Annotated in this window: 103 protein-coding genes, 2 tRNA genes and 2 pseudogenes (1 of these 107 running past the window's edge); 32 read left to right on the top strand and 75 right to left on the bottom strand. The window is 60.2% G+C overall.

Annotated features, from left to right (window positions below; translation table 11 throughout):
• The 12 genes from AB0O97_RS03275 to AB0O97_RS03220 all read right to left on the bottom strand — a co-directional run.
• Positions 1-361 carry the 5' portion of a tetratricopeptide repeat protein gene (locus AB0O97_RS03275; protein WP_363839848.1) on the bottom strand. It extends 95 nt beyond the left edge of the window, so the window shows 361 of its 456 coding nt (coding positions 1-361); its start codon is at positions 359-361; its stop codon lies beyond the left edge, outside the window.
• Between the two features lie 46 nt (positions 362-407).
• Entirely contained in the window at positions 408-1523 is a 1116-nt protein-coding gene (gene aroB / locus AB0O97_RS03270) for a 3-dehydroquinate synthase (protein WP_363840423.1), read from the bottom strand.
• A gap of 12 nt (positions 1524-1535) precedes the next feature.
• Positions 1536-2108, bottom strand: a complete 573-nt coding sequence (locus tag AB0O97_RS03265) for a shikimate kinase (RefSeq protein WP_363839851.1) — start codon at positions 2106-2108, stop codon at positions 1536-1538.
• Complete coding sequence (gene aroC / locus AB0O97_RS03260; RefSeq protein ID WP_363839854.1) at positions 2108-3307, bottom strand: chorismate synthase; 1200 nt, start codon at positions 3305-3307, stop codon at positions 2108-2110. The genes AB0O97_RS03265 and aroC overlap by 1 nt, the downstream gene beginning before the upstream one ends.
• 5 nt (positions 3308-3312) lie before the next feature.
• Positions 3313-4221 carry a shikimate dehydrogenase gene (locus AB0O97_RS03255; protein WP_363879841.1) on the bottom strand — a complete coding sequence of 303 codons (909 nt, stop codon included), beginning with the start codon at positions 4219-4221 and terminating at the stop codon, positions 3313-3315.
• Positions 4222-5622 carry an endolytic transglycosylase MltG gene (gene mltG / locus AB0O97_RS03250; protein ID WP_363879838.1) on the bottom strand — a complete coding sequence of 467 codons (1401 nt, stop codon included), beginning with the start codon at positions 5620-5622 and terminating at the stop codon, positions 4222-4224.
• A complete protein-coding gene (ruvX, locus tag AB0O97_RS03245; RefSeq protein WP_363839863.1) occupies positions 5619-6209 on the bottom strand; it encodes a Holliday junction resolvase RuvX in 591 nt (196 codons plus the stop codon). Before ruvX ends, mltG begins: the two co-directional genes overlap by 4 nt.
• Positions 6210-6216: 7 nt before the next feature.
• Positions 6217-8898 (bottom strand): alanine--tRNA ligase, encoded by a 2682-nt coding sequence (gene alaS / locus AB0O97_RS03240; protein WP_363879835.1) that lies wholly within the window; start codon positions 8896-8898, stop codon positions 6217-6219.
• A gap of 126 nt (positions 8899-9024) precedes the next feature.
• Positions 9025-9258: a hypothetical protein gene (locus AB0O97_RS03235; RefSeq protein ID WP_363839869.1), complete on the bottom strand. Its 234-nt coding sequence runs from the start codon at positions 9256-9258 to the stop codon at positions 9025-9027.
• Positions 9259-9282: 24 nt separating this feature from the next.
• Positions 9283-9657 (bottom strand): DUF948 domain-containing protein, encoded by a 375-nt coding sequence (locus AB0O97_RS03230; RefSeq protein WP_363839872.1) that lies wholly within the window; start codon positions 9655-9657, stop codon positions 9283-9285.
• 270 nt (positions 9658-9927) lie between these two features.
• A complete protein-coding gene (gene rpsD, locus AB0O97_RS03225; protein ID WP_363839875.1) occupies positions 9928-10554 on the bottom strand; it encodes a 30S ribosomal protein S4 in 627 nt (208 codons plus the stop codon).
• Positions 10555-10860: 306 nt separating this feature from the next.
• Positions 10861-12318: a replication-associated recombination protein A gene (locus AB0O97_RS03220; RefSeq protein WP_363879832.1), complete on the bottom strand. Its 1458-nt coding sequence runs from the start codon at positions 12316-12318 to the stop codon at positions 10861-10863.
• Between the two features lie 32 nt (positions 12319-12350).
• Between AB0O97_RS03220 and AB0O97_RS03215 the strand changes: the two genes are divergently transcribed.
• The gene (locus AB0O97_RS03215) at positions 12351-12959 is read left to right on the top strand and encodes an acVLRF1 family peptidyl-tRNA hydrolase (protein ID WP_363879829.1); all 609 of its coding nucleotides are present in this window, start codon (positions 12351-12353) and stop codon (positions 12957-12959) included.
• A gap of 112 nt (positions 12960-13071) precedes the next feature.
• On the opposite strand, the gene AB0O97_RS03210 is transcribed toward AB0O97_RS03215, so the two are convergent.
• A complete protein-coding gene (locus AB0O97_RS03210; protein ID WP_363839880.1) occupies positions 13072-13893 on the bottom strand; it encodes a GNAT family N-acetyltransferase in 822 nt (273 codons plus the stop codon).
• A gap of 79 nt (positions 13894-13972) precedes the next feature.
• On the opposite strand from AB0O97_RS03210, the gene AB0O97_RS03205 reads away from it, so the two are divergent.
• On the top strand, positions 13973-14587 hold the full coding sequence (locus AB0O97_RS03205; protein ID WP_363839883.1) for an RraA family protein: 615 nt from the start codon (positions 13973-13975) through the stop codon (positions 14585-14587).
• A gap of 33 nt (positions 14588-14620) precedes the next feature.
• Here AB0O97_RS03205 and AB0O97_RS03200 read toward each other — a convergent pair whose 3' ends face one another.
• From AB0O97_RS03200 to hisS, 3 genes are all read right to left on the bottom strand, one after another.
• Entirely contained in the window at positions 14621-15163 is a 543-nt protein-coding gene (locus tag AB0O97_RS03200) for a GNAT family N-acetyltransferase (protein WP_363879826.1), read from the bottom strand.
• A gap of 194 nt (positions 15164-15357) precedes the next feature.
• Positions 15358-17160: an aspartate--tRNA ligase gene (gene aspS / locus AB0O97_RS03195; protein WP_363879823.1), complete on the bottom strand. Its 1803-nt coding sequence runs from the start codon at positions 17158-17160 to the stop codon at positions 15358-15360.
• A gap of 214 nt (positions 17161-17374) precedes the next feature.
• Positions 17375-18721: a histidine--tRNA ligase gene (gene hisS / locus AB0O97_RS03190; protein ID WP_363879820.1), complete on the bottom strand. Its 1347-nt coding sequence runs from the start codon at positions 18719-18721 to the stop codon at positions 17375-17377.
• A 244-nt stretch (positions 18722-18965) separates the two neighbouring features.
• Here hisS and AB0O97_RS03185 point away from each other — a divergent pair, with 244 nt between their 5' ends.
• From AB0O97_RS03185 to AB0O97_RS03175, 3 genes are all read left to right on the top strand, one after another.
• Positions 18966-19781 carry a peptidylprolyl isomerase gene (locus AB0O97_RS03185; protein WP_363880139.1) on the top strand — a complete coding sequence of 272 codons (816 nt, stop codon included), beginning with the start codon at positions 18966-18968 and terminating at the stop codon, positions 19779-19781.
• A 121-nt stretch (positions 19782-19902) separates the two neighbouring features.
• Positions 19903-21384, top strand: coding sequence for a DUF349 domain-containing protein (locus AB0O97_RS03180; protein ID WP_363879817.1), 1482 nt, complete (start codon positions 19903-19905; stop codon positions 21382-21384).
• Positions 21385-21516: 132 nt separating this feature from the next.
• Positions 21517-22134 carry a hypothetical protein gene (locus AB0O97_RS03175; protein WP_363879814.1) on the top strand — a complete coding sequence of 206 codons (618 nt, stop codon included), beginning with the start codon at positions 21517-21519 and terminating at the stop codon, positions 22132-22134.
• Here the strand turns inward: AB0O97_RS03175 and AB0O97_RS03170 are convergent.
• From AB0O97_RS03170 to pdxT, 9 genes are all read right to left on the bottom strand, one after another.
• Entirely contained in the window at positions 22131-24386 is a 2256-nt protein-coding gene (locus tag AB0O97_RS03170) for a bifunctional (p)ppGpp synthetase/guanosine-3',5'-bis(diphosphate) 3'-pyrophosphohydrolase (RefSeq protein ID WP_363880135.1), read from the bottom strand. The two genes, AB0O97_RS03175 and AB0O97_RS03170, sit on opposite strands and share 4 nt — an antisense overlap.
• 319 nt (positions 24387-24705) lie before the next feature.
• A complete protein-coding gene (gene secF / locus AB0O97_RS03165) occupies positions 24706-25722 on the bottom strand; it encodes a protein translocase subunit SecF (RefSeq protein ID WP_363879811.1) in 1017 nt (338 codons plus the stop codon).
• Positions 25722-27488: a protein translocase subunit SecD gene (gene secD, locus AB0O97_RS03160; RefSeq protein WP_363839904.1), complete on the bottom strand. Its 1767-nt coding sequence runs from the start codon at positions 27486-27488 to the stop codon at positions 25722-25724. Before secD ends, secF begins: the two co-directional genes overlap by 1 nt.
• Before the next feature lie 95 nt (positions 27489-27583).
• Complete coding sequence (gene yajC, locus AB0O97_RS03155) at positions 27584-27973, bottom strand: preprotein translocase subunit YajC (protein WP_363839907.1); 390 nt, start codon at positions 27971-27973, stop codon at positions 27584-27586.
• 326 nt (positions 27974-28299) lie between these two features.
• On the bottom strand, positions 28300-29448 hold the full coding sequence (ruvB, locus tag AB0O97_RS03150) for a Holliday junction branch migration DNA helicase RuvB (RefSeq protein WP_363839910.1): 1149 nt from the start codon (positions 29446-29448) through the stop codon (positions 28300-28302).
• A gap of 3 nt (positions 29449-29451) precedes the next feature.
• Positions 29452-30087, bottom strand: coding sequence for a Holliday junction branch migration protein RuvA (gene ruvA / locus AB0O97_RS03145; RefSeq protein ID WP_363839913.1), 636 nt, complete (start codon positions 30085-30087; stop codon positions 29452-29454).
• A gap of 78 nt (positions 30088-30165) precedes the next feature.
• Complete coding sequence (gene ruvC, locus AB0O97_RS03140) at positions 30166-30753, bottom strand: crossover junction endodeoxyribonuclease RuvC (protein WP_363840435.1); 588 nt, start codon at positions 30751-30753, stop codon at positions 30166-30168.
• A 3-nt stretch (positions 30754-30756) separates the two neighbouring features.
• A complete protein-coding gene (locus AB0O97_RS03135) occupies positions 30757-31512 on the bottom strand; it encodes a YebC/PmpR family DNA-binding transcriptional regulator (RefSeq protein ID WP_363839916.1) in 756 nt (251 codons plus the stop codon).
• 2 nt (positions 31513-31514) lie between these two features.
• Entirely contained in the window at positions 31515-32201 is a 687-nt protein-coding gene (pdxT, locus tag AB0O97_RS03130) for a pyridoxal 5'-phosphate synthase glutaminase subunit PdxT (protein WP_363879808.1), read from the bottom strand.
• Between the two features lie 142 nt (positions 32202-32343).
• On the opposite strand from pdxT, the gene asnB reads away from it, so the two are divergent.
• The 3 genes from asnB (at position 32344) to AB0O97_RS03115 (ending at position 37850) form a co-directional block, all read left to right on the top strand.
• Positions 32344-35028: an asparagine synthase (glutamine-hydrolyzing) gene (gene asnB, locus AB0O97_RS03125; RefSeq protein WP_363839922.1), complete on the top strand. Its 2685-nt coding sequence runs from the start codon at positions 32344-32346 to the stop codon at positions 35026-35028.
• A 94-nt stretch (positions 35029-35122) separates the two neighbouring features.
• The gene (locus AB0O97_RS03120) at positions 35123-37165 is read left to right on the top strand and encodes a M3 family metallopeptidase (RefSeq protein WP_363879806.1); all 2043 of its coding nucleotides are present in this window, start codon (positions 35123-35125) and stop codon (positions 37163-37165) included.
• A gap of 4 nt (positions 37166-37169) precedes the next feature.
• The gene (locus tag AB0O97_RS03115) at positions 37170-37850 is read left to right on the top strand and encodes a GNAT family N-acetyltransferase (RefSeq protein ID WP_363839928.1); all 681 of its coding nucleotides are present in this window, start codon (positions 37170-37172) and stop codon (positions 37848-37850) included.
• Positions 37851-37936: 86 nt separating this feature from the next.
• Here the strand turns inward: AB0O97_RS03115 and AB0O97_RS03110 are convergent, their stop codons facing one another.
• The 8 genes from AB0O97_RS03110 to AB0O97_RS03075 all read right to left on the bottom strand — a co-directional run bounded on the left by AB0O97_RS03110 (position 37937) and on the right by AB0O97_RS03075 (position 47987).
• A complete protein-coding gene (locus AB0O97_RS03110; protein ID WP_363839931.1) occupies positions 37937-38842 on the bottom strand; it encodes a dihydrodipicolinate synthase family protein in 906 nt (301 codons plus the stop codon).
• A gap of 149 nt (positions 38843-38991) precedes the next feature.
• Positions 38992-39894: a pyridoxal 5'-phosphate synthase lyase subunit PdxS gene (pdxS, locus tag AB0O97_RS03105; protein ID WP_363879803.1), complete on the bottom strand. Its 903-nt coding sequence runs from the start codon at positions 39892-39894 to the stop codon at positions 38992-38994.
• 109 nt (positions 39895-40003) lie between these two features.
• A complete protein-coding gene (gene pgsA / locus AB0O97_RS03100) occupies positions 40004-40630 on the bottom strand; it encodes a phosphatidylinositol phosphate synthase (protein ID WP_363879800.1) in 627 nt (208 codons plus the stop codon).
• Positions 40631-40638: 8 nt separating this feature from the next.
• Positions 40639-41208 (bottom strand): HIT domain-containing protein, encoded by a 570-nt coding sequence (locus tag AB0O97_RS03095; protein WP_363879797.1) that lies wholly within the window; start codon positions 41206-41208, stop codon positions 40639-40641.
• Positions 41205-43238 carry a threonine--tRNA ligase gene (thrS, locus tag AB0O97_RS03090; protein WP_363879795.1) on the bottom strand — a complete coding sequence of 678 codons (2034 nt, stop codon included), beginning with the start codon at positions 43236-43238 and terminating at the stop codon, positions 41205-41207. The genes AB0O97_RS03095 and thrS overlap by 4 nt, the downstream gene beginning before the upstream one ends.
• Before the next feature lie 132 nt (positions 43239-43370).
• Positions 43371-43775, bottom strand: coding sequence for a LysE family transporter (locus AB0O97_RS03085; protein WP_363879792.1), 405 nt, complete (start codon positions 43773-43775; stop codon positions 43371-43373).
• Between the two features lie 380 nt (positions 43776-44155).
• Positions 44156-47575 carry a DNA polymerase III subunit alpha gene (gene dnaE / locus AB0O97_RS03080; protein ID WP_363879789.1) on the bottom strand — a complete coding sequence of 1140 codons (3420 nt, stop codon included), beginning with the start codon at positions 47573-47575 and terminating at the stop codon, positions 44156-44158.
• Positions 47568-47987: a hypothetical protein gene (locus AB0O97_RS03075; protein WP_363879786.1), complete on the bottom strand. Its 420-nt coding sequence runs from the start codon at positions 47985-47987 to the stop codon at positions 47568-47570. Before AB0O97_RS03075 ends, dnaE begins: the two co-directional genes overlap by 8 nt.
• A gap of 278 nt (positions 47988-48265) precedes the next feature.
• Here AB0O97_RS03075 and AB0O97_RS03070 point away from each other — a divergent pair, with 278 nt between their 5' ends.
• Positions 48266-48772: a GNAT family N-acetyltransferase gene (locus AB0O97_RS03070; protein WP_363879783.1), complete on the top strand. Its 507-nt coding sequence runs from the start codon at positions 48266-48268 to the stop codon at positions 48770-48772.
• A gap of 19 nt (positions 48773-48791) precedes the next feature.
• Positions 48792-49214, top strand: coding sequence for a VOC family protein (locus AB0O97_RS03065; RefSeq protein ID WP_363839954.1), 423 nt, complete (start codon positions 48792-48794; stop codon positions 49212-49214).
• Positions 49215-49283: 69 nt separating this feature from the next.
• On the opposite strand, the gene AB0O97_RS03060 is transcribed toward AB0O97_RS03065, so the two are convergent.
• A complete protein-coding gene (locus tag AB0O97_RS03060; protein WP_363880132.1) occupies positions 49284-50009 on the bottom strand; it encodes an SOS response-associated peptidase in 726 nt (241 codons plus the stop codon).
• A 116-nt stretch (positions 50010-50125) separates the two neighbouring features.
• Here AB0O97_RS03060 and AB0O97_RS03055 point away from each other — a divergent pair, with 116 nt between their 5' ends.
• From AB0O97_RS03055 to AB0O97_RS03045, 3 genes are all read left to right on the top strand, one after another.
• Complete coding sequence (locus tag AB0O97_RS03055; protein ID WP_363839957.1) at positions 50126-50383, top strand: mycoredoxin; 258 nt, start codon at positions 50126-50128, stop codon at positions 50381-50383.
• Positions 50384-50554: 171 nt separating this feature from the next.
• On the top strand, positions 50555-51655 hold the full coding sequence (locus AB0O97_RS03050) for an S-(hydroxymethyl)mycothiol dehydrogenase (RefSeq protein ID WP_363839960.1): 1101 nt from the start codon (positions 50555-50557) through the stop codon (positions 51653-51655).
• The gene (locus AB0O97_RS03045) at positions 51652-52275 is read left to right on the top strand and encodes an MBL fold metallo-hydrolase (RefSeq protein WP_363839963.1); all 624 of its coding nucleotides are present in this window, start codon (positions 51652-51654) and stop codon (positions 52273-52275) included. The genes AB0O97_RS03050 and AB0O97_RS03045 overlap by 4 nt, the downstream gene beginning before the upstream one ends.
• Positions 52276-52420: 145 nt before the next feature.
• Here the strand turns inward: AB0O97_RS03045 and AB0O97_RS03040 are convergent, their stop codons facing one another.
• The 3 genes from AB0O97_RS03040 to AB0O97_RS03030 all read right to left on the bottom strand — a co-directional run bounded on the left by AB0O97_RS03040 (position 52421) and on the right by AB0O97_RS03030 (position 54610).
• The gene (locus tag AB0O97_RS03040; protein WP_363839966.1) at positions 52421-53134 is read right to left on the bottom strand and encodes a lipoate--protein ligase family protein; all 714 of its coding nucleotides are present in this window, start codon (positions 53132-53134) and stop codon (positions 52421-52423) included.
• A complete protein-coding gene (locus AB0O97_RS03035; protein WP_363880129.1) occupies positions 53131-53949 on the bottom strand; it encodes a thioesterase family protein in 819 nt (272 codons plus the stop codon). Before AB0O97_RS03035 ends, AB0O97_RS03040 begins: the two co-directional genes overlap by 4 nt.
• Before the next feature lie 118 nt (positions 53950-54067).
• On the bottom strand, positions 54068-54610 hold the full coding sequence (locus AB0O97_RS03030; protein ID WP_363879780.1) for a VTT domain-containing protein: 543 nt from the start codon (positions 54608-54610) through the stop codon (positions 54068-54070).
• 106 nt (positions 54611-54716) lie between these two features.
• Between AB0O97_RS03030 and AB0O97_RS03025 the strand changes: the two genes are divergently transcribed.
• Together AB0O97_RS03025 and AB0O97_RS03020 are read left to right on the top strand one after the other, a co-directional pair.
• Positions 54717-54935, top strand: coding sequence for a hypothetical protein (locus AB0O97_RS03025; RefSeq protein WP_363879777.1), 219 nt, complete (start codon positions 54717-54719; stop codon positions 54933-54935).
• A gap of 40 nt (positions 54936-54975) precedes the next feature.
• Complete coding sequence (locus AB0O97_RS03020; protein ID WP_363879774.1) at positions 54976-56607, top strand: AMP-binding protein; 1632 nt, start codon at positions 54976-54978, stop codon at positions 56605-56607.
• A gap of 80 nt (positions 56608-56687) precedes the next feature.
• Here AB0O97_RS03020 and AB0O97_RS03015 read toward each other — a convergent pair whose 3' ends face one another.
• From AB0O97_RS03015 to AB0O97_RS02995, 5 genes are all read right to left on the bottom strand, one after another.
• Positions 56688-57782, bottom strand: coding sequence for a cytochrome P450 (locus tag AB0O97_RS03015; protein WP_363839975.1), 1095 nt, complete (start codon positions 57780-57782; stop codon positions 56688-56690).
• A gap of 18 nt (positions 57783-57800) precedes the next feature.
• Entirely contained in the window at positions 57801-58346 is a 546-nt protein-coding gene (locus tag AB0O97_RS03010; protein WP_363839977.1) for an NUDIX hydrolase, read from the bottom strand.
• Positions 58347-58420: 74 nt separating this feature from the next.
• Positions 58421-58885, bottom strand: a complete 465-nt coding sequence (yiaA, locus tag AB0O97_RS03005; RefSeq protein WP_363839979.1) for an inner membrane protein YiaA — start codon at positions 58883-58885, stop codon at positions 58421-58423.
• An 800-nt stretch (positions 58886-59685) separates the two neighbouring features.
• Positions 59686-61149: a multicopper oxidase family protein gene (locus AB0O97_RS03000; RefSeq protein ID WP_363879771.1), complete on the bottom strand. Its 1464-nt coding sequence runs from the start codon at positions 61147-61149 to the stop codon at positions 59686-59688.
• Positions 61146-61406, bottom strand: coding sequence for an SHOCT domain-containing protein (locus tag AB0O97_RS02995; protein ID WP_270107486.1), 261 nt, complete (start codon positions 61404-61406; stop codon positions 61146-61148). The genes AB0O97_RS03000 and AB0O97_RS02995 overlap by 4 nt, the downstream gene beginning before the upstream one ends.
• Positions 61407-62295: 889 nt before the next feature.
• On the opposite strand from AB0O97_RS02995, the gene AB0O97_RS02990 reads away from it, so the two are divergent.
• The 3 genes from AB0O97_RS02990 to AB0O97_RS02980 all read left to right on the top strand — a co-directional run bounded on the left by AB0O97_RS02990 (position 62296) and on the right by AB0O97_RS02980 (position 65960).
• On the top strand, positions 62296-62892 hold the full coding sequence (locus tag AB0O97_RS02990; protein ID WP_363879767.1) for a DUF305 domain-containing protein: 597 nt from the start codon (positions 62296-62298) through the stop codon (positions 62890-62892).
• A 133-nt stretch (positions 62893-63025) separates the two neighbouring features.
• Complete coding sequence (locus tag AB0O97_RS02985) at positions 63026-63601, top strand: CueP family metal-binding protein (protein WP_363879764.1); 576 nt, start codon at positions 63026-63028, stop codon at positions 63599-63601.
• A gap of 97 nt (positions 63602-63698) precedes the next feature.
• Positions 63699-65960 carry a heavy metal translocating P-type ATPase gene (locus tag AB0O97_RS02980; protein WP_363879761.1) on the top strand — a complete coding sequence of 754 codons (2262 nt, stop codon included), beginning with the start codon at positions 63699-63701 and terminating at the stop codon, positions 65958-65960.
• Here the strand turns inward: AB0O97_RS02980 and mobF are convergent.
• The 5 genes and pseudogenes from mobF to AB0O97_RS02955 form a co-directional block, all read right to left on the bottom strand.
• Positions 65957-69529: a MobF family relaxase gene (mobF, locus tag AB0O97_RS02975; protein WP_363879758.1), complete on the bottom strand. Its 3573-nt coding sequence runs from the start codon at positions 69527-69529 to the stop codon at positions 65957-65959. The genes AB0O97_RS02980 and mobF overlap by 4 nt on opposite strands.
• A gap of 452 nt (positions 69530-69981) precedes the next feature.
• Positions 69982-71274 carry an APC family permease gene (locus AB0O97_RS02970; RefSeq protein WP_363517881.1) on the bottom strand — a complete coding sequence of 431 codons (1293 nt, stop codon included), beginning with the start codon at positions 71272-71274 and terminating at the stop codon, positions 69982-69984.
• Positions 71275-71450: 176 nt separating this feature from the next.
• Positions 71451-71603 (bottom strand): annotated as a pseudogene (locus tag AB0O97_RS02965) (IS30 family transposase); the annotation flags it as partial.
• Positions 71604-71749: 146 nt separating this feature from the next.
• A complete protein-coding gene (locus AB0O97_RS02960) occupies positions 71750-72517 on the bottom strand; it encodes a M23 family metallopeptidase (RefSeq protein ID WP_363879755.1) in 768 nt (255 codons plus the stop codon).
• Between the two features lie 157 nt (positions 72518-72674).
• Positions 72675-72797 carry a hypothetical protein gene (locus tag AB0O97_RS02955; RefSeq protein ID WP_363879752.1) on the bottom strand — a complete coding sequence of 41 codons (123 nt, stop codon included), beginning with the start codon at positions 72795-72797 and terminating at the stop codon, positions 72675-72677.
• Between the two features lie 214 nt (positions 72798-73011).
• Between AB0O97_RS02955 and AB0O97_RS02950 the strand changes: the two are divergent.
• The 3 genes and pseudogenes from AB0O97_RS02950 to AB0O97_RS02940 all read left to right on the top strand — a co-directional run.
• Positions 73012-73356: pseudogene (locus tag AB0O97_RS02950) on the top strand (SCO6880 family protein); the annotation flags it as partial.
• A gap of 225 nt (positions 73357-73581) precedes the next feature.
• Positions 73582-75033: a reverse transcriptase domain-containing protein gene (locus tag AB0O97_RS02945; protein ID WP_363879750.1), complete on the top strand. Its 1452-nt coding sequence runs from the start codon at positions 73582-73584 to the stop codon at positions 75031-75033.
• Positions 75034-75047: 14 nt separating this feature from the next.
• Entirely contained in the window at positions 75048-76676 is a 1629-nt protein-coding gene (locus AB0O97_RS02940; protein ID WP_363879747.1) for an RNA-directed DNA polymerase, read from the top strand.
• Here the strand turns inward: AB0O97_RS02940 and AB0O97_RS02935 are convergent.
• Positions 76660-77894, bottom strand: a protein-coding gene (locus AB0O97_RS02935) for an IS3 family transposase (protein WP_363879744.1) whose coding sequence is annotated in 2 segments (ribosomal slippage) — positions 76660-77615 and positions 77615-77894 — 1236 coding nt in all. Because the reading frame shifts where the segments join, the coding sequence is not laid out codon by codon here. The two genes, AB0O97_RS02940 and AB0O97_RS02935, sit on opposite strands and share 17 nt — an antisense overlap.
• Before the next feature lie 330 nt (positions 77895-78224).
• Here AB0O97_RS02935 and AB0O97_RS02930 point away from each other — a divergent pair.
• The 7 genes from AB0O97_RS02930 to AB0O97_RS02900 all read left to right on the top strand — a co-directional run bounded on the left by AB0O97_RS02930 (position 78225) and on the right by AB0O97_RS02900 (position 85256).
• On the top strand, positions 78225-78479 hold the full coding sequence (locus AB0O97_RS02930; protein ID WP_363879741.1) for a hypothetical protein: 255 nt from the start codon (positions 78225-78227) through the stop codon (positions 78477-78479).
• Between the two features lie 345 nt (positions 78480-78824).
• A complete protein-coding gene (locus tag AB0O97_RS02925) occupies positions 78825-79607 on the top strand; it encodes a hypothetical protein (protein WP_363879738.1) in 783 nt (260 codons plus the stop codon).
• The gene (locus AB0O97_RS02920; RefSeq protein ID WP_363879735.1) at positions 79604-81091 is read left to right on the top strand and encodes an ATP-binding protein; all 1488 of its coding nucleotides are present in this window, start codon (positions 79604-79606) and stop codon (positions 81089-81091) included. Before AB0O97_RS02925 ends, AB0O97_RS02920 begins: the two co-directional genes overlap by 4 nt.
• A gap of 725 nt (positions 81092-81816) precedes the next feature.
• A complete protein-coding gene (locus AB0O97_RS02915; RefSeq protein WP_363879732.1) occupies positions 81817-82353 on the top strand; it encodes a hypothetical protein in 537 nt (178 codons plus the stop codon).
• The gene (locus AB0O97_RS02910) at positions 82350-84128 is read left to right on the top strand and encodes a TraM recognition domain-containing protein (protein WP_363879729.1); all 1779 of its coding nucleotides are present in this window, start codon (positions 82350-82352) and stop codon (positions 84126-84128) included. Before AB0O97_RS02915 ends, AB0O97_RS02910 begins: the two co-directional genes overlap by 4 nt.
• Before the next feature lie 81 nt (positions 84129-84209).
• Complete coding sequence (locus AB0O97_RS02905; RefSeq protein WP_017792518.1) at positions 84210-84668, top strand: single-stranded DNA-binding protein; 459 nt, start codon at positions 84210-84212, stop codon at positions 84666-84668.
• 21 nt (positions 84669-84689) lie between these two features.
• Positions 84690-85256, top strand: a complete 567-nt coding sequence (locus AB0O97_RS02900) for a hypothetical protein (RefSeq protein ID WP_363879726.1) — start codon at positions 84690-84692, stop codon at positions 85254-85256.
• 6 nt (positions 85257-85262) lie between these two features.
• On the opposite strand, the gene AB0O97_RS02895 is transcribed toward AB0O97_RS02900, so the two are convergent.
• The gene (locus AB0O97_RS02895) at positions 85263-85628 is read right to left on the bottom strand and encodes a sulfate permease (protein WP_363879723.1); all 366 of its coding nucleotides are present in this window, start codon (positions 85626-85628) and stop codon (positions 85263-85265) included.
• 238 nt (positions 85629-85866) lie between these two features.
• On the opposite strand from AB0O97_RS02895, the gene dprA reads away from it, so the two are divergent.
• The gene (gene dprA, locus AB0O97_RS02890; protein ID WP_363879720.1) at positions 85867-86802 is read left to right on the top strand and encodes a DNA-processing protein DprA; all 936 of its coding nucleotides are present in this window, start codon (positions 85867-85869) and stop codon (positions 86800-86802) included.
• 3 nt (positions 86803-86805) lie between these two features.
• On the opposite strand, the gene AB0O97_RS02885 is transcribed toward dprA, so the two are convergent.
• From AB0O97_RS02885 to nrdH, 6 genes are all read right to left on the bottom strand, one after another.
• On the bottom strand, positions 86806-87012 hold the full coding sequence (locus AB0O97_RS02885; RefSeq protein ID WP_363879717.1) for an excisionase family DNA-binding protein: 207 nt from the start codon (positions 87010-87012) through the stop codon (positions 86806-86808).
• Positions 87013-87070: 58 nt separating this feature from the next.
• Positions 87071-88351, bottom strand: coding sequence for a site-specific integrase (locus tag AB0O97_RS02880; RefSeq protein ID WP_363879714.1), 1281 nt, complete (start codon positions 88349-88351; stop codon positions 87071-87073).
• 363 nt (positions 88352-88714) lie between these two features.
• On the bottom strand, positions 88715-89692 hold the full coding sequence (nrdF, locus tag AB0O97_RS02875) for a class 1b ribonucleoside-diphosphate reductase subunit beta (protein WP_363839981.1): 978 nt from the start codon (positions 89690-89692) through the stop codon (positions 88715-88717).
• A gap of 155 nt (positions 89693-89847) precedes the next feature.
• On the bottom strand, positions 89848-91968 hold the full coding sequence (gene nrdE / locus AB0O97_RS02870) for a class 1b ribonucleoside-diphosphate reductase subunit alpha (protein WP_363880126.1): 2121 nt from the start codon (positions 91966-91968) through the stop codon (positions 89848-89850).
• Between the two features lie 14 nt (positions 91969-91982).
• Positions 91983-92459: a class Ib ribonucleoside-diphosphate reductase assembly flavoprotein NrdI gene (nrdI, locus tag AB0O97_RS02865; RefSeq protein ID WP_363839983.1), complete on the bottom strand. Its 477-nt coding sequence runs from the start codon at positions 92457-92459 to the stop codon at positions 91983-91985.
• A gap of 126 nt (positions 92460-92585) precedes the next feature.
• Positions 92586-92834: a glutaredoxin-like protein NrdH gene (gene nrdH, locus AB0O97_RS02860; protein WP_363840449.1), complete on the bottom strand. Its 249-nt coding sequence runs from the start codon at positions 92832-92834 to the stop codon at positions 92586-92588.
• 583 nt (positions 92835-93417) lie between these two features.
• Here nrdH and AB0O97_RS02855 point away from each other — a divergent pair.
• Positions 93418-94350: a LysR family transcriptional regulator gene (locus AB0O97_RS02855; protein ID WP_363839985.1), complete on the top strand. Its 933-nt coding sequence runs from the start codon at positions 93418-93420 to the stop codon at positions 94348-94350.
• Positions 94351-94402: 52 nt separating this feature from the next.
• On the opposite strand, the gene AB0O97_RS02850 is transcribed toward AB0O97_RS02855, so the two are convergent.
• The 9 genes from AB0O97_RS02850 to AB0O97_RS02810 all read right to left on the bottom strand — a co-directional run bounded on the left by AB0O97_RS02850 (position 94403) and on the right by AB0O97_RS02810 (position 104951).
• Entirely contained in the window at positions 94403-95824 is a 1422-nt protein-coding gene (locus tag AB0O97_RS02850; RefSeq protein ID WP_363839987.1) for an aldehyde dehydrogenase family protein, read from the bottom strand.
• A 153-nt stretch (positions 95825-95977) separates the two neighbouring features.
• Entirely contained in the window at positions 95978-98308 is a 2331-nt protein-coding gene (metE, locus tag AB0O97_RS02845) for a 5-methyltetrahydropteroyltriglutamate--homocysteine S-methyltransferase (RefSeq protein ID WP_363879711.1), read from the bottom strand.
• Between the two features lie 90 nt (positions 98309-98398).
• Positions 98399-99373 carry a methylenetetrahydrofolate reductase gene (locus tag AB0O97_RS02840; RefSeq protein ID WP_363839993.1) on the bottom strand — a complete coding sequence of 325 codons (975 nt, stop codon included), beginning with the start codon at positions 99371-99373 and terminating at the stop codon, positions 98399-98401.
• A 437-nt stretch (positions 99374-99810) separates the two neighbouring features.
• Entirely contained in the window at positions 99811-100617 is an 807-nt protein-coding gene (locus tag AB0O97_RS02835) for a hypothetical protein (RefSeq protein ID WP_363879708.1), read from the bottom strand.
• Positions 100614-101615, bottom strand: coding sequence for a VWA domain-containing protein (locus tag AB0O97_RS02830; RefSeq protein WP_363879705.1), 1002 nt, complete (start codon positions 101613-101615; stop codon positions 100614-100616). Before AB0O97_RS02830 ends, AB0O97_RS02835 begins: the two co-directional genes overlap by 4 nt.
• Positions 101612-102595, bottom strand: a complete 984-nt coding sequence (locus tag AB0O97_RS02825) for a VWA domain-containing protein (protein ID WP_363879702.1) — start codon at positions 102593-102595, stop codon at positions 101612-101614. Before AB0O97_RS02825 ends, AB0O97_RS02830 begins: the two co-directional genes overlap by 4 nt.
• Complete coding sequence (locus AB0O97_RS02820; protein WP_363840004.1) at positions 102586-103056, bottom strand: hypothetical protein; 471 nt, start codon at positions 103054-103056, stop codon at positions 102586-102588. The genes AB0O97_RS02825 and AB0O97_RS02820 overlap by 10 nt, the downstream gene beginning before the upstream one ends.
• Complete coding sequence (locus tag AB0O97_RS02815) at positions 103046-103936, bottom strand: DUF58 domain-containing protein (RefSeq protein WP_363840006.1); 891 nt, start codon at positions 103934-103936, stop codon at positions 103046-103048. The genes AB0O97_RS02820 and AB0O97_RS02815 overlap by 11 nt, the downstream gene beginning before the upstream one ends.
• Before the next feature lie 7 nt (positions 103937-103943).
• Positions 103944-104951 (bottom strand): MoxR family ATPase, encoded by a 1008-nt coding sequence (locus AB0O97_RS02810; RefSeq protein ID WP_363840009.1) that lies wholly within the window; start codon positions 104949-104951, stop codon positions 103944-103946.
• Between the two features lie 139 nt (positions 104952-105090).
• On the opposite strand from AB0O97_RS02810, the gene AB0O97_RS02805 reads away from it, so the two are divergent.
• The gene (locus tag AB0O97_RS02805) at positions 105091-105288 is read left to right on the top strand and encodes a hypothetical protein (protein ID WP_363879699.1); all 198 of its coding nucleotides are present in this window, start codon (positions 105091-105093) and stop codon (positions 105286-105288) included.
• A gap of 130 nt (positions 105289-105418) precedes the next feature.
• Here AB0O97_RS02805 and AB0O97_RS02800 read toward each other — a convergent pair whose 3' ends face one another.
• Both AB0O97_RS02800 and AB0O97_RS02795 read right to left on the bottom strand, forming a co-directional pair.
• Positions 105419-106684 carry an ROK family transcriptional regulator gene (locus AB0O97_RS02800; RefSeq protein ID WP_363879696.1) on the bottom strand — a complete coding sequence of 422 codons (1266 nt, stop codon included), beginning with the start codon at positions 106682-106684 and terminating at the stop codon, positions 105419-105421.
• A 181-nt stretch (positions 106685-106865) separates the two neighbouring features.
• Positions 106866-108032, bottom strand: coding sequence for a methyltransferase (locus AB0O97_RS02795; RefSeq protein ID WP_363840018.1), 1167 nt, complete (start codon positions 108030-108032; stop codon positions 106866-106868).
• 142 nt (positions 108033-108174) lie between these two features.
• Between AB0O97_RS02795 and AB0O97_RS02790 the strand changes: the two genes are divergently transcribed.
• Positions 108175-109176 (top strand): MIP/aquaporin family protein, encoded by a 1002-nt coding sequence (locus AB0O97_RS02790; protein WP_363840021.1) that lies wholly within the window; start codon positions 108175-108177, stop codon positions 109174-109176.
• Positions 109177-109194: 18 nt separating this feature from the next.
• Here the strand turns inward: AB0O97_RS02790 and AB0O97_RS02785 are convergent, their stop codons facing one another.
• The 9 genes from AB0O97_RS02785 to AB0O97_RS02745 form a co-directional block, all read right to left on the bottom strand.
• Positions 109195-109650 (bottom strand): YchJ family metal-binding protein, encoded by a 456-nt coding sequence (locus AB0O97_RS02785; protein WP_363879693.1) that lies wholly within the window; start codon positions 109648-109650, stop codon positions 109195-109197.
• A gap of 64 nt (positions 109651-109714) precedes the next feature.
• Entirely contained in the window at positions 109715-110440 is a 726-nt protein-coding gene (locus AB0O97_RS02780; protein WP_363879690.1) for an FCD domain-containing protein, read from the bottom strand.
• 309 nt (positions 110441-110749) lie between these two features.
• Positions 110750-110825: transfer RNA gene (locus tag AB0O97_RS02775), tRNA-Ala, on the bottom strand.
• A gap of 60 nt (positions 110826-110885) precedes the next feature.
• Positions 110886-110961, bottom strand: a tRNA-Ala gene (locus tag AB0O97_RS02770).
• A gap of 112 nt (positions 110962-111073) precedes the next feature.
• Positions 111074-111841, bottom strand: coding sequence for a histidine phosphatase family protein (locus tag AB0O97_RS02765; RefSeq protein WP_363840030.1), 768 nt, complete (start codon positions 111839-111841; stop codon positions 111074-111076).
• A 46-nt stretch (positions 111842-111887) separates the two neighbouring features.
• A complete protein-coding gene (gene rsfS / locus AB0O97_RS02760; protein ID WP_363840033.1) occupies positions 111888-112352 on the bottom strand; it encodes a ribosome silencing factor in 465 nt (154 codons plus the stop codon).
• A gap of 27 nt (positions 112353-112379) precedes the next feature.
• A complete protein-coding gene (locus tag AB0O97_RS02755; RefSeq protein ID WP_363879687.1) occupies positions 112380-114038 on the bottom strand; it encodes a hypothetical protein in 1659 nt (552 codons plus the stop codon).
• Positions 114038-114721, bottom strand: a complete 684-nt coding sequence (gene nadD, locus AB0O97_RS02750) for a nicotinate-nucleotide adenylyltransferase (RefSeq protein WP_363840452.1) — start codon at positions 114719-114721, stop codon at positions 114038-114040. Before nadD ends, AB0O97_RS02755 begins: the two co-directional genes overlap by 1 nt.
• Positions 114714-114959, bottom strand: a complete 246-nt coding sequence (locus tag AB0O97_RS02745) for a hypothetical protein (protein WP_363840039.1) — start codon at positions 114957-114959, stop codon at positions 114714-114716. The genes nadD and AB0O97_RS02745 overlap by 8 nt, the downstream gene beginning before the upstream one ends.
• Between the last annotated feature and the right edge of the window lie 384 nt (positions 114960-115343).

The following is a 115343-nucleotide window of genomic DNA, read 5'->3' as shown; positions in this document are numbered from 1 at the left end:
GTGCGGTAGCGAAGATTTTCGCAGCCGCTTCAAAGGCTCCGCTGCTGAAATGGACCTTGCCGAGTTGTTGGAAAACCCACGGCTCCATGGGTGTGCCACTCACCTCCGGCAGTAGCCCGCGAAGGATTCGCTCAGCCCTGTCATAGTGCTTGCTAGCGCGTAAAATCTCGGCATCGAGCACCTGCAGGCGCAAGGAGCCAGGATCGATCAGGCGGGCATCGGCGGCCGCCTCGGCAGCCTCGGCAGTCAGTCCACGGGCCAGGAGCACAAACACCCGATCCGCCGCGTCACCGGATTCTTTCAGTGCCAGCGTGCAGGCATCTTCGTCCACGACCTCGGGCATGAGTGTTTCGGGGTTCACGGCTATCCCGGGAAAACCGGCAGAGGGCCAATCTTTCAATCCCATATTACGAAGCAATCTCTTGGTAGGCGGCAAAGAGCAGTGACTGGTCAGGGACATCGAGGATCCCGGGCCGACCTACTCCGTCAAGGACCACAAAGCGCAACAGGTCCCCGCGGGACTTCTTATCGCGCTTCATGCCATCCAGCAGCGCCTGCCAGCGGTCCCGGCGGTACGTCAGCGGCAGACCCAGCAGATCCAAGATGGTGCGGTGACGGTCAGCGTCCTCATCACTGAGACGGCCCACACTGCGAGCCAATTCGGCGGCGAACATCATGCCCACAGAAACGGCCGCGCCGTGGCGCCAGGAGTAGCGTTCGGCCAGTTCAATAGCGTGGCCCAAGGTGTGTCCGTAGTTCAGGATTTCACGGAGGCCCGATTCCTTCAGGTCCTCGGAGACCACCTTCGCCTTGACGGCAATGGCACGTTCAATCAATTCACGCAGGACCGGCGATGCGGGGTCCTTGACAGCGTCCGGGTTGGCCTCGATCAAATCCAAGATGATGGGGTCGGCAATGAAGCCACACTTGATGACCTCGGCCATGCCGGAGATGAGTTCGTTCGGGGGCAGCGTGGCCAGGGTATCCAGATCCACCAGGACCCCTGCAGGCGGGTGGAAGGAACCCACCAGGTTCTTGCCCTCGGCGGTGTTGATTCCGGTCTTCCCACCTACGGAGGCGTCCACCATGCCGAGCAGCGAGGTGGGGATGTTCACGAGTTTGACCCCGCGCAGCCAGGTTGCTGCAACAAAACCGCCAAGGTCGGTCACGGCGCCGCCACCCACAGCCACAATGGCGTCGGAGCGGGTGAAATCGTTCTTGCCCAAGACTTCCCAGCAGAATGAGGCCACCTGAATGTGCTTGCCCTCTTCTGCGTCGGGGATCTCGGCGGTGAGGGCGGTGAAGCCTGCGGCTTCCAGATCGTCGCGGACAGCGTCTCCGGTCATGCGCAGCGCACGGGGGTGGATGACCAAAACCTTTTTGACCCGCTCACCCAAGAGCTCAGGAAGGTGGGATAGCAGTCCACGGCCCACTACGACGTCGTAGTTTTCCTGTGGAAGGACACCGGTGACCTTGATGACGGTGTTGGGTGTCTCTGCTGCCGGAGCAGTCTGGGGGTTCACGGTGTTCACGGTTTAGAGCTTCTCTTTTCTGGATTCTGCTGCCAGCAGGTGGATCAGCCGCTCAACGAGCTGCGGCACATTTGAATGGCCCACATCAAGGGTGATGTCGGCCAGCCGGGCGTACACAGGGCCACGGATGGCGGCCAAGCGTTCCCAGGTGGCTACCGGATCGGCCGCCAACAGGGGCCGGCCGGTGTTGCGAGTAATGCGCTCCCGGACGGTGTCCAGTTCTGCACGCAGGAAAACTACGGTGGCCCGGGCCAGCAATTGCTGGGTTCCGGAGTCCAGGACAGCGCCGCCACCCAAGGACAGCACCACCGGCGCTGGATCTGGGGAGTCCAGGACATCGGCGATGGCCTTGGCTTCGAGCTGCCGAAAGTGGTGTTCACCCCGGGCCGCGAAAATCCGTGGAACGGGCCCGTGCTTGGCCACGATCTTGTGGTCAGAATCCACGAACGGCAGGCCCAGCACGCGGGCCAGTTCGGCCCCAATGACCGACTTTCCCACAGCCATGGGGCCGATCATGACGATAGGCCGTTGGGGGGTGAAGTCCGGGGCCCCCACCGAATCCCTGCCCACAACCATCAGTGGTCCTGAGTATCCAGATTGGCAGGGATTGCTGCCAGGTAGCTGTCCATGTTGCGCTTGGTCTCCTGGATGGAGTCGCCACCAAACTTCTCCACGAGAGCCTCGGCCAGCACCAGAGCGGTCATGGCTTCCGCGACGACGCCGGCGGCGGGAACCGCACACACGTCCGAGCGCTGGTGGTGGGCCTTGGCGGGCTCACCCGTGGCGACGTCAATGGTCTTCAACGCCCGGGGCACGGTGGCAATGGGCTTCATGGCAGCGCGTACACGCAGTACGTCGCCAATGCTCATGCCACCCTCGATGCCGCCTGCGCGGTTGGAGGTGCGGATGATTCGCCCGGAGTCATCCCGCACAATTTCGTCGTGTGCTGCGGAACCGCGGCGGGCTGCCGTGGCAAAACCGTCGCCAACTTCAACGCCCTTGATGGCCTGGATGCCCATGAGGGCTCCGGCCAGGCGGGAGTCCAGGCGGCGGTCCCAGTGCACGTAGCTGCCTAGGCCGGGAGGCAGGTTGTAGGCGAGCACCTCAACCACACCACCGAGGGTTTCGCCCTGCTTCTGGGCGGTATCGACTTCCTCCACCATGGCCGCTGAGGTAGCTGCGTCAAAGCAGCGCAGCGGATCGGCGTCTAGGGCTGCAACGTCGGCGAGTACCGGCAGTGCGGCTGTCTCCGGTGAGGCGACACCGGCAATCTGCACGGTGTGGCTGACCAGTTCGACGCCGACGGCGGCGAGCATCTGTGCAGCCACTACGCCGAGGGCCACGCGGGTGGCTGTTTCGCGGGCGCTGGCGCGCTCCAAGACGGGACGCGCTTCGCTGAAGCCGTACTTCTGCATGCCGGTGAAATCTGCATGGCCGGGGCGAGGGCGCGTCAAGGGAGCGTTCCGGGCCTGGCCCTCCAACTCGGCGGCATCCACGGGGTCAGCGGACATGATCGCCTCCCACTTGGGCCATTCGGAGTTGGCGATCTGAATGGCCACCGGACCGCCTTGGGTGAGCCCGTGGCGGACGCCACCCAAAATGGTGACCACGTCCTGCTCAAACTTCATGCGGGCGCCGCGGCCATAGCCTAGACGGCGGCGCGCAAGGGCGTCCCGGATGTGGGCGCTCGTGAGCTCTACACCGGCGGGGACGCCTTCAATAATTCCAACTAGGGCCGGGCCATGTGATTCTCCGGCGGTCAACCAACGCAACATACTCTCTATCCTGCCATGTTCTCATCGTGGGGATTCCGCCTGTGCACGCCAATTGCGTCGCACATCACATTGATGACGTCCCCTTGTGTATCTGTTGCGATGGTGCCGTATCCTCCGGCCTCCGCGAACAGCTTGACTTGTTCCACACCTTGGTACAAAAGCATTTCAATGCCAGCCACCACGGTTCCCCCGCGTGACTCCCATGCCTGCGCCAGTGCGCTGGGCCAAGGATCGTAGGCCACGTCCAAGAGGACACCGGCCGGCGAATCACCGGTGGCCAAAAATTCTGCTGCCAGGCCATCGGCAGCCCGCGGCGGTAGGGTGGAAATGACCACGTCAAAGCCACCAAGATCCCGTGCTGTACCAGCAAAGGATTCCAGTCTTGCAGGGGCGGCCAAGGCAGCAGCCACCTCGAGGGTCCCAGCAGCCTTGACCGGATTACGCACGAACACAACAATGTCCGTGGCTTCCAAATCAACCAACGCCGCAAGGGCAGAGACAGCTGTGCCGCCGCCGCCGAGAATAGCGGCCCGGGGCCGCTCCCCCACACCGGCGTGCCGCAAGGCGTTCACAATCCCAGCCACATCGGTGTTATCGCCGCGCAGGAAGGTGGCTCCGGCGTCGTCCGTGGTAGCGATGATGGTGTTGACTGCGCCCAGGGTACGGGCCACGTCACTGAGTTCATCGACCAGCTCCACAGCCACGTTCTTCAAGGGCATGGTGACCGAGAGGCCGTACCAATTCCCCTCAGCACGCACCTGCGCCAGCAAGTCAGCCATCCCCGATTCCTCGACGTCGATGGCGCGGTAGCTGAAATCAGCCCCCAGCAGCTGATAGGCGGCGTTGTGCAGGGCCGGTGATTTGGAATGCCCAATCGGGTGTCCCAACACCGCTCCTTGTCGCTGGCTCGTCACTTAGCTGCACGCCCCCGGATTGGCGTCGCACCAAGCCACGTATTTGGCAACATTTACCTGGTGCTCAGCAAAAGTCGCTGCATACAGGGTCTCACCAGTCTTCAGATTAATCGTGACCCAGAAGTAGTACGGATTGGTTTCAGGGTGCGCGGCAGCCTGAATCGCCTTGATACCCGGGGAACCAATGGGACCCACGGGAAGCCCTGGATTAGCGAAGGTATTGTACAGATTCGACGCGTCGGCCTTCTGCGCAGCCGTGATGTTATAGGTTTTCAGCCCCAGACCATAGGCCACGGTGGCATCGGATTCCAGGCGTCCGCCCGTTTCACCGTTGGGGTTATTGATGCGGTTCTCAATGGCACCGGAAATCTTGGCGTAGTTAGCCTCGTTGCCTTCGAATTCAATGATGCTGGCGATGGTCAGCACACGGAATTGCTCCGCCGGATCGGTGACGCCGGTGTCCGTGAGGGACTTCATGGTGCCGGTGACCATCTCGGTCAGGATCTCCTTGGCGTCGAGCTCAATCGGGAAACGGTACTCCCCCGGGGCCAGATACCCTTCAAGGTTTTTAGCCTGAGCTGGCAGCCCAAAGAGCTTCGGCTGATTGGCGAGTGCGGTGAACTCAGCTTCGGGAAGCCCGGTGCTCTTGGCCAGTACTGCCAGCACCTCGTTGATGCGCAGGTTCTGGGCAACGGCCGCGTAATCGACCTTGGAATCGCTGACGTTCAACAAAATGGTGACCGCGTCGGCGGCCTTCATCTGGGTCTTCATGGAGAATTCGCCCGGCTGCAGCGATGCCGATCCTTCGGCGGCCTTGAGTGCGTCAAGGAAGGCCTGCTCGCTGGCCACCACATCCTTGGACTTGAGCTCAGTGGCTACCGTGCGTCCGGTGGCACCTTCGGGCACCACAATCTGCACGTTTCCGGATCCGGGACCTGGATAGTCCGGCACAGTGAATCCGCCCAGCATAGGTTTAACGGTCTGGACCGCGAAGTAGACCACGGCGCCGAACAAGACCAAGATCACCAAGAACACTAGGGTGCGGCGGCGCTTGCGCACACGCTTGGAGACACGGCTGGTGCGGCGGGACGGCAAAGCTGCCGCTGCTGCCGGGTCATAAGCAACAGAATCGTAAGCCTCGGGGTGCCCGTGCTCTTGCTCTTGCCCGTGCTCGTTCTCTTCGTAATGCTCGTAGTCAGAGTGGCCGGTGTACAGCGTGTCCTCGCTGCCGTCCTGCCAGTACGTTTCGCCGTCGGGCTGCTCGTCGTCATAGGGATGAGTGGCACCCTGCTGCTGTGCAGCGTCAAAAGGCCGGGCAGCGTCAAATGGGGCAGCACCATGGCGATCGGCGCCCTGACTCCCGTGAGGGGTCCGATCACGCTTTCGGAACTGATCACTCATGGCGCCTCCTGCGTGGCGACGGGCGCATTGTAAGAGCTGGAAATGGTGAGACCCTTTTCGTGTTCAGGTGAATCGGCTGTCCCCAAAACGTCCGACTTGACTGCGCGCACGAGCTCCCCGACATCGGAATTGCGCGCTTTTTGCATATCTAAGGCATGTTGCAGTATTTCAACCGCCGCCACTTGATCTACTACTTTACGGTGTTCGCGGGTGTCCAGACCAGCTTGGCGTAGTGCTTGGTGCGCGCTGACAGTGGTCAACCGCTCATCCACCAGCAACACCGGGACATCCTGCCCCGCGGCCGCCAGCATATTCGCAAGCTGCTGGGCGTAGCTGCGGGCCATTTCGGCCGACGCCTTTTCCTCACCCTTCATGGTGCGGGGCAGGCCCACAAAGATTTGCTGCGCACCACGGTTGGCCGTCTCTTTGACGACCACCTTGATGTCACTATTCTTCTTTGTGTCCCGGCTCAGGGTCTTCACGGGTGTGGCCAGAATTCCGTCGGGGTCACATGTTGCCAACCCCACCCGAACCATGCCTACATCCACACCAAGTTTGACCCCTTGCGGGTAATTCTTCGCAGCCACAAAAGCCCTAGGATCGCATCTTTACGGCATCGCTGACGGCAGCCAGTGCGGCGCCGATAGCGTTGACGTCCTGGCCGCCACCCTGAGCCATATCCGGCTTTCCACCGCCGCCACCGCCCAAGATGCCGGAGGCCAACTTGACTAAGTTGCCGGCCTTGACGCCTGCCTCGCGGGCGGCCTCGTTGGTGACCACCAAGATGATGGGGCGGCCGTTGCTGGCGCCTGCCACGGCAATGGTCGACGGCGCGGAGCCGAGACGATCGCGCAGGTCCAGTGCCAGCCCACGCAGGTCATCAGCACTGCTGACTTCACCGGCGTCGTGCGCAATAACACGCACACCGTTGGCGTCCACAGCGGAGCCCACCAGTGTGGCCGCGGCGGCGCTGAGCTGTTCCTTGCGCAGGCGCTCCAGGTCCTTCTCGGCGTGCTTGAGCTTGGCCAAGGTTGCGGCCACACGCTCAGGCACCAGGTTCGAGGGAACCTTCAACATCTCAGAGAGAGAGCTGACCAGGGCGCGCTCGGCAGCCAGGTGACGGAAGGCGTCCATGCCGACAAAAGCTTCGACACGGCGGTTTCCGGAGCCAACTGACTGCTCGCCCAACAGGGTCAGCGAACCGATACGGGAGGTGCTATCCACATGGGTACCGCCGCACAGCTCACGGGACCAGGCGCCGTCGATCTCCACAACCCGCACCTCTGAACCGTAGTTCTCCCCGAAGAGTGCCATGGCGCCCAGGGACTTGGCAGCATCGAGGTCCATGACCTTGGTGTCAACGCGGAAGTTGTTGCGGATGGCAAGGTTAGCCACTTCCTCGATTTCTGAGCGGGTAGCCGTGCTCAGGCCCTCGCCCCAGGAGAAGTCGAAGCGCAGGTAGCCAGCCTTGTTATAGGAACCGCGCTGGAGGGCTTCCGGGCCGAGGATCTGGTGCAGTGCAGCGTGCACAATGTGCGTTCCCGTGTGCGCCTGTTCCGCGGCATGACGGCGTTCACGGTCGACTGCGGCACGCACCAAAGCGTCGGCCGGCAGTTCACCTTCGCGCACGATGGCCTGATGCACACTCAGTCCCTTGATGGGCTTTTGTACGTCCAGTACCTCGACAACGAAGCCGTCACCGGTGATCAGACCGGCATCGGCAGCCTGGCCACCAGCCTCGGCGTAGAACGGGGTGGCGTCCAAAACGAGGGAGATCTCATCGCCGGTGGAGGCGTGCTGCACCGAGACCCCGTTGGCGAGGATGGAGCGAACCCGGCCCTCACCTTCCAGCTCGGTGTATCCGGTGAAGACCGTCTCGCCCTGGGCCAGCAGCTCGTGGAAGACGGAAAGATCGGCGTGGCCACTTTTCTTGGACTTGGCGTCCTTCTGGGCGCGTTGGCGCTGCTCGAGCATGAGGGCACGGAATCCGGCCTCGTCCACAGCCAGACCAGCTTCGCCGGCCATTTCCAGCGTCAGATCGATCGGGAAACCGTAGGTGTCATGCAACGCGAACGCTTCGGTGGCCGAGAGGTTGGTGTTGGCAGCCTTGGATTCCTTGACCGCTTCCTCCAAACGGGCGGTGCCGCTGGCGATGGTGCGCAGGAAGGACTTTTCTTCGGCGTAAGCGATGCGTGAGATCCGGGCGAAGTCAGTCTCAACCTCGGGGTAGGCGCCCTTCATGGCGTCGCGGGAAACCGGCAGCAACTCAGGCAACACGGCGGTTTCCACACCGAGGAGCCGCATGGAGCGCACGGCACGGCGGATCAGGCGACGCAGCACATAGCCGCGGCCTTCGTTGGAGGGGGTGACGCCGTCGGAAATCAACATCAAAGCCGAACGGATGTGATCGGCAACAACGCGCATGCGCACATCGTCGATGTGGTGCGGATCGGCGGGGTCCTCAGTGGAGGTGTAGCTCCTGCCGGAAAGCTCTGCGGCTTTATCCAGGACGGGGCGGACCTGATCGGTCTCGTACATGTTCTCCACGCCTTGGAGAATCATGGCCAAACGTTCCAGACCCAGACCGGTGTCAATGTTCTTGTTGGGCAGTTCGCCCACCACGTCAAAGTCAACCTTGGAAGTGACATTGTCAATCTGGTACTGCATGAACACGAGGTTCCAGATTTCAATGTAGCGGGTTTCGTCGGCAATCGGGCCACCGTCAATGCCGTATTCGGGGCCACGGTCGTAGAAGATTTCCGAGCAGGGGCCAGCCGGGCCGGGCTGGCCGGTGGACCAGTAGTTATCTTCCTTGCCGATGCGCTGGATCCGGTCGGTGGGCACGCCCACCACATCGCGCCAGATGCCGTACGCTTCGTCGTCTTCGGTGTACACCGTGACCCACAGTCGATCGGCTGGGAGTCCGTAACCGCCGTCGTCAATGGAGGAGGTGAGCAGTTCCCAGGCGTAGGGAATGGCTGTTTCCTTGAAGTAGTCCCCGAAGGAGAAGTTACCGCACATCTGGAAGAAGGTGCCGTGACGGACCGTCTTGCCGACTTCTTCAATGTCACCGGTGCGGATGCACTTTTGGACACTGGTTGCGCGCTTGAACGGCGGCACCTCGCGGGCTGTCAGGTACGGAATGAACGGGACCATGCCGGCCACGGTAAAGAGCAATGACGGGTCGGAGGACACCAGTGAGGCCGAGGGCACGGGGGTATGTTGCTTGCTGGTGAAAAAATCTACCCAGCGGCGTGCAATATCGTGCGATTTCATTAGCCTGGTGGCTCCTTCAATAGTTCTATCGGGCAAAAGCTTGGCTGCACTGGCGACTGCCGCGCAGCGTGGTGAGGCAGCATGGTGGACGGGCAGATGCCGGCCGGTTTGTGCATCAGTAGTAGATCAGCGACGAGTGGCGGAGGGGTCCTGATCCACACCCAAAGCAATCCGGAGGTCACTTTCGCGTTGATTCATGTTCTCACGGAGAGCGTCGGCGAAGTCGTGAACGGCGTCGCTCATTTGTCCCACGGCACGGTTGAGTCCGGCAGGACCGAGCGCGCCTTTGGCGGCAGTAATTTTACGGGCTGCGATGACACCAACAGTGATGCCGACGCCGAGCCAAAAGATTTTCTTCATGGTTTTTCCTTGAGGAGGTTCCGTTTAGCGGCTGCGCCGGGCGCGGGTGGGTTTTCCGCGGCCAGCAAAGGCTTGGCGGACGCCGTAGGAGAATGCGGCAACCTTGATCAGCGGGGAGCCGATGGTTGCGGCCACCAGCGCGGAGAGAGCTGAGATGTTGGCGGTGGCGTCCGAGACGTTATTGGAGATTCCATCCACCTTGCCCAGCTGCGTGTTGGTCGTGGCAACGGTGGCCGTGACCTCGTCGATCAGGGGCGTGGTGCCATCACCAATCTGCTTGATGGTCACGCGGACTTCGTCGAAGACCTTGCCTAGTTTGAGGATCGGCACTGCCAGCAACGCCACTAAAACGGCAAAAACTCCTGCTGCGATCAGTCCTGCAATGTCGCCACCACTCATCTGTGTGCCGCCTCAATTCGTTAACTCGTCTTTAAACACGTGTGGCCAATGTTGCCCAACCATTGCTGAGCTACTGCTGAGCTATTACTGAGCTATTACTGAGCTATTACTGAGCTTTGCTCGGCTTTGACCTTATGCAACATCTTTCCCCAAAGTACCTTAGTCCAAAAGTATCGGTGGGTGGGTACAAAACAGCCCGCGGCGGATGCCACGGGCTGTTTTGTGTTTCAAGCATCGAATGAATCGAGCTCTACTCAATGCTAAGAAGATTTAGCGTGAGTAGAATTCAACAACCAGCTGCTCTTCACAGGTTACGGGAACCTCGGCACGCTTGGGCTTGCGAACCAGGCGAGCCTGCAGGCTCTCCAGCTTCACGTCCAAGTATGCCGGGACGGCGGGGAGCACGTCGCGGTGGGCGCCGGCTGCAGCAAGCTGCAGGGGAACCATGGTCTGGCTGCGCGGGTGCACGTGGATCAGCTGACCCTCGGCAACGCGGAACGACGGGCGGTCCACGCGGGCGCCGTCGACCATGATGTGGCGGTGCACAACCAGCTGGCGAGCCTGGGCGGTGGTGCGGGCGAAGCCTGCACGCAGAACCAGGGCGTCCAAACGGCTTTCAAGGATCTCAACCAGGTTTTCACCGGTCATGCCCTTGGTGTGCTTGGCTTCTTCGAAGGCACGGGTCATCTGTGCTTCGCGGATGCCGTACTGGGCGCGCAGACGCTGCTTTTCGCGCAGACGTACGGCGTAGTCGCTGTCCTGCTTCTTGCGGGCGCGGCCATGCTCACCGGGGCCGTACGGGCGGCGCTCCAGGTACTTGGCGGCCTTGGGAGTCAGGGCAATGCCGAGGGACCGCGAAAGGCGGGCCTGACGGCGGGCACGTGTGTTGTTAGCCACTTGTGTCCTTCCAATATGTGCAATACGTAATTGTCTGGCCTCCATTGTGGAGAGTTTGGGCTATTGCAACCCATTGCTACAGCACCTGGGCATAGACAACAGATCCTTGAAAGCACGGTAAATAAGCGGCCGAAAGCCGGTATCACCGTACGAGGATGTTGTGCATGGAGCCAGAGCTTGCCAGTGCGGAGTCAACTCTACCACTTGATAGCGGCCTGGTAGCTGCTACCCGGGTGCCCTTGCCCGCGCCCGCCGCCCCGGATCACCGCCCATGCCCGACGGCGCAGAGTACCCCGGTGGGACGTGCTATTTCACAGGACCGGTGCCACGAACAATTTCTCGCAACCGGGTGAGCCGCGGGCCCAGATCGCGTTCATGGCCGTTGGCTGTGGGCGTGTAGTAGTTCTTGCCCACCAAGTCATCCGGCGGATATTGCTGCACGGCGATGGAGTGCGGGGCATCGTGGGCGTAAATGTAGCCCTTGCCATGACCCAATCCGGCAGAGCCCGCATAGTGAGCATCGCGCAGCGGCGCCGGAACGGTGGTGCCCTTACCTGCCCGAACATCGGCCACCGCCGCATTGATGCCGTTATAGGAAGCGTTCGACTTGGGTGCCGTCGCCACATGAACCACGGCCTGGGCCAGAATTATCCGGGCCTCCGGCATGCCAATCAAGGCCACCGCTTGGGCTGCGGCCACGGCAGTCTGCAACGCCGTTGGATCCGCCATGCCCACATCCTCTGAGGCAGAGATCATGATGCGGCGGCTGATGAAGCGAGGGTCCTCCCCCGCCTCCAACATCCGGGCCAAGTAGTGCAATGCGGCATCAACGTCGGACCCGCGTACAGACTTAATGAAGGCACTGATGATGTCATAGTGCTGATCCCCAGCCCGGTCGTAGCGGACAGCGGCAGCGTCAATGGCGCGCTCGGCAACAGCCAGATCAACTACCACGGGTTCGTCTGCAGCATCGGCAGCCACTTCGGAGACAGACAGTTCGGACAGCGCCACGCCGGCGGCGGCCTCCAATGTTGTCAGGGCTCGCCGGGCATCGCCACTGGCCAAGCGGACCAGGTGGTCCATGGCATCATCGGTGACAGTGACCAGCCCATCCAAACCACGCGAATCAGTGATCGCCCGCTCGAGCAGACCTTGAATGTCGGCATTGGTCAACGGTTGCAGGGTCAGCAAAATAGACCGTGAGAGCAACGGCGCCACCACGGAGAACGACGGGTTCTCCGTGGTGGCAGCAATCAGCACCACCCACCGGTTTTCCACTCCCGGCAACAACGCATCCTGCTGGGCCTTGTTGAAGCGGTGGATCTCATCCAGGAACAGCACTGTGGTGCGCCCGTGCAAGTCTCTGTCGGTCAGTGCCTGATCCATGACCCGGCGCACGTCCTTGACCCCGGCAGTGATAGCGGAGAGTTCAACAAACTTTCGCCCCGGGCCGCGGGCAATGACATGGGCCAGCGTGGTCTTACCCGTTCCCGGAGGGCCCCAGAGCATGACCGATGCAGGCCCAGCCGCTCCCCCGCCACTGCCGCCGGCGGCCAGCATTTGCAAGGGCGATCCCTGTCCCAGCAGATGTTGTTGGCCCACCACTTCATCCAAGCTGCGGGGGCGCATGCGCACGGCTAGCGGGCTGCGCGGGCGCGATCCCGGCTCGGCACTGGCACCGCCGAAGGTCCCGCCGCCCAAGGCGAGGGTGCCGTCGTCGTCCGAGTCATCGTCCCCGTGCAGGGCGCTAAAGAGGTCACTCACCCCTCTAGGCTATCGCCCGGTAGTCTGGCAGCGTGAACCCAGCCCAGCGCACCGCCCTTGTTCCGCCCGCCCGCCTTCTCGGTTGGGTGGATCGTTTCGCCGCCTCCCACCGCGGCTTGGCCGCCACAACAGACACGGACGACGGCGTCATGCTAGCCATGCGCGACGGCGCCACCGCGCTACTCACCCCGCCGTGGCCCGACGACGGACGTCCCGGCCGGGGCGCCGGGCTGATGGACCGGGTGGTTTCCTTAGCGGCCCAGGAACGCCGTCTTGGTTTGGTGTTGGTACGCCGGGGCGGCTTTGCCGTGGGCGTCGCTGTGGGTGGGAAGTTGCTGGCACACAAGGTGGGAACGGCAGGGGCACGGTCCCGCGGCGCGGACGCTGGCGCCGCCGTAGTGCAGCGCGCTGCTGGCGAGGCCGCCAAAGTTTTTTCGGGTCAGGGCTTCGAATATGTGGCTACGGGAGGCGATAAGGCACTGGTGGAATCGGTCTTGGCGACGCCCGCGCTCGGTGCTGTTGCCCAGCAGTCCCGTTTAGCCCCGTTGGCCGTCACCGATCCGAACATGGCAGTGCTGCAGAAGGCCGCCGGTGATTTCTGCTCCGTCCGGATCACCATCACCGATCCCGTGGGGAGCTAGCTAGCCTACGCCGGCGATGCGCGAATCGTTTGGGCAGCTAACACGGGTGTGCCAGGATCATGTGCCAGCGGATCACCCGCGTTTTGTGCCGAATAGGGTCCTAGTCAGCGTCTCAGCAGGCGCCGAGGGCACGCCGCAGAGGTGCCTGCCGGTAGTGGTAACGGCCTTGTTCGGCGAATCCGGCGCGACCGTACAGCTCCTGGGCTCCATCGTTGGCAGCTGTCACCATGAGCCAGTAGTTGCGCAGACCCCGCTCTGTCCCGGCCGCCGTCAGGGCGTTGAGGATTTGGGTGGCGATGCCGCGGCGCCGCGCTTGAGGGTGGACGGCCATGGAGTAGATCCCTCCCCATGCTTCGGAGCCTGCTGGCTTGCCTAGCTGCGGCATGGCCAGGCGCCCGGTACCCACGGCCCTGCCCTCATCATCATGGGCCGTGGCATACAGGGCCGTGGCGGCTACAAGAATGCTGTGGGCCATAGCCATTTCCTGCGGCCCGCCACGGCCATCAACGCTCCACCACAGTTCCAACCAGTCCTGCGTGGGGATAGTAGTCATGGTGATAGTGCTTTTTGACGGTGGCGGATGGGTGGCCTCATCAGCTGAGCGCAGTGCTGCCGTGGCGGTCATGATGAGTGTCTGCGACTGCTTGCTATAGGACTGTTGATCGAGCAGCGCTTCCAGAGCCACATTTTCAGCACGGTGGCTCAGCTGAAAAATCACCGGTTGGTGGCGGTCAGCGTACCAACGCGTCGTGGACGCCAGCGCAGCTGCCGTATCGCTGGGCGCTGACACGGGCCACACGGAGTTGGCGCGTTGAGTGACGCCGCCGGCGGAGCGCAAGAGCCACCCGTCCACGTCTACGGCATCCGGGGCCGGCCACGCAGCGTTCATGAGCTGCTCAATTTTATCGAGATGTCCGGCTGCCGCAATTGTCATTGCAACAGCTTAATGGCAGCTGAGCCCCAACCCGTAGGATCACATAGACGAGACTCCGCAATTCCGACAAGGAAGCACAATGAACGATTCATCACACTTCATTTCCCCCACAGCCTTCGCCGAACAGCTCAGTCGGGAGCAAGTCCTGTCCCCTGGCATTCGCCCTCTGTGGGATGGTGCTCGGCTGAGCGGGCCGGCCTACACAGTCCGCTGCGCTCCGGGCGATAATCTGATGCTCCATGCGGCGATCCACCGGGCACCGGCCGGATCCGTGCTCGTGGTCGATGGCGGCGACTCTTCCCACGCGATCGCAGGAGGCAACGTCTGTGCTGTGGCGCAGCGGCGCGGGATCGCCGGTCTCATAATTGACGGTGCCATCCGTGACGTGCAGGAAATCCGTGATCTGGGTTTTCCCGTATTTGCCCGTGCCGTAGTACCCAAACCTGGCCTGAAGGCTGTAGTCCTGCCGTTGCAGCAACCCGTAAAATGCGGCGGAGTCCTGGTGCATCCTGGCGACTTCCTCGTAGCGGATGAGGAAGGGATCGTTGCCGTGCCGGCGAAGATCCTCGAATCAGTGCTTAAGTCCGTCTCTGACAAGGCTCAGGCAGAGCAAGCCCAAACACTTGATGAATGGGACGCCGAACACGAGGAGAAGATCAATTCCATCCTCAGAGCTGCGGGAGTGGATTGGTAGCACGCAACAACCCGGGAGCAGGCTGCCGGAGGCTCAGAGCATGATGTGGGCCAGCTGCTCCTCCGTCAGAGCCCGGTCCGCATAAACGAGCCGAATCGCTTTCGAATCCGGGTTGCCTGCATCGATGCCCCTATGGAGCAGGGTCAGGCCAACCTTCTCGGCAACGCGTGCCGAAGCCACGTTATGTTCAAGCAAATAGGCCACAAGAGGAAGCTCGGGGCGGCTCAGCTTCGCTTGCCTCACAGCCTCTCGCGAGAGCTCCGTTGCGAAGCCTTGGCCTTGAGCATCGAAGGCGAAACGGTAGCCCAGGTTCCAAAAGATGTCATCTTTGATGGAACAGCCGCCGTAGCCGATGATGCTCTGGTCACTGGGGTACTTGACAACCCACGGGCCTAACTCAGCACGGTCCCACGCCGAAATGAATCTGCTCACCATCACCTGTGTCTGTTCAATGTCGCCATGCCTCAGGCTGGGGAAATGACTCCAGACGCGTGGATCGCTACAGATCTGGTGCAAGCCATCGGCATCTTCACAACGGGGGCGGTCAAGGAACAAGCGTTGGGTCTTGGTGGGCATCCAGCGATTCTAGAGAATTCGCATTCGTGCAGACCGGGTGCTGCCCACTGCCGAGTCGTCAGCCACCGCTTAGGTGAGGGACACCCACCACTTAGGTGAGGGATCCGCCGTCGTGCGTTGACAAGCAAAATGCCTGCCTCCCCACAATGGGAAGGCAGGCATTTCAGAACCGCATAAAACTACGTGGCGCAGAACTACTTGGCGTCGGTGTCGCCCTTGTCTTCGGGGTCAGCTTTCTTGGCCTCCGGCTTGAAGTCAACGCCGGCTTCCTTGCGCTGCTGCGCCGTAATCGGGGCCGGAGCTTCGGTCATGGGGTCGTAGCCGCCGCCGGACTTCGGGAAGGCAATGACGTCGCGGATGGAGTCCACACCGGCCAAAAGTGACACGGCACGGTCCCAGCCAATGGCGATGCCACCATGAGGCGGGGCGCCGAACTTGAAGCCGTCCAGCAAGAAGCCGAACTTCTCATTAGCCTCGGCCTCGGAGATGCCCATGACACCGAAGACGCGCTCCTGGACGTCGCGGCGGTGGATACGGATGGATCCTCCTCCGATTTCGTTACCGTTGCAGACGATGTCGTAGGCGTAAGCCAGCGCCTCGCCCGGATCGGTGTCGAAGTTATCCATGAATTCGGGCTTGGGTGAGGTGAACGCGTGGTGCACGGCCGTCCAGGCGCTGTGCCCCAGGGCCACGTCGCCGGAACCAACGGCAACGCTGGTGGGCTCGAACATGGGCGCGTCAACAACCCATACGAACGCCCAGTCCTTCGGGTTGATCAGGCCGGTGCGGTGACCGATCTCAACACGAGCGGCGCCGAGCAGCGCGCGGGAGGGGGACACCTCGCCGGCGGCGAAGAAGATGCAGTCGCCGGTCTTGGCACCAACAGCGTCGGCCAGGCCGGCACGTTCGGTCTCGGTGAGGTTCTTGGCTACCGGTCCGGTGAGCTCGCCCTCTTCCTTGATCAACACATATGCCAGACCCTTGGCACCGCGCTGCTTGGCCCATTCCTGCCAAGCGTCGAGCTGGCGGCGAGGCTGCGAAGCACCGCCGGGCATGACCACGGCACCCACGTAGGGAGCCTTGAAGACGCCGAATTCGGTGTCCTTGAAGAATTCGGTGAGATCGCTCAGTTCCTGGCCGAAGCGCAGATCCGGCTTGTCCGAACCAAAGCGAGCCATGGCATCGCGGTACGTCATGCGCTGGATCGGCATCGGGATCTCAACGTCGATCAGCTTCCACAGCTCGGCGACGATCTTTTCACCCAAGGCGATGATGTCGTCCTGGTCAACGAAGCTGGCCTCGATGTCGAGCTGGGTGAATTCCGGCTGGCGATCCGCACGGAAGTCTTCGTCACGGTAGCAACGGGCAATCTGGTAGTACTTTTCGAAGCCGCCCACCTGCAGGAGCTGCTTGAACAGCTGAGGCGACTGCGGCAGCGCGTACCAAGAACCGGGAGCCAGACGTGCCGGCACCACGAAGTCGCGGGCACCCTCAGGGGTGGAGCGCGTCAGTGTGGGGGTTTCAATCTCGATGTAACCCTGATCGTGCAGCAGGTTGCGGGCAACCCGGTTGGCCTCGGAGCGCAGGCGCATGTTGCGCTGCATGACCGGACGGCGCAGGTCCAGGTAGCGGTGCTTCAGACGCGCTTCCTCACCAACCTCAGTGTGGTCATCAACTTGGAAGGGCAGCGGTGCTGCTTCATTAAGCACGACGACGTCATCGGCCATGACTTCGATCTCACCCGTGGCGAGGGCCGGGTTTTCGTTGCCCTCGGGACGGCGTGAAACCGTTCCGGTGATCTGCAAAACAAATTCGTTACGCAGTGCGTGGAAGACTTCTTCCTCACGCACCACAATCTGTGCCACGCCAGATGCGTCACGCAGGTCCAAGAAAGCCACTCCACCGTGATCACGGCGGCGGGCAACCCAGCCCGAAAGCGTGACGGTTTGGCCAATATGTTCAGCCCGCAAGGAGCCTAGGTCATGTGTGCGCAGCACAGCATTCCTTTCAATGGTGGTGTTCGGCCCGCGATTCCGGGCCTAAAAGAGACGTTGTTAGAAGTTTACCGGTGATTGACAATCGCCGTGGTCCCGCTCGGTGGCAGAGCTTGTCGAGACCCCGCTAGTGCATCGATCCGCGAGAAAAGGTCGTTCTCGTGGGTCAGACCGACCATTTCTCACGGATCGATGCAGCCCAGCCGGGAATCGAGTGCTATGCGACGACGATTTGTGGGGCCAGGTCCTCAACGGGCGGCATCCAGGTGGCGGGGTCCGCTGCTACCTGATCGCCGGAGCGGATGTCCTTGACCTGGTGCGCACCGCTCTCGTCGGTGAACCAGACGTACGGGATGCCGCGCTTGTCGGCGTACTTGATCTGTTTGCCGAACTTATCCGCCTTGGCAGCTACTTCGGTGGAGATTCCGCGGGCGCGCAGCGCAGTCGCCACGTCTTGGGCTTCACTCCAGCTATCCTCATCGACCAAAGTGACAAGCACGGCCGTGGGGACAGAGCGGGAGGCCTTGGCGAATTCTTGGCTCAGGATGCGTGCCACGAGGCGGGTGACACCAATAGACAGCCCAACGCCGGGGAACTTGCGGTTGCCCTTGGACGCGAGGGCGTCGTAGCGCCCGCCCGAGCAGATGGACCCCAACTGCTCGTGGCCAACCAGCACAGTCTCGTACACAGTTCCCGTGTAGTAATCCAAGCCACGGGCAATGGAGAGATCGGCCACAACCGAGCCTGGAGCGCTCTTGACGGCCGCTGAAATGACCTGTTCGAGCTCGTTCAGGCCCTCTTCCATGAGCTCATCGGTGACGCCCAGGGCACGCACGGCTGCCACGAAGGAGGTGTCCTCAGTGCGGATGGATGCCAGTGCCAGAGCCTTGGCAGCCTGCTCGTCGGTAGCGCCGAGCTCATTCTTGAGCAGTTCGGCTACCTTCTCGGCGCCGATCTTCTCCAGCTTGTCGATGCTGCGCAAAACACCAGCGGTGTCGGTGAGACCAATGCCGCGGTAGAAGCCTTCGGCCAGCTTACGGTTGTTGATCCGCAGCTTGAACGCAGGGATCGGCAGGGCAGAGAGAGCCTCAGCGATGACCAGCGCAAGCTCCACGTCATAGCGGAACGGCAGTACGCCGTCGGCCACGACATCAATATCCGCCTGGGTGAACTCGCGGGCGCGGCCCTCCTGGGGACGCTCGCCGCGCCAGACCTTCTGGATCTGGTAGCGGCGGAAGGGGAAGGACAAGTAGCCAGCGTTTTCCACTACATAGCGGGCAAAGGGCACCGTCAGATCGAAGTGCAGGGCCAGCGCATTGGGATCATCCTTGGAGGCAACGGCGACGTTGCCGTCGTCGTCTTGGAGGCGTGAAAGCCCATACACTTCCTTATCGATCTCACCCTTGCGCAGGAGATGGCCAACAGTTTCCACAGCCCGTGTCTCGATGGAGCTGAATCCGTGCAGTTCAAAGGTGCGGCGCAAGGTGTCCAGCACATGTTGCTCCACCAGCCGCTCCTCGGGAAGCCACTCGGGAAAACCGGACAAGGAGGCGTTGCGTGCCATGGGTGTTGCTCTCCTAACATGCACCGGATCCAGAAAGTCGGTCACTGGATCCGGCGGGGCGGGTAAACGTAACGGCGCGTCGAAGCCCAAGTCATGCTCACCGCACAGCGGGCATTACATGGGTAAACTGGCACCGGCTGCCATTTTATAAGGTTTGACAGCCCACCCCTAACCTACCCGGCCGCGACAGCGCTAGGTGAACATACCGCTCGATTTGACGCTTGAATTGAAGGAAGAGGCACAGTTGGCCAACAGCAACAAGTCCGCCCGTGAAGCCAAAGCACGCGTGGCCCGCATGGAGGCCAACCAGGCCTTGCACCAGGAACAGCTCCAGCGGCGCAAGCGCGATAATCTCATTGCTTTCATTGCGATTGCTGCTGCACTGGCCCTCGCAGCCGTGCTGGCGTTGACGGTTTTCAGCCCTAAATCGGACGCCGACGCAACGGGCACTGATGCCAGCACCTCCTCGGCCGACGCATCGGCCGAGCCGAGCACTCCAGCTCCCTCCGCATCAGCCCCGGTAGAAACCAACAGCCCCACGGTTCCGAAGGGAGAGACTGCCCAAGGCAAGACGTTTACCGGAACCCTGACGCTCAACGGCAAACCACTGGGGGTGGAACTTGACGGCACCAAGGCGCCGCAGGCTGCTGCGGTGTTCAAGTCCCTCGCCGACGAGGGCTTCATGACGGGCAAGACCTGCCACCGGTTGACCAACTCCCCCAACTTCGGCGTCCTGCAGTGCGGCTCGCTCAAGGGCGACGGCGCTGGCGACCCCAGCTACCAGTGGGGCCCGGTGGAAAACACCCCAGCAGATGGAAAATACCCTGCAGGAACCATTGCTGTAGCGCGCGCCAACACGGTCTATTCCAATGGCACCCAGTTCTTTATCACCTATGAAGACACCAATCTCCCCCAAGGCGATGGCGGTTACACCATTGTTGGAAAGGTCACCAGCGGCCTCGACGTCGTGACAGGAATTGCGAAGGACGGGATCGCCAATGGCGCAACCGACGGTGCGCCCAACACCAAGGTGACGATAGACTCGTTCAAGCTCAACTAGTTTTCATCAGGCCTTCCCTGGTGCGGCACAGCCGTGCTCCCCGGGAAAAGCTCCACCACGATCCTGGCCAGGTAGTTTTTGCACCACCTGCCCGTATCCATCAAGCGAAAGACTTTTAGCGGTGACACACAGTCAAGAATCCGACGAAACACTTGCCTCAACAACAGAGCCTCCCGTAACGGAAAATGCCCCTGTCGAAAGCACGACGGCGGCCACTCCCGCCCCGGCACCGGCATCTGCTCCTGCTCCTGCTCCCTCACCTTCCCCGGCCGCGTTTGCCGCCCGCCCCAAGGTGCCGGCGCCCGCAGCGGTTCCGGCTCCGGTCGCAGCACCGGCAGTTCCTGCCGTCAACTTGGCTGAAGCTGCCAAGTTTGGCCGCGCCGAAGAAGATGGTCACGTCTTCTTGATCCTCGATGGTGAAGAGTTCCCTGTTGGCCAGTACCCTGGCGCCACCAAGGACGAGGCGCTGAGCTACTTTGTGCGCAAGTTTGATGACATCCTGGCCCAGATCATCCTCTTGGAGCAGCGTGTTGAGGCCAAGGCACCGACCACGGACATGAATAAGACGGTCACCCATCTGCGCGAGCAGCTGGGCGAGCGCACCTCCGTTGGTGACGTCAACGCAGCACTGGCCCGTTTGCTCGCCCTTGAAGCGAACATCAAGGCACTGGCTGCTGCGGAGAGGGCCGCGCACGACTCGGCCCGCGCCGTCGAACTTGCCGCTCGGGAAGCAATTGTGGCCGAGGCAGAAACCATTTCTGCCGAGGACCCCGCCACGATTCAGTGGAAGGTCAGCAGCGCCCGCATGAACGAGCTCTTCGAGTCATGGAAGACGGCGCAGAAGTCCGGTATGCGTCTGGGCAGGGCCACGGAAGAAGGACTGTGGAAGCGGTTCCGCAGCGCCCGCACGGTTTTTGACCGCCACCGCCGCGCCTACTTCTCGCAGCTGGATAACAACAACGCCTCCGCCAAGAGCACCAAGGAAGCGCTGATTGCAGCCGCCGAGGAACTAGCTACCTCCACCGAGTGGGGCTATGCCGCGGGAGAGTACCGCCGGCTCATGGACCAGTGGAAGAGCTCACCTCGCGCCAGCCGCAAGGATGATGACGCACTCTGGGCACGCTTCCGTGGGGCACAGGACAAGTTCTTCGCTGCCCGTCAGGCCGCCAACAGCGCTCTGGATGAAGAGTTCGGCGCCAACTTGGTGGTCAAGGAGGCCTTGATCACCGAGGCGCAGGCATTGCTGCCCATCAAGGACCTCAGCGCCGCCAAGAAGGCCCTGCAGTCCATCCGTGACCGCTGGGAAGCAGCCGGCAAGGTTCCGCGCAATGACATGCAGCGGGTTGAAGCTGGCCTGCGCAAGGTCGAGGATGCCGTCCGTACCGCCGAAGACGACAACTGGCGCCGCAGCGATCCCGAAGCCAAGGCACGCACCAGCAGCGCGCTGAGCCAGCTGGAAGCAACCATTGCAGGACTCAAGGACGATCTGGCTGCCGCCGAGAAGGCCGGGGACGCCCGCAAGGTAGCCAAGGCTACCGAAGCACTGGCCGCCCGTGAGCTGTGGCTGGAGCAAATCCAGAAAGCAGCTCAGGACTTCTCCTGATTCTGCGTAACTGAGTAGCTGCGGGATGATTTCGCAGTCTCTTTGAGTGTTTTACAGGGCCTCCGGGCCGGGTTGTCCACAGCCCGGCCCGGAGACCTTTTTCTTCTCGGGTTGGCGATGCACCCTTGAGAGATGACAAGTCAAGAAAACCCGCCCGCAGCCGCATCGCAAGAGTCGCTGCTGGCACCGGGAACCCTGTTCATCTTTTCCGAGCTCTCTGCCATGGTCATGGACGGCGTATTGTGCCATGTTTTCGGCCAAGTATTTCGACCCTCTGCACTGGCAGAGACTCCGGCCGTGCGGGCTGCGGCACTGGCACACCACATCCCGGCATTTCTGAGCCACCGGGCGGTGTTAGCCCAGCTCTCGGCAGCTTGGGTCTACGGTTGTGCTCCTGCGCCAGCTGAGGTTGCCCTGCTGGTGGACAACGATGGCAACAGTGCGGCCGTGCCGCGCCACAGCGGCTGCACTGTGCGCCAGGTCCGTCTCGAAGCGCAGGATGTTCAACTCGTGGGGACCACGCGAGTCACCACCGCATTACGCACCGCGCTGGACGTGGCCCGCAGCGCTCCGCCGGCCTTGGCCAGACCCGTGCTTGTGGCTATGTCTCGCGACGCTACCTTGGCATGTCCACTCAGGCGGATCCAGCAGGCACTGCTGGCAGCCCCGCACGTTCCCGGGAAGTTGCGGGCCCAAGAGCTTGTGCAAACACTGTTAGACACCGCTCAGCTGCCTGGTTCGCAGGCTTAGGCGCGGCGGTGCGAACCGGTGGAACGGTAGACGTCATACACGCCGTCAATCCGGCGCACCGCGTTCAAGACGTGGTCAAGGTACTTGGGATCACCCATTTCGAAAGCGAACTTGGATATCGCCACCCGATTGGTGCTGGTGTTGACGCTGGCGGCCAGAATGTTGACATGGTTTTCGGCCAGAATCCGGGTGACATCTGATAGCAGGCTCTTGCGGTCCAGTGCCTCCACCTGAATCTCGACCAAGAAAACACCTGACTGGGTGGGCGCCCAATCAACCTCAACCAGTCTGTCCGGCTCATGCTGGAGATTCAACAGGTTGGGGCAATCGCTACGGTGTACCGAAATGCCCGAACCCTTCGTGACAAATCCCGAGATGGGGTCAGGCGGCACGGGGGTGCAACACCTGGCCAGCTTCACCAGAACATCGTCCACGCCGTGGACAATGACACCAGAATTGGAAACTCGTGACCGGGCGTTGGAAACGTGAGTTTCCAACGGCGGAGCAACCTCTTCAATATCTGCCATCCCCATCACCTCGCGGAGGCGTTCAACCACCGATTGAGCTGATGTGTGCCCATCGCCGACTGCTGCGTAGAGACCAGTGATGTCTTGATAGTGGAAGTGCTCGGTGACAGCCATGAGGGAATCATGGGTCATCATTTTCTGCAGAGGCAGGTTCTGCTTGCGCAGGGCCTTCGTCAGCAGCTCCTTGCCCTTTTCAATGGACTCCTCGCGGCGTTCCTTGCTGAACCATTGGCGGATCTTGTTACGTGCGCGGGGGCTCTTGACGAAGTTCAGCCAGTCTTGACTGGGACCGGCACCTTCGGCCTTGTTGGTGAAGATCTCCACGGTGTCACTGTTGGCAAGTTCGCTGTTGAGCGGCACGAGTTTGCCGTTGACGCGGGCGCCAATGGTCCGGTGCCCCACCTCGGTATGCACGGAATAGGCAAAGTCCACTGGCGTGGCCCCGGCCGGCAGCGCCACAACCTGGCCCTTGGGCGTGAAGACGTAGACTTCCTTGGCGTTCATTTCAAAGCGCATGGAATCCAGGAACTCACCCGGATCAGCGGTCTCGCGTTGCCAATCCATGAGGGACCGCAGCCAGGACATATCATCCTGGTTTGTCGCTAAGGGCGCCTTGTTGCCGCTCTTGTACATCCAGTGCGCTGCGACACCGTATTCGGCCCGCTGATGCATCTCTCTGGTGCGGATCTGGATCTCCACCAGTTTGCCACCGGGTCCCAACACCGTGGTGTGCAGTGACTGGTACATGTTGAACTTGGGCAGCGCAATGTAGTCTTTGAAACGCCCCACCAGCGGTGTCCAAAGGGAGTGCACTTCGCCCAGCATGGCGTAGCAGTCCCCTACGGTATCCACCATGACCCGGACTCCGATGAGATCGTTGATGTCATCGAATTCTTTGCTCCGGACCACCATCTTTTGGTAGATGGAGTAGTAGTGCTTTGGCCGACCGCTGACTTCACCCTTGATCTTGGAAACACGCAACACTTCAAGGAGTTCACGGCGAATCAGGCTCAACTGCTTCTCGCGCTCGGGTGAGCGGTCCTGCACGAGCCGGACAATTTCCTCGTATACCTTGGGATAGAGCGCTGCGAATGAGAGCTCCTCCAATTCCCACTTCATGGCGTTCATACCAAGGCGGTGGGCCAATGGAGCAAAAATATCTAGAGTTTCGCGGGCTTTTTTACTCGATGACTGGGCTGAAACGAAACGCCAAGTACGAGCGTTATGGAGCCTGTCGGCCAGCTTAATGACCAGCACCCGGATGTCCTTGGACATGGCCACGACCATTTTGCGCAAAGTTTCAGCTTGGGCTGCTTCGCCGTAATCTACCTTGTCGAGCTTGGTGACACCATCCACCAGCAGTGTGATTTCCTTGCCGAAGTCATGCTCCAACTGGGCCAGGGTGTACGGCGTATCTTCCACCGTGTCGTGCAGCAGGGCAGCCGCTAGGGTACTTCCTCCCAAGCCCATTTCCGCCAGAATGGTCGCGACCGCAACTGGGTGGGTGATGTAAGGATCGCCGCTCTTGCGTTTTTGGCCTTCGTGGTACTTTTCTGCCACGGCGAAGGCTCGCTGGAGCAAGTCCAGGTCTTCTTTGGGGTTCTTGGCCCGCACAATGCGCAGCAAAGGTTCCAGAATGGGCGAGTAGCTCTCCGTGGACCAGCCAGCCAGTCGGGCCAGGCGGGATCGGGTTCGTTCGCGCCGCCCAGGAAAGGTGAGGCGAATATCTGCTGGTCGCTGGCCGGAAACGTCATTAGTTGAACCGGCACGAGTCGAAGCACCACTAGTAACTCCAGCAGCAGTGGATTTATCCTTGCCGGGCACAGCTTTCGACCCGGAATTGGTAACTAGCTCATGCGAGGGCGATTCATCGGTCAACGCATTTCCTCCCTCACACACGTACGTTCTGTGCGCCCCTACTGCGGGGCATTACCCCATTCTAGGGTGCAGGGAAGATCATTGTTGACCAAAACAGGGATGGGGCCGAATGCATAGCATTCGGCCCCATCCCTGTTGGGTGCCTGAGGAGTTAAATAGACGGAGCCTAGGCCGTAGTAGCTACCTCAGTAGCATCCTGTTCTGCCTCATGCGCGCGGCGCTGCTGTACCTTTTTGGCCTGTTTGAGGTGATCGGGTTCGCGCTCACGCAGCCAGGCGTACATAGGTGCAGCCACGAACACCGTGGAGAAGGTGCTCACAATAATGCCGATGAAAAGCGCCAGTGAAAGGTCACGCAGAGTTCCTGCGCCCAGGAGCAAGGCACCGATAAACAGAATCGAGCCCACCGGCAGCACAGCCACCATCATGGTATTGATGGAGCGCACTAGGGTCTGGTTCACGGCGAGGTTGACTTCTTCAGCAAACGTCCGCCGCTCAGATTTAGTAATGTCTGCCGTGTTTTCTCGGATCTTGTCAAAGACCACAACTGTGTCGTACAGCGAGTAACTCAGGATGGTCAAGAAGCCGATGATGGCTGATGGCGTGACTTCGAAGCCTGACGCTCCGTAGATTCCTGCGGTGACTACCATGACCACCAACAAGCCCACCATGGCTGCAATGGACATCCGCCAGGTCCTAAAGTATAGGGCCATCAGGACCGTAGCGAGCAGCACGAACACGATGAAGCCAATGATGGCCTGCCGGGAAACGTCCTGTCCCCAGCTGGGGCCAACGAAGGTGGAGGTGATGTGGTCTTCAGTGACGCCGTATGCCGTCTTCAGCGCATCCTTGACGGCCAGAGTCTGGTCGTCACTGAGCCGGTCGGTTTGCACCTGCATGGTGTCACCGGCAATGTTGGTGACAACAGCAGCGGTGCCAGGCACAGCGGCTGCAACAGCGGATTCACCGGTGGAAACATCTGTATGGGTTACCGAGGAAATAGTGAACTGGGAACCGCCACGGAAATCAATCCCGAAGTTGAACCCGCCCCCAAACAGTGGGATCAGGATGGACAACACCAGCAGAACGCCCGTAATGCTGAACCAAATTTTGCGTTTTCCAACAAACTCGTAGGACCGTTCACCGGTGTACAGTTCGTTTCCGAAAGTGGCGAAACTCTTCATTATTTGCTCTCCTTCGAGTCACTGGACTCGGGCTGTGCAGCCCCGGCGCCCCTGCTGCCAACCATTTGCGCTTCCTTGGCAGCCAACCGCCGTTCGGCAATAGTCTGGCGGCGTTCGGCTTCGCCCGCGGCACGGACGTTCTTGCCCGTGGCCACAGCAGCGGTCTCTTCCGGAGTGCGGAAACGGCCCGCGCCACGGTACAAGGGAATTGCGCCCAACTGCTTCGGATCCAGGCCCGAGAAGCTGTGGCCCTCACCGAAGAACTTGGTGCGTGCCAGCAACTGCAAGGTGGGGTGGGTGAACATAAAGACCACAATGAGGTCGGCTACCGCCGTCAGGCCAAGTGTAAAAGCAAAGCCCTTGACGCTACCCACGGAGACAAAGTACAGCACCAAGGAGGCCAAGACGTTGACAGCTTTAGAAGCAAGGATGGTGCGCTTGGCGCGCTCCCAACCATTCTCCACAGCGGCAACCAGACCGCGTCCGTCACGTAGTTCATCCCTGACTCGCTCAAAGTAAACAATAAATGAGTCGGCAGTCTGACCAATGGCCACGATGATTCCAGCCACACCAGCCAGGGAGAGTCGGTAGTTTTCCGCCCAACCCAGCAAGATGATGGCTAGGTAAGTGATGACACCGGCAATGATCAGCGAGGAGATCGTCACCAAGCCCAAGGCGCGGTACTGGAACAGTGAGTAAATAACCACGAGGCCCAGACCGATCAATCCTGCCAACAGACCCATTTCAAGCTGCTGCAGGCCAAGGGTTGCCGAAATCTGGACTTCGCTCTGAATTTCAAAGCTGATGGGCAGTGAACCGAACTTCAACTGATCAGCCAGAGCCTTGGCCGTGGCCTCGGTGTACTGCCCCGTAATAGAGGACTGCCCATCCGTGATGACAGCCAAGGAAGCAGGCGCTGCGATGACGCTGTCATCGAGGATGATGGCGAAACGAGCCTGAGGATCGTTGGGATTGACCAAGTACTTCGCGTGCAAGCGCTGAGTCACGGCCTTGAATGCCGCAGCACCCTCAGGCTTCTCCAACGTCAACTGAACTGACCACTCGTTAGTGGTGGCACCCTGAGCGCCGGACTGCAGACCATAGGACGCAGTTTTAATCCACTTGCCGGGGATCTCAACCGGACCAAGGATGTACTTGATGCCCGTCTCGGGTTCACAACTAACAAGTGGCTTGTCAGGATCCGAGGTGGTGGGACGCTCAGTCAGCGGCGGAAGGCAGCTAGTGGCCTCAAACTGCTTCATGACCGCTGCGTCAACCCAGTTGGGGTCGCTGGAGTCCACCGGCGCCGCGGTAGGCACTGGAAGCTGGTCCTCGGGAGTCCTCTCGGCCTCCGGGACAGCACCAGTAGGCACCTGAGTGGCCGCAATGACGGGGCGGAAGTTCATGTTGGCCGAAGCCTTGATGAGGTTGCGCTCTTCGTCGGTTGGCTTGCCCGGCATGCTCACAACAACGTTGCGACCGCCTTCTGTGGAGATCTGAGCTTCGGAAACACCCGAACCATCCACACGCTGGCGAATAATGGACACAGCCTGGTCCAATTGTTCGGGGGCGATGTTACCGCTACCTTCAACCTTGGGCGCCAGAATCATCTGGGTGCCACCCTCTAGGTCGAGGCCAAGCTTGGGCGCCCAAGTGGCAGCCCCGCTAAGGACACCAGCACCTACCGCCAGTGTGCATGCAATGATGAGCGCCGCAAGCCACAGAAGAGTTCTGCGGGCCGTGGACGCCGGACCTGTTCGTGCCATCAAGGGATCCTTCTATTGGTCACGGGATTGTGAACATGGCAATGCTGCTGCACCGGGGTGAGACCTTGGTGCAGCAGCAGCCAACCCGGATAAGGCTAGTTGTCTTTGTTGTTTTCGTTCTTCAAGCGCTCAAGGGATTCCTCGACGGACTCCGTTGCATCAGCTTGCTTGTCAAGATTCAGCGTCAGCGACGAAGCATCGTTAGGCACAATGGCCTCGACATCTTGCGCGTCAGCAGGATCGATGATCTTAGCAACGGTCTGGCTGTGAACAGTGGCAGTGGTCCCCGGGGAGATCTCCATGAGGATCTTGTTCTCATCCGTGTCAATCGACAGAACGGTACCAAAGAGACCAAAGTTGGTCATGATCTCGACACCGGGAGCCAGCTTGGAACGCTTTTCTTCAGCAGCGGCCTTCGCCTTCTTTTGCTTGCGCATCATCATGAAGATGAGCAGACCAAACATGGCAAAAAGAAGAATACTCATCGGGTCCATGAAAACCCCCGGAGGGCGAAGTCGGTGGCCAAAACACTACTGAGGGTCACAGCTGGGGTTCCATTCGTTAAGCAAACATTTCAGTTCCACGCACGCTGTGGACGTGCCGGAGGTCATATCAGTCTAGAGGTTAAAGCTGGACGTGGGATGAGTATTCACCCAGAACCGCCCATATTTACACATATTGCAGATAAAAATACGTGGTTTGCACTCTTTTCTACTCTTGGGGCGAAGAATTTTCCCGCTCAGAGCGGAATCGCTGTTTGTCGCAAAATGGATACGGATACGGATACGGATACGGATACGCGATGTTTCAGCTAGTTATCGTTGTCATCCTCATCGAAGGGCAGCATGGCGGCCGCAACAGCATTGCCAGGCATCTTGAGTCCTAGGTGATCCCACGCGGCAGGCATGGCAATTCTGCCCCGCGGCGTGCGGCCCAGCAGTCCTTCGCGGACTAGGAAAGGTTCAGCCACGGTCTCCACAGTTTCAGGTTCCTCCCCCACAGCGATAGCCAGGGTGGACAAGCCCACGGGGCCACCGTTGAACTTGTTGACCAGCGCCTGCAGTACCGAGCGGTCCAGCCTGTCCAAGCCACGGGCATCGACCTCATACATATCCAACGCTGCTGAAGCGGTGCGGGCGTCGATAGACTCGATGCCATGAACCAGCGCCCAGTCACGGACCCTGCGTAGCAGCCTATTGGCGATCCGCGGGGTGCCCCGGGATCGGCCTGCAATCTCAGCGAATCCCGCACTCGTTAGGCGCAGGTCCAGCATCCCAGCGGAACGACGCAGCACCAGTTCAAGCTCAGCTACTGAGTAAAACTCCAGGTGACCGGTGAAGCCAAAGCGATCTCGCAGGGGGCCTGGCAACAGACCGGCGCGGGTGGTGGCTCCCACCAGAGTGAAGGACGGCAGCTCCAACGGAATGGCCGTGGCTCCTGCTCCCTTGCCGACGATGATGTCCACCCGGAAGTCTTCCATGGCCATGTACAGCATTTCTTCAGCAGGGCGCGACATGCGGTGAATTTCATCCAAGAACAGCACCTCGCCCTCGGTGAGCGAAGACAAGATTGCTGCAAGGTCCCCGGCGTGCTGAATGGCCGGGCCCGAGCTAATGCGCAAGGGCGCGTTCATTTCGGCGGCCACGATCATGGCGAGGGTGGTTTTACCCAGGCCAGGAGGGCCTGACATCAACACGTGATCGGCGCTGCGCCCACGAATTTTCGAGGCTGCCAGTACCAGCGCCAACTGTTTGCGAACACGTTCCTGACCCACAAAATCGTCAAGGTTTTTGGGCCGCAGGGCAGCTTCGAGTTCGCGTTCTTCAGGTTCCGCCACGGGCGCGGCTAGTTCGCTGGCGGCACCCTTAGCCGGAGCCCGGCCAGCGCCGGCGTTGCCACCAGCTTCGCTAATACTGATCTGCCCTGGCAACAGCGGGATTGAATCATCCTTAGCAGCCATGTTCTAGCGCACACCGCTCTTGGCTCTGGTGTGATCTTGGCCGAGCCAGCGCAGCGTTGCCCGCAGTACGGCCGGTACATTGGCGCCTTCGGCCAGTTCGGGTTCGGCAGCTACGGCGGCGTCAATGGCCTTGAGCGCATCGCGTTCATTCCAGCCCAAGCTGGTCATGGCAGCCACAACCTGCTCTTTCCATTCCATAGCGGGCGTAGCGGACAGGGCAGCTGTCACTGCCTCCCCCGTTGGCTTGAGCTTGCCCTTGAGCTCTAGGACTATGCGCCCGGCAACCTTGGGACCCACGCCGGGGACCTTGGTGAAGGCCTTGCCGTCGCCGGTATCCACACCAATCCTGATGCTTTCCGGCTCCAGCACAGACAAGATCGCCAAGGCCAGCCGCGGTCCAATGCCGCTAACAGTGAGGAGCGTGTCAAAAACTTCTCGCTCACCGGCATCGGCGAAGCCGTACAGCGTCATGGAGTCTTCGCGCACAATCATGGCGGTGGTGAGGGTGGCTTCCTCACCTAGCCGCAATCCACCCAGGGTCTTTGGTGTGGCATGCACCAGCATGCCAACACCATTGACGTCGATGACGGCCTGAGCCAAGGAAAGCGAAGCCACCGGCCCACGGACAAAACTGATCATTGCTTGCGTCTCCTGATAAGAACCGGACCAACTGGTAACTACTTACTAGCCATCATATAGAACATACGTACTAAACAGCTAGCGCCACTTGGCGTCGGGTTTTTCTTTGTTCTTCTTGACCGCAGACTTACGTTCGGCGTCGCGCCAGAGCTGCTGGGCCGACGTCGTACTTCCCGAATTCCCGGCAAAGGAATTGCCGCTGCGCCATGCGTGGGCGATGGCCAGCGCCAGGGCGTCGGCGGCATCGGCTGGACGGGGCGGTTCGGCGAGGCGAAGGAGCCGAGTGACCATGGCGGTGACGTGCTCCTTATCAGCGCGGCCATTGCCGGTTACGGCGGCCTTAACTTCCGAGGGAGTGTGCATGGCGACGGGTATGCCGCGCCGGGCCGCAGCTACCATGACCACCCCGGAAACTTGGGCCACGCCCATCACGGTGCTGAGGTTGGTTTGGGCAAAGACGCGTTCAATGGCTAAAACATCGGGCTTAAACGCGTCCAGCCACTGGTCAAGCGCTTCCGCGATGACCAGCAGCCGGGCGTCAAGGCTCAATTCATGCGAGCTTCCCACCACACCAACACCCACGAGGGTGGCCTGGCGGTTGGCGGCGACGTCAACAACGCCGAGCCCGCACCGGGTCAAACCCGGATCCACTCCTAGAACACGCAGTTCCTAGTCCTCTTCAAGCGCAGCAAGAACCTCTGCGCTCATGTCGGCGTTGGAGTAAATGTTCTGGACGTCATCCAGATCTTCCAGAGCATCGTAGAGCTTCATGAACTTGCGGGCGTTCTCGACATCGAGTTCCACCTGCATGGAGGGGACAAAGCCGGCCTCATCGGATTCGTACTCAATGCCGGCCTCGGTCAGTGCGGCACGGATGGCCGGCAGGTCCTGAGGATCGGAGATGACTTCAAAGCTTTCGCCCTGGTCCTTGACCTCTTCGGCGCCGGCGTCCAGAACAGCCATCAGCAGGTCATCCTCGGTCAGCTCATTCTTGGGCAACCCCACAATGCCCTTACGGGTAAACATGTAGGCAACGGAGCCGGGATCGCCCATGTTGCCGCCATTGCGACCCACGGCCAAACGCACCTCAGAGGCTGCACGGTTCTTGTTGTCGGTCAGGCACTCGATCAAGATCGCCGAGCCCTGCGGACCATAACCTTCGTACATGATGGTCTGGTAATCGACGGCGTCACCGAGCAAGCCCGCGCCACGCTTGATGGCACGGTCAATGTTGTCAGCTGGCACCGAGGTCTTCTTGGCCTTGGTGACGGCAAGTTCCAGTGCAGGGTTACCGGCCAGATCGGCTCCACCACCACGGGCAGCAACTTCGATGGTCTTGATCAGCTTGGCAAAGGACTTGGCCCGGCGGCTGTCAAGAATTGCCTTCTTGTGCTTGGTAGTTGCCCATTTGGAGTGGCCTGACATAGTTACGCTTCTCCTCTAATCATTCGAATAAACAGTTCATGGATGCGGCGCTCCCCCGTCACTTCCGGATGGAAGGAGGTGGCCAGCAAATGCCGTGAACGAACGGCGACAGCACGAACTTCTGAATCAATCCTATCGTTTTGCCCGGCTTCTGGCAGTTTCACGCTGGCGAGCACCTGAACGCCGGCACCCACACGCTCCACCCACGGCGCCCGAATGAAGACGGCATGCAGCGGCGATTCGGGCTGGCCAGCTGGTGCCAGACCAGTGAAATCAAGCTCGGTTTCAAAAGAATCAACCTGACGGCCAAAGGCGTTGCGACGCACCGTAATGTCCAATCCGCCAAGCGTCTGTTGGGGGTTGCCCTCCATATCCGTGGCGGGGTCGGCAATGTCATGGGCCAGCATGATCATCCCGGCGCAACTGCCGTACACGGGCAATCCGGCGACAATGCTTTCACGCAGCGGCTCACGCATGCCGAAGATTCGGGTGAGTTTGTCAATGGTGGTGGATTCCCCGCCAGGAATGATCAAACCGTCGACGGCGGCCAACTCGCCCGGGCGGCGAACCGCCACGGCACGCCCACCGCATTCTTCAATGGCACGGGCGTGTTCGCGGACATCACCTTGCAACGCCAAAATTCCTACGGTGGGGCCAACGGCCGGGTTTAAGGTGGAGTCAAAAGTCACGCTTTAATCATATATGCGCCTTTGTGGGCTCTATCTCACACCTTTAACTTCCCTCCCGCGCCGAGCATGGTGGGCGGGGATGGTCCGCTAAGCAAGTAGCATTGTCGGCAGGACTGACGTGCTAAAGATGAGGTAAGTAAGTATGTGCGGAATCGCCGGATACTACGGTTATGGGGAAGATCAAACCCTATTGCAGCAGATGAATGCGTGCATGGTGCACCGCGGGCCAGACGGGGAGGGTGTCTACACCCACGGCAGTGTTGGGTTGGCGCATCGTCGTCTTTCCATCATTGATGTGGCCCATGGCCAGGAGCCCATGTACAGCGCCGACGGCGAAACTGTGCTGGTCTACAACGGTGAGGTTTATAACTACCTCGAGCTGCGTGCCGAGCTGGAGGCACTGGGACGTACCTTCTCCACCCAATCGGATACCGAAGTTGTGCTGCAGTCCTACGAGGAATGGGGAGACGCTGCCTTTGACAAGTTCAACGGCATGTTCGGCTTCGCCATCCACGACCGCAAAAACAGCCGTCTGGTTCTGGCTCGCGACCACTTCGGTATCAAGCCGCTGTACTACGCCACAGCCGGCACCACCGAGGCTCCCACCCTGCTGTTCGGGTCCGAGATCAAGCCGCTGCTGGCCACCGGCAAGATCACCGCAGAGGTCGATGAGCGGATCTTGTACCGCTACCTGCAGTTCAGAATCCACGACGACGAATCCAGCACTTTCTTCGCCGGCGTCAACAAGCTCATGCCCGGCGAGAAGCTGGTGCTGAACACAGTGGATTCGGCAGCCGGACCGGCAGGAACTGCCACCATCAGCTCGTACACGCGTTTCAAGGAAGAACTGGCCGAGCTGGCCAAGATTGAAACGCCGTACTCGAAGGCTGTCATTGATGAATACCGGGAACGCTTCACGGAAGGTGTTCGTCTGCGTCTGCAGTCTGAAGTACCCGTGGGTACCGCCTTGTCAGGCGGACTGGACTCGTCCGCCGTCGTGGTTACCATCAACAAACTGATGCAAGAGAACGCCGCTGCCACAGACTCCCTCGGTGCCAAGCAGCAGACCTTCTCAGCTATTTTCCCCAACTCCATCAACGACGAGGAAAAGTACGCCGACGCCGTGCTGGCTCGTTGTGAGGGCAATGTCATCAGTCACAAGATTCTGCCCAAGCCGGGCGAATTTGTGGAGGATTTGGAAGATTTTGTCCGCACCATGGAAGAACCCATCATCTCCTCGGGGCCCTACGCCCAGTACCAGGTGATGCGCGAGGCCTCCAAGCACGTGACCGTGCTGCTCGATGGCCAGGGTGCCGACGAAATGATGGCCGGCTACATCCCGTACTACTTCGCTTACCTGCGTCAGCTGAAGAAGAACGGCCAGAACGCCAAACTGGCCAAGGAATTGGTGTCCAGCTCGGATATCCTGTTCCGTCTGGCTCGTTTCAGGATTCAGGGCATGCTCAGCTTCAAGAAGGAAGTTGGCGTTTCGGCGCTGTTGAACAAGAAGTTCACGGCAAAGTACAAGTCAGAGACATTTGCCAATATCCCGGATAACTTGAAGCTGCGTCTCATCGATGACCTTTTCCATAAGTCCCTGCCGGCTGTGCTGCGCTACGAGGACAAGAACACCATGCGCTTCTCCTTGGAGGGTCGCGTGCCGTTCCTGGACAAGGAAGTGGTGAAGTTCCTCTTCAGCCTCGATGACGAATCCATCATCAAGGGCGGCTGGAACAAGCGCATTCTGCGTGACGCCACCCGTGAGCTGCTGCCGGAAATGATCAGCAACCGCCGCAACAAGATCGGTTTCACCACCCCGGAAGCGGAGTGGTTTGGGCACATGAAGGAAAAGATCTACGAGATCTTCCTCTCCACCTCTTTCGGCAACCGCCCGTACTGGAACCAGGATGCCGTCATTTACGCCTTCGAGGAACTCCTCAGCGGCAAGAGCGGCGGTTCCACCATGGTCTTCTGGCGCCTGATCAACACCGAGCTGTGGCTGCGCGAGTTCTTTGATGAGCCCGAAGTCAAGGCCGGCATTGAGGGCAAAAGCGACTACATCCCCAACGCCGACAAGCAGCTGGACATCACGGTTCCCGATGGCGCCGGGACGTTCCGCCGCTACCCGTTGCGCACCGAAGTTTTCTACAAGGAAACCGACTTCGACCCCACAGTCATGACCTACGTCAAGCGTTTCTTTGACGGTCTGCCTGCCGCTGGCGGGGACCATGGCACCGCCACCGCGGACGCTCCGTGGTACTTGTTCCTCTCGGAAAAGATTGTGGCCATGACCCAGGGCCGGTCCATCCCGGTCTGGGACATCAAGGTCTCCAACGCGGCTCGCATCTTCTCCAAGTTCGTCACCCGCAACCCCGGTGGCATTGGCTTGGCCAGCCCCTGGTCTATGCAACTGGCCATTGACGAGGTGGGCTTGCCGAGGATCATGTACGCCTCCGCCCGTTCCGTCATTGGCAAACTGCAGGGCAAGTCGGGCGTGTTCTATGAAGTGGTGGGCCACAACATCAACGCGATCGACGGCGCTGCCGGGTACCAGGTGGGCACCTCCACCCACTCAGTGAAGTACGCACCGATTGACCCCGACGGCGTAGCGGCTCGCCTAAGCGCACTTGTCCGGGCTTCAGTTCCGGCTGAGTACGCGGCATCGTTTGCCGGCACTGCCATCATGGACGCCAACGATCTGGGCGTAGTCGCCTTGGGTCACGATACTGCGTTGACCAAGACGGTTCTGGAAAACATCTTCCGTGACAACCCGCAGGGCCAGACCACGGAGACCACTCCCATGTCCCTCGTCTTTACACAGAAGTAAGCCACCGCAACCTTTAGCGGCACCTTCCCCAAGGACGACGGCGAAACTCTCGTTTCGCCGTCGTCCTTGGGTTAATCCATGAAAGAGTTAAAGCATGACCGAGGAAAACTCGCCCAACCCGTTTTTGATGGCCAGCACGCTGGATTGTCAGCTGCCGGACTTCACCGCCATCGACGTGGAGCATTACCTGCCAGCTTTTGAGGCCGGATTCGCCCAACAGATGGCGGAGATTGTTGCCATTACCGAAGATCCAGCGGCGGCAACGTTTGAGAACACCGTGCTGGCCATGGAGCGTAGCGGGGCCGTGCTGATGCGGGTGGCAAAAGTGTTTTTCAACATTGCCGGTTCCCATGGAACCACAGAGATTCAGGCGTTGGAGGCAATTGTTGCCCCGCTGGTGGCGGAGCATGCGGATACGGTGCGGCTGAACGCTGCGTTGTACGAGCGGATGCTCGCCGTGCCGGCGCAGGGACTGGATGCTGAAGCTGCGCGCTTGCTCGAGGAATACCGCAAGTCCTTCACGCGGGCCGGGGTGGCTCTTCCGGGGCCGTCGCAAGAACGTCTGCGCGAACTCAATGGCCAGTTGTCCTCCCTCAGCACCGAGTTTTCACAACTCGTCATGCAGGCAGGGAACGAGGCCGCCTTACATGTGCTGGATGTGGCCTTGCTCGATGGGTTGAGCACCGATGATGTAGCGACGGCGGCGGCCGCAGCCCGCGCGGCCGGTCATGCGGATGGCTACCTGCTGACACTGATTTTACCCACGGCACAGCCTGCCCTAGAGGCGCTGACTAATCGAGAAACCCGGCGGAAGCTGCATCTGGCCTCGGTGGGTCGTGGCAGTGGTTCAGGCGATTCTGATGGTTCTGGTGGTTCCAACGTGCTGGGCTTGGCAGCCACCATGGCATCGCTGCGGGCAGAGAAGGCAGCGTTGCTTGGTTTCTCTTCCGAAGCTGAACGCTCCATTGAACCGCAGACGGCACCGTCTTTGGCAGCCGTGCACGCCATGCTCACCCCCATCACGGCCGCGGCTGTACGCAATGCACGCTTGGAAGCGGAGAAACTAGCTGCCACAGCCGGGCACCCCATCGAGGCGTGGGATTGGGCGTTTTACTCCGAGCAGGTCCGCCGTGATGAGTACGGTGTGGATCTTGCAGCGCTACGCCCCTGGTTTGAGCTTGACTCGGTGCTGGAGAACGGCGTCTTTTATGCGGCTACACAGCTCTATGGAATTACTTTTAAGCGTCGAAGTGATCTCATCGGCTACCATCCTGAAGTCCGTATCTGGGAGGTTTCCAATGCCGATGGCTCCACGCTGGGTCTGTTCCTAGGTGACTTCTTTACGCGCGAAACCAAGCGTGGCGGAGCCTGGATGAACTCCTTCGTGGAGCAGTCCTTCCTCGAGGAAACCCATGCCGTGGTGGTCAATAACCTCAACATCCCCAAGCCTCCGGCGGGCGAACCAACACTGTTGACCTTCGATGAAGTGGTGACCTGCTTCCACGAGTTCGGTCATGCCCTGCATGGCTTGTTCTCGGCCGTCAGGTACCCGAAGTTTTCCGGGACCAATGTTCCGCGTGACTTTGTGGAATACCCGTCACAGGTGAATGAGATGTGGATCCTGTGGCCGGAGGTGCTGGCCAACTATGCCAAGCACCACCACACGGGTGAACCACTGCCTGTTGGGACGGCGGAGAAACTCGAGGCAGCAGCACTCTGGGGTCAGGGTTTTGCCACCACCGAATACTTGGGTGCAACGTTGCTGGACTTGGCATGGCATGAGCTCCCACCAGGCGCTCCCGTAACGGATCCGCTGGCCTTCGAAGCCGCAGCGCTGGCCTCTGCAGGTGTGGATCTTGCCGCGGTACCGCCACGCTACCGGACAGGCTACTTCAACCACATCTTCGCTGGAGGATATGCGGCGGGGTACTACTCCTACATTTGGTCGGAGGTACTCGACGCCGACACCGTGGCCTGGTTCAAAGCCAATGGCGGGCTTTCCCGCGCCAACGGCGAGCACTTCCGCACCACACTGTTGAGTCGTGGATTCTCCGTTGACCCCCTTCAAGCCTTCGCCGACTTTGCCGGCCGCGACGCCGATACCGCTCCCCTACTTGCCCGACGGGGGTTGGTCTAAGCGCATGGTGACACTTGCAGATTGCCAACGTACACAGCATGCATGGTTCCGTGCACTGGCTGAGGCCACGGGCGGGCGGGCGTTTTCCACGCACCGCATGGACTGGGTGTGGCTCCCGGAAACCCGGGAAATGTTGTGCCTGTTCCCCCAGGAAATTACCGACGCCGGCCTACAGCCTGCCTTGGCCGAAGCCGAACGCCGCGGTGCCACCGCTGTCGGTGTGTGGATGAATGCTGCCGTGCGGGAGGGAATCTTGCCGGCGTACCGTTTTGAGCGCGGCTGGCAGCCGTGGTGGATGACCCGCGCCCTGGACGTTGAGAGTGTGGCGGCCGCTAGCGAAACTTCCGATGACCGTGTGGAGTTGACCTGTCTCGCTGACGATCAAGTGTGGCTGGCGACTGCCCGCAATGGGCAGGACTGGGCGGGACGCTCCTATGCGTTTTTGCCGCCGAACCAGCAGGGCGGAAAAAACCTGGCGGGCATCTTTGACATGGTGGTGGATCCCGAGCATCGCCGCACCGGGCTCGGTACCGCCCTGTTGAATTCTCTGGCCGAAGCGGCGTTCAACGCCGGAGCAGAGCACTTGCTACTCAACGCCACCCCGGATGGGCAACGGCTCTACCGCAACCGCGGCTTCGAACTCATTGGCAAAGGCCAGACGTGGTGGTTCCACCCGCCGCAGTAACCCCTTCCGACGCCGCACCACTTTACGGCCCTTTTTGAGCGACGCCGCACCACTTTACGGCCCTTTCCCAACGATCGCGCAGCTGGCTACCCGTTAAGGGCGGCGCTGAGCTGCCAGGTTTCCTCTTGAGTGGCCGCGGCAAAAGGACCCCGGGGCGCAGCCGTCGGAACGCCGATGACGTTGGACAGCGCGTGGAGTGCGCCGATGGCGTGAGGCATGCCAGCCAGGGCGTGCGCGATGGCCTGCAACCGCGCCAAGCTGGCACCCTGTGGCGCTCCTGCCTGGGCGAGCCGCCACACCTCGATGTAGTCACCCGGCAGCAGTCCCGCCAGTCCAGTGTGCCAGGCATCAACTTCTGGGCGTTCGGCCAGCAACTGAACATCGGCGCTGAGTCCGATGGAAAAGTTAGGACCGACTGCTGCCCTGAGCTCGCTAACGCGGCCCGCGACATCCTCGCGACGCATGGTGTCCTTAACTGCGCGTAGGCGGGTATTGCTTGCTAAATAGGCCAGGGTTGCGGGGCTGACATCAAAATGCGTCTGCAGCGGCTTGTTGTAAAAGCAGATCGGCAGGGTCGTTGCTTCAGAGACCGCCAAGAATAGCGCACGAACTTCCGCATCCGAAAGCGGCAAATAAGAAAACGGAGCTAGAAGTAACCCGGAGGCTCCCGCACTCTCGGCATCCTGCGCCAAGCGCACCACTTCGCGTGTGGACGGGGCACTCACTGCCGCATACACGGGCATGGCGGATTCCCGCAAACCTTCCGAGGTACCTACCATGACTGCTGACTCGACAGCCATTTGCACAACTGCTTGCCGTTCACCCCGGTCGAAAGTTACCCCCGTACCAGAGGTGGCGAGCACGGTCATCCCTGATATGCCCGCAAAAGACGCGTTGCGCACGAGGTGAGCTAGCCACGCTAAGTCGAGTTCGTCGTCGTCCCTCAGGGGCGTGATGGGGTAGGCCAGAAGGCCAGCGAAGGGCTGCGTCATGGTGTCAATCTTGGCTGGGAGGAGCCAAGAACACAAACGGTTGAGGGAGAACTGAATCTCCCTCAACCGTTTGCACGCCAGCGGCGCCGTAAAGTGGTGCCGCGTCGAGAAAAACACGCCGTAAAGTGATGCGGCGTTGGTAGGGAGGGCTACCAGCCGCGCTCGGCCAGGCGGTGCGGCTCGGGGATGTCGGCCACGTTGATGCCCACCATGGCTTCGCCGAGGCCGCGGGAAACATCCGCAATCACGGAAGGGTCATCGAAGAACGTGGTGGCCTTGACCACGGCTGCTGCGCGCTGTGCCGGGTTGCCGGACTTGAAGATGCCGGAGCCAACGAACACGCCGTCGGCGCCGAGCTGCATCATCATGGCCGCATCAGCCGGTGTCGCAATGCCGCCGGCGGTGAACAGCACCACGGGGAGCTTGCCTGCCTGCGCAACTTCCTTCACGAGCTCGTACGGGGCCTGTAGTTCCTTGGCGGCAACGTACAGCTCATCCGCCGGCAGTGCCGCCAGCTGGGCGATCTGCGTGCGGATCTTGCGCATGTGGCCCGTGGCGTTGGAGACGTCTCCGGTGCCGGCTTCACCCTTGGAGCGGATCATGGCAGCGCCCTCGTTGATGCGGCGCAGGGCCTCACCGAGGTTGGTGGCGCCGCAGACGAAGGGAACCTTGAAGTTCCACTTGTCGATGTGGTGCTCGTAGTCGGCCGGGGTGAGGACCTCGGACTCGTCCACGAAGTCCACGCCGAGGGACTCCAGCACCTGCGCTTCAACGAAGTGGCCAATACGGGCCTTGGCCATGACCGGGATGGACACGGCGGCGATGATGGCGTCAATCATGTCCGGATCGCTGGCGCGGGACACGCCACCCTGTGCCCGGATGTCGGCGGGGACCCGCTCGAGTGCCATGACGGCTACGGCGCCGGCGTCTTCGGCGATCTTGGCCTGCTCAACGTTGACCACGTCCATGATGACGCCGCCCTTGAGCATGTCGGCCATGCCGCGCTTGACCCGGCTGCTGCCGGTCACAGGTGTTACCTCAGATGTAGACACAAAAAACCCCTCTGGGAAGGAACGGAAATAGTTCACGAACCCGCAAACGTGACATGCTTCACGGGTGCGGCCAGTCTATTCCGGCCCCCAGAGGGGATAAAAACAAGTGTTACTGTCCTTGCGACGTAACCGCCGCCATAGCCTGACGCCGGACGGTTCCCATCCGCTGGAACACCGTCACCAGGCTGGCGATGGCTAGCAGAACAAGAACGACGGCGAGCACGGCTTCGGGGATTCCCAGGCCTACCAGCCCGGTCGCCACGAGGACCACCACGAGCCGGTCTGACCGCTCGGCAATGCCCACATTGGCAGTCATACCCAGACCCTCGGCGCGTGCCTTGGCGTAGGAGACAATGGAGCCAAGCACGAGGCAGGTCAGGGCCATGGCTGCGATGAAGTGGTTGTTGCCACCGGTGTAGAACCAAATGACGATACCGGCGAAGACCGCCCCGTCCCCCACCCGATCAAGGGTGGAGTCCAAGAACGCTCCCCAAGGGCCTGAGCGGCCCAACATGCGTGCCATGAGCCCATCCACAATGTCCGAGAACACGAAGATGGTGATGACCACGGTGCCCCAGAACAGTTCACCGAGCGGATAACCAATCAGCGCACCGGCAGCAACACCCAAGGTGCCGATGATGGTCACGGCATCGGGTGAGACTTTCAGGCGCACCAACAGAGCGGCAACGGGGGTGAAGATGGCGGCAAAAAGTGCCCTGGCGTATTTGTTGAGCATCACTGCCCCTATTCGGCGTTGTTCCAGGCGGCAGCCACCTGCTGGCGGGCGTCACTGAGGGTCTGGGTGATGGCCTTGGTGCCAGCGATGATCGGCATGAAGTTACCGTCACCGCCCCACCGCGGCACCACATGTTGATGCAGGTGTGCTGCAATGCCAGCCCCACCGGTGACGCCCTGGTTCATGCCCAGGTTGAAACCGGAGGGGTTGGAAACTGCGCGCAACACCCGCATGGCCTGCTGTGTGAGGGCAGCAAACTCTGCCGTCTCTGCAAGAGTCAGATCCGTGTAGTCGGGAACGTGCCGGTATGGGCACACCAAGAGGTGCCCCGGGTTGTACGGGAACAAGTTCAAGACCACATAGGCCAGTTCACCGCGGTACACAATCAGGGAATCCTCATCGCTACGATCAGGGGCCTCGCAGAACGGGCAATCGTGTTTGCCGGTAACCTGCTCCTGCCCACCCTTGACATAGGCGAGCCGGTGGGGCGTCCAGAGTCGTTGGAAGGCGTCCGGAACCCCAGGGAGTTCAAAGTCATCAACTACAACGGGCTCCGACGCCCCACCGAGTTCACTCACGCCGTGCGGTTCCGTACTGCTTCAACAATCCGACGGACTGCTTCTTCAACGGGCACGCCGTTGTCCTGGCTGCCGTCACGGAAGCGGAAGGACACTGCGTTGGCATCGGCGTCATCCCCGCCGGCGATCAGCACGAACGGGATCTTGTCCTTGGACGCCGTGCGGATCTTCTTCGGGAAGCGGTCGCTGGAGATATCCACCTCGGCACGGATGCCTGCCTTCTTAAGCTGGGCGACGACGTCGAACATGTAATCGTTGAACGCCTCAGCCACGGGGATGGCCACGACCTGGACCGGGGACAGCCAGGCCGGGAACGCGCCTGCGTAGTGCTCGGTCAGCACGCCCATGAAACGCTCCACGGAACCGAATAGGGCACGGTGGATCATGACGGGACGCTGGCGCGTGCCATCGGCAGCCTGGAATTCAAGCTCAAAACGCTCAGGCAGGTTGAAGTCCAGCTGGATGGTGGACATCTGCCAGGTGCGGCCGAGGGCATCCTTGGCCTGCACGGAGATCTTGGGACCGTAGAACGCTGCTCCACCGGGATCAGCGACCAGCTCCAGACCGGATTCGGTGGCCACTTCTGCCAGGGTGCGGGTGGCTTCCTCCCAGATGTCGTCGTCGCCCACGAACTTTTCCGGATCCTTGGTGGAGAGTTCCAGGTAGAAGTCCTCCAAGCCGTAGTCCTTGAGGAGGGACAGCACAAAGTTCAGTGTCTCGGTGAGCTCGTCCTTCATCTGATCTTTGGTGCAGTAGATGTGGGCGTCGTCCTGAGTCATACCGCGCACGCGCGTCAGACCGTGGATCACACCGGACTTCTCGTAGCGGTAGACCGAACCGAATTCGAACAGGCGCAACGGCAGTTCACGGTAGGAGCGTCCACGCGAGCGGAAGACCAGGTTGTGCATGGGGCAGTTCATGGGCTTGAGGTAGTAATCCTGGCCGGGCTTGCGCACCGTGCCGTCCTCATTCAGCTCAGCATCAACATGCATGGGCGGGAACATGCCATCGCGGTACCAGTCCAGGTGTCCGGAGACCTCGTAGAGGTGGCCCTTGGTGATGTGCGGGGTGTAGACAAACTCGTAGCCGGCCTCAACGTGGCGCTTGCGTGAGTAGTCTTCCATCTCCTTGCGGATGATGCCGCCCTTGGGGTGGAAGATCGGCAGACCCGAGCCCAACTCATCAGGGAAGGAGAACAGATCCAATTCCACACCGAGCTTGCGGTGATCGCGGCGCTCAGCCTCGGCAATGCGCTCCTGGTAAGCCTTCAGGGCATCCTTGGTGGGCCATGCCGTGCCGTAGATGCGCTGCAGCTGCTGGTTTTTCTGGTTACCCAGCCAGTAGGCGGCGGAGGTGCGGGTCAGTGCGAAGGCGTTGGAGATCAGCTTCGTGTTGGGCAGGTGCGGGCCGCGGCACAGATCGCACCAAACTTCTTCCCCGCTCTTACGGTCAATGTTGGAGTAGATGGTGATGTCACCTGCGCCAACCTCGACGTTGACGCCTTCGGCGGCGCCAGCAGCGTCGTCGTTCTTCTTACCCAGCAGCTCCAGCTTGTACGGCTCGTTGGCCATGGCTTCGCGGGCCTCCTCCTCGGAGACAACGCGGCGAGCGAACTTCTGGTTCTGGTTGACGATCTTGAGCATCATCTTCTCAAGGGTCTTCAGATCTTCGGGGGTGAAGGGCTCGGCCACATCAAAGTCGAAGTAGAAGCCGTCGGTGATGTACGGGCCAATGCCGAGCTTGGCATCGGGGCGCAACTGCTGTACGGCCTGGGCCATGACGTGGGCGGTGGAGTGACGGAGCACATCGAGCCCATCGGGGGAATCAATCGTGACCGATTCCACAGCGGCACCGTCTTCCAAGACGGCGGCAAGGTCCTTCAAAACCTCATCGACGCGCATGACAACAACGTCGCGGCGTTCAAAGAACAGCTCCGCTCCGGTGGTGCCTGTGGCCACCGTAGTCGTCTCGCCGTCGACATTAATGGTGATCTGTGAATCCACTGACACTGGTAACTCCTTGTTTGTCATGTATGGCCCCATATCCAAGCAACATACGGGGGTTGCTGTGGGCCTCTTCGATGGTATCGGTTTGCCGGGGCCCCAACCAAGCCGGGCTTCTCCTCGGCAGGGGGAACCCAACCGTCCTGCCTGGGTTTCTGATCAGCCCCGGGCCAGCATGGTCACACCCAGTACCACCATGACCGCAGCTTTCCCAGCATCCAGCAGTTGCCATGCCTGCGGCTTGGCAAACATGGGGCGCAACACTGCTGCGCCGTACCCCAGCACCGTAAACCAGAGCAGACTGGCACCAAAGGCCCCTAGCCCAAAACCCCAGCGCATCTGTCCGTGGACGCTGGCCAGAGAACCCAAGAGCAGCACGGTGTCCAGATACACGTGGGGATTCAGCCACGTCACAGCCAACACCGCGAGCAGGACCGGCTTTGTGGTGAGGGCGGTTCCGCGGCTGGGATGCAGTCCGCCCCTGGCCCGCAGACAACGCCTTCCCGCCAGGGCGGCGTAGACAAAGAGGTATCCGGCCCCGCCAAACCGGGCTGCGGCTTCCATTGCTGGCTCAGCCCGCAACACTTGGCCACCCCTGCAACGCCCACTGCAATGAGGACCACATCGCTGAGCAGGCACACCAAGACCACCAAGCCAACGTGGTCGCCGCGGAGCCCCTGCCGTAGCACAAACGCACTCTGCGCACCGATCGCTATGATCAGTGCCAGCCCTGTGCCCAACCCTGCAAGTGCTGCTGTCAGGAACTGCGTGGTCTGCATCTGACGGCTTCCGTGTAACGGCTGCGGTCCGTCAGCTGAGGCCAATTGGAGACTGCGCCAGCACCGGAGATGGTTGAGACCTTAACTCATACCTCAGTATGCATGTCCCGGCCGTGCTTGGCATCAGTGCTGGCACCGATTTATGCCAAAATTTTCGGCGGGTCACTAGCCGGTCACCAAGGGCACGCGCGGCAGTGGCAGCTCTAGGCCTGGCGGCAGATTTTGCAGGTCCCACGCCTCCAGCGCCTGGACCGTGATGCCGCGGGGGCCGGTGCGCCGGGTCAGCCCGCGGATCAACAGCATCCGGGTGCCAAAGAGTAAGGGCCCGGATTTCTCCTGCGCCTCCGTAAAGAAGGTGCTGTCCACACATCCGGTGCCGTCGTCAATGCTGATGAACACCACCCGCTTTCCACCCCTCATGGGCGGGGTTTGGGTGGCCACCCGCACCCCGGCCACCAACACTTCACTGTTGTTGCGCAGGCTCAGGAGCTCCTGCGCCCGGCTTACACCCAGACGGTCCAGCAGCGGCGCATAGCTTTCCATGAGGTGGCCGCTGACATCCAGAGACAACAGGTCCAGCTCCGTGCTCACGGTTTCGGCCAGTTCGGCATCGGGGTGCTCGGCTGCGAGCGCACCCAGCTCTACATCATCCATGGGCAGTGACAGCTGCCCGGCGATGGGTTCATTGCGTTTGCTGCCATGATGCCCCGGCAGGCTGTTGACGTGGGCTACCAGGTCTGCCCGGTTGGCGGTGCTTCCCGTAACGGTTTTGGCTTGGCGGTGCAGTGAGTCCAGGGCGCCCAGTTGGGCCAGCCGTTTCAGGGTTGGCCGGCTGAGTCTGGCCCGGTCCCGCAGTTCCGCAAGGGAGTTGTAGGGCTGACCGGCCAGAATTCGCTTGAGCTCCGTGGCGGAAAGTCCATACACCCCGGCCAGGCTCAGCCGTACTCCCGTCTCCCCTGTGTCGGTGCGCTCGGCGTGGTATTCGCCGGCGCTGGCGTTGATGTCCAGGGGCAGGATCGGGATGCCCATGCGGCGGGCTTCGGCGACGAGTAGGCGGCGCGGGTACATGCCCGGATCGTGTTCCCAGAGTCCGGCCATGAATTCTGCCGGGTGGTGGGCCTTGAGCCAGGCCGATTGGTAGGTGGGTACGGCAAAGGCGGCCCCATGGGCTTTGCAGAAGCCGAAGCTCCCGAAGGCGACCAGGGTCCCCCACACCTCCTCAATGACGTCGGCGCTGTACCCCTTAGCCGCAGCCTTGTCCCTGAAGTACTGCTCCACGACGGGTTCGACGGCGGGGTTCCCCAGCCCGCGCCGGAATTCGTCGGCACGGGAGAGGGTGCAACCGGTCAAGGTGGCGAAGGTCCGCAGCACCTGTTCATGAAACACCGTCACCCCATGGGTCTCGGCCAACGCAGGGATGAGGTCGGGGTGGGCGTAGTGCGGTTTGGCGAACCCGGCCCGGCTTTCCAGGAAGGGCTTGACCATATTGGATTTCATGGGGCCGGGACGGAATAGGGAAATGTCGATGACGAGGTCGCTGAACTCGGTGGGGGCCATCTTGCCTACTAGCTCCCGCTGGCCTGGGGACTCGATCTGGAAGCAGCCCAGCGTGTGGGTGCTGCGGATCAGCTCAAAGGTGGGTTCGTCGTCGAGCGGTACGGCGTCAAGGTCAATGGCCCCGCCCTCCCCTATGAACGGCGCATCCGCAGCGTGACCGCCGTCGGCCGCTACAGACTCACGTGAGGGGTGCAGCTTGATGATCTCCCGCACCGCATGGGCCATGGCGCTCTGCATGCGCACGCCCAGGACATCGAGCTTGAGCATGCCCATGGCGTCCATATCGTGCTTGTCGAACTGGCTCATGGGCAGGCCCATGCCACTGGGCTGCACGGGGGTGCGGTTCAGCAGGGTGGAATCCCCCAGGATCACCCCGCACGGATGCATGGAGATGTGCCTGGGCAAACTATCCAGGCGTTGGGTGATGTCCACCAGCAGATCCAGCTGGGGTGCGGGCCCATCCCCGTCCTCCGTGGCAAAACGGGACTGGTGTATATGGGCTGCCAGCTCACGCAGTTCCGGCTTTTCCTCCAGCGCCTCCCGGAAGGAACCGGCCGAGAACCGCCACAGCTGCTTGGCGATCTGATCAATCTCACCTTTCTCAACCCCTAACGCCAGGCCCGCATCCCGTACGGCGCCCCGAGCCCGGTAACTGTTTTGCATACTCATCAGGGTCACCCGCTTGGGCCCGAAGCGCTCAAAGATGGCCCGGTACACGTTGTGCCGCTGCGCGCTTTCCACATCGAGGTCAATATCAGGCAGGGTAGCCCTGTCATTGGAGAGGAACCGTTCAAAGAGGAGATCGTTGGCCAGGGGGTCCACCGCACTGATCCCGAGCAAGTAATTAACTAACGACGACGCACCGGAACCTCGTGCGGCTCGACGCACCCCCATGGTGCGGATCATCTCCGAAACCTCGGCCACGGTGAGAAAGTACGATTCAAAACCCAACCTGGAGATGGTGTCCAGCTCTACCGACAACCTGTCCTTGGCTTTTTCTAGCTGGCTGGGTGCAAGCCCACCAAAGCGTTGGAGCAGGGCCGACTCCGTGCGCTGTTGCAATTCCTTGCCGGCAGGTTGATTCAGGCCCAGCACATCGCTTTCCGGGGTGCGTGGCTTTTTCCAGCCCAGATCCGTGTGCGGGTCGAGCCGGCACTTATCCGCCAGTTGAGCCGTGTTGGTCCACAACTGATTCAGCCCGGTGGTGCCGTAGCCGCCGTAGTCCGCAATATCCCGGACCACCTTCTCCATCTCAGCGGAGCTTTTCAACCACGCTTGCCCCGTAGGTTGCAGATCTGACAGCTGTGCCAAGGGGGCAATGTTTCTGGCAGCATCGAGCACATCAGCTACCGGTGCGTCCTCTGGTCCTGCATAGCGGACGGCGTTACTCAAGACCGCTGGAACATCAAATTCGTGCGCTAATTTCACCATGCGGACAGCATGGGTGGTGCTCAGGGGAGCACCCGGGGTGTTGAGGTGGCTGGTAATTTCCGCCACGAGGGAGCCTACCGGCATGGCTTCGCGCCACTGTTTGAACTTGCTGCGGGGCAGCAAATATTTACGGCTCTCCATCGCCCGGCCCACAGGAGAATGCGGGCCAAGTAACACTGTCAGCACAGGATGCCCGGACGCCGGATCAACCACACCCTGAGCCAACTGCTCTAAGGTCAGGCCCACAGGCCCCTTGGACTGATGGTGGGCCAGTGAGATCAGACGGCATAGTGCCCCATAGCCCGCACCCGGATTCCCCGCTGCTCCGCCATGAGCCAACACCACAACCCGCCCGGCAATGACCGGTGCGTGTTCCCCTTCTTCGAGAACGGCTAAGTCAACCCCGATGATCGGATCAATACCGGCAGCCATACACGCCTTGACATGTTTGACCGCCCCATATAGCCCGTCCCTATCGGTGATGGCTAGGGCATCGGCACCGTCAGCTGCCGCCGCCTGGGCCAGATCTTCCGGCCAGGACACCCCATAATGGGCGCTGAAGGCAGTGGCTGCATGCAGGTGAATAAAGTTACGCACTGTCTTCACCCTCCCCAGGGCTTATCTCTAATGCGTCTACTTCAAACGTGTCTGCCAACAAGGTGCCAGTCTCCAAGGTGTCACTCTCCAACGGCTCGGGTTCAGGCTCCGGCTCCACCCGTGTGTGAACTTTGATGACACGCCAGCGCAGGCTAGGCCGGTACAACACCACATCCAGAGTCAAGATCCCGGGTTCACCCTCCCGAACCACCTGCAACCGCCAGATTTGAGTGTCCACATACCCCACGCCTTCACCTGGGCGCAGACTCGTATGGTCCTGCCACCAAGGACGGCGCTGATACCAGCTCTGGGGTTTGGCAACAATCTCGTGGCACAGCCCGCGCCACCACATCCGCACAGGCTCCCCGTCAGGGGAACATTCCATGGTGACGGACTCAGTAAAGGTGCCCATGTGCGTACTCCAATCTCCACCCGACAAGGACAACCACGAGATACGTTCAGGGTAGACACGATTCATTAGTACATATCTTCGAATGAATTTAAGTGTACGCTCAATTTCACGCAGCACCCATCCGCCGCCTTGGGAAAAAACACCAGAGCGGGCACAAAACGAGTGCACAAAACGTTATCTAGCTAGATGGCTGAGAACGCCTCTTGCGTCTAGCATGGCCTTATGGCTAACGGCTGAGCCCTACCCGCAGGCGCCACAACAACTTAAAGGAGCGTTCCATGACTGACATGGTCACCCTCATCGCCAAAACCACACCACTTGAACGGGAGCTCAAAACAGCTTCCCGCACAGTGCAGGAATCCGACGTCGCCCGTCTCGGCGAACTCTATTTCACCGCTTATGACGCAGGCGTTGCTGCAGAGTCATTGGAAGCCGCCATGGCTGACATGCGGGCATCGTACGCCGGCAAATACGGCGAGTTGCTTCCCGATGCTTCCCACGTTGCCTTGGATGAGGACGGCAAGATTGTCGCCGCCGTGCTCGTCGTGGAGCATGCTCTGGGCAATGACACCCCGGATACCCCCTTCATCATTGAGCTGATCACCGACCGGGAACACCGCCGTCGCGGCCTGGCAGAGGACTTGGTCCTGGCCACGCTGGACACCCTGTTCAACAATGGCCACAAGGACGTTGCCCTGCGGGTTGAAGCCACCAACTCTGCAGCTTTGGCCCTGTACCTCTCGCTAGATTTCCACCGCTGGTCCCCCGAAGAAGACGACGACTAAGACGCCACCCAGGGCTTCCGTGGAGCAGCGGCTGAACTTCATTACCTTGGGTGTCAGGGATGTTTTGCGCTCACGGGAGTTTTATCTCACACGGCTTGGCTGGACGGCGCATCACGAAGTCCCCGGCCAAGTCATCTTCTTGCAGCTCAACCACGGGCTGATCCTTTCCCTGTGGGACCGAGCCGCCATGGCCGCCGAGCTCGGCGTTGAGCCCTCCGACGGCGTCCCTGCCCTCACACTGAGTCACAACGTTGCCAGCCCAGCCGAGGTTGATGCAGTCTTGGCGCAGGCACGCGAGGCCGGTGCCGCCGTTGACCATCCCGCAATTCAGCAGGAGTGGGGCGGCTACAGCGGCTATTTTGCCGATCCGGATGGCTTCCGCTGGGAAGTTGCCTACAATCCCACCTGGACCGTGGACGACGCCGGACACGTCACCGTTTAGCCGCACCTCACTCCTTGCACCTACACCAGCCGCACGGGCAACAGTCAGGGAACCGGCAACCAGGAAGCACTACACCGTAATGGCCTCGATGAGTTCGGGGCCATTGTTGCGTACATTGCCCACTGCCGTGCTGACACGATCGAGCACCCAGTCCGCGGCCAGGGCCCACGCTTCTGCGAGCGCAGCCTCCAGCAGAGCGCCGGGGACCTTATTTTCAGGATCCAGCCACTCGGCCAGCGCCTCCTTGGCCAGAGGAACGGGCAGGCGGTCGTGCAGGGTGGCCAGCTCCCCCTCCACCGGGGAGGCCATGGTGAGGATGGTGGTGCTCAACAGCCACTGATCGGGTGCCCCTTCCGGTTTGGCCGGGTCCTTCCACCACTCATACATTCCTGCAAAAACAATCAGGGCACCATCGGCACTGTGCACAAAGTAGGGCTGTTTGCTCTTGCCATCCGGTGACTTTTTCCATTCGTAATAACCCTGCACAGGAACCCCGCAGCGCCGAGCCTTGATGGCCGCACGGAACGTGGGCTTTTCCAGGACAGTCTCACTACGGGCATTGAAGGCACGCACCCCCACGGCGGAATCCTTGGCCCAGCCGGGGACCAGCCCCCACTTAGCCACATGAACCTGCCTGCGAAGGGCGCCGTCAATGAGACGCTCCAGCACAATGGGCACATCCGTGGTGGGTGCAACATTCCAAGAGGCTCGCAATTCCAGCGAGGCCTCCGCTTCCGCTTCAAGTTCCGCTACTAGGTCTCCCACGGCCCTGGCCATGACATAACGTCCACACATGTCATCCATGGTGGCACAGCTTTTCTCTGGTGGCGCAGGAAGCCCGGAATATCCCCTGAGCCCGGTAGCGTTGTCACAGATACCAACCGCACACTTTCCTCCAAGGAGCATCCACCGTGGATTTCACCCCCGACGCCGGCACCATCACCATGTTCTCCACCACCTGGTGTGGCTACTGCAAACGCCTGAAGAAGCAGCTGGACGCCGAGGGCATTGGCTACACGGAGATTAACATTGAAGATGTCCCCGGCACGGCCGCGCTCGTCGAAAACCTGAACAACGGCAACCAAACGGTACCCACGGTGCTGTTCCCGGACGGTTCCGCAGCCACCAACCCCTCACTGAAGGATGTCAAGGTCAAACTGGGCGTCTAGCCAGGAGCAACGAGGGCAGCAACATTAGGCTGCGTTTTAGGCAGCAACATCTGATGCCTGAACCAACCCGTCACCTCCTTAGCAGAGACTCCTTAAGCACCAATTCCGTGTAGCCTGTCAGTAACCCCCATGGATGTTCCCGAGGCGGAACACGGTGCTTAAGGAGCTCTTATGGTTAACAAGACTGTTCACAAGGTCAAGGGCGCAGTGGTGCTGAGCAAGAACGCACCCGTCACCATCGAAACCATTCTGGTCCCGGATCCGGGCCCGGGCGAGGCCCTGGTCGACATCCTGACCAGCGGCGTTTGCCACACGGACCTGCACTACAAGCAGGGTGGCATCAATGATGACTTTCCATTCCTGCTGGGCCACGAAGCCACCGGCATCGTCAGTGCTGTGGGCGATGGCGTCACTAACGTAGTCCCCGGAGACAGGGTCATCCTGAACTGGCGTGCCGTGTGCGGCAACTGCCGCGCCTGCGCCAAGGGCCAGGCCCAGTACTGCTTCAACACCTCCAACGCCACGCAGAAGATGACACTCGAGGACGGCACCGTGCTCTCCCCCGCACTGGGCATTGGCGCGTTCATTGAAAAGACCCTCGTCGCCGCAGGCCAGTGCACCAAGGTCGACGCCGATGTAGACCCCGCCGCCGTGGGCCTGCTCGGCTGTGGTGTCATGGCCGGCATTGGCGCCGCCATCAACACCGGTGGCGTCAAGCGCGGTGACACCGTCGCTGTGATCGGCTGTGGCGGAGTTGGCTCCGCAGCAATTGCCGGTGCAGCACTGGCCGGGGCCACCAAAGTCATCGCCGTGGATCGCGATCCCAAGAAGCTGGCAGCAGCGGTAGCCCTGGGCGCAACCCACACAGTGGATGCCTCCACCGAGGATGCGGTTCTCGCTATCCAGAACCACACCGGAGGGTTCGGTGCAGATGTGGTGATTGACGCCGTCGGACGTCCCGAGACCTACAAGCAGGCTTTCTACGCCCGCGATCTGGCCGGCACCGTGGTCCTGGTGGGCGTACCCACCCCGGAGATGACGCTGGAACTGCCACTGCTGGATGTGTTTGGTCGCGGCGGTTCACTGAAGTCCTCCTGGTACGGCGATTGCCTGCCCTCCCGTGATTTCCCCATGCTCGTGGAGCTCTACAAGCAGGGCAAGCTGGACCTGGACGCGTTTGTCAGCGAACGTATCACCATCAACGATATTGAAGCCGCGTTCGCCAAGATGGGCGAGGGCTCTGTGCTGCGATCGGTGGTGGAATTCGCATGAGCGCGCGCATTGAACGGCTCGTGACCGCCGGAACATTTTCGCTGGACGGCGGTACCTGGGATGTGGATAACAACGTCTGGATCGTGGGCGATGACAGCTCTGTGTTGGTGATCGATCCCGCGCACGATGCCGCTGCCATCGCAGCAGCCGTGGGCACCCGCACGGTCAAGGCCGTACTGCTCACCCACGGACACGACGATCACATCCGGTACGCCCGCGAGTTTGCCACCTTGGTGGAAGCGCCGGTGCTCATGAACGCCGCTGACCAGATGCTCTGGGAAGACATCTACCCGGGGACCACACCTGACGGCGCCATTGTTGACGGTGAACGATTCGAGATTGCTGGCACGGCATTGACCGCACTGCACACCCCGGGACACTCCCCCGGCTCCACGTGCTTCTACGCGGCGGATCTGGGCACCGTTTTCTCCGGAGACACCTTGTTCAACGGTGGCCCCGGCGCCACGGGACGTTCCTACAGCGACTTCCCCACGATCGTTGCCTCTATCACCGAACGGCTGCTGAGCCTGCCAGGCGAGACCGTAGTCAACACCGGGCACGGCGACTCAACCACGATCGCCGCCGAGGCACCGGGCGTTCTGGCTGCCGCACAGCAGTAAGGCCCGCGTTCCCTCCGGTCCAAACTGCGGATAACGCGATTTCCGGACGCTCAGATAAGTCCAAACTGCAGGTAATGCGAAGAATCAGCAAGAATTTTCGCATTACCTGCAGATTGGATGGCGGGGCAAGGCCCATGCGTGCCGATTACGGCTCGATTAGCTCGGTGTGCTGTGCGTAGGCCGCCAGGACGGCTGCTTCCACGTCGTCAACGGTCAGGCCCGGACGCAGGTCCTCCGCTGCTCCTGCGGTTGCCGGATCCCACTCCAGACCTAGGGCTGCATAGCTATCGGCCAGGACCGCACGAATCGGCGCCGAATTCTCGACCACGACGACCGAGCTGAACAGCCACGCACCTGCCACAACGCGCTGCGCTGTGCCCACAAGCTTGATGCTGTGGGCCGGTCCGCGTCCGTAAACGCTAAATTCCCCGGGGCAATATTCGCCCGGGATCTCGCCCACTCCAGCATCCACACCCAGTGATTTCAGGGCCTGGGTGAAGAGCTCAGCAAAAAAGGCGAAGCGAGCCTTGGCGCCAAGAATGGCATCGTCCTCTCGCTGGATGTGATCCACCACCAGCGTGCCTTGATGATAGGCGGCAGCCCGGCCACCGGCTTTGCGTATTACGGGCTGAAAACCATTTTTTCGGGCCGCTGCCTCGGCAGCCGCGAACCCGGGCAGCTTGGCATCACGTTGTCCAAACGCCACGGTGGGTTCGGGCCGATAGAAGCGCAACATCGCTTCCCGGCTCCCGGTTTTGACCTCACTCAACAGTTCCAAGGCATAGTTGAGGTCAAGTTCGGCGCCACGGCTAACTTGCTGCCGGTGCACTTCTAGGACAGGTGCCAGCAGAGTACTCACTGGGCGTGCGGGATGGGTCGGACAGTCAGAATCTGTTCCGAACGCCCAAAGGGGCCAGTCACATCATGGAGCACTGACGATGTCAGCCCTACGCCGTCGGAACCAATAGTGACGTCCGTAGCCAGACCCAGCCATTCACCCACCGGCTCGCGGTAGAGGTGGATGGAAAGGTCCACATTGGGGTACATCCAGCCGCCGGGTTCGGGGTTCATACGGGCAGCCACACCGTTGGCACTGTCAGCCAGACCTAGCAGGCGAACCAGTGCAGAGGAGTGCTCTCCGCCATCGAGCATGGTGAAGGGACTGTGCAACCAGGCTCGGCCATGGCCTGGGCGGTGATCGGGCAGCGAACGGCCTTCAAGAGTCTTGATGAAACCGCCGGGCCAGGTACTCATGCCGTCCCAAGGAAGCGCTTCCTCCACACTGCCCAAGGGTTCGTCCTCATAAGCTTCAACAGCAGTGGTGTCATTTTTTTGCAGGCGCCATGCCGTGGCTCGCACCGCTGCACGGCCCTGTGCCAGCAACTCCACCTGGAGGAGTTCAATGGTCTTCCCCGGGCGCAGCAGCGTGGTTTCAAGGGTGAATTCGCCGGCCGGAATCATCCCGAGAATGTCAAAGTTAATCCGCACCAGGCGCATATCCGGGCGGTGCTGAAATTGCTCCAGCGCGTGGACCATGATGCCAGCCACGGGCGCCATGTGCTGCTCATGGGGATTCCAAGCACCTTGAGTATGAGCAGTTGACTCGTAGCGATTCCCACCAAGATGGCGATAGTACGAGGTGGCCTCTACGGCAGTAAGTGTTCTTTGGTCCATCATGGCAATGACTCTACCGCCAGCCACCGTGCCTGCGGCAATTCATCGATTGGTGGGGCCAGTCACCTCGAGGGAGGAGAGTCAGCAGCTCTTGTCGGCGGCATTACCGCTGAAGGTGTTAGGCCTTGGCCGTGGTGGGATCGCTGATTTCCATGCCCATGACGGGGCAATCTTCGAGGGCGCTTTTGTCCAGCTTGCGGGTACGTGAGACGCGGAAGAGGTGAACACCAAGAATCACAGCACCAACAGCCAGCACCAGCAGCACGATTGCCAGCGGCGAACCCGCAGCAGCGGCAATGGCTGCGTCAAAGGCGGCGAGGCCGATCGTGGCGTAGATGCAGGCCCAAGCGATGGACCCCACCACCGTGGCGGGGATATAGCGGCGCAACGGCATGCGACCCAATCCAGCCGACATGTTGACGGCCGTCTGGATGCCAATGGTCAAGAAACTGACGCTGACTGCGGGAGCGCCCCAGCGGGCAATGATCTTTTCCGCCCTTTGCGCGGCCGGGGAGTCTAGGTGCTTTTGCAACTTGGTCTTGCGGCCTCCGGCAGCAAGACCGCGGCCCGCCCAGTAGGTTCCGTTGGAACGCAGCATCACAATGACGAACAGGATCAGGAAAGCCCACACGAAAGGAAGGGAAACGATGCTATCCATCATGAGTGTGAGGTACCCCCGGGAAGAAAATAATATAGCCACAGAAGCCTGTGGTATTAGTCTTACCTTATCTTATCGAGATTGAAGCCGCTAAGCCGCACCCTGCCAAGTGATCAGGCTCATCTACGCGCTCGTCGGAATCGTTGGCCCTGCAGGCGGCGGACCAGCTGGAATGACACCCCTGCGTCCATGGCAGGCTCCTCTGGCCACCTTGGCAGCCAAGGCCGTCCAACCCATCACGGCCCGGGTGGTGGGCCGCGGCTTCTTGCCCGAAAAACTCCATGACGGTCACCTTCCGACAGCACCACCCCGAAAATCCATCATGTGAGTTAGTACACATTAACTCAAGACCGTACTAGCATCGTCACATGACCACAGAAGTTCATGACTCCCAGACGTCCGGCTCCGCCACCACACCTCTGATTGAGGCAACGATTGGCGCCAATTTCCAGAAAGTGGCACTGCAGTTCCCTGATCGTGATGCTCTGATTGACAGGCCCTCCGGCCGCCGCTGGAGCTACGCAGCACTCAACCACGACGTCGATGCCCTAGCCCGCGGGCTCCTCGCCGCCGGGTTGACCCAGGGAGATCGTGTGGGCATTTGGGCACCCAACGTGCCCGAATGGGTCCTGCTGCAGTATGCCACCGCCAAGATTGGTGCCATCCTAGTCAACGTCAACCCTTCGTACCGGGTCCACGAGCTCAAGTACGCCGTCCAGCAATCGGGCATGGCCATGATTGTGGCCCTGCCCGACTTCAAGGGAACCGACTACCAGGCCATGGTGGAGCAGGTTGGTCCGGAGTGCCCCGACTTGACGGCCGCCGTCTATATTGGCACGCCAACTTGGGACGCGCTGGTGGCGGGCGGAGAGGCGGTGCCAGCGGACGCCGTCGAACGTGCCATGGCAACACTGGAGCCCAGTGACCCCATCAATATTCAGTACACCTCCGGCACCACCGGCTACCCCAAGGGCGCCACGCTGAGCCACCGGAACATCCTGAACAACGGCTACTTCGTCACCGAAACCATCGGCTTCACAGAGCACGACAGGCTGTGCATTCCGGTGCCGTTCTACCACTGCTTCGGTATGGTCATGGGCAATTTGGGCGCCACCACACACGGGGCAGCCATCATCATTCCGGCAGCGTCGTTCGATCCGGCCGCCACGCTACTTGCCGTACAGGAGGAACGCTGCACGGCACTTTACGGGGTACCCACCATGTTCATCGCCGAGCAGAACCTGCCCAATTTCGCCAGCTACGACCTCTCCACCCTTCGCACCGGCATCATGGCCGGCTCACCCTGCCCCGTGGAAGTCATGAAGCGCTGCATCACCGAGATGCACATGGAGGGTGTCTCCATCGCGTACGGCATGACGGAGACCTCGCCGGTGTCGATGCAGACGCTAATGGACGACGACGTGGCCCACCGGACCGAGACGGTAGGCCGGGTGCACCCTCACCTCGAGATCAAAATCGTAGACCCCGCCACTGGCGAGACCGTCCCCCACGGAACCCCTGGCGAGTTCTGCACACGCGGCTATTCGGTGATGCTGGGCTACTGGAACGATCCAGAGAAGACCGCCGCAGCGATTGATCCGGAACAATGGATGCACACCGGAGACCTTGCCGTGATGTACCCCGATGGCTACGTCAACATTGTGGGGCGCATCAAGGACATGGTGATCCGTGGCGGCGAAAACCTGTACCCGCGAGAGATCGAAGAGTTCTTGTACAAGCACCCAGACATTGCCGACGTCCAGGTGATCGGGGTGCCCGATGACCGTTACGGCGAGGAACTGTGCGCCTGGCTCCTCATGAAGCCCGGTGCCACGCCGCTGGATGCCGCAGCCATCGCCGCCTACTGCCAGGGCCACCTCTCCCGCCACAAAATCCCGCGCTATGTGCTCGCCGTGAACGAATTCCCCATGACCGTCACAGGTAAGGTGCGCAAAATGGATATGCGGGAACAGACCATCGAAATTCTGGGGCTGAACTAGGCGGGCTGAACTAGGCCGGTTGAACTAGGCGGGCTGAACTAGGCGGGCGCCAGGCTGCGACTCGAAGCTTTCTCGAAGCTTTACTGCTTGTGCAGGATCACATGCACGCTGCGAAAGCCTGCCAGCGGAATGGTCTCACGAACATTCTCCTGCCCCGGCGCGGGCACAATGGCCGTTGTCCGCGCCAACAGTTCGGTGGTGGCGGCGCGCAGTTCCATGGTGGACAAATCGCGACCTGGACAGACGTGTTTGCCTAGTCCGTAAACCACATTCTTGTCCGCATTTTCTTCGGGCCGGTATGCATCCGGGTCACCGAAAACCTCCGGATCCCTGTTGGCCGAGACCCAATCCAGGTAGACGCGTTGCCCGGCGGCAAGATGGTGCTCGCCCACAGTGACCTCGGTGGTGGTTTTACGCCTGTTGGATAGGAAGGGATTGTCTATGCGCAGCATCTCATCCAGGGCAGCATCAATAAACGCGTGATCGTCGAGTCGGTTGCGTAGTTCCGTTTGGAGCTTTGGATGCTGAGCCAGGTGGTTCACAACGGTGCCCACGCAGCGGGAAATGGTGCCCAGATCCCCCGCGGTCCAGTTGCGCAGGATGCTGACAATCTCGGTGGCCAGTAACGGAACGTTGCCCACAAAGTCATGGGCCAGCTCGTCGGTGGGGTCAAGGGCAGTGCCGCGGCCGCCGATCCGCCCCATACGGCGGGTGTTGACCAGATCGGTGATAATCGCATCGAAGCGTCGGGCAATTTCCGTGGTCTGGGCAAGGTCGCCCGAACGGGTGGCGTCGTGGTTGTCAGACATCCACTGCAGCAGCGGTTCTTCCAATGCGGCCGGCCAGCCTAACCATCGGCTTTGTGCGCGAACGGCGAAGCGGCGACCAAATCCGCCCACCACGTCAACGCTCTCGCCGTCTGTAAGTTCCTCGATGAGCTCTACTGCCACTGCGCGGCACATCGGTTCCAGCTCCGCGGAGCGCTGGGGGCTCATGTACTTATCCACCACGGCTCGGTAGCGGGTGTGTTCCGCACCATCCATGCCGTTGGGCACGTTCAAATGCGCCGACACATGGGAGGAAAACGTCTGCGCATCCAGCGCTGCAGCAACCACGTCCTGATGGCGGCGCAGCCACACCGGCTCGGCGGGTGGGGTGATTGAATTCTCAGTCATGAGGTCACCGTAACAAATTCATGCCAACAAACGACGCCGGAGCTCGGGCCACGCCGCAGCGAAGCCTGGGTGCAGCGGGCGTTGGGCAACGTCCTCGGGCATGACCCATTCCAGGGCAAGGCTCTCGGGATCACTGATGACGGCCTCGAACGGGACCACGGCCTTGACCACCACAGTGGTGTAACGCCAGTAGCCCACGTCGTAGACCGATGTGAACAGCAGCTCCACGTTCTCGCGCGGCACCCCCGCTTCTTCCCACGATTCGCGCAGCGCACCATCCACGGCACTTTCACCCTTGTGAAGGGCTCCCCCGGGAAGGCCCCACGTGCCGCCATGGTGAGACCAGAGGGCCCGGTGTTGCAGCAAGACTCCGCGTTCGGCGTCGAACACTAAGAGACCGGCGGAGCCAAACGTGCCCCAGAACTTCCCGGCGTCTCCCTCAACCCAGGCGTCGCCGGAATCGCGCGGCCCGATGATTTTCCCCGGACGCACAGCAGCCGCGGCATCGCGCACGAATCGGGCTGCCGCGGCACTTTGATGCGCGTGGATGTTTTCCTCTTTCATAGACTTCACGGTATCAATTCCACATCCTTGTTACTGGTGCGGCTACCGTCGTTTCCTCTTTTGGTTGATTCTTTTTACGGTTCGAGATTTTCTAGGAGCCTGTTCCCCGGCTTCGGACCCTGATCGGGATAGACCGCTCGGTGGGCAGCAAGGTCCCGGATGTTCTTCTGGACCGCCACGACCGCGAACAAACTCATAGCGAATCCGATGCCGTAGAAACCCTTCTCCGACAACAGCAGCTCGGCATTCCAGAGACCAATGGCAAGCAGCAGGAGTGCCGCCAGCAACGCAAACCAGGCGATGCCCAGGTAAATGGGTGTCACGGGGATTTCTTCGGCCCGGTCGCGCACTGCCTTCTGCAGCGACACTGCGGCAAAAAGCCCGAACAGGAACACCGTGAGGTAGAAACCCTTCTCGTTCAGTTCCATCTTGGCGTTCCAGAGGCCTACAAAGTAGACGCCCATTCCCAACCCCAACGCAATCCACGATGCGCCAATGAAAGCTCCTGTTGGTTTTCCAAGCTGACTTGATTCGCTCATGACCCGTACTCCCTTATGTTTATGACAACGAAATGCTGTCCTGTAGATACATCAGCATAAGTGAACTACCGCTCTTCTTCACTAATTTATCCATCATATGGCTAAATTAGCTTAATTTAGTTTTCTGCCGAGTCCGCATGGCCTAAGAGACTGCTCCCGCACCTTTCAAGGAGGGCACTAAAAAGGCCCGAATCTGCGAGCTACACGCAGATTCGGGCCTTCTATCAGGCGCTTAGACCGGAACTTCGGAGAGGGGTTAGAAGTCCCAATCCTCGTCACCACCCGCGTAATTCCGCGGATTATCGGCCTTTGTGGAGTTGTCGTGCCCCCAGCGTGCCACTTTGAAATGGGCCTGGTGTCCACCTCGCGAAAGCGGTCGCTGGCACACTTTCAAGGGTAGTCGCGCGTGGTCCCCCGGGCAACGAAAACTCACTCAGGCGACGCGGGAACTTTGAAAGCCGTCGTCGTGTCCGACTCCTCGATGGCAAGGTCAAAATCTGCTTCAGTCATTGTTGCCAGCAGGCCTGTGGGGGCTCGCATCGACCCATCAGAAGCAGTTGGCAGATCGGTATTTGGTGTCTGCCACCAGTCCAGGAGTGCCTCTGCCGTCTCCGTAGAATCTCGTTTGGCAAGCCTGGGTGTCTCGCACTGAGGTAGAAAAAGAACAAGCTCGCGTCTCATCTAGAGAAGCGAGCCTGCCGTGTTACTTCAACAATACGTGGTGCATCCGGCAACATCAAGTAACGGAAACTACGCGGCAGCGGTGGGTTTTGGCCAGGTCGCAACGCCGCTGCAGCTGGTCAGCCGACATCGACGATGGCCATCATGCCAGCATCTTCATGATCAAGGATGTGGCAGTGGTATACGGTGCGCCCCGGGTGACGAGCGAAGTCGATGAGCACCCGCACTCGACCTTGTGCAGGAACATTGACGACGTCACGCCAAACCTGTTCGCTGACCGGTTGCCCGTCCGTCTCGATCACCTGCATCGGCCATACGTGTAAATGGAAGGGGTGATCCATGGGTGTGGGGTTCGTGATGAGCCACTCTTCCACGGCTCCCGCAGCAACGCGTTGGTCAACTCGGTCGATGTCGAAAGTACGACCGTCGAATCCGAGATCCATCATGCTCCCGCCACCGCGCATCATCGACCCCATTCCCATGGTGAAGGCAATCTCCCGCCGCCGCGCAACAGGCTGCTCGCGTAGATCCCGAAGAACCGGCGAGCGAACTGGCACCGTATCTGGCGTAGAAGTCTCTTGCCCGGAGACAGTGAGCGTGGCAATGGCCTCAGCTCCGGAGAGGTTTCGACCTCCCATCATTCCCATTCCCATTCCCATTCCACCACGGTCGTAGCCCAGTGTCTGAAACTCACCACTACCGGCGCTCATGCTCACGAGAAGGTCGGCGCGATTACCGGGAACCAGGAGCACGTCCCGCACTTCCCGGGGAGCCTGTTCTTGACCCCCGTCGATCCCCAGCAATTCCAGGCGCTGCCCAGGCAAGGCCAAACGTAGGTAACGGGAAGTGCACGCATTGATCACTCGCCAGCGTTCCCGCTCCCCAGGTCGTGCCGACATGTGTGGGCGGTGCTGCCCGTTGACCAATAGGAGGTCACCTTCACGGCCCATCATCACGTCCATGCCCGAGGCGGTCGCGATCTGTCCTCCAGCGGTGAGTGAAATGTCGGAGACGACGAGCACCCGCTCTCGACTGACCGGCATTTTTTCATCCTCGACAATAAGTGCACCGTACAAGCCACCGAATAGCTGGTCAGCGACTGAGCCATGCCGATGAGGGTGATACCAGCACACACCAGACGGGTGATCCTCTGGCAAGGTAAACCGGTAACCAAAACTCTGCCCAGGGTCTATAGAGAGGAAGGGGTTGTCACTATTCCCCGAGGGAGAAACCTGTAGCCCGTGGGTATGCAGGTTGGTTGGGGTGTCCAGTTCGTTACGCAACTGCACCTCGATGGTGTCTCCCGGTCGCACCCACCAGGTTCTCCCCGGCAATGTGCCCCCGTAGGTCAGGGCCTGTACCTGTCGTCCGGCGATGGTCACCTCTCGACGAGCGGCGACAAGATCCACCTGCAGCAAGCCACCGCTGCTGCGTAACACCTCTGGCTCAACCAGCAGATCACCATCAGCCACGCGCCCACCCCAGGGAAGACCAGTCCGAGAGAGACCGATCCCTCCAATAGCGACACCGAGCCCTCCCACAGCCCCGAGCTGGAGCGCCTGTCGACGGGTGATCGGTTTCATGCGTCAGGTGCTCCGTCGAGTCGTTGACGTCGCTCGTCGTACTCACTGGTGTCAATTTCTCCACGGGCATAGCGCTCATCAAGCAACTCGCGAGCCCCATTGGTCCCGATGCGATGAGGTGTCTGTCGAGGCCCACGTGCCGCGAAGGCTCGAACAAGAACCACGATCAGTATGACAATTCCCACCACGAGCAGGACGAGGAAGACCCAGCTCCAGCCCATACCCCACCAGCCCATGTGGTCCCCATTCGGCCCCATTTCCCTCACCTCCGGGGTGCTGTCTCCAAGACGGCGCGGCAACTGTTGAGATGATCTCGGCGAAACAGTAATTGTTCCAACAGTCATCGAGTCATTGGACTCAATTCTAGTCGAGACCCGGTTCACCGACCATGTGTAACTGCTGCGGGTGAATCAAGTACTGTGAAACTGACCGTGCGTCAGCCTCTGTTCGAGTTCTCGTATCGACACAGTGGCGCCCCCACGTCGAACGAATTCTCAGGTGGTACCCCAGGGAAGTATCGCCTCGACATGATTGAATAGCACGTAGGAGTCGAGTTGCGAAGTACCTGTCGTAGAGGTGATGGAATGCCAGTTCTACGTGACCTCCCCTCGGCTCTGTTCGATCTGAAGCCTCGCCGGTTCATCGTCGCCACCTTCGCGATCGGCGCTTTGCTTCTGTGCGCTTTCCTCATGCACTCTTTCGGGCTTGGTCAGAACCATGAGAGCTTGCCGACCGCGGCATCCACGGTGCACGTCGAGGCTGACGCTGGAAGCCATTCAACACTGGTCGCCGCCAGTCACGGCACCCAAGCGTCAATAGCCCAATCTGACGGCGCCTCGGGTCTTAGCGGCGCGTGCGGTGCGGGCTGCGGCGGATCTGACGCGATACAGATTGCCTGCATACTCGCGTTTCTGAGCACCGTTGTATTCTTCATTTTCTTCCTCCCCCGCCTTTTGTCAACGAATCAAAGGCTTCGTGAGCGTGCGATAGACATGGTCGTGAGCGTGCGGGCTGGTCCTCGCCCGATGACGCCGTCGCCACAGGAACTTTCCATTAGCCGGACTTGATCGGCCTTCTGAGGTTGCGCCACGTGCGCGCCGCCTCAATTCGCCGACCCCAAAATTCTCCGACCCTTTGGAAAGACTCATGAAACTCCGAACACTTTTCGTTATCCCTGGCATCCTCGCAGCTGGTCTGGTCCTGGCCGGGTGCTCGACTGGCCCTGTCGAGTCAACATCGCCGCAGTCCACAACTGCACCATCCGTGACTGAAGACTCCAACTCCGCTGACGTGATGTTCGCGCAGATGATGGTGCCTCACCACGTACAGGCCGTGGAGATGTCCGACGTGATCCTCGCGAAGGATGGGATCGACCCTCGCGTCATCACCCTCGCCGAAGAGATCAAGGCGGCTCAACAGCCTGAAATCGACGCACTCAATGGCATGCTCAAATCGTGGGGCATGCCCCAGGCCTCGACGGACGGCATGGCCATGGATCACGGCGGCAGCATGGACGGCATGATGACCGAAGAAGACATGGCCGCACTCGACGCTGCGACAGGGACAGAAGCAAGCCGACGGTTCCTTGAGCAGATGATCGTTCACCACGAGGGCGCGGTCGAGATGGCGCAAATCGAGGTTGACTCGGGGACGAACCCGGATGCGGTGGCGATGGCACAGGCCATTATCGACACTCAGAATATCGAGATCGAGACAATGCGCGAGATCCTCCAGAGCCTTTAGCTCACCGTTCGGTGTGGGCGATGTTGCTTCCAGCAATGCCCGCACCGAACCCATACCCCTACTTTGACTTCCGCTGTGCTCCTCGTGGTGAACCCGCGAGGAGCACAGCGGACCGCCACTGAAAGACTATGAAATGAAACGACCAACCGTCCTCGCCACAGCTGCCGCCGCAATCCTTGCCCTCGTGCTGGTCGGCTGTTCTGCGCCTGACACGAACCAGGACTCGGCTGGGGCAGATCTGCTCGCCGAGTACGGCCTCGCCGACATGTCGGCGCCGGAGATCATCGACAGCCTCGACCGAATGAACGTGAGCGATCGCCCATCAGACTTGATCGCATCCGTCCGCCCCGATGCACTCGTTCTCACAGACAATGTCCAAGAAGTGGTCCTGGACATGCCGGATGACGTCACGTATTTGTCGATAGCGCCATACATTGAGCAGACCCATGAGTGCTTCTTCCACAGCCTCACGACCTGCCGCGGCGAGCTGTCGGGGCAGGACATCGAAGTACGCATCGTTGACGACGCAACCGGCGATGTGATCGTCACAGAGTCCACGACGACGTTCGATAACGGGTTCGCTGGATTCTGGGTTCCTCGTGACCTACAGGGAACGATCGAAGTGACATACAACGGCCGATCTGGCACCACCCCGTTTTCCACCGCCGACGAGAAAGCAACCTGCATCACAACGCTCCAGCTCATGTGAAACGACGTGCCGCCGAATCCTTAGTGACGACGCCCCTCTCGCCCCCATCGGGCCGACGTCTCCATCGCGACGTAGCCAGCAATAGACGGGATCTTAAATGAACCAACAGCCAAACCACGACCATCACGGCCACCACCCGTCTGATGGCCACGACCACGGTTGGCCGGACACGCCGATCGAGCACGCCACTCACGGCGATCGTGGCGTTCAACACTCGAATGGACATGCAAACCTCGGCATGCACGCCGAGCCCGCCGTCGCGGGCAGCCGGGATCCCCACGGAGGTCACGATGCTCACTCCGGCCATGGAAACGGTTCAGAGGGACATGATGCCCATGCTGACCATGATCCGGGTGCACATGCCGGGCACAGCGTGGCGATGTTCCGTAACCGGTTCTGGTTGACACTCATCCTTTCAATACCAGTGGTCGCGTTCAGCCAGATGATCGGGATGATCTTTGGCTACGACCTGCCCGAGACCGGCTGGACGACATGGATTGCCCCTGTTCTGGGCACGGTCATTTTCTTCTACGGCGGTATGCCGTTTCTGAAGGGCGCGTTGCGGGAGATTAAGCTCCGACAGCCGGGGATGATGCTGCTCATCGCGATGGCGATCACGGTCGCGTTCCTCGCGTCGTGGGTCACGTCGCTTGGTGCCGGTCTCGATCTTGATTTCTGGTGGGAGCTCGCCCTGCTGGTGGTCATCATGCTGCTGGGCCACTGGCTTGAAATGCGCGCACTCGGTGGGGCATCAAGTGCCCTCGATGCGCTAGCGGCCTTGCTGCCCGATACCGCCGAGTTGGTCCATGAAGACGGGGCCGTGGAACAGGTCCCGAGTGCCGATGTCAGCGCCGGTGACCTCGTGCTCGTGCGTGCGGGAGGACGCGTTCCGGCCGACGGCACTGTCGAATCCGGATTCGCGGACATGGATGAGTCCATGGTTACGGGCGAGTCGGCGTCCGTTTCCCGAGCCGTTGGCGATACCGTCACCGCGGGCACCGTTGCCACTGACTCAGCAATCCAAGTGCGCGTGACCGCGGTAGGCGAGAACACAGCACTGGCTGGCATCCGTCGACTCGTGGCGGACGCGCAAGCATCCTCGACTCGGGCCCAAGCCCTCGCCGATCGCGCAGCGGCTCTGCTGTTCTACTTCGCCGTCGCGGCTGCCGTGATCACCGTGGTGGTGTGGATCATTGTCGGCAGCCCCGCCGACGCCATTACCCGCGCGGTGACGGTACTGATCATCGCCTGCCCTCACGCACTCGGGCTCGCGATTCCTTTGGTGATCTCGATCGCGACAGAACGGGCTGCCCGCGCTGGCGTTTTGGTGAAGGACCGGCTGGCGCTGGAACGGATGCGCAGCATCGACGTGGTGATGTTTGATAAGACCGGCACTCTCACGGAGGGACGCCACGCCGTTGCCGCAGCCACAGCCGTTCCGGGCGCCGACCCTCAGCGCGTGTTTCGGCTGGCTGCCGCGGCGGAATCACCGAGTGAGCACCCCGTTGCTCGCGCGATCGTCGCATGGGCAAACGGGCACAGCGACGGGTTGCCGATTCCATCGGTCTCCGAGTTCCGCTCCGAGCCGGGTGTCGGAGTTTCAGGAACCGTCGATGGCACCAAGGTTCGCGTTGGTGGGCCCCGGCTCCTCGCCGCACTCAACCTGTCCGTGCCCGAAGGCATCCAGGCCGAGGTCACCGAGTGGGAATCAACCGGGTCGAGCGTCCTGTTCGCGGTCATCAACGGCCGCATCGAGGGTGCATTCTCGCTTGAGGACGTCATTCGCCCCGAATCGCGTGCCGCCATTGATGAACTGCACCGTCGTGGGATCCGGGTTGGCATGATCACCGGTGACGCACAACAGGTTGCGGATGCGGTCGCAGCCGATCTCGGCATCGATGAGGTGTTCGCGGGAGTTCTCCCCGGGGACAAGTCCGCCAAGGTCGCTGAACTGCAGGAGCGTGGTTTCAAGGTTGCGATGGTTGGTGACGGGGTGAACGATGCACCTGCTCTTGCACGCGCAGACGTGGGAGTTGCGATCGGGGCCGGTACCGACGTCGCGATCGAGTCGGCGGGCGTCGTTCTGGTGTCGAGTGACCCGCGTGCCGTGCTCAGCGCGATCGAGCTTTCACACGCCTCCTACAAGAAGATGGCGCAAAACCTCGTTTGGGCGACCGCGTACAACGCCATCTCGGTGCCGCTGGCCGCTGGTGTGCTCGCTCCCATCGACTTCAACCTGCCACCGGCCGCCGCGGCAGTGTTGATGTCGCTGTCCACGATCATCGTTGCCCTGAACGCCCAGCTTCTCCGTCGCCACGAGCTGAACCCGGAGATACTGGCGCCAGTGCATACTGCCTAGCTGTACCCAAACGCTGACCGATCAAGGAGGCCGCGCGTTTCCCGCACCCGTTCCCGTCCGTGCTCTTGAGTTCGACGGGCACGAGCATCTCTTATGACGCGGAGAGCGGCTTCCGCGCGAGCGTAGTCGACCTTCTGTGTTGTGGAATCGGGCGAGGCTCCGAGTACCGCGGCACTCGTGATCTGATATCGGTCGCGGTAGGCGGCGATCACGGACGCTGCACGATACCAGGCGGCGGCGCGCTGCGGGTCTGCGGGCTCGGCACCGAGAGCTGCAATCCATGGTGCCGAGTCAGCGACCGCGGTGTTGAGAACTACATCGACTCGCTTCTCGATGAGATCACGACGCTCGACGAGAGCCTGCTGCATTTCCTCACTCATGGCGCCAATCGCCTCGTGGATCAGCCCGGCGACCAGCCTGGGCGCAGAATAGCTACGACCCGATCCCGCAGCCCTCGTGGTAGCCGCAGCGACTCGATGTCGAATCACCGCGGCGATGTCGTCTGCGTCGCCGAAGTCACGTGCGCGGACAACACGCGGGAGCAAGTCTGCTACGTCGTGATGGTTGGCCTCGGCTCGGCGCAGCTCGGTGGTGAGCGGGCCGAACGCATCCGAATCGATGACTTCGTCGGCTTGTTCTGCATTGAGACCGGATGCTCGCACCAGAGATGCCCACCGGTCACGTTGCGCCGCTGCTGCGATCGTTTCGTACTCGGCAGCAAGCTGGGCAATCGTTCCCCGAGATTCGTGTTCGACGGCGATGGTTTCGTGCGCGGAGAGTTCCGCGCCGACGTGCTGCAGCACTCCGGTGAGCACGCTACGGCCGGTGACTTCGTCGTTCTCGCCAGGATGTGGACCATCGTGGGAAGCATCGGGCTTGTCGACCGCGACGTAGGCGACGTTGGCGTCACGACCCCGAGTCATCGCCACGTAGAGGTTCTCCCGAGTCATGGTCGAGTCGATGAGCACGTGGGCAGTGTCGGTGGTGAGACCTTGCGCGCGGAAGGACGTCACGGCGTAGCCAAGTTCGACGTGCTCCGCTACATAATCGGCTGGCAGAAGAACGCTGGTCCCCCAGGAAGTTCCAGCGCGTCGAACAAGCATCGATCCGTCGCGTCGGACGTCGACGACGTTCCAGCGATCTCCGTTGCGTACCCAGCCTCGACCCGCCAGTAGACGGCGGTCGTTGCGGCGCGTAATGACGATATCTCCGGATGCCGCATAGGTTTCGTCGTGCAGCTCAGATTCACGCGACCCGCGAACGGTGCCGTCGAGGATCAGATCGGTGCGCGCTCGGTTGTTGAGCGCGGTCACCGATTCATTGGAGTCTGATACGAGAACCGTTGCACGCCCCGCGACGAGATCGCTGCGCCAGGCGGCATACGCTGCATCAATCATTTCCTCAGTGTCACCGTCAACGATGCGCTGGTGCTCGCCGTAGGTGTCGATGACGTCGATGTGGCCATGGCGAAGATCAAGGGACGCGCGCTTTTCCCAGTCATGCGTGAAGCGGTGAACATCGATCAGTTCGGGCACATCATCACGATCGTGCGTGAGCATCCCAAAGGCGCCGCCCGCGTCGACCGCCTGGAGCTGAGCGTAATCACCAACGAGCAATACTTTCGCTCCGGCCTCAGAGGCAAGCTGGGTGATCCGGTCCAGAGAGAGCGTCCCCGCCAGTGATGCTTCATCGACGATGACAAGCTGACCCGGCTGAAAGGCCTCGCCTTCGCGCAGGTGATTCTGCCACCACTTCGCCGTGTTCTCGGCGGCGATCCCGAGATCCTCGGCAAGCACTTGTGCCGCACTCGAAGAGGGGGCAAGCCCGACGACGGATCCTTGACAGTGTTCCTTTTCCCATGCCCGGCGTAGTGCGTTCATGGCGGTCGTTTTCCCGGAGCCAGCTGGGCCGACCAGCAGATCGACAACACGACCGGAGACCGCGATCTCCGTCAACGCAAACACTTGATCCTCCCCCAGCACCAAGCCCTCACTGTCAGGCTTCAGCGTGACGCGTTCGATCGTCGCCAGCGAAATCGTCGGTCCTGTCGTTGCGTGCGCGAGCTGAAGCAAGCGTTCCTCGGCGTCGAGAAGCTGACCAGAAGAGAACACCGTGGAGTTCTTCGGCCTGAACACCGACGATTCATCGCTCCTGCGAAAGACAGCTGGGCTGGATGCCAGTTCAGGAGGCGTGAGCCGAGTCGACACTGCCTCGGCAGCGTCGACAACCATGCCAATAATTGCTTCGCGATCACGTGTACTTGCGAAGCGATACTTCATCGTCTGCCGGGCAGCTTCGGCGGTGAGGTTCCAGCGGCGCCAAGTCGACCGCTTTTCCCCGACCACGTCCACGACGCTTTGCCCCAGGCCACGAACCACGTCAAGCGGTAAGTCATCAGCGCGCAGGAGCAACGGCGCCTCATTCGCGGTGATCTCGCGTGCCCAGCGAGTTGCATCCGCTCCAAGGACCTTGCCCGCCCGCTGCCTCCACTGATCGGTGAGTTCAGCAAGGGAATGGATCTCCTTCTCCGGTCTTGTGGCGAGCGTCGCTTGGGCGCGCAGTTTGATGATCGTCGTGCTGGAGGGTCGCCTGCCGTGCTTCTCCACGTACGCAGCGATGAGACGATCCTTCTCCTCATTGATGTGCCGTGAACGCGACGAGAACTCTGACACGAGTTGCTCAGGGACCTTCGCGATAGCCCAAGCCGCATTGCGGTCCCGTCCGCGATCACGCGTTTCCCACTCAACCCCGAAGAGCAGCGTGAGGTGATCAGCGAACACCGCTTCATGAAACTCCGAGAGCGCCACCGTCGCAGCGTGCAGGGGACGCCCGTCCAAGTTCCGCCATTTGCTGTCGAGCACGGTCTGCACCTTGTTGCTGATCACGACATGCGTGTGCAGATGTGGGTCGCCCGCGCGTGAGTCGTAATGGTCGTACGCTGTTGCGATCAACCCACGCACCTCGACCTGCGCAACGGCACCATCCCCTGGAGTTGCACCGGCGCGAGTGACTGCAACCTCGCGCTCCATAAACGCAACCACCTCTGCAACCGCCGCATGATGCGCGTTGACGATCAGCGACTGCGTTCCAGCGTCAGCAACGGCCCACAGCACTGAAGCTGACTTCGGGATCGAGAAGGTGAAGTCATATCCGGCCACCGCTCGTCGCGTGCCACGCTCAGATTCCTCGGCTTCAATCTCCGCGATTGCACGTCCCCGAGCGGTTGGACCCAGCTCAGGGTCGAGAGCACCAACTCGCTCCTCAACCCGCTCAGCCACCGACTTGTATGCCGGGTAGGCGCGCCCAATCGGATCACCCGTGAGGGGATCACGACCCATACCAATCAGCAGCTGGAGCTGCGCTTCGGTGACTTCATCGCCATTATGTAGCTGCCCGTTCCCGAGCGCGGTGAGGCCGCTACCCATCCATCGCCCCGGCGGCGTGCCATCGGCGTTGTAATACCTCGTCAACGGCGTCGAGAGGTCTCGGTCGCCGTCACCTGCGGCCACCGTGCGGAGCAGATATTTGTAGCCGTCACCTGCCGACATCACCCGCATCGACACCGTCATCGCAGCTCACCTTCCCTCCATCAAGGAGCAGGTGGACATGCACAACCGTAAACTCAGAGTTTACCCACGCGACTGGTCGCGACCTCGATCTGCAAGACGCGTGATGCGCATCATCGATTGATAAAATCTGTCGCAACTAAATGCTCGCGATCATCGACGGATATAGGGTCTCTTTCAAACGCGACCGCGGCTTGTCACGAGGGTCTGTTGAGGTTGGGGCAGATCAGTCTCCCGAGCCGTCGCTTCGGGTTGCCCTGGCATGGCCATGTGGATTGGTGTCATGTGACACCGGTTGGCCGACAGTTTTAATGGCACGGATAGCTATTGGGTCGAGCTACAGGCACCGCAACGTTGAAGGTGAAGACGAAATCCGTAATTGGATCAGTGCTCTGGGAACCGAGACAGCACGAGGCTCCGACATCGGCGAGGCCTCAGAGTTAGGACTCCCGGCTCTAATTCGTCTCCTCTTTTGCTCTCACCCGCATAACGATCACCTGGCCGACGATAACGGCTGTCGCAACCGCTGCAGTGACAATTACGGTTTGAAGATCGCTTTGCACTTTAAGAATCGTGAAGGGAATCAGAATCGAGAAGTTGAGCAATATTGTGAGAAGCGGTGCCCACGGCTTTGCCTTGATTTTTGTCCGGAGGTGCCGAATCACGCCCCATTGCACCGCGATGTCCATTGCGAGGTAGAGGAACGCTCCCATCGATGCGATCTGAGTGAGGTCCAGGAAGGCTGTGACGATAATCGCGAGCCCAGCCGTGATGATCAGCGGCTGTTGCGGGACGCGCGCAGGCAGTGACGGCGTCTGGCGCATGTCTTGGAGCATTCCGTAGAGGCGTGATACCGAATACAGACTGGCCAGCAGCCCGGACAGTGTGGCGACAACGGCGATCGCCACCGTGATTCCGATACCCCACGAGCCAAAGAGCGGTTCGGCTGCCGCAGCCAACGCATAATCACGCGCTTTTACCGCGCCTGCGGCCCCAATACTGGACTCTACCGAGACGGTGATCAGCATGTAGAGGACCGTGCAGACCGCCAGGGAAATGACGATCGAGCGCGCAATGTTCTTTTTCGCGTCCTGAATGTCGTCACCTTGGTTGGTTATGGTGGTGAACCCTTTGTAGGCGAGCACACACAGGACCGTTCCGGCGAGCAGTCCGACGATATCGGGGGCCTCGCCTGAGCTTTGGGCGAAGAGTCCGGATCCTGATGCGACAGCACCGACGAGTCCCGCTATAGCGAGCAGTGCGATGCCCACGATCTTGATGATCGCAGTCGTGGTCGCGGATCCTTCAACGAGCTTATTACCGAGCAAGTTCACGATGGCTGCTGCCACGATCGCAAGCACGCCCAGGAGGGGGACGAGAATTGCAGAGTCTTGTAGGCCAAATGGGCGCAGCAGGTAAGTTCCGAAGGTGCGGGCGAGGAGACTTTCCGCGACCACCATTGAGACGTACATGAACAGGGTAAACGATCCCGCAGCGACCCCCGGTCCGTACGCATCTTTCAGTAGCATCGCAATACCACCCGCAGAGGGATTCACGCTTGAATATCGCGTGTACGAGTAGGCGCTGACACCGGCGACAATCGCGCCGAGCAGAAACGCGAGCGGAAACCAGTCTCCGGCGAAGCCCGCGACCTGCCCGACGAGCGCAAAGATTCCCGCCCCGATCATCACTCCGGTGCCGAGCGAAACGGACCCGACGAGTGAAATCTTGCCCTTCGTTGCGACCATGTGAACCACTCGCTCCTTCTCGTTCAATTTCGGTTTTCACGCCATGCTTACTAAGCAGGGAGCAGTACTTTGCACTTTCCCACGTTCTAGTTTGAAGTGCAACATCAGGGTGTGGGGATGGGATCCCAGGCTAACTCGTTGAACACCTCCGCAGGAGTCGCCCAACCAAAAACTCATCGGGGACGGTTATTGACCTCGGCCACGAACTCATCCAACTCATCCTGGTGAGGTCCCCAAAACTGGTTCCCTTGGGGAGATACCGACGCAACCGCCCATTGAAATGCTCATTCATACCACGCTGCCAAGCCGAGTATGGGTCAGCGAAAGTAGGTGGGAACCGCGAGCCGGTCGGCAAGGTCGTAATAGAATGCGAGCTCGGACCCGTTATCACCGGTGGGTGCCGCCGAAATCGGGCCAGTTAGTTCGGTCAGAACTACGATGCCGCTTCCACCGTGAACACTGAGGAAAATATAAGTCAGCTTTTGGCCATTTTAGCCAAGTAGGGCATGGGGTCGATAGCTTCACCGTTCAGACGAAGGGCCAAGTGCAGGTGCGGTCCGAACGACATGCCGGTGTTGCCCACCTGCCCAGCCAGATCACCGATTTTTATGGTGTCTCCGACTTGATAGCTGTGGGAGTTGTTGGCCATATGACAGTACCGACTTGTGAGTGTCTGATCGTCGACAAGATGCTGCAGTTTTAGGCTAAAGCCACAACCGTCATTGGCAAATCCTGCTTCTAGGACGATGCCGGACGCTATCGCACGAATTGGAGTGCCGTGCGGCGCAGCCATGTCCTGTGCATCGTGAAATTGTTCGACTGGAGCGGTCCGGTATCCGAATGGATCGGTCAGACGAATTTCTTGGTCAAATGGGTAGCGCACTTTTGAGTTTTCCAGTGAGTTTGGATCGATCAATCCTTGTTCATTAGGAGCGCTTAACGGTGCACTTGTCGCTTCAACTGTATTGATAGCGTCAAACGTGGCGTCCGCCGATTCGAACGGTATACCATCAAGTGAGAGTAACTGGTTCGTCGTAACTGCGCCGGCAGCCGTTGGCTCGTTGCCGGGTATGTCAAGGGCGGGTGTGATGCTAGAAATTGCTAGCGCTCCCGCTGCCATAGTCGCGGACGTGACAACGAGCAACTTGCGAAATCGTGACCGCCCAGCTGCACGCTTGACCAGGCTACCGATTGGAGCTTCAAAATTTACTTCCTCTGAAGGGGGTGGCTCAGACGATTTCATTTGCACGTCCCGCGCGGACTCCGCTGCATCAGCGGCAAGACGGAGTGATCTTCGGGAGGGATAGCTTCGCGAGTCAGGAGTGAGTGGATTGTCGGGCATGTGATCCTTTCGAAAGGATTTGGTTTAAGAACAGAGCGCTTCCTGGTCATGTCTCGGGCTAATGAACGGGAAACAGTGACGTGATCACTGCAAAGCTTGCACTGGCAACAACCGCAGCGGCAATCAGCGCCAGGGCAATAAAAAGTATCGGCTTCTTCAATGGGTTGTTCGATTCGGACATGAGCTGGCTATCGAACCAAGGGACTGAGAACCTGAGCTCCCTGTGGGGTGATCTCGACTATGCCTCGGTCATCGACGAAGACGGGGTGATCATCGCTCGTGACGCCAAGTGCTTGTACTTGACCAGTCACACGTTCACCCTTTTCCCACTCGCCGCCAGGAGGCAGCGACCAGAGCAAACCCTCAACATCGACACCAATAACTCCACCCGAAGCACTCCGATGCGCTCTGACCAGGCTGCACGCGACATCCGAAAGAAGAAGACGGAATACATTTCCGACGCAGCCCAGCGCCAGCGCATCGGCCAGATCGAGGATGCCTCGCAAACCGCGGAGTTTCAGGACGTTCTCCAGCAGGAAGCCGATCTCACCGCTGGGCACGGTGTCCTGCGCTACACCGGGCTCATCTCGGTCTCAGCGCGAACCGCAGACGAACTCGACGCCGCCGTCGCCGCGATCGAGCAAGCGGCCATTCAAGCATCCTGCGAGACGCGACTCCTCGTCGGCCAGCAGGCTCAGGCGTTCACCGCCGCGGCGTTACCACTTTGTCGGAACTTATAACCGCGCAACTACTTACAGTCTGAGCATGTCGGGTCTGATCTGAATCACCATCTATGCCCACCCTCACGAGATGTTTTCCCCACGCGAATTAGCGTGCCTTCCAATCGACCGCAGCACTCAGATATGGTGGGGACTAGCGCGCGAAAATTCCTATTCAATGAATCAACATAGAGTCTCCGTTCTTGCGCTTGGTTGTAACCATGGGAGTTGAATCGAGGGGGATCAATGAAGGACCTCCTACCGACTGCTCGAGATGTAAAGCTCATCGCCTTCAAGGCTCAACGTCGGAAAAACTTGCTCCCAGAGCACGCAGTCCTCACTTCAGCACTCAATAACGAGATCACAAACCTACGTGAGGCCCTCTTCGCCGAGAAAGACGAAGAGGAACGCAAAACGCTGAACGCCCATCTACACGACGCCTTAGTTCAGAAACGCAATCACGAAGAAGAGGGCTTCGAGTCGCTTGCACTAGAGCTACGAAACTACATTGTTGATCAACCCGATCAACTACGGCTGTACCATCGCACTCGGTCTGAGGACGGTCGACTGTTGATGCGCTTCGAGAGCCGTCGACGCATTACAACGCTGTTTGATCGCTATGTAGCTTTGCTACTTACGCGAACCTTTCAGGTGAAACTGCACGGCAGAGATCAACTTATAAGAAGCTTTTTGAACACACTCAGGATCACTGTCCGCGGCGCAAAGAGTACGGCGCATAGGTCAGTAATCCTGTTAGATATTACAGATTTCTTCGGATCTATCGATCACGAAGTCCTGCTCAAGAAACTACGCTCCCACGCTGGCGTACCCCGGTTTGCTCTCAGACACGTTGAATCAATACTGGATGCATATTCCCGAATTACGGGGAAACGAGTTGGTCTGCCCCAGGGTGTGCCGTCTTCGTCAGTGCTCTCAGAGATTTATCTCGAAAATCTAGACCACAGGCTCAAACGGCATTCGTCTGTGGTCTTCTATGGAAGGTACGTTGACGACATCATTGTTGTCTGTCAAGGTCACGATGCAGCCAAGGTTGAGTTGCTTGTCGACCACGGCCTTAACCGTATAGGTCTCACTAAGAGCGGCAGCAAATCAAATACACATTATTACCCCGCGGGGAGACCCAGCGGATTTGACTACCTAGGTTATGGGTTCGAATTCGACAACAATACCGGTCAACTATCCTCGGTGGACCTCTCGAAGAAGAAGCTGGAACGCTATAAATCGGGATTTAAGAATCTAGCTGAGCATTTTGCAAAGGTGACATGTGGAGCTGACCGAAGAGGAATCGATTTGCTACTGGAAAGTGTCAGTTATCTCTTCGAGCCCAAAGCGACAGTTGCAGACGGGGATTCTTTGAGGATCGTGACGGGACTCGCCTATAGTTCTCGTTTCATACATCAAGAGGAACTCAAAGCGCCGCGATTGGACGGATTTCTACGGGCTGCTTCGGCGCAGCTGCAGAAAGGCCTCGATTGGGTTGCGCAGTGCGGCCCTCCTTCACATCCGAAGTGCTACTGCTGCCAGCGCGACGTCTATAAGTTCCGTGAGCTCTCCCAACTTAACCAAGTACAGCTAACACAAAAGACCGTCCTTGGGAGCAACGCGATCCCGCATTCGGACGAAAAGACACGTCGAGAGGTGGCGAGACTGCTTTGGAACTTGCACGTAGCGAAGTGACTAGGCTCCGGGCTTTGATCACAGAGTGTCTACCCTTCGAGCTTCCATTTGAAGCGAGTACCCATTGGCTGTACGACTGGCTCGAGGTACACGCACTCGACGTAAACAAGAGACGCATCAAGGTACTCGCGAAGAGCCGAAAGGATATCCTCCTCCTTGCGCTAATTGGCGGCGACAAAAGTAACAAACTACCCGCGCATGCATCCGCTGAAGCACCCCGGATGGCCAACGTCCAGGCGGCGACGGTGTCGGGGGCTTGGCACGCCCCTGCACGTTTTGTTGTTCGCAGAGATCAGCTGCGAAATCGAAATCTTGACCTCTTGTCTCTTGGGTCCCAGATCGCTGTTGCGTACATTTACGCGAATTATAAAGACTCGTTGCTCTACTACGGCAGTCTGGCAAAATCTTCACTCAGGCACCCTTCCCGTATAAACCAACACGGGAGGATGCTGGGATCCGGCACAGTCGTCGGCCCCAGCGAACCGAACCGCTACGTAGAGACATCTGGCCGGAAGCTAAACACCTACAACTCATTCTTTGCCTATGAGAAATACGCATTTATCGGCCAATTCTATGATTCTCCTCGATGGCATGCTTTAGAAGCACGTTGGACATATTTGCGTCGTCTCGATGTATCGAACTGCTTCGCAAGCATTTATACGCATTCCTTCGCGTGGAGCACGGGGACAGACCTGCATAGCAAATCCCACCTTGGAAAGTCTCCAGACTTTCATAAACTCGATCTTGGTAGAGCCTTCGATAAAGTTATGCAGAACTCTAACTGGGGTGAGACCCACGGTATTTGCGTTGGTCCAGAAGCCTCTCGCATATTCGCCGAGATCATCTTTCAAAAGATTGATCTTGAAATTGAGGATCGCGTTAGCGCGGCGAATATAGACCGCAAGAGCTATGAGTTCCTGCGGTATGTCGATGATTACTTCGTCTACTCAAACAGCAAAAGCACGTTGGAAGCCGTGTCGCGTGTACTGGAGTCAGTACTGTCAGATCATAGCTTCGCTCTGAACGCTACGAAGACCAAGGATTATGTAACACCGTTCACTACAGAAATCTCGTTGAAGAAAGCGAATTTAAAGGCATTCCTCAAACAGTCGCTGCCACGGAAGAGCCGACTACCTCGCTTTGACGCCCGAGAAGTTGGGGTACAACTAAAATCGCTGCTGCTCGACGCTGATAATGACGCCGCGGCTGCAGGATCCTCCCTCTCTTTAGTCGAAAGGGAAGTCAAGAGGTTCGTAAAGAAGCGGACCCGAAAGTGCTCCGACCTACAGAGCGCGCGAGAACTCGCGCGCTACACCTGGGGATACGTTCACGGAATGCTGCATCAGTATCTCTCCCACCCCTCATCGACCTCCGCGATCAAGGTTGTTCGCACGCTTCGCTACTACTGGAACATAACCGACAGCTTCACCGGGGTGTCTGACGCGGACCGTCGACTCCTGCACTACGAGTCAACGGAGCGACTCCACTTTGCGATTTCAAAAGCAATCACGCGACTCATTGAAGCGTCCGGGACAGAGATAGAGATCTGCCACTTTCTCTCCCTCGCATCAGCCTGCGACCTCGATCTTGTGGGGTTCCCCGCAAGTTGTGGACACGTGTTCTGCATCACGCGGCTTGCGTGAGTGCTTCTTCTTTCATTGCGGCCGGCTCTTTTTGAGCGCGTAGGCTCTGTTCATGCTCGACCGGTGGCACCATTCCAAGCTTCGAGTGAAGGCGTTGACGGTTGTAGAACTCTTCGATCCAGCACGCGACTGCGGTCTTCGCCTCGGCCCGGGTCAGCCAGGTCTTCCGGTCATAGAATTCGGTTTTCAACGTGGACCAGAAAGACTCCTGCATTGCGTTATCCCAGCACACTCCCGTGCGTCCGACAGATTGCAGGATCCCTAATTCTTTTGAGGCTTCCCAGAGCTGTGTCGAAGTGAACTGCGCTCCGCGATCCGCGTGAAATACGACGTCTGCAGGCAGCTCGCCACGGAGCGTGTGGGCCATGCGTAACGCCCGTTCAACCAGGTCGGTGTTCTGCACCGAATCCATCGCCCATCCCAACACACGCCGAGAACAGCCGTCCCGGACAGCACACAAGTACAACCAGCCTTCCCGAGTCTTCAGGTAGGTGATATCGGAAATCCACACAGCATCCAACCGTCCCCGATCCCATCTGCGGCTGACCAGATCCGGCAGGTGATGGGTGTTGGTGCCCGGGATCGTGGTGACCGGCCGGAGCATCCTCGGGCTGATCCCTTCAATGCCCTGCCGACGCATGGAGTCAGCAACCGTCTTTGGATTCGCGGGCGCTCCTTCGCGTGCCAGCTGAGCCGCCACGCGTGGTGCCCCGTAGGTCTGTTGGGACTCCTCGAAGACCGTGGCGACATGCTTGTCGCGTTCCCGTCGGGCAATAGCCCGCGGGCTGGGCCCGACCAGGTAGCGCTGGCGCCAGTTGTGGTAGCCGGAAGCGGAGACCTTCAGCACTCTGGCCATCCGTAGGATTGAGAAGTTGTCCTTCTCCGCGTGCATCAACTCGAACCGTTCGGACGATGATGCTTCGACGCGAAGAAGGACGCGGCTTTTCCCAGGAAACGGTTGTCCTCACGCAGCTCAAACACTTCCCTGCGCAGGCGCACCAACTCAGTCCGCTCGTCCTCCCCGAGAGCCCCTGTCGACTCACCAGTGAGGCCACGGCGGTCTTTCTCCGCCCGAACCCATCGACCCAAGGTTTGCTCGCCGATATGCAGCTCGCCGGCAACCTTGGCAACAGGCCGTCCGGTATCAATAACCAGGCCGGCAGCTTCCCTCTTGTAATCATCCGTAAAGCTACGACGTTGACTTTTCTTCTCTGACATCACTGACATCCTCTCAGCAGGATCAATAATCCCGCTAACTCGGGTGTCCACTAATTCAGGCTAACCCCACTTGCGTCCAACGAAGAGATCGCAGGAGGAATACTTAAGAAACTTGAAACGGAACTTGACTCACTTAGGACGCCGAAGTCCAACCAAGCGCTCTTGTTCTTACTGCTGTCTTCCCTCAAGTATTTCTTGCCCAGTGAAAGAGTTTCTCCCTCAACCAGATCCGCATTGCTGGACTTTACTCAGCGTCTCAGTACGCGGTTGCTATCGAAAGATTTTATACCCGCGACGAGCGTAAGAAGCCAAGCGTCCCAAGAATACTTCGTGCTTGCAGTTCTTGAGTGTAAATTCCTGACGCCAGATGAGCGTTTCCAGCTCTTGGCACAACCTTGGCTGCTGGAACTCATCAAGCAGGAGGTTGCGCTCCCTGGGAGCACAGACACCAAGTACGCGAAACGGTTCCTTCGCCGCTGCCTGGCCGATCACGAGCGCGAGGACCTCAACCTAAGCGCATTCGAATGGGGGGCCGCGGACTTTGACCGCATCCTTTACGAAAAGGAGCCTCAGTTCATATACTGAGTTTCAGGTCCCAAGGTTCCAGAACCCGAAGTTGGAGGGGGGACCCTCCAGACAATCGCAAGTGCGTCGACCCACACAATGTTAAAGGCAACCTAATCGGAAGCCACTTCCAGCCCTTCCTGCAGATGAAAACTGCTGCAAGGAAGGGCTGGGAGCATTCTATGACCCGCAGAACCGCGCATCATTCTGCGGCTTTTCGTTGCGCGGGCGCCTCGGCAGGCAGGAGCGACATTATGACGTACCCAAGCTTGCTCTTCCAACATCCCTGATCACCGCGCCCACCTGCGGGAATGTGCAGCGCACCTCCCTACAGATGAAGCGTTCGATCATATGCAGGAGGCGGACATGCCCACGTTTTACGATCCCGGCGCTGATGCCGGGGAAGCATCCGAAGCGTTGCGCGGGCTCGCGCACGCCACACGTTCATTCGAGAACCCGCAGGATCTGTACAGCGTACTCGGCGACCTACTGTCAGGCGTGCGATCACTCAAGCAGGTGCTTGATCAACTCGCTACCGCCCATGTCGAGAATCGTCCTCGCGCGTTTGATGACCACGGTGACCACGCCACAGGATCGAAGGACGCACTTTCCGCCGCCGACGAACTCCACCAGGCCGCGACCCTGATCGACCAGGCAGAGGAGCGACTGGACGCAGCTGCAGCAGCCGCGAGTCGTGTTGCTTGGCACGAAGCTCCAGGCGCCGATCCACAGCCGGTTTCTCGATGGATTAGTGTCGTCTTCTTGCAAGGCCAAGATGCAGACGAAGTTCTCAACATGATCGACGCCGATGGTGCTCTCGCTGGGCTCAGCCATCTGAAGTCCTGGGACTTCGGTGACGAGACCACCAGCGCGGCCATGGAGAACGGGTACGTCTACGACATTCCACCAAGCGGGCCGCTTGAGCGGGAAGTACGAGACGGCGATTATCATCTCGCTTACAGCCACAGCTTCGAGCAAGTCGCCTTGTACCGGCTTCATGGTGTTGCGCCAGCTGACCAACTACCCGATGGTAACCGGACCCTTGGCGCTCCGTCGGCATCGAGCCGAACCCGTGAGCAACAGCGAACGTCATGGTTTGAGCCTGCCAGCATCACGGCGATTAAGCAGCAGCGGGGTCTAGGGCTATGAGCCGCGATGATTCCGAGCGCCTGCACACCTCGGTCCTCGTCGCTCCGGCGTCAGAGAAGCGGCGCGTGCGTAAGCAGCGCACTCAGGCTGCTGCGAAGTTGCAGGCTGAGCAACAGCAATCGGAGCGTCAGGCGGCCCGCGCAAAATACGCGGCCGAACTGGCAGAACGCCGGGCGACCACATATCTCCCTGCTGCCGGAGAGCCCGGCCCTGCCCAGCTGCGATCTCCTGGAAAGCTCCGCCTGCCGCGACATCAAGACACCTCGGCAACCCTCGCTGGCGCGTACCCATTCCTAGCTGAGGGAGGCCTCGGGCCTGATGGTGTTTTTGTTGGCCAGGATCTGTACTCCGGCGGGTCTTTCGTCTACGACCCGTGGGTGCTCTATGCGCGCGGCCTGATCACTGCCCCGAACCTCGTGCTCGCAGGGATCGTTGGATCCGGAAAATCCAGCTTGGCAAAAAGCCTCTATACCCGGTCCCTCCCGTTCGGCCGTCGTGTCTACGTACCTGGCGACCCGAAGGGTGAGCACACTGCAGTAGCCGAAGCCGTCGGCGGCAAAGCAATAGTGCTCGGTCATGGACTCTCTGCCCGACTGAACCCTCTCGATGAGGGCTATCGGCCTGCAGGAATGAATGAGGAGAGCTGGGCATCCACAGTTTCAGCACGACGGCGCGATCTCATCGGCGCACTCGCGGAGACAGTTCTGACGAGACCACTCACTCCGCTGGAACACACTTCGATCGATACGGCACTAACTGAGGTCGTGCGTAGCAACGACGTACCGATCCTTCCGATGGTCGTCGATCACATCCTTGCGCCGACGCCGGAAGCGGATCTCGATGGGCGTCTCGCCGAGGACGGACGTGTCGTCGGGCATGCGCTGCGGCGGTTGGTCTCGGGTGACCTCGCCGGGCTCTTCGATGGCCCGTCAACAGTCACGTTCGATCCGACACTGCCGATGATCTCGCTCGACCTGTCCCGAGTAACGGAAAACTCGACGTTGATGTCGGTGCTCATGACGTGCTCGTCGGCGTGGATGGAGTCCGCGCTCCTCGACCCGAACGGTGGCCAGCGCTGGTGTATCTACGATGAGGCATGGCGTCTCATGTCGCATCCGGCGTTGCTGCGACGCATGGATGCTCACTGGCGGCTGGCGCGACACTACGGGATCGCGAACATGCTCATTTTCCATAAGCTGACCGACCTGGAGAACGTCGGAGATCGAGGATCCGCAATGCGCGCCCTCGCCAACAGCCTGCTCGCGAACGCCGAAACGCGGATTATCTACCGGCAGGAGTCGGATCAGCTTGGAGCAACTGCGAGAGCACTCGGACTGACCGGTACCGAGCAGAAGTTGCTGCCGGGGCTCGGCGTGGGCCAGGGGCTTTGGCGGATCAAAGATCGCTCGTTCGTCTGCCAGCACCAGCTACACCCAGAGGAGTTGGAACTCTTCGATACCACCAGTCGTATGACTGGCAATTGATGAGTTTAAGCTTCGCCCCAGCAGCTCGGTGAAGTAAAAGGCGAACAATAACTGCTGTCGTGACGCTCAGCAGCATCATTCATGTTTGCAGTCGGCTTGCCACAATTCGGGCAGTCCCAATTAGCACCACCGCAAGTGCGGCTATTGTGTCCGGTAAACCCACACTGGCTACATACCTGCATTCTTTGATACTAGCGCACTGGGTCATTCACTATTTGGCGGTGCAGCACAGCGCCAAGGGACCATGAACTCGACTTTCGTCGCTACTTGGCTTTTCGAGACTTCCGAAGTGCAGCATTTTCAGAGCGGAGCTTTTTGATCGTGGCATTCTTCTTCGAGAGTGAAAGCTTGAACAAGCCATCCTTCTTAATCTCACGCGGGGTTCGGTTACTTGCACCCTCTGTGCGGCCCATAGCTGCTCCTTCTAAATTCAACCAATAGAGACGATCTTACCCATCTCCTGCTTCAAGTAGACTTCAGCTACAAGGTACCGAGACAAAGGAGTCAAAATGCCTGCATACTGCCCTGAATGTCATTGGGTTGGCGATGAGGGAGATTACCCGCCTTGTCCAAGCTGTGGCGACGGCAAAAAGACGACTGACGAATAGCTTCAACGGCTCGTATTTGGAGTGACTGTTGCATACTTAACTTCCTCGAAATCATCTCGAATACCCCTGGTGTCGGAGAACAGCGAATTCTTCGGTTGTCCCTGAACACCTATAGACATGAGCAATCGCAACAGCCACGTCGAAACACTGCCTGAATCACACGTCGACCTTCCGCTCGCCGTCGTCAAAGTCCATGCGCACGGCGCCATGTACGTCAGCTACGCCGGGCGGAACTTCCCACCTCCGACGCCAGGCTCCCCTTGGAGCAGAGCGCGGTTTGGGGATCTACTCGATGCGCTCACCTTGGGCCGGACGCGCACCGTCCGAGTTGAAGTGCAGGAGTTCGACGGCTCGGTGTTCACCGACATCGTCCATGCGGTGCGAAGTGGGCACGACACGGCAGACGCTGCCCCGCCCAGTGCGATGCGGCGAGCGCGGCACCGTCCGACGCATCAGCTGTTCGAGATCACCGGGTCCGGTTTCATTCCAGGCGAAGACGTCACCGTTGCACTAGCAGTGTCCAGCACCGAAGGGTCTGCCGGCGGTATTGCTCGTGGGCTCGTCGACCTAAGCCAGCTGGCGGATCACCGCTCAGAGATCATGCTTATCGGACGCGTGTCGGGCGTGATTATCTCAGAGCAACTACCGTCATGAGTACTCCACACTCGCAGGGTCGTGGTCTCGGTGATGAGCTGACCAACGCCTTGATGATTGTGCTGGTCGCTGTGTTTGGTGTCGCCGTGGTTCTGCGAGCAGCAGGATCAATCGCTGTTTTCCTGACTGGGGCAGAGCAACCAGCTGTCGGCATTGCAGGTGGTGTCAACGTTCTCTTTAACCCGTTGGACCCGGCTGCCGCACTCCAAGCGCCCGCGCTGAACGCGATCATCTACTGGGCGGTGGCAATGACGTTGCTTCTCGGACTCGGCGGGTTAATCGGCTGGGTTTGGATGAAGTGGCGTCGCCACTCGCGCGCTGCGGATGCCGATCCGCACAAGCTCGCTGGCACTGCCACGAGCCACGAGGTTGCAGCCAATGCGTCCGCGAAGTCTCTCCTGCACCGGGCTGCCACGCTTCGTCCTTCGCTGGAGCGGCCTACTCCCGAGGACGTGGGTTATCTGCTTGGCCGTTCACACGGCAAGCAGATTTGGGCCAGCGTCGAAGACTCAATCCTGCTGATCGGGCCACCGCGCTCGGGCAAAGGTCTGCACATCGTCATCCCGGCAATCCTTGATGCACCCGGAGCCGTCGTAACGACGTCGACGAGGCCCGACAATCTCACCGCAACGCTCAGGGCACGTGAGCGGTTCGGGCCGGTTGCCGTCTTCGATCCACAACGCCTTGCCGTAGGCATCCCTGCTGGGCTGCGCTGGTCGCCTATACGCGGGTGCGAGGATCCGCTCACCGCGATGATCCGAGCAACCGGCCTTGCCGCGGCCACCGAGTTGTCTTCAGGTGGCGTCGAAGGCGGAGGGTTTTGGGAAGGAAAGACGCGCATTGCGTTGCAGGCGCTTCTGCACGCTGCAGCCCTCGACCACCGAAGCCCGACAGAACTCTTCCGGTGGACGCTCGATCCCTCTGCGGCGGCAGAAGCGGTCGCTATCCTGATCGGGTCGTCACGCGCGGCAACGGGTTGGGCGGAGTCGCTGGAGGCGATGCTCGATGCTCACCCGCGCACGCGTGACAGCATCTGGCAGGGTGTTTCTCTCGCGCTCTCGGCACTGGCAGATCCGCGGGTGCTCGATGCCGTCAGCCCGTCGGACGGTGAGCACTTCGACCCCGAGACGTTCATTCGCAGTCACGGTACGCTCTATTTGCTGGCAACCGGGGCGGGTGCCGGGAACAGCTCGGCTCTCGTTGCGGCATTCGTTGAAGACCTCGTCGAGACCGCCCGCCGCATGGCAGCACGCTCACCGGGCGCCCGGCTTGATCCGCCGCTACTACTCGCCCTCGATGAGATTGGAAATCTCGCGCCGCTCCCCTCCCTCCCGACGCTCATGGCAGAGGGCGGCGGCACAGGGATCACCACCATGCCCGTGCTCCAGTCACTCGCCCAAGCGCGAGACAAGTGGTCCGAGAATCAAGCAGCCGCGATCTGGGATGCCAGCATCGCCAAGATCATTCTGGGCGGCGCATCCAACTCGCGTGACCTCCAAGACCTCTCCACCCTGATCGGAGAACGGGACGAGTTCACCGACTCGATCACGCTGGGAGACTATGGTTCGCGCTCGAACCAACGTTCCATTCGGCGCGTCCCGATTTTGCCGCCCGACCTCATCCGCACCCTGCCATTTGGCACCGGGGTCATCCTGCTGCGATCGGCACCGCCGATCGTTACTGACCTGCATCCGTGGCCGAAGCGGACCGACAGCCCGCAGCTCAAAGCCGATCGCACGGCGGTTGAGGCATTGCTGGAACGCCCCGCGACGTAACGATACGCGCGGGAATCCACGCGCACCTTCCTGTTGCAGTGACCGAACAATGCCGGTCACCCGAGCAGACAGGAAGAGAAAATGTCGATCCACACGCAAGAATCCGTCTCAGGCTTTGTCGCCACCGACCCCAAGCTGACGACCTCGGCAAACGGAAACCAGCGTCTCTATTTCCGCTTTGGGCAGGAGCATTTTCGTCGCGAAGAGGACGGCAGCTTCACGCAGCTCGAGACGAGCTTCCATCATCTCGTCATGTTTGGGCGCTCAGCGGAACTGGCAAATGAACGGTTCACGAAAGGCGACAACTTCATCGCCGAGGGTTACCAACAGCCGGTGAGCTTCGAACGAGATGGACAGCCCGTTGAGGGGGAAGAGTTCGTGGCGAAGCGCATCGGTCATGATGTCGTTCGCACCCGGTACGACGTGGATCGCTCACCTCGCAAAGTTGCAGGTCAAGACGCTCCCGCCCGGGAGCAGAATCGAGCGTTTGAATCCCCCGCACAACGATCAGTATTCAGCCCACCGGTGCTCGGCCTCTAACGCACGAATGGGGATCGACTCATGAACACTCAGGAGAACCTTGATGAAAGCGATGACCGCGTTCACGGCCAGTGGGGCGATGGCAATCTGGTGGCTGAACCGCCGCATCCAGTCAACTGGAACCTGCTCACCTCGCACGATCTCGAACAAGAGCTGCTTGAACTCAATCGCTGGGTGGACTGGCTCCGAGTGGAGTACGGGCTCCCGGCATCAGTAATTCCGCCCCTCTGGCACCGGCACTCCGAGCTGCTCTGGGAGCTGTCTGCGCTCCATCTGCATTGGCTCTGCGCCTATGACGCGAACCAAGACGGCTCTGCCCCACTGGGCTGGCATCGAGACTTCGCTGACGCGCGGCAGCGGCTCCGTGACTGGGTGGCTGCGAGTGGCACCCGTCTCGATCGAGACCGGCCCACACGGCTGACAATCTGGCCCGGTGAGAATCACACGGTCGAAAACGTCGAACAGGTCATCACTGACCGCGATGCAGACTTCGTGCAATTCGTCGTCGACCAGGTTCAAGTACGCGAAGCCGCCGAAGATGCCTTTTACGCGAGTATCGACGAGCACACGGGAGAAGTGCCCAACTAATCGCCGTCACCGGCTGAGCACAGTGTTGGACTCAGCCGGTGACTCGTGCATGGCTACCTCTCTGCGGGCGACTGCCTCAAAATGCTTCCACCGCAACAACAGCAGCACGCTGACCGGGCCCATGACGATGAACTTTATTGCGTTCCAGATACAGATCATGCTCACGAGGTGTAGCCACCCCGGCTGGCCGTGATCGATCAGGTCTAAACACCACACGGCAGCCAGCGCGTAGGGCACGGCAAGCAACATCGCTGGCACACCCCACTTCAGCCCACGACGCCGCCGAATGAAAGCGATGAGGATGTTGGTCGGCATGCAGTGCTGCATGAACGAGCGAACGTAGATACTCAAGATCCAGATTGAGCGAATCATGGCGGGCCTCCCGATATACATACTTCTCCGAAGAGGAGGCGACATATGATCGAGTTCCCGTGAGGGCCACCCCGAAGGGCCTATTACTTGTGGACGTGCTTCACCTTCCAATGTACGCCCGCTTTTGCAGATGCGAAAGGGTCAGATGAGGCGCACCTTCTAGAAGAAGTCACTCTCGAAGGAGGCCACCATGCCCGCGCTCACCGATCTTGCCACGGACGATCGCTCCGCCCGCGTATTGCTATCTATTATCGGCACCCCCGCTGACGTCGCCACGGGAAAACTACTCACCGAGGTGGGCGCAGCAGAGCTGATCTCAATCGCAGAAGGGGACGGCACGGTCCCGGGCATGGATCGCGTTGAGGCTGCGGTGTGGCGCGATCGGCTCCTTTCAGCTGCCACCCCGGATCGCCTTGCCGAGCGAATAGTTGAGGCCAGTAAGTTCCGTGTGATCATTCCCAGCGACCCCGACTGGCCAACGTCACTCAACGATCTCGGCGCTCGTGCCCCATACGCGCTCTGGGCAAAGGGGCGCACGGAGTTGCTCGCTGAGCCGCTCCCGCAGCGCATCACCGTCACGGGCGCCCGCGCCGCCACCGCATACGGCGCGCATGTCACCGACGAACTCTGCGAAGGCCTCGCTCAGAGCGGCAGAACGCTGGTCGCAGGCGCGGCGTACGGGATCGAGGCCTCCGTGCACCGCGCCGCCTTCCTCCGCGATATGAACACGATCGCAGTGCTCGCTTCTGGGGTTGATCGCCCATACCCCGCGGGCCACGCTGATCTCATCGACCGTATTGCGCGCGAAGGGCTGCTGCTGTCCGAGGTACCACCGTCGGTCGCGCCGACTCGCCAGCGGTTTATCGACCGATCGCGCATCCTCGCCGCTTTGTCGAGCGCGACGATCATCGTTGAAGCAGGATCCCGGTCAGGTTCGTTGCACACGGCCACCGAGGCTGCGCAGCTCGGCCGCCTCGTCGGCGCAGTCCCCGGGCCTATAACGAGCGCCGCCAGCACGGGGACCAACCTGCTGCTGCAAAGTGGTCACGCCTGTGTCATTACCAATGGATCCGACATCGTGCGCATGGTTGAGGGAGAAACGAACGCCCCCGCGCGGAGTGTGATCCGAGCGGGGGCGCCGTATGCGGTCTCACCCAAGAGTTGGGTGCTGTAGCTGCTACCTCGCCGTTGGCATCTCTACCACCAGACTCCGTCGAAGCTCGTCGAGGTCAACGCGAATGAGGCGCCCGACCCGATACCCGCGGACGGTGCCGTCAGCGATTCGACGTCTGATGGTCTTGACCGAAACTCCCAGATTCTCGGCCGCGACCGCCAATGGAACCAACGCGGAGTCGTGTGCATCGGATGGAGTGCGAGCAATCATGGTGTTACCTCCCTGTAAGCGAATGAGTGTCACTCCACAGGTGTCCGCGGCTGTCCGGTTAGGTCTCCTCTCCCCCATCACCTTCTTTCTTCGCTCGGGCGATACTCGAGCGGACACGGTCACTCATGCGGTCGGCCAACTCTCGGTCTCGGTTCATCGTGGCGTGCTGGTAGCGCAGCACGATGTGGATGTCAGCGTGGCCGCCCCGGCGCATCAGCTCCGCGAGCGTCGCCCCCTCTTGCGCGAAGATCGTCAGCCCCGTGTGCCTCAAATCGTGAAATCTGAAGCGATGAGGCAGCCCCGCGACTCCATCTCGCACGTCGGCCCAGATGTATCCCCACCGGGTGTTCGACAGCGGGATGCTCCCCCGGCTGTCGGCGGGAAGCACAGGCGCCTTCGCGTCGGACGAAACGTAGTCTTCCAAGTGCTGCTGCAGTCGACCGATCATGAGCTTCGGAATGCTGAGGGATCGCCTGCCAGCTTCACTCTTCAGGTCGGTGTAGCCACCGGTGTTGGCGTTGAGCTGACGCCGCACATGCAGTGTGGCGCTTCCGTCGTCGTGCCACTCGATGTCACGACGCTGCAGACCGAGGCACTCACCTCGGCGCAGCTGGCACCATGCCGCAAGCAGCACCGCAATAGCCCACTGATCTGGAACCGCCTCGTACAGTGCTTCAACCTGTATGGGATTCGCAACGTCTTCACCCGCGTCGTGGTCTGCGTCGTGCCTCACCGACTCTTGCCGCGGTACCGATACGTTCGGTGCCGCCGGGATGATGCCGTCTCGTGCGGCCTGCCGGAGGATCATCATGAGCACGATGAGCACCGGTCTCGTAATGCCGTTGAACTTCGAGTTTGGGTTGAGCGGCGCGGGGATGTGGTCCAGCCGGTCCGTCATCACCTTGATGCGGGCAGCGTCGATCTCGCGCACTGGCGTGCTTCCGAACTCTGGAATGAGATAACCGGTGACCTTGCCTTTATACGAGCGCACGGTACCAACGGCGCGCTTCTTACCGCTGCGATTTGGTTCGGTACGGATCATTTCAAGCCAACGCGTGGAGTACTCTTCGAAGCCCAAGGACTGCGCCTGTTGGACCTCCAGCTCAGCTTGCAGCCGCGCTGCGGTCTCCTCCGGTGGCTCCCAAAGGCCCCGTGCCATCTTCGACTGCACCCCGGCAAGCCAGGTTCGAGCATCCGTTTTGGTCAGGAAGGTGAGCGGCCGGTCTTGATCGGTTCTGGCGGTGTAGGTCGTTCCGTCGAGTCCCGGGTAGCGAGCTTGCCATCGACCAGACGGGAGCTTGCGCAGGCTCCCCCAATTCTCGCGTTTGCTGTTACTCATGATGCCCTCCCCTGGACTCGAACGGACGCTGGCGGACCGTCGTGCCACTTCGTGCCACTCGACCTCACACCTCTCCTAGATCCGCATGATTCCGCGGATCTCCGGGGGTTGATTCGATCGTTGGTGGCACGAAGTGGCACGGCTTCGACGGTGCAGCAACCGCAAATTCCGGTCGCTACCTCGCCTTCCTTCCGCATGGAAGGTGCGCGCGTGCCATCCCCGTGCGACTTCGGGTGGGTATTCCTGTTCATCTCTGTTCTCCTCTGTCTTTCGACTGGGAGCACGAAAAACGCCCCTGATCTGCGAAAACTCGCGGATCAGGGGCGTGATCAGGTATTTAGCTGGGTCCTCTAAAGAGAAGTCTTAGAAGTCCCAGTCGTCGTCTTCGGTGTTGACTGCCTTGCCGATGACGTAGGAGGAACCTGACCCGGAGAAGAAGTCGTGGTTCTCGTCCGCGTTCGGCGACAGGGCCGAGAGGATGGCCGGGTTCACGTCGGTGACCGCGGCCGGGAACATGGCCTCGTAGCCCAAGTTCATGAGCGCCTTGTTGGCGTTGTAGTGCAGGAACTTCTTGACGTCCTCGGCCAGGCCAACGGAGTCGTAGAGGTCGTGCGTGTACTGAACTTCGTTTTCGTAGAGTTCAAACATGAGCTCGAAGGTCCAGGCCTTGAGCTCTTCGCGGCGCTCGTCTGAAACCTGCTCCAAGCCCTTCTGGTACTTGTAGCCAATGTAGTAGCCATGCACGGCCTCATCGCGAATGATCAAACGGATCAAGTCAGCGGTGTTTGTCAGCTTGGCGCGTGAGGACCAGTACATGGGCAGGTAGAAGCCCGAGTAGAACAGGAAGGACTCCAGCAAGGTGGAGGCAATCTTGCGCTTGAGCGGATCGTCACCGTAGTAGTAGGACTCAATGATCTGAGCCTTCTTCTGCAGGTTCACGTTTTCTACCGACCAGCGGAAAGCCTCGTCAATTTCCTTCGTGGAGGCCAGCGTGGAGAAGATCGAGGAGTAGCTCTTGGCGTGCACCGATTCCATGAACGCAATGTTCGTGTAGACGGCTTCCTCATGCTGGGTGATGGCGTCAGGGATCAGCGACACGGCACCCACGGTGCCCTGCAGGGTGTCCAACAGGGTCAGGCCGGTGAACACGCGCATGGTGAGCAGCTGTTCTTCCGGCGTCAGGGTAGCCCAGGACTGGACGTCGTTGGACAGCGGCACCTTCTCCGGCAGCCAAAAGTTGTTGCACAGGCGGTTCCAGACTTCAACGTCCTTATCGTCCTCAATGCGGTTCCAGTTGATGGCCTTTACGTGGCTCGCCAACTTCAGCTTGTCCGGTGTCATGGGTGCTTCTCTCCCTTGTATAAATCTTTGGTAGCCACGAAGGGCCAAAACAATCTTAAGCCAAAGACACGACGGCGGGGACTCACCCGCCGTCGTGCTCTTCAGTTATGCACAAACTAACCTAAAAACTAGTGACTAACTTGATACAATTCCTACTACAAAGCGCAGGAGACGCAACCCTCCACCTCGGTCCCTTCCAGCGCGAGCTGGCGGAGACGGATGTAGTAGATGGTCTTGATGCCCTTGCGCCAGGCGTAGATCTGAGCCTTGTTGATGTCGCGCGTGGTGGCGGTGTCCTTGAAGAACAACGTCAGGGACAGGCCCTGGTCCACGTGCTGCGTGGCAGCGGCGTAGGTGTCGATGATCTTCTCGAAGCCGATCTCGTACGCATCCTTGTAGTACTCGATGTTGTCGTTCGTCAGGTAGGGGGCGGGGTAGTAGACGCGACCCAGCTTGCCTTCCTTGCGAATCTCAATCATGGAGGCGATCGGGTGGATCGAGGAGGTCGAGTTGTTGATGTAGCTGATGGAACCGGTGGGCGGGACAGCCTGCAGATTCTGGTTGTAGATGCCGTGCTCCATGACGGAAGCCTTCAGCGCACGCCAATCGTCCTGGGTAGGAATGTGCATGCCCTCAAACAACTCGGCAACCCGGGCGGTCTGCGGCAGCCATTCCTGGTCCGTGTACTTGTCGAAGAATTCACCCGAAGCGTACTTCGAGTTCTCGAAGTTGATGAACGTGGAGTCGTTCTCAATCGCCAACAGGTTCGATGCACGGATGCAGTGGTACACAACCGTGTAGAAGTAGATGTTAGTGAAGTCCAGACCCTCTTCGGATCCGTAGTGGACGCGCTCACGGGCAAGGTAGCCGTGCAGGTTCATCTGGCCCAAGCCAATAGCGCGCGACTGGCGGTTACCCTTGGCGATGGAGGGAACGCTGGTGATGTTTGACATGTCCGAGACAGCGGTCAAGGTGCGGATGGCCGTTTCGATCGTGGCACCAAAGTCGGGGGAATCCATGGCCTTGGCAATGTTCAATGAGCCTAGGTTGCAGGAGATGTCCTTGCCGGTCTCGGCGTAGGAGAGGTCGTCGTTGTACGTTGTAGGCGCTGAAACCTGCAGGATCTCCGAGCACAGGTTGCTCATGATGATCTTGCCCTCGATGGGGTTCTCGCGGTTCACCGTGTCTTCAAACATGATGTACGGGTAACCGGATTCGAACTGGATCTCGGCGAGGGTCTGGAAGAACTCGCGGGCCTTGATCTTGGTCTTCTTGATCCGGGCGTCGTCCACCATTTCGTAGTACTTCTCGGTGACCGAGATGTCGGAGAACGGCACGCCGTAAACCTTTTCGACGTCGTACGGCGAGAACAGGTACATGTCCTCGTCGCGCTTGGCCAAATCAAAGGTGATGTCGGGGATGACAACGCCCAGGGAGAGGGTCTTGATGCGGACCTTCTCATCGGCGTTCTCGCGCTTGGTGTCCAGGAAGCGGTTGATGTCGGGGTGGTGGGCGTGCAGGTACACGGCTCCTGCACCCTGACGTGCGCCGAGCTGGTTGGCGTAGGAGAAGCTGTCTTCGAGGAGCTTCATCACGGGGATGACGCCGGAGGACTGGTTCTCGATCTGCTTGATGGGTGCACCCACTTCGCGGATGTTGGTCAGCGCAAACGCCACGCCGCCACCGCGCTTGGACAGCTGCAGTGCGGAGTTGATGGAGCGGCCAATGGACTCCATGTTGTCTTCGATACGCAGCAGGAAGCAGGAGACCAGCTCGCCGCGCTGTGCCTTGCCAGCGTTCAGGAAGGTGGGGGTTGCCGGCTGGAAGCGGCCGTCGATGATTTCATCGACGATGCTGTTGGCTAGCTCTTCGTTACCGCGGGCCAGGTGCAGTGCAACCATGCACACACGGTCTTCGTAGCGCTCAAGGAAGCGGTTTCCGTCGAACGTCTTCAGCGTGTAAGAGGTGTAGAACTTGAACGCGCCCAAGAAGGTTTCAAAGCGGAACTTCTTCTTGTACGCGCGCTGGAACAGCTCACGGGTGAAGTTCATCGTGTACTGATCCAGCGTCTCGCGCTCGTAGTACTCGTTCTTCACCAGGTATTCCAGCTTTTCTTCCAGGTCATGGAAGAACACGGTGTTGTTGTTCACGTGCTGCAGGAAGTACTGCCGGGCGGCGGCCTTGTCCGCGTCGAACTGGATTTCACCCTTGGAGTTGTACAGGTTGAGCATGGCGTTCAGCTCGTGGTAGCCCATGCCCTCCCATGCTGCGGGCATCTCCTTCGATGCCTTCACTGCAACTTCTTGGTCTGAGACAATCGTGTCCAAAATTCTTCCAATCCTTCACGAACCCGATCGACGTCCGCAGACGTTCCCATGAGTTCAAAACGGTATAAATGCTGTACTTTGCACTTCTCGGCGACGATGTCACCGGCGAGGCAATACGTTTCGCCGAAGTTGGTGTTTCCCGCGCCAATGACGCCGCGGATCAACATCCGGTTTTGTTCCACGTTGAGGAACTTGATGACTTGCTTTGGTACTGCCCCCAGCCGGTTCTCCCCGCCATAGGTGGGTAGGACCAAGACAAATGGCTCTTGTGCCAGGAGGGTTTCTTCGTGGGTATATATCGGCAGCCGGGCCGCTTCCACCCCCAATTTCACAATGAAACGGTGAGTGTTGTCGGAGGCCGAAGAAAAATAAATCAGCCGGCTGCTGGTGGTTCGAGAAGTTATCTGAGCTACTGCGGCTTCTGCTGCAATCGCTGACATGGCTTTCGCTTTCCAACTACTTACTTGCGGTTGTGGGACTGGCCATTCTTGTGAACCAGCCCCACTTGTGTGCGTGATGCACGGGAACTAATGACGATCCCACAGGCAGCTGGCCTGCGGTATCAATTACGCTACGCTGGCGCTTTCGACGGCGGCAGCCAGTTCGGCAATCTTGTCCGGGCGGAAACCTGACCAGTGGTCAGCGTCAGTGATCACAACAGGCGCCTGCTGGTAGCCCAAGCTGAGAACGTGCTCCAGCGCTTGCGGATCGGTGGAGATATCCACGCTCTGGTAAGTGATGCCCTTTTTATCCAAGGCGCGGTACGTGGCATTGCACTGGACACATGCAGGCTTGGTGTAAACCGTAACGGTCATGATCGAGTTCCCCTTTTTCATAAAACTATTCTTTAAAATTTAGCGTTCCTGCCCCGCCGGGGCTCGCTCACTGCCTATGGGGCCTGACAGCTTCCGCTACGGCCTCGCCAGTGTTTTCGGGCATCAACCCAAACTGCTGTATTCGATGATTCAATACTACATCTAGTGCACGCGCCAGCGAAAGACCCCAACATGATGTATTACACCTTTGTCATTTTATGCACCCGTCATCCACAGGCCGGAAGATTTAAAAGCGCCAAAACTCAAGGTTTAAACCTCTCTGTCCACAGGCTGTGGAGTACTTAGCCACAAATTAATGTGTGGCGTGTCTAGTTTTCCGGCGTGTCGATACTTGTGGCCACTTGTGGTTGCGCCACGAGTTCTCAGCACTGCTGGATGACTCTGCTAGGAGCCAGTAGCTTCGCGTAGCTACCTGTCCGAGCGCGTCCCCACCTGCCCGCGCCCGTGCCGCTCCCCTGCCCGCTTATGCCCGTCTATGCTTGCAGGGAAGCTATAGCTTCCCTGCAAGCTGCCCATTCGGCAGCGACTCTGCAGAGACTGTTTGGCAGAAAGAGGGCCACCTGTGATCAACCCCCTGCACCTGCGCACCCTGCTAGAAGTGGTGCACCGCGGTTCCTTTGCCGCGGCTGCCACTCGACTGGGGTACACGGCGTCGGCCGTTTCACAACAGATGGCCACCTTGGAACGAGACAGCGGAGTACAGCTTTTCCAGCGCTCGGCCCGCAGCGTGCAAGCAACTGACGCAGCCCTAGTCATGGCGCGGCATGCGAGCAAGGTCCTGACAGATATTGACGCACTGCTGGCTGCGAGCGCCAAGACAGAGGAGGGCACGGGTCAGGAACTGCGACTGGGCATCTTCCCCTCCCTAGCTACCCATGTGTTGCCGCGGCTACTGGCCAGCCCGCAATGGCCAGAGCTCGGGATCAACTTGCATGTCTCGGTCGGCGAGCCGCAGCAGACCATTGTTGGTCTGCGCACAGGCGGCGAACTTGATGTGGCTTTGGTGTATCAGGTGGGCCAATCCGGGCTGGCGTGGCCGCACAGCCTTAACCGGCAATGGATCGGCGACGACAACTTCAGGGTGGTGCTGCCGAAATCCTGGGGCATCCAACCCGGCTCGGTCATGGAGGCCGCGCAACTCTCTGACATGCCATGGATCATGCACCACCCAGGCACCAGCGATGCTGCCGTGATCGAACGACTGTTTGCCAGCTGCAATCTGCATCCGCGCGTAGCCGTCTACAGTGACGATTTCAACGCCAGCCTGCAACTCGCGGGCGTGGGCTTGGGCGCAGCACTGGTTCCCGAACTGGCGCTGCAGGGCCGGGCTGAGAACGTGGTGGTCTTGGATGTCCCGGAGATCCGGCTGGCCCGTAATATCTTTGCCCTGCTCATCAACGACAGCCGCACAGCCCGGGTGGAAGTATTCGTGGACAAACTCGCCAGCATGCTGGCTGAGGTCACCGGCACCAGCCACGTGGACCCGAAGCCGTAACGGGCTTAGAACGTTAGTGCCGCGGGTCCTCAGCGTTTTAGGCGGCCGCGTTTCAGGCCGTCGTCGGCTTCTTGGACTTCTTCGCCGGCGCCACAAATCGTTTGATGAGCTGCTTCTTGACAGCCCCGTACGGCGGGTAGATCAGCGAGAGCGTGTCCGGGGATAGCGGCTTATCCAGCACAGCCTTGTGGTGGGAGAAGGCCTCGACCGAGAGCCGCCCGTGGTAGCTTCCCATGCCGCTCTCCCCCACCCCACCAAACGGCAGGCCAGGAACGGAAACATGCGCCACGGGGACCCCGAAGTTCAGGGCGCCGGATGATGTTTGTGACATGAAGTCCGCCCGGACGCCTTCATCTTCGCTGAAGACATACAGAGCCAACGGCTTGTCCCGGCCAGTGATGAACGCAATAGCCTCATCGGCCGAGCCAACAGTCAGCAGTGGCAGCACAGGGCCGAAGATCTCCGCGTCCATGAGCTGCGCCTCGGCGTCCACATAGAGCACTGTTGGTTCAATGTAGCGGGTGCCCGCGTCCGAACTCCCCCCACTGACGAGAGCCGATCCGGCGTCGTCCGCAAGGTCCTGGGCCAAGAGACCGGTGAGCCGGGCAAAGGCGCTGTCATTGATAATCCGGCCGTATGCCAGGCTGTGCGCCGGATCAGCTCCATAGAGGTCCTCGATGGCCAGCGGCAGTTCTTTGGCGAGCTTGGCAAGCGCCGCGTCGGTACCCATGACGTAGTCCGGGGCCACACAGGTCTGCCCGGCGTTCATGAATTTGCCCCAGACGATCCTGCGCGCGGCAGCAACCATGTCCACGGACTCGTCAATGTAGACGGGCGATTTTCCGCCCAGCTCCAGCGTCACCGGCGTCAAATGCTTTGCGGCGGCGGCCATCACGATGCGCCCTACGCGGCCATTACCCGTGTAGAAGATGTGATCGAAGCGTTCCTCGAGCAGCTCGGTGGTCTCCGGCACGCCACCCTCCACGATGGTCACCGCACCCTCGAGGTAGTCAGGGATCCACCGGGCCAGCGCGGCCGAGCTGGCGGGCGCCATCTCGCTGGGCTTGGCCACTACGGTATTGCCGGCTGCGAGGGCACCAATGATGGGGGCGAGTAGCAGCTGGATGGGGTAATTCCACGGCGCAATGACCAACACGACGCCGAGCGGCTCAAGTACCGTCGTGGCCCGGGCCGGCTGCAGTACCAAGGGCACAGGAGCCTTGCGTGGCTTCAACCAACCTTCGAGGTGCTTGATGGTGTGGGCAATCTCTGAGGTGAGAAAGCCCAGCTCGGTCAGCCATGCTTCTGCCGGGTGCTTGCCGAGATCTGCGGCGAGGGCGGCCGTGAAGTCGTCCAGGTGCTCAACAAGCATGCTGTTCATGGCCCGCAGCTGCTGCAGCCGCCAGGCCAGAGGCTTGCTAACACCGCTCTTGAAGACTGTCCGGGCCGCCGCCACGCTCTCTTGTACGCTCATGGCATTAATCTACCCCTCTTCAGATCCTTGGGGTTACCGGCCGGTAATACACTTCGGCTACTGACAGCACAGCACCCCGGGACATTCCTGATGGGATGGCCCGGGGCGCTGGTGGCGAAGCTTGTGGCGCTGGTAGTACTAGGGAAGCTACTACTAGTGCGTATGGGAGACGGCGAGCTGGGCGCGGACTTCCTTGGTGGCCTTGACCAGGTTGCGCAGGGACTCTTCGGTCTCGACGTAGCCGCGGGTCTTCAGACCACAGTCCGGGTTGACCCAGAGCTGACGGACCGGCACGTGCTTGACGGCGGTGCCGAGCAGTTCGGTGACTTCTGCTTGGCCGGGAACGCGGGGGCTGTGGATGTCATAGACGCCGGGACCAACACCGCGGCCAAAGCCGTGTGCTTCCAGATCGTTGACAACATCCATGCGAGAGCGGGCAGCTTCAATGGAGGTCACATCGGCATCCAGTCCATCAATGGCGTCGATGATGACGCCGAACTCGGAGTAGCAAAGGTGGGTGTGGATCTGGGTGGCGTCTGCTGCACCGGCCGTGGCGAGGCGGAAGGAATTGACTGACCAATCCAGGTAAGCACCCTGGTCTGCGCGGCGCAGCGGGAGCAGTTCGCGCAGGGCAGGCTCATCGACCTGGATGATCTTGATGCCAGCGGCTTCCAGATCCGCAATCTCATCACGCAGCGCCAAGCCCACCTGGTTGGCAGTGTCGCCCAAGGGCTGATCGTCGCGGACAAAGCTCCACGCCAGGATGGTGACCGGGCCTGTAAGCATGCCCTTCATGGGCTTGCTGGTCAGTGACTGCGCGTATTCGGCCCACGAAACCGTGATGGCCTGCTCGCGAGTGACATCGCCCCAGAGGATGGAGGGGCGGGTGCAGCGGCTACCGTATGACTGAACCCAGCCATGGACCGTCACGTCAAAGCCCTCGAGGTTTTCGGCAAAGTACTGAACCATGTCGTTGCGCTCGGGCTCGCCGTGCACCAGCACGTCAAAGTCCAACTCTTCCTGCAGGTCAACAACGCGCTTGATCTCATCCTTCATCAGCGCGGTGTACTCGTCCGAGGTGATGGCACCCTTGTTGGCGCGGGCACGGGCCGATCGAATTTCCCCTGTCTGAGGGAAGGACCCGATGGTGGTGGTGGGCAGCGGCGGCAGTGCCAACGCGGCTTGTTGTGCTGCCTCGCGCACCTCGTAGGCGGAGCGGTTGAAATCGGCCGGGGTCAGGGCGGCCAAGCGGGCGCGCACCTCGGGGCGCTTGACACCTGCCGCCTCGGAGCGGGAGGCAATGACGGCGGAGGCTTGGGCAATAGCGGCAGCGGACGACGCCGGGTCCGCAAGGTGCGCGGCGAGGGTCACCACTTCGGTGACCTTCTGGTCTGCGAACGCCAACCAGCTGCGCAGTTCTGCCGACAGCGCGGTTTCCTCGGTGACGTCATGCGGGACGTGCTGGGTGGAGGTGGAGGTGGAGACGGTGACCGTGAGGCCGGCAGCCTTCAAGGTATCCAAACGGGCAGCCGATTCGGCCAGATCGTTGAGCCAAATGTTATGACCATCCACTACACCGGCAACCACAGTCTTACCTGCCAGCAAGGCCAGCTCCGCAGCGGAAGGTACGGCACCCTTGAACGCGTCAATGTGCAGAGCCTCGATGGGTGCGCCGGCCAAGGTGGGCAGCAATTCGCGCAGTGCGCCGAACGGGGTGGAGACAAGGATCTGTGGGCGGCCGGCAGCTGCTCCGAGGACCTCGTAGCTACGTGCAACGGCAGCCTGAATTTCGGTAACGGGCACATCCTGATCGGCCACCAAAGCCGGCTCATCCAGCTGAACCCAGCTTGCACCGGCTGCACCGAGGCGGCTCAGCAGTTCAGCGTAGACCGGGAGAACGTCTTCCAGGCGGGAAAGTGGGTTGAAATCTGCCGGAGCTTCATCGCTAGCCTTGCTCAACAGCAAGAGCGTGACGGGACCAACCAGGTACGGGCGGGTCTCGAAGCCGTTGGCCAGAGCGTATTCGAACTGCTCCACCACGCGGGTTGAAGTGAGTGAGAAGGAGGTTTCCGGGCCAATCTCCGGCACCAGGTAGTGGTAGTTGGTATCGAACCACTTGGTCATTTCCAGCGGCTGCTGCTCAACCGTGCCGCGAGCCAAGGTGAAGTAGGCGTTGATGTCCAGCTGGCCATCGGCGTTACGCAGTTCACCGAAGCGGGCCGGGACGGCGCCGATGTGGGTGATGGCGTCCAGTACCTGATCGTAGTAGGAGAAGGTGCCGGGAATGGCTGCAGCTTCGTTCAGGCCCAGCTCGGCCAGACGGCGGGCGGTACCCAATTGGATTTCCTTGGCTGCGGCATCCAACTCGGTGGCGTCGATCTTGTTCGCCCAGAATCCCTCGATGGCTTTCTTTAGTTCGCGGCGGCGGCCAATGCGGGGGTAACCCAGCAGGGAGGCGGCGGGGAATGCAGAGGTGTTTGACATGTAAATTTCCTTAGATTTTTAAGACAAAGATTTCAAAGACAAAGATTTCAAAGACAAAAAGGTAAAATTGGGTGCGATGCGGCGCTGGCGCTAGGCCCGCACTAAGCGGGATGCTCTGGCTCGAGGCCCTACGGACGGGCGCCCTGGGCGCAGCAGTTGGAGTTCCTCTAGTACTTCTAGAGCTGCTGCGTGCTCGTTGAAGGTGTACAGGTGGAGGCCCGGAGCTCCAGCGTCCAAGGCTGCTCGAGCAAGATCTACGGTGGCCTTGACACCAATTTTCCGGCTCTGCGCTGCGTCATCGGCGCGGCCCAGATCATCTAGGAGTTTGGCACTGGGCTCAACCCCGGTTATGTTACTTAGGCGCTGAACCCGTCGCAGACTGGTCAACGGCATGACACCGGGAATGATCGGAATGCTCACGCCAGCGCGGCGGGCCCGGGTGACGAGGTCCTTGTATTGGTCCGCGTGGAAAAACACTTGGGTGATGGCGAAGTCAGCACCAGAATGCTGCTTGGCCAACAACACTTCCACATCATGTTCAATGGAGGGCGATTCCGGGTGCCGTGCCGGATAAGCTGCCACACCAATGGCCACCTTGCCAGCACACAGCAACGCCGAGCGGCGCTGTTCCACGCGGCGAATCAGTTCAATCAGGTCCTGGGCGTAGTTCAGTGATCCGGCTCTTGGTTCAGTGGGTCCGGTCTGTGTCTGCGGCAGATCCCCGCGGAGAGCCAGGATGCCGCGGACACCGTGATCCAACAGCTCAGAGATGATTTCAGCCAGTTCATCGGCCGTGTTCCCCACACACGTCAAGTGCGCCAGTGGCAAGAGGGAGGTTTCGTTCAGGAGCCGGTGGAGCAGTTCAACAGCTGTGTCCCGGTTGCTGCCGTTGGCCCCGTAGGTAACGGAGACATAGTCCGGATTGGTGGTTTCCAATTCGCGGATGGTGTCCCACAATGTGGCCTCGGCGGCATCGTTCTTGGGTGGGAAAAGTTCGTAGGAGAGGGCAATCGGCGCGCTGCGTGCTGCTTGCGCCGACACCTGTATCAGGGTCGGAGGAGACATTTGCTGGGGTCCTTGAGGATGGGTTGGCCGTTGCCACCACAGGCTTCTAGAACACCACATGGCTGCAACGATCACATTTTCGAAGAAAGCAGCGGCAAGCAAGCGCAGGCTACGCATAATTGCGCATTCAGTGGCTTGGTCCGCGAGCAAATGTCAGACCCACATGGGGGCACCCACACCCTCGATTCATCCGAAGGTCGCTGACACACGTTGAGGAACTAACGTGCGTCCACTATATGCACCCTCTTTCCGGCATCGCAACCCAACCATCGAATTACGACGCGACTTTACGGAATATTTCCCTTCTTTTGTTCGGAACTAGAAGAGTTTTTACTCTTTACGCCAAATTAGTGCACCATCAGCGAGCGGCGCGGCACTCTGGCGACTGCGCTAGGACCCGGCCTGCAGGCCTAGGGGCAGGGCCTTGGGGCCGCCCGTCACCACGGCTTGGAATGCTGTTGCGGATCCTCCTCGAGCATCTCATCGAGGCGCTCGCCCTTGCTGCGTTCACGCTGCGCCTTCTGCCCAGCTTCCTGCAACTGCTCCATCTTGCTGGCCGGCGGCGGCGGGGTCTGCTCAGACTCGCCCTCACCTTTTTGGCCCTCTTCGCCACTGGCAGAGGCCCCAGCTTGCTTCTCCTGAAGGCGTTGCGCCGCCTCGCGGAGCGCATCACCCTCGCCGTCCTCGTTGTTGGGACTATTGGGGGTGAAACAGTCCCGCGGTGCTTGAGCCACCGTTTCGCTGCCTTGCGCAAAAAATTCCATGGCCGACGCCGGGTCCCCGGCTTTTTCCTGTGCCTCACCGAGCTTCTCCAGGGTGAGCACCAAATTCACCCGGACCTTGCAGGACTCGTGTGCCGGTACCAGTTCCAAGGCCGTGGCAAATTCCTCTTTTGCCTGGGTGAAGTCCCCGCGCAGCACATACCCATCCCCCACGGCGAAGTGAGACTTGTAGCGTTCCACCAGGTTCAGCACCCCCATGGCTTGCCCGGCCCGGACCGTGCCATCGGCGCTGCCAGCGTCATACGCTGAGACAGCTTGCCCAGCAGCCAGTGGCAGACTAAGCAACTTCAGGGCTACAACAGCTGTGACCAGCACAGCCGGGGCTGCGATGAGCAGTAATTTACGCCGTCTGCGCCGGGCAGCGATCAGCACCGCGGCGGCCTCTGCCTTGGCGAGTTCGCTAGATTCAGCCGGAGACGTTGAGGGCTGGACGGTCTCGCCCAACACTTGAGGGTTCATCATGAGCGCTCCTTAGCCGGGGTCTGCAGCTGACGGTAGGCGCGGTTGAGTGAGAGCAGTTCCCACCCGGCAACACCAAAAGCGGCCAGCGCAAAGAGCCAGTACAGCTCGGTGCGTCCCGCTCCAGACCGGGAGTCCATGCCATCGACGGCTGAGGAGGAGACCTTCGGCGCCGACTTTCCCAACGCCGCGGCAATGTTCCCCGGCTGTTCCCGGTGCACATACGGAACGTTGAGCTCAGCGGCAATACCTGTTAACGCCTTTTCATCAATGCTGGAGATGGCGGGCTTGTACTGGGCCGCCTTGTCCAGAATGTAGGGGCCGGGGGTATCGCTGCTGAAGCTGTACTCGCGCATCTTTCCACCGCCGGCGGTCCCATAGCCCAGCACCGCACCTCCGTCGATGAGTTCGGTGTTGTCCTTGAACGGTTCGGGGGCAGCGTCGGCGGTCTGTTCACCATCCCCCAGATAAAACACTAGGCGGGGCCGCTCAGGGTGACTTTCCGCCGCGGCGCCCAGCCTTTGTCCGAGCAACTGGTTCGCCACACTGATGCTGCTGCCCTTGGAGATGAAGGCAGATTTGGGGGTAAGCACCTCGCTCATGGTCTGCAGGGCCGTGGCATCGGTGGTCAGCGGCAACGTGACCTTGGCACTGCTGTCAAAGGAGATGAGAGAGAAGCGTGCCCCGGCCAGTTCGGTGGCGAGAGCCGCGATATCACTCTTCATGCCCTCAAGGCGCTGAGACGTTCCGTTGTAGTCCTCGGCAGCGACGCTGGGTGTCACATCAACCACAAAGTACACATTGAGCTCGGTGTTGGCCACTGGGGCGGAGGCGCCCACTAGTCCGGGGCGGGCACCGGCCACCAACACCAGCACCACCAAGGCGGCAAAACGCCAACGGGCGGCGGTGGCTCCCTTTATGAGGAGGGTGACCGCGCCAGCCAGGAGCAGGACGGCAATAGAAAGGTAGAGCCAGAGCGGCAAAATTGGGAGCAGTGTCATCGCCGGAGCCTCCAGCCCGCAGCCCCGAGGACCAGAAGGGATAACAGCGCAGCCCCTAAGGCCCAGCCCGGATTATCCAAGATGGTGCGCTGCGGCGCACCCTTGAGCAAGGCCGCTTCTGTGGTCTGTACTTTTTGAACGATCTCGGGAACTGCGGACTCAGACTCCAAAGCAAAGTAGCCGCCGCCGGTGGCCGTAGACGTCTTTTTCAGGCCGTCTGCTGCGTTGCCAAAGAACGTGCTGGTCCCATAGTCGTTGGGGTTCAGAGAGTAAATACGGATCTTGGCTGTTTGGGCCAATGAGGTCGCCTCAGCCAAACTGAACAGCGGTCTTCCCGCCAAGAGATTGTCCGTTGCAAGGATGATCGATCTAGACCGCTCCGACTCCCCCACGGCAGGAAAACCATTGATACAGCTGGCCAATCCATCACCAATCAGGGAAGAACCAGCGGCCTCGTAGGTACCAGCAAAATATTCAAAGGACGAAGAGTCAATGCTGAGAGCCTTTTGGGCAATCTTGAGCTCTTCGGCGACGAAGTCGTAATCATCTGTCAACGGGAAGACGGTGACAGCTGAGGAGTCAAAGATGGTTAGGCCAATCCGTTCACCCTTGAACTTTTCCACCAACTTGGCAAACACGGTGACAATGGCCTCATCAGTGTCCAGCATGGAACCGGACACATCCAGGCATAAGATGATGTCCCGGTTGAGTTGTTCGGGAATGCTGGTGCGCTCGGTCACTGGCCGAGCAGCCGCCACCAACAGCGACACCGCCAGCACCGCCACGGCGGCCACGGCGGTGGTGAGCCACTTTCGCCGCCGTCGCACAGCGCGCTGATAAGCCGGTAACGCAGTCAGCCGTTCGGCGTGGGCGACCGGCAACTCTAGGCCAGTTTCCTCGCGCCGACGCCACAAAAGCACCACAACGGTTGCAAGGATGGCGAACCCCACTGGAAGCAGCCACCAAAATTTCAGTTCCATTGAGCCACCACCTCCCGTGCTGTCTGCGCCGAATCCGGCACGGAGTAGGCTTCGCCCACCCGTGAAAATTCGGCCGGATAAAACCGTTCCACAGCGTCCCCGGCCAACGGTAGCCGGTGCTCTCGCAATTGAGCGAGGGTCATCCGCTGAGTTTTGAGTCCTGTCATCTCATGCACAAAGGTGCGCACAGCGAGGCTCAGCTCAAGGTGGGCTGAGCGCCCATCCAGTTGGCCGGCGTCGTGCCGGTGTTGAATGTCATCGATCAGCGCCCAGTACTTTTGCTTAACACTTGATGGGTTCCGAGGTGCCACAAACAGGGGTACCCCAGCGCTTGCTCGCGGTTTGGTGGCGATCCAGATCCAAGCCACCGTGCCAGCACACAAGATCAGCAGGGCCGCCCCCAGCAGGGGCCACCACACTGAATACCCGATGGGTGCATAAAACGTCGCGTCAGCGGGCACGGCGATGCCTTTCCAACAGGGCGAAGACTTCCTTCATGACCTGCGCTGAGGCGCCAATGCTGCTCGAAGCAATTCCGTTGGACTTCAAGAGTTCGGCCAATCCCCGGGCTCGTTCGGCGGCGGCGTCAGCGTAGTTTCGGGCCAGCTCTGGTTCGCTAGCGAGCAGGAGCAGCACTTGCGCCATGCCCTCAACATCTGTTCCTGTGCCGTGCGCGCTGTGGACCGCGTCAGTTCCAGCCAGAACGGCATCAGCAATTTCCACCCACAGGATTTCGTGCTGGGCTTTGAGTCTGCGCAGCACCTTGGCCAAGCGCTCGTCGGCAGTGACTTCATCGGCGATCACCACCATGAGGGTGCGGGTCTTGATGTGGGAGGCTGCATATTCCAGCCGTGCACACAGATCACTGGAGCCGCGGGCCAAGGAGGCCCCGTCCATCTGGCGCAGCAAATTCTCCACATGACTTTCGGTGCCCTTGGCTGGCAACGCGGAGGTGGTGCCACCGTCGCCGTAAACGAGCGCCACGGAGTCACCATGCCGGGTAGCCAGCAGACCCATGACGCCCATGACCATGACGGCAATGTTCTTTTTGATGTCACCGCCACGAGAGGTTGCCGCCATATTGCGGCCGGTATCGGCCACAAAGAGAACTTGCTGCCTGCGGGTGGCGACGTACCGTTTGATCAAGGGTGTCCCTACACGTGCCGTTGCTTTCCAGTCGATATCGCGGATCTCATCGCCGGGCACATAGTCTCGGAGGTCATCGAAGTCTAGGCTGCGGCCCCGGAAAATGGAGGCGTACTCGCCGTCGAGCACACCGCGGGCACGGCGGTGGGCGAAGATATACATTTTGGCTTTGACACCTGTCAACAACGTGGTCATAGGCAGGCTACGGCGTTTGAACTGAGTCAACGATGGCGGCGATCACCTTTTCGACGCCGACGTTTTCCGCCACGGCTTCAAAGCCCATGATGATGCGGTGCCGCAGCACGCGATCGGCCAACGACTTGATGTCTTCGGGGATGACATGGTCGCGGCCCTGCAGCAGTGCCAGGGCACGGGCAGCTTGGGTGAAGGCAATACTGGCACGAGGGCTGGCACCAAATTCAATGAGCTTCGCCAGAGCTGGGTCGATGTACTGGCCGGCGTGGCGAGTGACGTAGACCAGGCCCACAATGTAGTTGATCAGCGCCGGGTCCAAATACACCTTTTTGACGGTGTCCTGCAAAGCTCGAATGTCCGCAAGGCTAGCTACCGGTCCCGGTGTTGCTGCGGCCAGGAACACCCCGGAATCAATGCGACGAATCACTTCAGCTTCCTCAACCGGGCTGGGGTAATCCAGCACATCCTTGAGCATGAACCTATCCATCTGCGCCTCTGGCAGTTGGTAGGTGCCTTCTTGCTCAATAGGGTTTTGGGTAGCCATGACCATAAACGGTTGCGGCAGCGGATGGACCTGACCACCAATAGTGGTTTGACGTTCCTGCATGGCCTCAAGCATGGCTGACTGCGTTTTGGCACTGGAACGGTTGATTTCATCCAGCAGGACAATGTTGGCGTGAACCGGTCCCAGCTGAGTGACAAAGGTGCCCTGTGCGGCGTCGTAAATCTGGGTTCCCACAATGTCACTGGGCAACAGATCAGGGGTGCACTGAATTCGGTGGAACAAGGCGCTGACGGATTCGGCCAGAGTTTGTGCGGCTGTGGTCTTGGCCAAGCCCGGCACGGATTCCAGTAGGACGTGACCGCCGGTCATCAGGGAGATCAAAAGTGTTTCACGCAAGCGTGCCTGTCCCACCACTTTGTGCTCAAAGCTACGGGAAATATTGCCGATCACCTGCTGCGCCTGAGCCAGCTCTGCTTGGTCGAGGGTCGGGCTCACGCTGGTTGATAACACGGTGATGGGGCCTTTCGAAGGACACGGGTCAGGGATGATCCTACAGACCAGTCCATACATTCTAGTGCGACTGCGCAATGGGGAGAACTTCCCATGCACCCCTGTCCAGGGACGCACGGTGCGGACTACAGTAAGGACCATGAGCCAGTTGCCAGCAGTGTATGAAGCCTATCTGCAAGGTAAAGACGAGGACTTTATTGCCACCGTCCGACCCGTGCTGCAGCAATCAGTGGCCGAGAAGAATCATGGGGTGCGCATCATTCGCACTCCCCATGTACTTCAGGCGCACACAGATCCTGCCATTCCCTTTGGCGAGATCGTGGAGGTAACGGACTGATCCGTTCTCTCCTGCACGACGGTAAGAATGAACTGACGCAGCTGGCCACACTGGCTGCGTCAGTTTTTCGTGGCCACCGGGCTCAGCCGGCTACTTGGTTCGCGCCACGTACCGGCTCCCGACTACCGGACTAGATCTTGGAGTCCAACAACAGCTGGGCGGCCTTGGGGCTGAACGCATTTTCCATGACGAGGCAGGCCGCGCCGAAGGCTTCCTCCCCGGAGTTCACAATGGTGCCCACAACATCCACCGAATGAACACTGTCCGTGACGCTGAGGTGAGTCAGCAGAGCCGGCATCTGGGCTAGGTAGGTGGGTGCCAGAGCGGGCCAGAACGGACCACCAAAAACCACCCGGTCAACATCCAACAGGTTAGTCAACACCGACACTGCAGCTGCCAGCCGTCGGGCAGATTGTGCCAGCACGTCTTGAGCCGCCGTGTTCCCAGCTGAAGCGGCCTCCGCCAGTGCTGCCATGTCCTCCGGAAGTGACTGAACGGCCCCTTCGGCCAGCGCAGGAAGTCCGCCTAGTGCCCGAGCCTGTGCCACCAGAGTTTCAGGCATACAGGTGACCTTGACACAACCTCGGCGGCCGCAATCGCACGGTGGCCCGTCGGGGTCCGTGATGATGTGTCCGATCTCGCCCACGTTGCCCGAGGCGCCGCGGACCACTTCATCATTGAGCACCAAACCGGCGCCGATACCCGTGCCAATGTAGACAAACACAAAGTCTGTTGCACTCGCATCGGCTCCGGCCCACAGCTCGGCCACGGCAGAGGCGGTGACGTCCTTGTCCATGACCACTGGTAGCCCCGTTGATTCGCGCAAGAGGTCCCGGAGGGGAACCCTATTCCAGCCGGTCATATGCGGCGGGTCAACCACTGTTCCACTGCTGGCGTCCACGGGGCCAGGGGTAGCAACACCAACCCCTGCAACCCTTTGCTCAGGAATGCCGGATTCGGCAATGATCTGGCGGATTTGTGCGCCCATCGCGGCGACTGCCTGTTCCGGCGTGCTACAAAGATCGGTGGGCTCATCAATCGAGACCAGCACTGTGCCCACGGCGTCTAACAAGGCGTAGCTGGTCAGTGCCGGGTCAATGTGAATACCAATGGCATACATGCCTTGGGGGTTCAGCCGTAAGATTGTGCGCGGCTTGCCGGGACCTGAGGTCTCCTTGCCGGCTTCCATGATCAGTTCGGCATCGAGCAAGCGGCGGCAAATGTTGGACACCGTTTGTGCAGCCAATCCTGCTGAGGCGGCCAGTTCAACCCGGCTGAGCCCCTCCTCGGAGCGTCGGATGGAATCCAGGATTACGGCCTGGTTGAAATCCCCCATTTTGGGAAGATTTGTGCCGCGGCGGCGCTGCGGCACCACCATCTCGGGAACACCCAACATTTTCTCCTTGAGACGATCATTTGCTGTTGTTTGCCAGCAGCCTGCGCAATACTGTCCCCCAACCATTCCTCAGCTGTCAGATTACATCGCTGCGGGCGGGGAGTTGTGCACGCCACGGCGGGCTGTGGCACTTGGGTTCTGCTTTCTAATACAGTCTCTGTGGATACAGTCCCTGCGTGGTTCAGACTCGGGGCGGTTGAGCCTTGGTGGAAACGGTGACCGTGAATTTGCTGTTCCGTCCGGCTACGCGGGTCGGTCCCACCACTTTGGCCAGGGCTCCCCTGTAGTCAAGGTGACGGTTGTAGACGCACCACAGCTCGCCTCCCGGGGCCAGCACACGGGCGGCCGCGGCGAAAAGCTTGTGCGCAATCCCGGCATGCACGGTGGCCCCGACGTGGAAGGGCGGGTTGAGAACTATCAATCCAGCCGAGTCGGAGGCAAATCCGGCCAGTGCGTCATCGCGGACCGCTTCGATCCGATCACTGAGGCCGTTAGCTGCTGCTGTCGCTTCCGTGGAGGCCACCGCAGCAGCCGACTGATCTGTGGCGATAACGGCCAGCTCAGGCCGCGCCTTCGCCAACACTGCGGAGATGGTGCCGTTACCGGAGCCCAAATCAATGGCCACGGTTGCGTTTGGGCGCATCTCCGGAATGAATTCGAGCAAGAATCGGGTGCCGACATCAATTTTGGTGCCACCAAATGTTGCCCCGTGGGCGCAGAGCCAGAGCCCGGCTTCGGCGTGGAATTCCCGCTTCGGAAAGCTCGACGCCGTTGCCTCCCTAAGAGGGCCAGCCAAGGTCAGCGGGCGAGACTTGCGCCAGGCCCGGCCGGGGACGACGGATGAAAAGTATTGCGCCAGAACCGTGTTCATGGCCAGGGTCATGTGTTTGATACGACCGCCAGCAAAAACTTGCACATCTGAGGCGGCGTGAGCGCTGATCAGCTCGGCTACTTCGGCCAGCTCTTCAAGGCTGCGTGGCAGTTGCCACAACACCACCGCAGCATTGGCGAACAGCTCTGGCCCGAGTGCCATCGAGGTGTACGCCCCGGATAGGCCGGCCCGCTCAGCGTTAGCGGCTAGTGCCTGCTCACCGGAGAGCCCATCCTGATGGACCCGCAGGCCCGCGAGTCCGTGGACCGTTGCGGAAGCCAAGGTCAGCGCCCCGTACCGGTCTCCGACCACGGCGAGGTGTCCGCCGTCGGACGTCTCCAGCGCAGCCACGGCTTCCCGCAGGATCAGTTCGTCAGTGGCGTCGTGAGCGAACAGATTCTCCGCCTCAATGTCAGGGAACCTCCGCAACTGCTCAAAATCAAAAGTGCTGCCCTCTACGCCACTATTTTCCTTCACTGGGCAACTCTACCGCGCCGTATTTGCGCGAAAAGTTGCTCCCTATGTTCGGGTGCCCAGAATCACAACGGACTTATACTGGAGGCAGTCACCTGAAGTCAAAGATACGTCGCCGTCATCGACGACTCGAAGGATGATAAAAATGAGTGAGATCACACCGCTGCGCAGAACCGTCAGGGATGGTAGCGGCCTTAAGCGCGTGGGAGGCGTGTGGGGAGAACTCCTCGCAGAATTCCTCGGCACGTTCGTTTTGATTTGTTTTGGTGACGGGGTGGTCGCCATGGCCGTCGCGGCACTTCCAGGCAGTGGCCGTGCCGCCACTGACACCACCATTTTCATGGCCGCCGGAGACTGGCTACTGATCACATGGGGCTGGGCCTTGGCCGTAGCCCTGGGCGTCTATGTTGCTGGCGGTGTCAGCGGAGCGCACTTGAACCCCGCGGTAACTCTGGCGTTTGCCGTCCGGCGAAAGTTCGCGTGGAACAAGGTCATTCCCTACGTTGTGGCCCAAGTGGTAGGAGCCTTTGCCGCCGCCGCACTACTATATGTGGTGTATTTCAATGCCATTGACGCGTTCAATACGGCCTCAAAAACTCAGCGTGACCAGGCCGGGGGTCTGGCAACCTTCTCCATTTTCGCCACGTTCCCAGCCCCCTATTTCAAGGGCAATCTGACCATTCCGCTCATCGATCAAATTGTGGGCACCGCGTTCTTGATCATCTTTATCGTCGCCATCATCGATATGCGCAATATGGCCGTCAAAGCTAATCTGGGTCCGCTCATGATTGGTTTCGCGGTAGCCGCGATCGGCATGTCCTTCGGCGCCAACGCCGGATACGCCATCAACCCTGCCCGTGACTTTGGTCCCCGCGTATTCGCTTGGATGGCCGGCTGGGGTGATGTTGCCTTGCCGGGAACCATCACGGGGGTGCCTGGCGCATTCAGCTGGTACTTCTGGGTGCCAATTGTGGGTCCACTCATTGGTGGTGTCATTGGCGTGCTGCTGTATGACTGGTTCATTGGCGATATTTTGCATGCCCGCCGCGCATTGGCCGAGCAGGAAGCCGCATCAGTATCGGCAGGCGGCTCTCATACAGCACCGCCCAAAACCGAACCTGGCCCAGCCGAAGAGGAAGAGTACTGAGTCGCTAAGGCTGTATCTCTAAGGCTTTAGCTCTAAGGCTTTGACGTACAGCCATTGTTTGCCAACTTTTGTGAAGCTGCTGGTTTCCGTGAAGGAATCCCGCAGCTTCCGGTTGGCTGCAGAGCGGTAATGCGCGCGGAAGCTGACCACACCGTCGTTATCAAAGGGGCCACCGCGTTGGGTGCCCAGGATTTCTAGCAGGTACCACTGCTGATCTGGGTCCAGTTCCAGCGAATCCGGGCGCTCATCCGGGTGCCAGGTGCGCAAAAGGTAGTGCGCATCGCCGAGGGCGAAGGCGCTGAAGCGTGAGCGCATCAGCGCCTCGGCAGTGGGTGGGAACGCCGGGGCTAGGCCCTGACTGTTTTCGCCCGGAGTGTCCAAGCCCGGGCTGTTGTCAGTACCCAAGTAGCGAGCACAGCAATTTCCTAGGATCTCCCCGCTATTGCACGGGCATCGCAAACTATCTGCTGTCATGAGCTCTACTTTTCTTTGCTGGTTCTGTGTCTGTTTCTGCGGGGGTTCTTGCCTAGGACAGCTATTACATGGGGTGAGTCTGCGAGTGGAACCACTCAATGTGGTCCTTGAGAGCGCTGGCGGCACGGACCCCGTCGTCGGCCAAGACAGCGGCCAGAATTTCACTGTGTTGGGCGCGCAAGGAGGGAACCATCGCATCCCAAATGGTGTCGTTATCTATCGCGGCACTGACGTAGCTTTGGATCGCCTGGCGCAGGGACTCCATCATGGCTGTAATGACCGCATTGCCAGCGAGCGAGCTCAGCATCACATGGAAAGCGGCGTCCAGGACGTGGAATTCTTCCCTATCCAGATCCGGGGCTGCCATGGCTGCAATGAGCTTGTGCAGCGATTCTTCCTGCCCGGCGTCTCGTGGCCGGCCGGCTCCCTCCACCGCCGCCCAGGTCTCCATCATGATGCGGGTCTGGACGATGTCTGCCACGGGAAAGTGATTGGTCGCCATATGCAGTCTGAGCGTGGCAGCTAAGCCGGCCATGGGATTGGCAATTACCACAGCGCCGGACTGCGGCCCCGAGCCCACTCCAGTTCGCACTACGCCCATCACATCAAGGACACGGATGGCGTCCCGGACGGACGCACGGGAGATTCCATGCGTCAAGGCCAGCGCACGCTCACCCGGAAGCTGATCCCCTACCTTGATCTTTCCGTCACGAAGGTCAGCTTCGATGCTGGTGAGTACCGCTTCGTAGCTCCGGGCAGCGGGGATGGGGGCAGGTTCTGGCGTGGACACGCAATCATTCTTTCACTACCCGCACGGAGTCGGTGAATCTGAGTCGGTTGGCGGCACTGACAGGTGTGGACCCGGTTGAGATTTGAAACAGCAGATAAGGCGATTCTCCGATTCCAAACAGCAGCTGAGGCGAGGAAAGTAGCGAGAAAACCGCATGATCTGCTGTTTCAAACATGATCTGCTGGTTCAAACAGAGTCAGCTTCGGACTGGAGGCCGGTCCAACTAACCCCCGAAAACAATCGGACGGCTTTGGTGCTGCCCTACGAAAAAAATCCGGGCACCTACGAATAGATGCCCGGATTTAGTCTTGGTGGAGCTGAGGGGACTCGAACCCCTGACCCCCTGCATGCCATGCAGGTGCGCTACCAGCTGCGCCACAGCCCCAAAACTTATTGATATTTAGTTATAAACCACCGATTCAATGTTGCCACTCTTCGATGTGTTTGGTGGAGCTGAGGGGACTCGAACCCCTGACCCCCTGCATGCCATGCAGGTGCGCTACCAGCTGCGCCACAGCCCCAAACTCTTTATTGCCTTGATGCTTTTTCCTTGACCTGTCGGTCTTGGCTGAAGCAACCTGTCTATCCTAGAACACGTTTTGGCGTAGTGCCAAATCGGCGAGTTCTGGGGGTCTAATCCTCCACCGGTTCGGCAAGATCTTCAGGTGCTTCATACGGTTGCGGCAGAGTTCCAACGTTGTGTTCGAGCAACCGCCAGTGCCCAGTTTCGGCTCCGTCCACCGCCAACTGTGACGTTTCCACCACTGACCAATGGCAATTGGAAAGCCCGGAAAGGGTGCGCCACAGCGATTCGGGCAGACCGAGCAATTTGGCCAGGGCCACTCGCGTGGCTCCGCCGTGTGTTGTCACCACCAAGGTGCCCCCGTCGGGCAGTGAAGCCACTGCATCCAGGACAGCATCGACCATCCGCTGGGCTACTTCGCTTCTGGTCTCTCCCCCGCCCGCACGGACGCCGGGCTCATCACGCTGCCATAACTTGATTTGTTCGGGATAGGTGGAAGTAATCTCCGCAAAGGTTTTGCCCTCCCACTCCCCGCCATAGGTTTCCCTGAGTCGTTGATCCACGTGTACGGCACCGCCGGTCAGTGCCGCCAGCTCCTGCGCTGTGGAGAAGGCGCGGGAAAGATCTGAGGAGAGGATCTGTACAGGGTGTTCGGGAGCGCTGCTAGAACCGAGCTTGCCGGCCAGCAGGGCTGCAGCACGGCTGGCTTGTGAGAAACCAACCTCATCAAGAGGAATGTCACTTTGACCTTGGAAACGCCCAACAGCATTCCAAGAAGTACGGCCATGGCGCCAAAAAATGACCCGCCGGCGTGGACCGGCGGGCTGCAGGACTGAACGCCCAAGAGAGTGGTTGACCATCAATTGATAATGTCCCATCCAAAGCCCCTAACGGAGCAATTCAGAGTGCTAATTCTTTGTGTTGTTACTCCGCGGCCGGCGTAGCCGGTACTGCTGCGTCATCGGAGTCTGTGGACTTTGTCGCCTTAGCTGACCCAAGCAATTCAGCCGAGTTAGCGGAGGGGTCGGACTCTGCCAACTGCAGGTCAATAACCGGGCAGTCACCGTAGAGACGCTCCAGAGCATAGAAAACACGGTCTTCTTCGTGCTGGACGTGAACCACAATATCGGCGTAGTCAAGCAAGACCCAGCGTCCGCCTGAACGCCCTTCACGACGCACCGGACGTAGATCGAACTTGTGTAGCTCGTCTTCGATCCCGTCAACGATGGCGTTGACCTGACGCTCCGTGGGAGCGGAAGCGATGAAGAAGATATCCGTGATGGCCAGACGTTCGCTGACGTCAATAGCGATCACGTCCTGGGCCAGTTTGTCCGATGCGGCGCGCGCCGCAGCGCGTGCCAAGTCAATGGACTGTTGTGTTGCTGTCACTGGTGTTCCTTTGATTGTTGTAAAAACTTAGTTAAGAATATTAGTCAGGACCATGATGGCGCCAGCGACAAAGGCCGCGCCGCCGAGAATAATGCTGCCCCACTGAATCAAGAGATTTCGTTGAGTGCGCCGCAACCCAGCCGTCATGGCATCCAACGGTTCCATACCGTGGGCGTAGTCAGCTGGCATGGGCGGCATCTGTGAGCGCTGCACGGGAACCGGTTCAGCCGCTTCCTGTACCGGCTGAACTGCCGCGCGGATGGCAGGAGCGCTTTGATCCACTGCGGCCATGGCCTCAGCACGCTTGAGCGTGCTGCTTCGGCCACCCGTCAAGGGACGCTTCCCCGGACCAGGCCGGTGAGCGGCACGCGCTGCTACCGCAGCATCGAAACGTTCAGCATTGATATTCGGTACTGCCGGAACCGATGCACCATGGTTCTGGGTACCGGCATTATTCCCGGCTGTGGCAGCATCCAACGCTGCGGCAGGGGTGTCCGTAGCAGTGGCGCTGGTCTGGGCATTCACCAAGGCTTCCGTCATCGCCGGTCGGGCCGGGGTGGCCGGTGGCTGGCGGGGTGTGGACCGTGTCACGATCGGCACATGCGTGGTAGTGGGTGGCCGCAGCATGGGCCGTTCACTACCGGGAACCTCAATGAATTCCATGGGTGTGACCATGGCTAGGTTGTTCGTTGCAGTGGGATCAGCCGCTGGGCGGCGGTTCTTGACATTTTCCTGCGCCAACCGCTCGCGGGCTTGGGCACGCTGAGCCAAAATGGCCGCCCGTTCGGCTTCCGCCCGCTTTGCCGCTAGGGCCTCGAGCTCTTCGGGGCCTGGTGCCAGCGGTGGCCCAGCCGAGATTGGATAGTAGCTTCCGCCGGGGACCAATCCGGGCATGGGCGGAAGATTAGGGTCCTCACCAGCTACGGCTGTGTCAGCAACGGCACTGCCAGCCACTCCGTCACCCGGCGCACCCTGGGTTAGTCCGTTGTCCGCCGGAGCATTGCCTGGTTTGGTGGCTGGGGGGCTGGGTATCTTGGGGGCTGTCGCAGGCGCCGACGATGGCACGGCAGTTCCAGACGCGGCAGTTCCAGCAGTACCTACAGAAGAAGTGCCGCCAGCGATCGTGTCGGCGGCCACTGGTGCGGCACGGCGGCCTGCCCGGCTCCGCAGTCCCGTGGCAGGAGCGGAAACGTGCCCAAACGCAGAAGCAGAAACAGCAGGAGTTGTCTGGACAGTGGCGGCCGCGGGCTCCGCCGTCTTAGCCTCTGCTGCTTCAACCGTCTGCAACTCCACGGCAGGGCCCTGCAAAGTCTGGGGTGAGGCAGGGCTTTTCTTGGCCATTGCAGTTACCGAAACTACCGGGTTGAGGGCAGTTATGGGGGCGCGTTCGGCGTCGAGTTGGGCTTGCCTCAGCGCTTTACGTGAGGGCAGTGGGCTCGGCTCTGGCGGATCAACGAGTCCCTTGTAGGCCCGCAAAGCCGCACGGTCACGTGCACGAATCTGTGAATCTCGTTCGCGCAACGGAATTGTTTCCGCGGCTTGAGGTGTTGGCTCTGGAGCAGCAGGGGCTGGCGAAACAGGTGCAATGCCAGCAGGCGCCGCGGTTACTCCCGGGGCGCCAGTGGTGTGCGCTGATTGTTCGCGCAGTTGCCTGCGGCTTCGAATCGGCTCAGTTTCCTTGCTCATTACTTACTCATTCGGTTCTCTTTAGTCACCGGCACTAGACCTGCGCCGGCATCTTTTACGGGTTCCACATACAGCCCATACTTGGCAATATATTGCACCACACCATCTGGAACCAGGTACCAAACGGGGTTTTGCTCTGCCACACGTTTACGGCAGTCAGTGGAAGAAATCGCCATGGCGGGCACTTCCAACAAGCTCACATCGGTGCGGCCTGCGTCATCGAGCACATGCCCCGGACGGGTGACCCCCACGAAATGCGCCAAGTCCCACAGCTCATCACTGTCTTTCCATGACATGATCTGGGCCATCGCATCGGCGCCCGTGATGAAGAACAGGTCCGCTTCAGGGCGCATCCTGCGCAAATCACGCAGTGTATCAATGGTGTAAGTCAGCCCTGGCCGGTCAATATCCACCCGGCTGACCGTGAACTGCGGATTCGCGGCCGTAGCAATCACTGTCATCAAGTAACGGTGCTCTGCGGCACTGACCTTGCCTTTGGCTTTCTGCCAAGGCTGACCAGTGGGAACAAAAATTACTTCATCAAGCTTGAAAACGCTCGCAACCTCACTGGCTGCGACAAGGTGACCATGGTGGATCGGATCAAACGTTCCACCCATGACTCCAACCCGGAGACGGTCCCGGGTACCTTCAACCGAAGATACCCGGGTTGTTTCCTCAGTGATTGGAGGACGCCGAGTCGTTGCCGTGCAGGTGCTTGTTGGTGTGCTGGCGGTGGGGGTCATCCGTTGCTTCAACAGCGGTGTGACGGTTGCCCAAGTTCATGAACGACACCGTGACACACATCAGCAGCAGCAGGAAGGCGAGCATGACACCGCCAATCACAAACGGCGGCGCAATCAATGGCGCAAGTTCGTGTTCTTCTGCGGCAGCAAGTACGACGCCGGCAAGCTGGGTCAGCATTATTTCTCCCCTTGGGTACGTGGCCGGGCGGTTATCTCGCCACCTCTGGCCGATTAGTGCATGTATTCCTTCTAATGGTACGTGCTATCGGCACGCTCGGCGGCACCGGCCGCGCCGTGTGCACCACACCAGCACGATTCTGATGGGTACACGTGGCTAGGCACACACTTTTTTACGGTGGCTATCCATTGAGTGGCCCCTGCTCAGCACGTCACAGTCTGGACAGACATTTCGACGTTGGGTATGGGCTTGAGAGGTTGGACGGCCGGGAACCCGCGGGTGCCCGCTCGGATCGGCACCACCATCGCAAAAGGGATGGCGCTTGCGGGAAAAGACGGCATTAGACGGCCGTCTTTTCCCGCAAGCGCCGTCCGATGTGGAGCT

It is taken from the genome of Specibacter sp. NPDC078692, from assembly GCF_040686835.1.
Classification (GTDB): Bacteria; Actinomycetota; Actinomycetes; order Actinomycetales; family Micrococcaceae; genus Specibacter.
The sequence above is the reverse complement of the archived record's forward strand: the minus strand, read 5'-3'. Positions and strand labels throughout refer to the sequence as shown.

Coding starts and splice junctions, on each gene's coding strand:
- secF (WP_363879811.1), bottom strand. CDS start 25,722: ATGAAGAGTTTCGCCACTTTCGGAAACGAACTGTACACCGGTGAACGG.
- ruvA (WP_363839913.1), bottom strand. CDS start 30,087: ATGATCAGTTTTGTCCGTGGGCCGGTGGCTTCGCTTTCCTTGGCTCAG.
- AB0O97_RS02755 (WP_363879687.1), bottom strand. CDS start 114,038: ATGAGCAAGGAAACTGAGCCGATTCGAAGCCGCAGGCAACTGCGCGAA.
- AB0O97_RS02885 (WP_363879717.1), bottom strand. CDS start 87,012: ATGATTGCTCGCACTCCATCCGATGCACACGACTCCGCGTTGGTTCCA.
- AB0O97_RS02905 (WP_017792518.1), top strand. CDS start 84,210: ATGTCGATCCACACGCAAGAATCCGTCTCAGGCTTTGTCGCCACCGAC.
- AB0O97_RS02900 (WP_363879726.1), top strand. CDS start 84,690: ATGAACACTCAGGAGAACCTTGATGAAAGCGATGACCGCGTTCACGGC.
- AB0O97_RS03115 (WP_363839928.1), top strand. CDS start 37,170: ATGGTGACACTTGCAGATTGCCAACGTACACAGCATGCATGGTTCCGT.
- thrS (WP_363879795.1), bottom strand. CDS start 43,238: ATGACAAACAAGGAGTTACCAGTGTCAGTGGATTCACAGATCACCATT.
- AB0O97_RS03235 (WP_363839869.1), bottom strand. CDS start 9,258: ATGAAGAAAATCTTTTGGCTCGGCGTCGGCATCACTGTTGGTGTCATC.
- aroC (WP_363839854.1), bottom strand. CDS start 3,307: ATGTTGCGTTGGTTGACCGCCGGAGAATCACATGGCCCGGCCCTAGTT.
- mltG (WP_363879838.1), bottom strand. CDS start 5,622: ATGAGTGATCAGTTCCGAAAGCGTGATCGGACCCCTCACGGGAGTCAG.
- AB0O97_RS03045 (WP_363839963.1), top strand. CDS start 51,652: ATGAGCGCGCGCATTGAACGGCTCGTGACCGCCGGAACATTTTCGCTG.
- AB0O97_RS02850 (WP_363839987.1), bottom strand. CDS start 95,824: ATGAGCGTACAAGAGAGCGTGGCGGCGGCCCGGACAGTCTTCAAGAGC.
- AB0O97_RS02955 (WP_363879752.1), bottom strand. CDS start 72,797: ATGTCCGAATCGAACAACCCATTGAAGAAGCCGATACTTTTTATTGCC.
- AB0O97_RS02785 (WP_363879693.1), bottom strand. CDS start 109,650: ATGACAGCAGATAGTTTGCGATGCCCGTGCAATAGCGGGGAGATCCTA.
- AB0O97_RS03210 (WP_363839880.1), bottom strand. CDS start 13,893: ATGACAATTGCGGCAGCCGGACATCTCGATAAAATTGAGCAGCTCATG.
- metE (WP_363879711.1), bottom strand. CDS start 98,308: ATGTCAAACACCTCTGCATTCCCCGCCGCCTCCCTGCTGGGTTACCCC.
- AB0O97_RS02990 (WP_363879767.1), top strand. CDS start 62,296: ATGAAACTCCGAACACTTTTCGTTATCCCTGGCATCCTCGCAGCTGGT.
- AB0O97_RS03135 (WP_363839916.1), bottom strand. CDS start 31,512: ATGTCAGGCCACTCCAAATGGGCAACTACCAAGCACAAGAAGGCAATT.
- asnB (WP_363839922.1), top strand. CDS start 32,344: ATGTGCGGAATCGCCGGATACTACGGTTATGGGGAAGATCAAACCCTA.
- AB0O97_RS02800 (WP_363879696.1), bottom strand. CDS start 106,684: ATGTTGGGTGTTCCCGAGATGGTGGTGCCGCAGCGCCGCCGCGGCACA.
- alaS (WP_363879835.1), bottom strand. CDS start 8,898: ATGAAATCGCACGATATTGCACGCCGCTGGGTAGATTTTTTCACCAGC.
- AB0O97_RS02805 (WP_363879699.1), top strand. CDS start 105,091: ATGAGCCAGTTGCCAGCAGTGTATGAAGCCTATCTGCAAGGTAAAGAC.
- nrdI (WP_363839983.1), bottom strand. CDS start 92,459: ATGTCAGCGATTGCAGCAGAAGCCGCAGTAGCTCAGATAACTTCTCGA.
- AB0O97_RS03010 (WP_363839977.1), bottom strand. CDS start 58,346: ATGAAAGAGGAAAACATCCACGCGCATCAAAGTGCCGCGGCAGCCCGA.
- AB0O97_RS03200 (WP_363879826.1), bottom strand. CDS start 15,163: ATGCCCACCAAGACCCAACGCTTGTTCCTTGACCGCCCCCGTTGTGAA.
- pgsA (WP_363879800.1), bottom strand. CDS start 40,630: ATGCTCAACAAATACGCCAGGGCACTTTTTGCCGCCATCTTCACCCCC.
- AB0O97_RS02825 (WP_363879702.1), bottom strand. CDS start 102,595: ATGGAACTGAAATTTTGGTGGCTGCTTCCAGTGGGGTTCGCCATCCTT.
- AB0O97_RS03060 (WP_363880132.1), bottom strand. CDS start 50,009: ATGTGTGGACGTTATGTCATGGCCAGGGCCGTGGGAGACCTAGTAGCG.
- AB0O97_RS03035 (WP_363880129.1), bottom strand. CDS start 53,949: ATGGACCAAAGAACACTTACTGCCGTAGAGGCCACCTCGTACTATCGC.
- AB0O97_RS03075 (WP_363879786.1), bottom strand. CDS start 47,987: ATGGGCACCTTTACTGAGTCCGTCACCATGGAATGTTCCCCTGACGGG.
- mobF (WP_363879758.1), bottom strand. CDS start 69,529: ATGACGGTGTCGATGCGGGTGATGTCGGCAGGTGACGGCTACAAATAT.
- AB0O97_RS02920 (WP_363879735.1), top strand. CDS start 79,604: ATGAGCCGCGATGATTCCGAGCGCCTGCACACCTCGGTCCTCGTCGCT.
- AB0O97_RS02915 (WP_363879732.1), top strand. CDS start 81,817: ATGAGCAATCGCAACAGCCACGTCGAAACACTGCCTGAATCACACGTC.
- AB0O97_RS02910 (WP_363879729.1), top strand. CDS start 82,350: ATGAGTACTCCACACTCGCAGGGTCGTGGTCTCGGTGATGAGCTGACC.
- secD (WP_363839904.1), bottom strand. CDS start 27,488: ATGGCACGAACAGGTCCGGCGTCCACGGCCCGCAGAACTCTTCTGTGG.
- AB0O97_RS03020 (WP_363879774.1), top strand. CDS start 54,976: ATGACCACAGAAGTTCATGACTCCCAGACGTCCGGCTCCGCCACCACA.
- yiaA (WP_363839979.1), bottom strand. CDS start 58,885: ATGAGCGAATCAAGTCAGCTTGGAAAACCAACAGGAGCTTTCATTGGC.
- yajC (WP_363839907.1), bottom strand. CDS start 27,973: ATGAGTATTCTTCTTTTTGCCATGTTTGGTCTGCTCATCTTCATGATG.
- AB0O97_RS02745 (WP_363840039.1), bottom strand. CDS start 114,959: ATGCTGACCCAGCTTGCCGGCGTCGTACTTGCTGCCGCAGAAGAACAC.
- AB0O97_RS03230 (WP_363839872.1), bottom strand. CDS start 9,657: ATGAGTGGTGGCGACATTGCAGGACTGATCGCAGCAGGAGTTTTTGCC.
- AB0O97_RS02995 (WP_270107486.1), bottom strand. CDS start 61,406: ATGGGGCCGAATGGGGACCACATGGGCTGGTGGGGTATGGGCTGGAGC.
- AB0O97_RS02790 (WP_363840021.1), top strand. CDS start 108,175: ATGAGTGAGATCACACCGCTGCGCAGAACCGTCAGGGATGGTAGCGGC.
- AB0O97_RS03175 (WP_363879814.1), top strand. CDS start 21,517: ATGACAAGTCAAGAAAACCCGCCCGCAGCCGCATCGCAAGAGTCGCTG.
- AB0O97_RS02840 (WP_363839993.1), bottom strand. CDS start 99,373: ATGTCTCCTCCGACCCTGATACAGGTGTCGGCGCAAGCAGCACGCAGC.
- AB0O97_RS03030 (WP_363879780.1), bottom strand. CDS start 54,610: ATGATGGATAGCATCGTTTCCCTTCCTTTCGTGTGGGCTTTCCTGATC.
- AB0O97_RS02880 (WP_363879714.1), bottom strand. CDS start 88,351: ATGAGTAACAGCAAACGCGAGAATTGGGGGAGCCTGCGCAAGCTCCCG.
- ruvB (WP_363839910.1), bottom strand. CDS start 29,448: ATGGCTGCTAAGGATGATTCAATCCCGCTGTTGCCAGGGCAGATCAGT.
- AB0O97_RS03120 (WP_363879806.1), top strand. CDS start 35,123: ATGACCGAGGAAAACTCGCCCAACCCGTTTTTGATGGCCAGCACGCTG.
- AB0O97_RS03265 (WP_363839851.1), bottom strand. CDS start 2,108: ATGGTTGTGGGCAGGGATTCGGTGGGGGCCCCGGACTTCACCCCCCAA.
- AB0O97_RS02765 (WP_363840030.1), bottom strand. CDS start 111,841: ATGGGACATTATCAATTGATGGTCAACCACTCTCTTGGGCGTTCAGTC.
- AB0O97_RS03050 (WP_363839960.1), top strand. CDS start 50,555: ATGGTTAACAAGACTGTTCACAAGGTCAAGGGCGCAGTGGTGCTGAGC.
- nrdE (WP_363880126.1), bottom strand. CDS start 91,968: ATGCCCGCAGCATGGGAGGGCATGGGCTACCACGAGCTGAACGCCATG.
- AB0O97_RS03085 (WP_363879792.1), bottom strand. CDS start 43,775: ATGGAAGCCGCAGCCCGGTTTGGCGGGGCCGGATACCTCTTTGTCTAC.
- AB0O97_RS02980 (WP_363879761.1), top strand. CDS start 63,699: ATGAACCAACAGCCAAACCACGACCATCACGGCCACCACCCGTCTGAT.
- AB0O97_RS02830 (WP_363879705.1), bottom strand. CDS start 101,615: ATGACACTGCTCCCAATTTTGCCGCTCTGGCTCTACCTTTCTATTGCC.
- AB0O97_RS03070 (WP_363879783.1), top strand. CDS start 48,266: ATGACTGACATGGTCACCCTCATCGCCAAAACCACACCACTTGAACGG.
- AB0O97_RS02945 (WP_363879750.1), top strand. CDS start 73,582: ATGAAGGACCTCCTACCGACTGCTCGAGATGTAAAGCTCATCGCCTTC.
- AB0O97_RS02835 (WP_363879708.1), bottom strand. CDS start 100,617: ATGATGAACCCTCAAGTGTTGGGCGAGACCGTCCAGCCCTCAACGTCT.
- AB0O97_RS03000 (WP_363879771.1), bottom strand. CDS start 61,149: ATGAAACCGATCACCCGTCGACAGGCGCTCCAGCTCGGGGCTGTGGGA.
- AB0O97_RS03015 (WP_363839975.1), bottom strand. CDS start 57,782: ATGACTGAGAATTCAATCACCCCACCCGCCGAGCCGGTGTGGCTGCGC.
- AB0O97_RS02960 (WP_363879755.1), bottom strand. CDS start 72,517: ATGAAATCGTCTGAGCCACCCCCTTCAGAGGAAGTAAATTTTGAAGCT.
- AB0O97_RS02970 (WP_363517881.1), bottom strand. CDS start 71,274: ATGGTCGCAACGAAGGGCAAGATTTCACTCGTCGGGTCCGTTTCGCTC.
- nrdF (WP_363839981.1), bottom strand. CDS start 89,692: ATGACACCGGACAAGCTGAAGTTGGCGAGCCACGTAAAGGCCATCAAC.
- nrdH (WP_363840449.1), bottom strand. CDS start 92,834: ATGACCGTTACGGTTTACACCAAGCCTGCATGTGTCCAGTGCAATGCC.
- AB0O97_RS02925 (WP_363879738.1), top strand. CDS start 78,825: ATGCCCACGTTTTACGATCCCGGCGCTGATGCCGGGGAAGCATCCGAA.
- AB0O97_RS03205 (WP_363839883.1), top strand. CDS start 13,973: ATGAACGATTCATCACACTTCATTTCCCCCACAGCCTTCGCCGAACAG.
- AB0O97_RS02985 (WP_363879764.1), top strand. CDS start 63,026: ATGAAACGACCAACCGTCCTCGCCACAGCTGCCGCCGCAATCCTTGCC.
- AB0O97_RS03110 (WP_363839931.1), bottom strand. CDS start 38,842: ATGACGCAGCCCTTCGCTGGCCTTCTGGCCTACCCCATCACGCCCCTG.
- AB0O97_RS02815 (WP_363840006.1), bottom strand. CDS start 103,936: ATGACCACGTTGTTGACAGGTGTCAAAGCCAAAATGTATATCTTCGCC.
- AB0O97_RS02895 (WP_363879723.1), bottom strand. CDS start 85,628: ATGATTCGCTCAATCTGGATCTTGAGTATCTACGTTCGCTCGTTCATG.
- hisS (WP_363879820.1), bottom strand. CDS start 18,721: ATGGCACGCAACGCCTCCTTGTCCGGTTTTCCCGAGTGGCTTCCCGAG.